Source organism: Poseidonibacter parvus, assembly GCF_001956695.1.
GTDB lineage: Bacteria > Campylobacterota > Campylobacteria > Campylobacterales > Arcobacteraceae > Poseidonibacter > Poseidonibacter parvus.
Genome location: NZ_CP019070.1, coordinates 173,015 through 288,357 on the forward strand (window position 1 = coordinate 173,015; position 115,343 = coordinate 288,357).

Here is a 115,343-nt window from a genome sequence, read left to right on the forward strand (position 1 = left end):
TCTTTTAGAGAGTTTACAATAGATTCTTGCCGTGTACTACCACCTTCAATAAAAGTAAAATCATCGCAAAAGTTTTTCATATAGTTTAATTCGTTTTTGTGTGAGCACACAATTACTTTTTCAAAATTTGAGTAAGATGAAAGTTTTCTTGTAACATTAAGCCATAATGGTTCATTTTCAATTCTTAGCCATTGTTTCTTTGTATTATGCTTGAATCTACTAGAATTCCCTGCACATAAGACTATTAAAGTAACATTTTGCAAATATTTCCTTTGTGTAAAAAAGTTACATATTATAGTTGAATGTTACTTATGCAAAAGTTAAGAGTTGTTTTCAATCTCTTCTTTTATAGCATCTAGAGAGTTTAAAAAGTGCTCCAAATCAAAATCATATTCAACAACTTTTTTCATAGCCAGTTCAATAGCTTTATCATTTAATGGGTTCCTTATATCTGCTAGAATTTTTACTATTTCTAATATTTGAACTTTTTTTATAAACTCTTTTGGACAATTTTCTAAATCACCAACAAAACCTATTGAAAAAACTAAATTATGACCCAAAGACCAATTTTTAAATATATTGGCTGTAATTCTTGCACAAGTAAAACCTGTAAACTCTTTTTCACAAAATGTAATATCATTTTTTTCATCAAGCATTTTTAAAAAATCTTCTGTTTGTTTTTTCTCTTGAATCACTTCTGAAATAACAAACTTACCTGTTTCTTGAAGAAATGCAGGCAATAATAATTCATCTTTTAAATCAAAATCAATACTAGAAATCCAATTATTGACAATTTTTGAAGCTAAGGCACTAGAGTAAATAAAATCTTCAGTAGATACAGCATAAGCACATAGATTTGATTTTAGAGTTTCTTGAATTACACTTCCCATAGCAATAGAAATAGTAAAATTCATACCTAGTAAATGTATTGCACGACTAAGAGTATCAACTTTACTTCTAAAACCAAACATTGAAGAATTAGCTACTCTTAAAATAGTAGTAACCATTAAAGGATCTTTTTCTATTATTTTTATTAGTTTTTCAGGACTTGAGTTTTCAACTTTCTTAAAATCATCTAATTCTAAGATAGTACTTGGTAAAGGAGGCAGATTATCTATCTTTTCTATTAAGTTTTTCTTCATGCATTTCCTAATTTAAATTCATAACTACTTGTAATTAATAATTATATAGAAAAAAAACTTATATAAGTAACTTTTTTTATTAAGATGTGTATATTTCAATTTCTGGATATGTGCTTTTTAATTTCTCATTTTCTTTTTTTGGCATTACACAAATTGCAGTTGCAAGTGCATCTGCTAGTGTAGCGTTGTTTGCTTTTACTGTCGCACTTTTTATATAATTTGCACTTGTTCTCGTTTTTGTATCAAATAGATGATGATATCTTTTACTAAACATTGTTCCATATCCACCTGAACTTGCCATTGCTTGGTTATTTAGTTTTAAATAAGGAGTATTTACTAGATATGGTGTTGCAATATTCCAATCTCTTTGTTCATTATACCCACCAATTGAATTTAGTTCACCTAAATCAACTAAGACATTTGTAAAACCTTTTTGTCTTAAAATAGAAGTGATTTTATCAGTGATATATCCTTGTGCAATACCATTTAAAGTAATTTGTACATTTGGTTTTTTAAAGCTTATTTTATCTTCTTTAATTTGTATATTTTTATAAGATATTAAGTTTTTTGCTTCTTTAATAGCTTTTTTTAATTTATTCCTATTATTGGAATATTTCGCATGAGCCACCCATAATGGCTGAACTGTTACATCAAAAGCACCATTTGTTTTTATAGAAATATCTTCTGCAAATTTTAGAACTTCAACTAGTTCTTTTGGAGAATTCTCTAAATTTCCATTTTTATTTAATAAACAAATAGATGAGTTTGGAATAAATAAAGAAAAAATATTTTCTAATCTTTTTATTTCATTTATACAAATATCAAGTGTATCTTTAGCATAAAGCTTATTTTTATGAAATAAAGTCATATTAGATTGGGCACCTAAGGCAATTCCACTCCAAGATATTTTTTCTCTTTCATTTGCATTTAAAATATTTGGAGTTAATGAAAAAGCAAGAGAACATGCAGATATTTTTAAAAATTTTCTTCTTGATAATATACTTTTATTTGTTTTATGCATTTTCTTTTCTCCAGTTTTTAATTAACATGTCTTTTTCTTTTTGCGCATCTTTTTTTAGAATTTTGCAAAGATTAGAATCGCTATATATTTGTACGCAATCTAAACATTGAAAACAATCAGCATATTTAATATTTCCACTTTTTTTATCAATAGCCTGATAATTACAAGATTTATGACAATTGTTACATGGGTTACCACACTCAAATCTTCGTGGTAACCAATCAAGTATTTTTAAACGACCCATTAATGATAAGAATGCTCCTAATGGACAGATATATCTACAAAACCCTTTAAATAAGAACATTCCTAAAAATAGCCAAAATAGTGCATATAACACATAAGGTATTTCTCTATCAAAGATTAAAGTAATAGATGTTTTAAAAGGCTCAATTTCTACTAGGTATTCACTAATATTTGGTGCAAAAATTACGGATAAAATTAAACTAGCAAGCACTAGATATTTAATATTTACAAGCTTATCATTTAAATTTTCACTAAATCTAATTCTAGGAAGTTTAAGTAGCCTTCCTAAATAATGAGAGAACTCTTGAAGTGTCCCATAAGGACATAACCATCCACAAAATGTTCCTCTTCCCCAAATTACCAGTGAAATAAAAACAAAAAACCAAATTATAAGTGAAAATGGATCATATAGTAAAAACATCAAGCTTTGAGAATTTACAATTGCTTTTACTACACCTAAAACAGTAACCATACTAAGTTGACCCTGTCCAAACCAACCTATAAAAAATAGTGTAAATATTAAAAGTATACTTCTTTTATATCTTAAATTTGAAAGTAATGCTTGATATTTATAAAGCATAACAAACAAAATAGTTAAAAAAATTGTAAGAACTATTAACTTTGTTTTTTGTTCATAAATAGAACTAAGCCATAAAGGTGTTTTTTCTTCTTTTTTAGGAATTAAAAAATACTTTTTAGGTAAATCCATAGTAAGTGTTAAATCTTTAACTATAGGAGTTCCATATAAAGTGTCATTTCCTCTAACAATCTTAGTATTTAAAGTCCAAGAACTTGATGGATCAAAATCAAATCTTTTATCAACTTGTAAAATTACATCTTGCTCAAAATTTGGAATACCATCTTTTAAATTTACTTCATAATCTCCATCTCTAATATTTAAAGCAAAACCTTCTTGTTTTATTTCAAGTGTATCAGGAGAAGTATTTCTTACAAATTCTTCTCCTAAAATATCATGTGAACCATTTGCAAGAACAAGTATGGCCTCTTCTGTATCTAGAAGTTGACCATCTAATTCATCTTGTGTTGATTGTTTGATAATATTTCTTGAAAGGGTAGGAATGCTTAAATCAGCTACATATATATCAACAAATAATTCCTTTTCTTCATCTTCATCTAATTCATTAAAATATTCTGTATCAATAAATAATTCTTCTGCTTGTTTTTTTGTGATTTTTATATTTTTTACAAGTTTTTTATCAAGAAGCTCTTGCCATGAGTACTTTTCAAAAAGGTCTTTTTTAGGATTAGAAATAGCTTTAGGTGCAACTCCTGAAAGTTTTTCTTTTGCAATCTTTATTCCAGATGCTAAAATACTATCATTTGCAATTTTTACAGAAGCTGTTGCTTTACTTACTCCGTCAATATGAACAGAGCTACCACTACCATTTCCTCCACCAACTTTTATATTATCTTTTAAAGATTTACCTTTGTATTGATTTAAAAATTCAATAAAAGGAGCAACTCCCAAACCTGAAACAAATACAGGTTCATCTTGTTCCAATAATGTAACATCAAGAAAGTTTCCTTCTGTATCCATTTGCACAAGCATATTCATCTTTCCACCAGAAAAGCCTGCAATTGGCGCTAAATCATGAGTTTCAAAGATATAAGAATGTAAAGTATTATTCTTATCCAAAACTTCCCATAAAGCTAAAGTAGTATCTTTCTCACCAAGCTGTAGAGGTTCTTTAAGATAATTACTAATCTGTTCTTTACTCATAGAAGCATTTATGTTGTTAATAGATACAAAAAAAATAAATATAATAAAAAATAAACGAAACATAAAACTCCTTTAGTTTTTTAAGTAAATAAAGAGTATATAATATGAATATAGCTTAAGATTAGCGATAATTAAAAATTTAATTTTTAATTAAGACAATAATTATCCTATTTTAATTATAATACAAAAATATAAAAAATATAAAGGAATTTTTCTATGGCAAATATCGAAGATATTAAAAAAGAATTAGAGAAAGTAAAATATCCTGGTTTTGCAAAATCAATTATTGAATTTGGTTTTGTTAAGGATGTTAAAATAGACGGTGAAAACTGTTTAATTTCTCTTGATATTACATCAAGTGCAAAAGATGTTGAAGAACAATTAACAAAAGATATAAACGCATGTATTAGTGCTATTGGAATGAAAGCAACACTTAATTTCAATAAGCCAGCAGCTCCAAAACAAAGTAGTAATACTGTAAGTGGTAATAACATTGCACCACAAATTAAAAAAATTGTAATGGTAAGTTCAGGAAAAGGTGGAGTTGGGAAATCAACTACAACTGTAAACTTAGCAGTAGCAGCAGCAATGCAAGGTAAAAAAGTTGGTATCTTAGATGCTGATATTTATGGACCAAATATTCCACGTATGATGGGTTTAAATGGTAAAGAAGTAGAAGTAATTGGTGATAAAGCTAAACCTTTAAACGCATACGGTGTTGATGTAATGTCAATGGGTGTTTTAATGGAAGAAGGACAAGCTGTAATCTGGAGAGGTTCTATGATTATGAAAGCTATCCAGCAATTATTAAGAGATATTTTATGGGAAAACTTAGATATCTTATTTATTGATATGCCTCCAGGAACTGGTGATGCACAATTAACTCTAGCTCAAAGTGTACCTGTTGCTGCTGGAATTAATGTTACAACTCCTCAACATGTTGCTCTTGATGATTCGAGAAGATCATTAGATATGTTTGAAAAATTACATATTCCAGTAGCTGGTGTTGTTGAAAATATGAGTGGATTTATTTGTCCATCTTGTAATACTGAATCAGATATCTTTGGAATGGGAACTTGTGATGCATTAGCTGATCAATATAATACTCAAGTATTAGGTTCATTACCAATTGAGCCTGCTATTAGAGAAGGTGGAGATGCTGGTAAACCAATCGTATATTTTGCACCTGAAAGTGTTTCAGCAAAAAGATATATGGAAGCAGCAGCTAAAGTAATTACTTTTGTTGATTCTATTGATGATGATAGAACTAATGAAGATATTCAACCTACAACACCTCCAGGTGTAAGTGCGTGTTCAACAACAGCTGCAGCTGCTCCTAAAAAAGAGCAATCAAGTGGTGAAAGTTGTGGTACAGGATGTGGTTGTCACTAATTGACAATCATTTATTGAAATAAAAAAAGGGAAGATATTTGATATCTTCCCTTTTTTAATGTATTGTTTAAATTAAAATATAACTATTTGGCAGTTCTAGAATTTTTTTCTTCAATTCCAGACATTCCAAAACGTCTAGCTAATTCTTGTTTTACTCTATCTGGGCTTACATTTTTAGATGCAAGTGCAACTAAAACATGGTAAGTAATATCAGCAGCTTCATAAATAATTTCTTCAGTGTCATTATCTTTTATTGCAAAAGTAAATTCGCCTGATTCTTCAACTATTTTCTTAAGCATAGAATTTTCTTCACCTTGAAGAAGTTTTGCCGTATAAGATGTTTTTGGATCATCATTTTTTTTCTCTAATATTGTATGGTATAAAGTATCAATAACTCCGTAAGCTGCTGTTGTATCAACTTCAACAGGAAGTACTTCTTCATTTGTTTTCATACTAGTAAAGAAACATGATTTTCTTCCTGTATGACAAGCAACACCATTTTGTTTAACTTTTAGTAAAATTGTATCATCATCGCAATCAATCATAATATCTAGAACTTCTTGAGTATGTCCAGAACTTTCACCTTTTTTCCAAATTCTTTGCTTACTTCTACTAAAGTAATGAGCAATATTTGTTTCGAGTGTAAGACTTAAAGCTTCTTTATCCATATATGCAAGCATTAAAACTTCATTTGTACTAGCTTCTTGTGTTACAACAGGAATTAAGCCATCCATTTTTTCCCAGTCAATTTTATCTATTTGATTCATTATATAATGCCTTAAAATTTTTTATCAACATCTAGTTTTAATCTATCTATTTGTTTTTTTTCTTTATCTACATCTACATCTAAATTTATTGCAGAATCTTTTTTCCTAATTTCAGAAGGTAGCTCAACTGGTTTATCGTATCTATCTTCTAGTTGATATTTTTCTTCAACTATTTCAGGGTTTAGATTTAGTTTTTTTTCTTCTAGTAGATTTGCATTCACAAAAAGTGTAAATAAAAAAAGTTTGATTAGTATTAATATTGTAGCTTTTTTCATGATAAGAAAAGAGTAGATTTCTCTACTCTTCCTCCTTATTGGCTAACTGCCGTGTCTCTTGATTTATTTTTAGTATCAACCCAAATATTTGGAGTTGAACCACCAGGTGTTAAGAAGATTTTTGCATCCTTATTAACTTTAAGCGCTTCATTAAATTTACCTTGTACATCAATTTGTTGCATATGTAAAAGATTTGGTGTTAAAGATTTTGCAATTGCTTCATTAGCTGCTGCTTGTGCTTTTGCTTCAATAGTAACTGCATCTGCTCTACCTTGTGCTTCAATTCTGTTTGCTTCAGCATCACCAATAGCTTTAGCAGCTCTTTTTTCAGCTTCTTGTTTTGTTCTTAAAACTTCGTATTTTACTCTTTCAGATTCTTGATTTGCAATTTGAACTCTTTCAATTTGCTCTTTAATCTTAGTTGGTAAAACAATTTCTCTTAATTGAACTGATTGTAAAATTACTGGTTGACCATTTAAAGAATTAATATCTTCTTCAATACCAGTTTGAATTTTTACAGCAATTTCATTTCTTTTTGTTGGTAATTCTTCAGCTGTGTAACTTCCTACAACATTTCTTACAACATCTCTTACAACAGGGTTAATAATTTTATCTTCCCAAGAAAGTCCCCAGTTAGCAATTGTATTTGGAGCACCATCTGCTGTTAATCTATATTGAACAGTTAACTCAATTGAAACAGGTAAACCTCTAGCATCAAGAATAGAAATTGCTGGGTTAATTCTAATTCCAGAATCAAATCCACTGATTTCTTCAACTGATTTGTAGTTCATCAATCTTACTTTTGTATCAACTAAGATAACTTTTTGAAATACTGGAATATAGAAATGGAAACCAGGTCTTAATGGCTCTTCTGTATATTTACCTGTAGTTACTTTAATACCCACTTGTCCTGATTCAACAATTACAAAAGGTTTAAATATAAATAAAGCAGCTATAAGTGCAATAATTACATAAATTAATCCTGCTTTTTTACCTAAATTTTTAAAAAATTCAGGTGGCTCAAAAGGAGGTTGATAATTACCACCTCCACCATTATTATTAGATGAACTTCCTCCACCGTTTTGTTGTTGTTTTTTCTTAAAATAGTCGTTATCTATTGGCATAAATATTCCTTAAAATTTTATATTTTATTTATTGGCTTCTTTTGAAGCACAAAAGAGCAAAATAAACTTTGATCTATTGTACTTCAAAAAAATGTTTTAATTAATGTAAGTTAAATCTTTAATGTATTTAGGATTCTTACCTGCAACTACATCAAAATATGCTGTTTGTAAAGCTTCAGTAATTGGACCTCTTTCACCTTTTCCAATAATTCTTGCATCAATATCTCTAATTGGAGTTACTTCAACAGCAGTTCCTGTAAAGAATGCTTCATCTGCAATATAAACTTCTTCTCTTGTTAATCTTCTTCTTACAACTTCATAACCTAAATCTTGTGCTAAATCAATTACCGTAGCTTGTGTGATTGACTCTAATGAGTTATCATTTGGAGGAGTAATAATTACGCCATCTCTAACAATAAAGAAACAAGCTCCAGAAGCTTCAGCAATATAACCTTGGTCATCTCTTAATAATGCTTCATCATATCCACATTCAACTGCTTCACCTTTAGCCATTTGAGAGTTTAAGTAATTTGCAACTGCTTTTGCTTTACCCATTCCAGAAGTATTAGAATTTCTAGTCATTGATGCAATTTTTACTCTTACACCTTTTTTCATTCCTTCTTCACCTAAATATGCTCCCCATTCCCATGCAGAAATAGAAACATTTACAGGTGCTTCTTTATGGTAAAGTCCCATAACTCCATAACCTAAATAAACTAATGGTCTTATATAAGCACCTTCAGTTAATTCATTTTTTTGTAATAATTCAATTTGAGCTTTATTTAATTCATCTTCAGTAAAAGGAACATCAATTAATGTCATTTTTGCTGATCTTAAAAGTCTTTTAGTATGTTCTTCTAATTTGAAAATAGCACATCTACCATCATGAGTTTTATATGCTTTTGTACCTTCAATAGCACCATTTCCATAATGAAGTGTATGAGAAAGTACATGAACTTTAGCATCATGCCAAGCTACAAATTCTCCGTCCATCCAAATATATTTTGCTTCAGTCATTGTATAAATTCCTATTAGATTTAATTTAAGATATTATTTTATCTAAGATAATATTAAAAAATGATGGCATAAGATATTTCTTGTGAATTTTATTTGAATTAGCGTGTATTTATGGTATATTATCAAAAAAATTAATAGGGTACAAATCTACAATATGAATTACAAAAATATTATAAAAACAATCTCTTCTTTGACATTAATTCTTCTTTTATCAGGGTGTACACATAAACTTATTACTTATGATAAAGATGGAAATATAATTGAAGATTTAAGCGAAACAAAAACAGAGAAAATAGAAAAAATTATATATAAAAGACCAGCAGTTTCTTTGTTATTAAAAAACAGAATAAGAGATGTTTTAAAAGCAATGTCTAAAAATGATTTAATTAAATTAAATCAAGAATATATCCATCCTTCATTTGGGTTTTACAACTTATATAAAATTGATGGGGCAAAAGTTATTGTTGAGCAAAAAATGATCTATAATATTGTAGATGAAGAAACAGAAGAGATTTCTCATATAATTTCTAGAGTAAAGCCAAAATCTACAAGTTTAAAAATAATTGAAAAAAATGTTAAGTTTGATTGTAGTCCAAATGACGATGCTTTTTATGGATGGAATGATGATGGTTTATTTTTATCAAATAAAAGTGATTTTCCTCTTTTAAAAATGATGAAAAACTATAGTACTTATAAACAAAAAGATTTTCAAAAAGCAGAACAAATCGAAAATACTAGTTATAAAGTTGTTTTAACTCCTGAGTTATCTTTTTATTTAACTTTTATTGATAATAATTGGTATATAACATTAATAGATAGAATTACTACAGATTGTAGTTCACCAGATTACTAAAACTATTTGCAACTAAGTTGCAAATAAGTATAAAATGATAAAATTCTCCTAAAAAAAGGAGAATTATGTCTCTTCAAATTTCAAATATAGCAAAACTTCCAACACAATATGGTAACTTTAAAATACAGTCATTCAAAGAAAATGAACTTGAACACTTTATTATTTTTACAGAAGAATTACCCTTAATTCCTTTTATACGAATTCATTCTGAGTGTTTAACAGGAGATGTTTTTAAAAGTATAAAATGTGATTGTGGAGAACAACTTGATTTTGCAATGAAAAAGATTGCAAAAGAGGGTGGTATGATAATTTATTTAAGACAAGAAGGTAGAGGAATTGGACTTTTCAATAAAGTTAATGCATATGCTTTTCAAGACCATGGCTTTAATACAATTGAAGCAAATGAGAAATTAGGTTTTGAAGCTGATTTAAGAAAATTTGACTTAGTTCCTAAGATATTAAAAGAGTTTAAAATAGATAAAATTAAACTGATGACAAATAATCCACGAAAATTAAGCGCTTTAGAAGATATTGAAATAGTTGAGAGAATTCCAGTTTTAATAAGTTCTTGTGAATATAACTATGAGTATTTAAAAGTAAAAAAAGAAGAGTTAGGTCATCTTTTATAAAGTAAAACCTTTTAAGGTTTTACTTATTATTTGCTATTGTATTTGCAACATGTATTAGGTTTTTTGACCAATTTGTAGCAAGTGGTGTTTCTTTGATAACTTTTATTTTTAATTCATCTGCAATTACTTTTGCACTTTTATCAGAAAATTCACTTTGTGTAAATATTGCTTTTATATTTTCTTTTTTTGCTTCTTCAATAATTCTTTTTAACATTTTAGGTTTAGGCTCTTTCCCTTCAACTTCAATTGGAAATTGAACTAGATTATAATCTTTTGCGAAATATCCCCATGCTGGATGGAAAACCATAAATTTAGAGTCTTTTGGTATTTTAGAAAAAATCTCTTTTATTTTTTTATCTGTTTGATTTATTTCTTCTAAAAAATTATTATAATTATTTAAATAATAATCTTTATTTGAAGCATCAATTTCAACTAAAGTATCATAAATATTTTTTGCCATAATTTTTACATTTTGAGGACTTGTCCAAGTGTGTGGATCTTCTTTATATTTTACTTCTTCTTTATGTTCATCATGTTCATCGTGTTCATCGTGTTCATCGTGATGTGCATGTTCCTTATGCTTTTTATGTTCATGAGAATCATGCTCATTGTGTTTATCACCATGATGATGATTGTGCTTTTTCATCATTATTCTTTTTATATCTTTTGTCATTTCAACAAATTTCATATTTTTGTTTTGATTCGCAAATTTTTCAAGCCAAGTATCTTCAAATCCAAAACCAATTGGGAAATATATATCAGCCTTTGAAATATGTACCATTTGTGATGGTTTTGGTTCATAAGAGTGAGGATTACTTCCTGGTGTAACCATTGCAACGACATTAATTTTATCTGCTCCAATTTTTTCTACAAATGTTTGTTGAGGTAAAATACTAACTACTATATTTGTTTGTGCATAAACAAAATTTACTAATAAAATAAATGGGATTAAAAATCTCATATAATTCTCCTTTTATATATTGCAACCAAGTTGCATTTGTGGAATAATAATAAAAAATTTATTAAATGCAACTTAGTTGCACTTAATAAATTAATGATATAATAAGTAAAATACAAAATTAAGTAAAATAACAAGGTTTAAATATGAGTCAACAAGAGTTTTGGAATAGTAAATTTTCAAGAGATGGTTTTTTATATGGTACAAAACCAAATGCATTTATCTCTTCTAAAATAAAACTTTTAAGAGATAAATCACAAGTACTATGCTTAGGTGAAGGTGAAGGAAGAAATGCAATATTTTTTGCAAAAAAAGGCTATGAAGTCACAGCTTTAGATGCTTCAGATATTGGATTATCAAAACTTCAACAAAGAGCAACAGAAGAAAATTTGAATATTCATACTTTGTGTTTAGATTTAAATGAATGGGATACAAGTCATAAATATGATGTAATCGTAGCTTCTTATTTACATATGCATAAAGAAGATAGAATATCATTATTTGAAAAAATTGAAGAATCTTTAAATGATGATGGTTACTTTATTGGTGAATTCTTTTCTACAAAACAAATAAACTATTCAAGTGGTGGCCCAAGGGATGAAGACTTACTATATACTGTTGATGATTTTAAAAAATCTTTTGCCTTATGTGATAAAGAAATATATGAACAAGTTACAATACTTGATGAAGGAAAAGGTCATCAAGGCGAAGCTTGTGTTATTAGAGTAGTAATACAAAAATAGCATATATTAAAAAATCTAATCAATACTCTATTACTAGGGTATTGACCCAATAATCGCTTAACAGAAATTTAACGAAAATTTGAATACACTCCAAATAATTAATAGAAATAAAAAATATAAAAAATAGAGAATAAAATGTTAGAAAAAATACAAAATATCATAAAAGAAAAAATACTAATAATAGATGGAGCAATGGGAACACAGCTTCAAATATCTGATATCAAAGCAGAAGAGTGGATGTATGAAGGCGTTGATTTAGAAGGTTGTAACGAACTTCTAAATTTAACCGCTCCTCATATCTTACGAAATATTCATGATAATTATGCAAGTGCTGGTTCTAATTTAATTACTACAAATACTTTTGGTTCAATGCCTTGGGTTTTAGATGAATACGATATTCCTCAGACTTCTTATGAATTATCGAAATTAGGAGCACAACTTGCAAAAGAAGCTTGTGTAAAATATGAAACACCTGATAATCCAAAATTTGTGTTAGGTTCTGTTGGACCTGGTACTAAACTTCCTTCACTTGGACATATAAAATATGATGAAATGTATGAGGGATATAAAATAATGGCTCAAGGGCTTGCTGATGGTGGAACGGACGTTTTCTTACTTGAAACTTGTCAAGATCCTTTACAAATAAAAGCAGCACTTCATGCACTAAATGATGCAGCTCCACAAATTCCAATTATGGTATCAGTAACAATTGAAATGACAGGAACAATGCTAATTGGAACAGATGCACAAACAATTGCAGCTATTATGGCTCCTTTTAATATTTTATCACTTGGTTTTAACTGTGGAACGGGTCCTAAGCAAGTTCATAAACATGTAAAATCATTAAGCGAAGTTTCAAAGTTTCCAATTTCTGTTCATGCAAATGCGGGACTTCCTCAAAATAAAGGTGGAGTTTCTTATTATCCAATGGGACCAGAAGAGTTTACAAAACTACAAAAAGAGTTTTTAGAAATTAATGGGGTTGCATTTTTAGGTGGATGTTGTGGAACAACTCCTGAACATATAAAAGTACTTTCTCAAACAGTTAAAGATATAAAACCTTTAAAACCTTGTGGATTCTTAAAAGCATCGTTAGCCTCACTATTTAGTACAGTAACTTTAAAGCAAGAACCTGCACCACTTCTTATAGGTGAACGTTCAAACGCTACAGGTTCAAAAGCCTTTAGAGAATTACTAAAAGCAAATGATTATGAGGGAACTTTAACTGTTGGACAACAACAAGTAAGAGCAGGGGCACATATTATTGATGTATCTGTTGGGTTTGCAGGTCGAGATGAAAGAGAAGATATGGATAAGGTTGTTGAGCTTTATTCTCAAAAGATATCACTTCCTTTAATGCCAGATTCTACACAAATTTATGCACTTGAAGCAGCACTTAAACAAATTGGTGGAAGACCAATTATTAACTCTGTTAACTTAGAGGATGGAGAAGAGAAATTTGATGCTGTTTGTAAGTTAGCTAAAAAATTTGGAGCTGCTTTAGTATGTCTTACAATTGATGAAGTTGGAATGGCAAAAACTAAAGAAGATAAAATTAGAATTGCTGAGCGTATTTATGACTTATGTGTAAATAGACACGGTTTTGATCCTCATGATTTAGTATTTGATATGCTTACATTTACTATAGGTTCTGGTGATGATGAATATAGAACAGCAGGTATTGAAACACTTGAAGCTATTAGAGAATTCCAAATACTTCATCCTGAAGTAGGTACTACTCTTGGACTTTCAAATATCTCTTTTGGTTTAGACATAAAAGCTAGAGCTTATTTAAATTCTATTTATTTAGATTATTGTGTGCAAGCTGGTTTAACATCTGCTATTGTAAATGTAAAGCATATTTTACCTCTTAATAAAATCTCTGAAGCAGATAAAAAAGCTTGTGATGATTTAATCTTTAATAATCAAGAAAGTGGTGATCCTTTATTTACTTTTATTGAGCACTTTTCAAACGTTGATGATTTAGAAGAACAAAGTGATGAAGAATACCAAAATCTTGAACCTATTGAGAAAGTTAAGAAGTTATTACTTGATGGTGATAAAGATAGATTACTTCCTTTAGTTGAAGAATTAAGACATGATGTAAAACCAGAAATAATAGTAAATGAATGGCTAATTGATGGTATGAAAATCATTGGTGAATTATTTGGTTCTGGACAAATGCAATTACCATTTGTATTGCAAAGTGCAGAAACTATGAAAGCTACAGTTGATGCTTTAAATCCATATTTACCAAAAGAAGAAAAAGCTAGTGAAACTGTAATTGTAGTAGGAACTGTAAAAGGTGATGTTCATGATGTTGGTAAGAATTTAGTTGATATTATTCTTTCAAACAATGGATTTAAAGTTATAAACATTGGGATAAAAGCTGATTTAAACTCTTTCTTAATAGCTGCAAAAGAGCATAAAGCACAAGCTATTGGAATGAGTGGATTACTTGTAAAATCAACTGCTGTTATGAAAGAAAACTTAGAAGAGTTACAAAAAATGGGTATTGATATTCCAGTACTTATTGGTGGAGCAGCACTTACAAAAGGTTTTGTAAATGATTTTTGTAGACCTATTTATGATGGACCAATTTTCTATTGTAGAGATGCCTTTGATGGTGTAATTTCTATGCAAAGAATTGAAGAAGGTGACTTAGAAAATACTGCTTTAGCAGCTGATTTAATTGAAGTAGCAGATACAAGTGATAAAGTTGAAAAGGAAGAGGTTGTAATTCCTCCTTATGAAGAGATATCATTACCTCCTAAAGCACCTTTTGTTTTTCCTCCTTTATGGGATAGAATTGGAAAAAGTGGAAGTGCAATAGATAAAGAGTTAGTATTTAAATGGATAAACCATAGAGTTTTATTTAGACAAAGATGGGGATATAAAAGAGGGAAACAAGATAGAGATGCTTTCTTAAAATATGAAGAAGAAACAGTAGAGCCATTATATAGAAAACTAAAAGATGATTTACTTGATAAAGATATCTTTGATCCTATTGCTATATATGCTTATTATCCTTGTATTTCTCATGATAATAAACTTTATATTTTTTCTAAAGAACATTTATTTAACTCTGAAGAAGAAGCTAAAAATGTGCCACCTTTAGAAGAAGCTATAAAAGTTTTAGAGTTCCCTAGACAAAAGAGAAAACCATTTAGATGTATTCCTGATTTCTTTGCAAATGATAGATTAGATGTAGTTGCATTTACACTTGCAAGTGCAGGACTTAAAATATCTGATTATGAAAGAGGGCTTTATGATGAAGGTAAATTTACTGAATATTATCAAGTTCATGGACTTGGAGTTGAGCTAGCTGAAGCTTTAGCTGAGGTACTTCATAAACAAGTTAGACTTGATCTAGATATAGTTGCTAAAGAGGGACATACTTTAAATGATGTTCAAATGAAACAATATACAGGTTGTAGATATTCTCCAGGATATGCAGCTTGTCCAGACTTGGCAATGAATAAAGATTTCTTTGATTTACTTAATCCTGAAGAGTATGGAATTGAATTATCTGAAACATTCCAAATGCATCCAGAGCAAACAACTTGTGCAATAGTTGTGCCTCATAAAGATGCAAACTATTATAATATTTAAAGTTCTTAAACTTTGAGTAATAATGCAAAAGGTCTAGCACTTACATCGCTAGGCGTTTTGATTATGAGTTTAGAATCTCTTTTTGTAAAACTTACAAATATTGATGCACTTACTTTTTGTTTTTATCTTGGTATTTTTATATTTATTTCTATGACATCATTTTTGATTATAAAACAAAAAGATATAATCAATAAAATCACAAGTACTTCTTTTCCAATGTTAATAATATGTGCTACTTTAATGGGAAGTTCTAATGTTTTCTTTATTTCAGGACTTAAAAATACAAGTGTTGCAAATGTTGTTTTAATTTTTGGAACAGCAGCACTATTTTCAAGTTTATTTGCTTTTTTGATTTATAAAGAAAGAATCACAAAGAATATAATACTAGCTTCTATTTTTATGATAATTGGTCTTGTTGTAATTTTTGTTGATGAATTAAGCTTGGGAGGGATGAAAGGAAATCTTTTTGCTCTTTTATCAGTTTGTACTTTCTCTTTAGCTTTTGTATTTTTAGTAAGATATAAAAATATTAGTCGTGTAGTATTAACAGCATGTCTTGGAATTAGCATGAGTATTATTTCATTAATTTTTAGCGATACCTTAAATATTGATTTAAGAACATTAGGAATTATTGCAATTATGGGATTGTTTATAACACCAGTTGCAAGAGTTTTAATGGGTAATGGTACAAAATATATAAATGCTAGTGAAGTTACACTTTTAATGATTATTGAAACAGTTATGGCACCTGTTTGGGTTTGGTTGTTTTTAAATGAAATACCAAGTTCAAATACTTTTATTGGTGGTTTTATAATAGTATTTACATTAATTATAAATTCATTGTATACTTTAAGAAAAGGAAATATAAAATGACACAAATCCACTTTTATGAAGCAAAACTTGCTTTTGAAATTGATTCTTGGGATCTTAATGATGCCATAAGTAAAAATAGTAATATAGTTGTAATAGATGCAAGAGCTGTTGACGCTTATAATTTAGAGCATATTCCAAATGCTATAAATATTCCACATAAAACAATGAATGAAGAAAGTACAAAGCATTTAGATAAAAACAAAAACTATGTTACATATTGTGATGGAATTGGATGTAATGCTTCAACAAAAGGAGCTTTAAACATGTCTAAGTTAGGCTTTAAAACAAAAGAATTATTAGGTGGTCTTGACTGGTGGATTAGAGATGGTTATAAAACTTCTGGTAAAAATGCAAAAGCTGCTACAAATATTTCTTGTGGATGTAACTAGTTTACATGAATAAAACTTTTACGAAAGTCTTTATTCATGAAAAACTTCCTTTTTTAGAATTAAGATACTCTAATTCTAATGCACATTATAAAAAACATTTTCATGATACTTTTTCTATTGGTGTAAATAAAAAAGGTACTAGTATTTATCAAAATAGAAATAAGTCTTATATTCTAAAAAAAGACATGTTAAGTATTATTAATCCAAAGGAAGTACATTCTTGTAATTCTTGCTCAGATATTTTAAATATTTACTATATGCTATATCTAGATATTTCCTGGTGCGAAAATATTCAAAGGTTGATTAACCCTGATATTAAAGAGTTTGTAAATATTCCTATTTCAATTATCAAAGATAAAAAATATTATTTAGACTTCTTGCACTTATGTGAATATCTATTAAGTGATAATTTAATACTTGATAAAGAAAATGAATTGTTAAAATTCTTTTTAGATTTCTTTTCATTAAATTTAGAAAAAAAAGAAGAAAAAATAGTTGATGAAAAATTTTATGAAATTCAAGAGTTTATAAATGAAAACTTTCAAGAAAATATATCTTTAGAAGATTTATCAAAAGAGTTTAATCTAAATCCTTTTTATATTATCAGGCTTTTTAAGTCACAGATGAATTTAACTCCACATTCTTACCTTTTAAATGTAAGAATTAATAAAGCAAAAGAGTATTTAAAAAAAGGTTATTCAATTTCTGAGGTTGCTCAAGAATCAGGGTTTTTTGACCAAAGTCATCTTCATAGGAACTTTTTAAAGATTGTAGCAAATACACCTAATGAATATAGACTCAATTTTGTACAATAATATATTTTTGAATTACTTTATACTTTAAAAAAATTAGGAGTATAAATGACACTTACAATATTAATTGCTATGCTTAGTTTTTCTTTAGCTATGTCAATATCACCAGGTCCTGTAAATATATTAATACTTTCATCTAGTATTAATAATGGATTTCTAAAAACTTTTGCTTTTATTAGTGGAGCTACTATTGGTTTTACACTATTATTAATTTTTGTTAGTTTTGGTTTAAGTACAATTTTACTTGATTATCCGGACTTCTTAAAATATTTAGGTTTATTCGGAGCTTTATTTATAATATTTATGGGATATAAAATTGCATCTTCAACTCCAGATATTGAAATAAAAGATGATATAAAATACTTGAAGTTTTATGAAGGCTTTTTATTACAGTGGCTAAATCCAAAAGCATGGATAGCTTCAGTTTCTGGAACTTCTATGTTTTCAATTAATCAAAGCAGCTTACTCATTTTTGTTGTAATATATTTTATTGTTTGCTATTTAAGTCTTAGTTCTTGGGGACTTTTAGGCCAAAAAGCAAAGGTTTTATTAAACACAAACTCTAGATTAAAAGTATTTAATATTTTTATGGGAAGTATATTAATCTTTTCTGCTTTATCTTTAATTGTCATTAACTTTTCTAAATAGATAAACTCTTATTTACTTTCATTTACTTTATATTCATAAATGATTTAAGGAAGTGGATTACTATGTCAAATAATAATTTGGCGGAGAATAAGAATGAGTAATGTAATAGAATATTTTTTAAAGAATTCACGTCTTAACTATACACTTTTAATTTTTATATTAATTATGGGGATTTTTTCTTATATAAAAATACCAAAAGAGATGTTTCCAACTGTTACTTTAGATAGTATTCAAGTTAGTGGAAGTTATAGTGGAGCAAGTGCTGATAATCTAAATAATTTTGCTGTAATAGAAATAGAAAATCAAATAGATACAATTTCAGGTATTGAAGAAGTTACATCAACTATTAGAAATGGAAGCTTTACTATTGAAGTTGAACTCCAAGATGGAGTTGATAAACAAACTGTACAAGATGAGATTAGTGATGCCGTAAGTTCAGCAAAGCAATATCTTCCAAGTGATATGACAGAGCCTACTGTTTCAAGTGTACAAAGACAAAAATCACTTTTAAATGTTTCTATATCTTCACAAAATAAAACAAAAGCTCAAATATTAAAAATAGCAGAAACTATAAAAACAAAACTATATCAAGTACCAAGTATTAGTGAGATTATGATATTTGGGGATAGTGATTTACAAATAGATTTTTACTTAGATCATAAAAAGATAAATATGTATGGATTGCAAAGTGATTCTGTTATATCAGCCTTACAAAATTTATCTTATATCTATCCTGTTGGTCAAATTGAACAAGTTGGAAATCATATCTACTTAACTGCTAATAATAACAAATTTGATAAGAAAATTTGGGAAAATACAATTATAAAAGTAAATGATAAAAAAGTTTACTTAAAAGATATTGCTAATATTTCAATTGATTATCCCTTAGATGAGACAATATCAAGATTGAATGGAAAAACTACTGTATCTCTTAATGTATATAAAAATGATGAAGGTGATTCAATAGCTGTTGCAAACACTATTCAAGATATTTTAGAAAAATATGAAAAATCAAGTTCTGATTTAACTATTGATATTACAAGAGATTCATCAGGCCCTGTTGATGATAGAATAAAAACAATCATCTCAAATATTACTTTAGGTCTTATCTTAGTAGGACTTGCTATGCACGTACTTATTTCTACAAGATTATCTTTAGTAATTGTAATGGGAATACCCTTTTCTTTTATTTTAGGTCTTTTAATAATCGAAGCTATGGGATATAGTTTAAATATGATTTCTCTTATGGCTATTCTTATGTCACTTGGAATTGTAGTGGATGATGCGATTATTGTAAGTGAAAATATTCAAAGGCATCTTGATGAAGGGGCTGACATTAATGATGCTGTCTTAAATGGTGCAAAAGAGATGATTGCACCTGTATTAATAGCAGCATTTACAACGATATTTGCTTTTTTACCAATGCTTTTAATTAGTGGTGAATTTGGAATTTTGATGATGCTTGTACCAATAGTTGTTTCTGTACTTATTTTTGCATCTTTGATTGAATCATTTATCTTTTTACCTCTTCATGCAAAACATCTTTTAAAAAGAAAAGATAAAATGCTTGATTGGACAAAAGCATATAATTTTTATGAAAGTATCTTACATAAAATAATCCATTATAAAAAAACTTTTTTGATGATGTTTTTTATAACTGTTCCATTAATTACATATTTTCTAATCAGTCAAAGTAGATTTCAAATGATGCCTGATATGGTTTCTAGAAATGTAACACTATCTTTTAAACTTGATGAATCAAAATCACTAGAAGAGACAGATATTATCACTAAAAAGTATGAAGAAATTCTTTTGAAAAATTCAAAAGATTTATTTATAAAAAATATTGATTCAACTGTTGGAAGATTTACAAATGTTGCAAGTTCAAGTGAAACAATTGAAAATGGTTTTACCTTATCTTTAGAACTTGAAGATGCAAAAGAAGATGATTTTTTAAATAGATATATAAATCCAGTATTAAACTTTAGTTTTGATTTTGAACAAAAAAGTAAGATAAGAACAACTTCTACAAATGAAGCAATGGAACAAATAAGAGAGCTTGTAACTGCTCAAACAAAAGAAGACAAAGTTGTAGAGTTCAATGTAGTTACAAGTAGAATTGGTATCGTAAGAACTGATATTGAGCTAAAACTAAGCAGTGATAATAAAACAGCTTTACTAGAAGGTATTAATACTTTAAAAAGTGCAATTAGTAAAATGAAAGGTACAAAAGATATTGCGGATGATACACAACTTGGTGATTGGGAATATAAATTTTCACTAAATAATTATGCAATGAATTTAGGACTTACAGATAAAGAAATAGCAACACAGATTACAAACTATTTTATGGAAAAAGACCAAGGTGATACTTTTAATAAAGATGGAGTAATTAATATAAAAACTCAATCTGTTTATAAAGATAGTTTAGATGAATTAAAACACTTTTTAATAGCAATTGATGATACAAAAGTTGAACTGTCACAACTTGTTGATTTTAAAATTGAGCGAAACTTTGAAAAAATTGAAAAAGAAGATGGTTTAATACAGAAAAAAGTATTTGCAAATGTAGATACTAAAATTACAAGTGCAAATGAAGTAATAAAACAGCTTGACGCAACAATTAAAGAGATTGAAAAATCAGGAGTTACTATAGGATTTGGAGGTGAGAGAGAAAAAAGTTCTCAAATGGCAAGTGATATGTTAAAAGCTTTTATGGTTGGTCTATTTTTAATATTTTTAACACTACTTATAAATTTCCCATCTTTTAAAAGTGCATTTATTATACTTTCTGTTATTCCCTTTACCGTTTTTGGGGCTGTTTTAGGACACTTTATTATGGGAATAAATCTAAATTCCCAATCATTTATAGGAATGCTAGGACTTGCTGGTGTTGTTATTAATGATGGAATTATTATGTTAGATTTCTTACACGATACAAAAAATAGAAAAGAGTTTTTTGTGAAAGCAAAACAAAGAGTAAGACCTATCTTAATCACATCAATTACGACAATCTTAGGACTTTCAACTTTAATATTCTTCCCAACAGGAGAATCTGTAATGCTTCAACCAATTGCAATTTCATTAGGATTTGGGATTGCATGGGGAACTATTTTAAACCTAATATATGTACCTGCTTTATACGCAACTTTATTTAAAATCAAGGATTAATTATGAAAAAATATTTACTTTTACTAATAACACCACTAATAGTTTTTGCACAATCATATATGGCAAAAGTTGAGCCTTATGATAGCTTTACAATATATGCACAAACATCAGGACAAATTACAACTCTTGATAAAAATGATGAAACGAAAGTTGTAAGTAAAACAATTATCAAGCTTGATTCATCTTTAGAAGAAAAAGAATTAGCAATTTATAATAAGCAACTAAGTTTATATAAAAAGAAGCTAAGTATTCTAAATGCTAGTTATAAAAAATATATAACTATTAGAGGTAAAAGTCAGTCTGATAAAGATGATAAATTATATGATTTAATTGAACTTCAAATTTCTATTGAATCATTAAAATTAGATATTAAAACTATTCAAGACACTTTAAAGAAAAAAACTATTGCAGTTAAGAATAAATATATAAAGCAGTTTAACGTTAATCTTGGAGATTATGTAACAGCAGGTACTGAACTTGCAAGTGCTTATGATATTAGTAAATCAAAAGCTATCGTTTATATAAGTGATGATGATTACAGTGATATTGAAAATAAAAAAGTACTAATTAATGGAAAAGAAGGTTTAGCAAAGATTGAAAAAGTAGATAAAACTTTAGATGAAACTTTTGTATCAGCACATAAAGTTACTATTACTTTAGATGATAATAATTTTGGAAAAGTTTTAAAAGTGGAGTTTGTAAAATGAAACAATTATCAAAATTAACACTATTGAGTTTAATTCCTCTACTTGCTTTTTCAAGTGAGCAAACAAGTCAAGTCTTATCAGATACAAAACAAGAGATAATTGAACTAAAGCAAAAACAAATTGAACAAAAAGAACAATATAATAAATATGATTGGCTTTCAGATATTAATTTAAATGGAAGTATAAAAAAAGATCAAGACTCGGATACTACAAGAGATTTTAACCTATCAATTTCTCAAGATATATATAAATTTGGAGGAATTACTTCACAAATTGATTATGCAAAACAGTTAAAAAAAATGGAAAGTCTTAGCTTGAGTATTAGTACAAAAGAGGATTTAGATACTATTTTTTCTACTTTACTTGATGCAAAAATAAATGAAATTAATTTAGAACAAAATAAACTAAATGTTTTAAACAGCGAAATTGATATAAGAAGTAAAAAATCTGAATATAAAGCAGGCGAGCTTGGCATTAGTGATTTAAATGATGCCATCATGACAAAAAATACATTAAGTGATACTCAAAAAGAATTAGCTTTAGCAAAGTTAGTAAATATCAATACAATAAAAAAATACACAAGTAAAAACTATAAAAATATAGAAATACCAAGTGTAAAATTAATGAGTAAGGAAATATATTTACAAAATGCAACATCAATAAACTATATAAAAGTAGAAAATGAAGTGAATAATTCATTATATGAGATTAAAAAAAGTGATTATTTACCATCTTTAGCTGTTACAGGACAATATGGATATCAAGATAGCTCAACTATTGATGGTGATGATTATTATAATTATGGCTTAAATTTATCTATGCCCCTTAGTTACACTTCATCAAATGATATTGAGCAAACTAGACTTGATTACTTAATTAGTAAAAAAGAGTTAAATGATGAAAAAGTGAGTAGTGAAACTACTTATGATGAAAAAGTCTTAACTATTAAAAGTTATGAAGAGCGAATTTTATTGGCTCAAAATGATATTAAATTATATGACGAACTTTTAGAGGTAAATGAAGAAGAGTATAAAGCTGGGTACAAAACAATTGATGATGTTGATACAATTAGAAATTCTAAAATGATTCGAGCTTTAGATATAAAATTATATAAATTGAATATCCAAAAACAAATTTTAGAATTATATTTTAACATATAAAGGAAGTAAAATGAAAACAGTATTTAGAACAAGTATTATAATAACAATTATATCAATTACACTTATTGGTTGTGGTCCACGTTTTTGGGGTCATGATGGAGGACATGGTAGTCATTCTAAAGGAATGTCAAAACATAGATAAAATATAACTTTATAGTTGCGGTCAGGAAAAGTTAGTAACAATCAAAAAATGACCGCAATTATAAAGTTATAGTAGGGCTAGAAAAATCTAACCCTTTTTATAAAATGATTAACTATTAAGAAAGAATTTCTTCAATAGTAATATAATCACCAACTCTACCAGTCATTTGCTCTACGTCAGTATTTACTGGAAGTGTTTTTTTACCTGGTCTCCAACCTGCAGGACAAACTTCACCTGTAGCAGTTGCATGTTGCCAAGCTCTAACTTGTCTTAAGAATTCATTTACGTTTCTTCCAACCATTGGTGCTTGAACTTCCTGTGCTACACAAATTCCTTCTGGATTGAATAAGAATCTACCTCTTAAAGCCATTCCTTCTTCTTCAATTAATACTCCAAATTTTTCACTAACTTCAGTAGTTGAATCAGCACCAATAGTAAGTTTTAAACCTTCTAAAATTGGTTCAGTTTCTACAAATCTTTTGTGAGAGAATTTAGTATCTGTTGATACTGCTAAAATTTCAACACCAAGTTCTTGGAACTCATCATAGTGTGCATTCATAGCTGCAATCTCTGTTGGACAAACAAATGTAAAGTCTGCTGGGTAGAAACAAACTACTGCCCATTTACCTTTGTAATCTTCACTTGATACTGTTGTGTAGTGACCTGTTTTTGCATCATATGCATCCATTTTAAATTCTGGGATTTGTTTTTGTACCATTGTTGAGCTCATTTTCTTTCCTTTTTTCACTTCTGTGTTATTATCATTTTGACTAACTTCGTTAGCAACATTTTCTTCTCTAGCTTTAACACTTGTATCGCATGCCATAACTTTTCCTTATTAGGATAATAATTATCCTTTGATAAAAGTATTCTATACCTTCTTTAATTAAATCAAGCTTAATTATAATACTAAATTATATAAATATTATAATTTTAACTTATTTAACTTTTTGTATTAACTTTGATTAACTTTTTATTTAAAGTGTATTTAATTCTTTGATATATACTTTTCAAAATTTAAAAGGAATTAAGATGAATAGAATATTTTTAGCAATATTATTACTAGGTACAACACTGAGTTTTGCAAATGGACCACAAAATGGTCAAGATAGAGAAAAAAGAACTCCTCCACAAGAAGCAATAAGTGCTTGTGAAGGATTAAATAGTGGTGATACTTGTAATATGACAACTCCAAGAGGTGACTCGTTAAATGGAACTTGTCAGAATACTCCTGATGATAAGTATTTTGTATGTATGCCAAAAGGAATGGAGTGGTAACATGAATTCATACTCGGAATTTAACAATTCTGAGATAAAATAAAATGAATAAAGGTTACAAATGAGAAAGAGTAAATACAGTAAAGAGTTCAAAGATTCCACAGTACAATTAATTTTAAATGATGGTGAAAGCGTTGTAAAAGTAGCAAAAGATTTAGGTTTAAATACAAAGACATTATATCATTGGGTTACTATATATAAAAAAGCTCATAATATACCAATACGAGATATAAATTCTTCTTCTAAAGAAAGTGATAATGAAGAACTAAAACGACTGAGACGTGAGAATAAAATACTAAAACAAGAAAGAGACATTTTAAAAAAGGCAGCAGCATACTTCGCAAAAGAAACTCTATAAGGTATGCTTGGATATTTGAGAATAAAAAGAGTTTTAGCATTAAGCTTATGTGTAAAGTTGTTAAAGTAGATTTATCTTCTTATTACCATTGGATAAAAACAGGGTCTGTTGTAAAAAAAGTAGATAAAAAACTTAATGAATTAATTGAGATTATTTTTCTTCAAGGTAGGAATAACTACGGTACTCGTAGGATTAGAGATAAACTAAAAGAATTATATGGATTAATTATTTCAAGAAGACGTATTTCAAATATCATGAAAGATTTAAATCTAAAAGTTAAAATGAAAAGAAGATATAAAAATACAACTGATTCTAATCATAATCTGCCAATTGCACCTAATATCTTAAATAGAGACTTTTATGCTTCAAGTCCAGATCAAAAATATGTAGGGGATATTACTTACATTCCAACAGGTGAAGGCTGGTTATATTTAGCAACGGTAATTGACCTATACTCAAGAAAAGTAGTTGGCTGGAGCATGGATGATACGATGAAAGTATCATTGGTAAATGATGCATTAAGTATGGCAATACTTCATAGGAATCCACCTTCTGGACTCATTTGGCACACAGATAGAGGCTCACAATATGCTTCTTATAGCCATAAAGATTTATTATTAAAAAACAATATTACACAAAGTATGAGTCGAAAAGGCAATTGCTGGGACAATTCTGTTGCTGAGAGTTTTTTTAAATCATTGAAACAAGAATTAGTTTATAACACATATTTTTATACAAAGAAACAAGCTAAAAAAGAGATATTTGAATATATTGAATTTTATTATAATAGAGTTAGAAGTCATAGTTATGTAGGAAATTTATCTCCTGTTAAATTTGAAGAAAAACAAAATGCGTTACAAAGTGAAATGGTGGCTTAGGGATAAGCAAAAAAGTGTATGAATTTTAGTTACCTCTCCAGAATGAAAAAAAGATAATATAGCTTATTTGTATAAATTGACATATAATTTATAGGATTAGCTATTCTAATTCATATTTATTTCTTCTATAATACATAAATTAAAAATTATGAAGGAAATATTATGAGTTTAATTTACGATTATTCAAATCCAACAGCAATTCACTTTGGAAAAGGTCAAATTGCTTCAATAGTAAAACATATAAATAAAGACAATAAAATATTAGTAGTTTATGGTGGTGGTTCAATTAAAAAAAATGGAGTTTATGATGAAGTATCAAAAGCTTTAAATGATTTTGATTGGATAGAGTTTTCAGGAGTTGAAGCAAATCCAAGTTATGAAACTTTATCAAAAGCAGTAGAACTTGCAAAAAAAGAAAAAGTTGATTTTATCTTAGGTGTTGGTGGTGGCTCTGTTATTGATGGTTCAAAATATATAGCAGCAGCTGCACTTTATGATGAAGATGGATGGGCTTTTTTAGATGGAAGTGCAATTATAGAAAAAGCATTACCTCTTGGTGCTGTTTTAACACTACCTGCAACAGGAAGTGAATCAAATGGAAACGCTGTAGTTTCAAAAAAATCAACAAATGAAAAAAGATTTTTTGGTTCACCTTTTGTATACCCAAAATTTGCAGTCTTAGATCCAAGTGTAATGAGTACATTATCAGACAGACAACTTGCAAATGGACTAGTTGATGCATTCGTTCATACATGTGAACAATACTTAACATGTCCAAACACGTCTTTATTACATGATGGATATGCCCAAACTATCTTAAAAGGTTTATTTACTCTTGCAAATACTTGGGATAATAGAAAAGATCCAATTTGGGAAGAGAACTTAATGCTTCTTGCAAATCAAGCATTAAATGGTTTTATTGGTTCCGGAGTTGCACAAGATTGGGCAACACATATGATAGGACATGAATTAACTGCTTTTTATGGAGTTGACCATGCTCAAAGTTTAGCTGTTGTTCAACCATCATTATTAAGAGTAATGATTGAGCAAAAAAGTGAAAAAATAGCACAAATGGGTGAAAATGTTTTTGGAATTAAAAATGATAATGAAGCAGTTATTGTTGCAATTGAAAAAATGTACCAAAGTGTTGGCGTAACAACAAATCTAAACGATTACGAAAGTGTTGATGATAAAGTTATTGAAACTATCATTCCATCACTAAAAGCTCATGGAATGACTGCAATTGGTGAGAATCAAAATATCACTTTAGATATTTGTGAAAAAATTCTTAAAATGGCTATGAAATAATCTATCTTTAGATAATCACAAAAGAGGCTTTGGCTTCTTTTGGTGGATACCCATAATAACTTTTAAAATCTTTAGAGAACTGTGATGAGCTCTCATATCCAGTAGCATAGGCTGTTTCATTTACTTGAAAGTTCTGCCTTGTTAATAAATCTTTTGCCTTATTTAATCTAATTTTCTTAATATATTGTAAGGGACTAAGAGTAGTTACTTTTTTAAAATGTGTATGAAAAGAGGATACACTCATTTCTTCTTCTTTAGCAAGTGTTGAAATATCTAAGTGTTCATTATATTGATTATGAATAGTTTTTAATGTTCTAGTCATTTTTGCTTCCATTTTATTTTCTAAAAACATTTTATGTAAGAAGTGAGAGTTTTCTCCTATTGCAATTCTATAGTAGATTTCTTTTAAAATTGCATCGCCTATAATTGCTGATTCTTCTTTTGATTGAAGTGCTTTTAATAGTCTGTAAATTGAATCTTCTAAATCCATAGTTACTTTATCACTAAAAACAGCTCTTTGTACTAACTTACATTTTTTAGAATCTTCTTTACTTAAAGATGAAATTACATCATGCATAAGTTCTTTTTTAATATCAATTAAAATACATATATAAGGTTCTTCTTTTGATGCAATTGTTTCACACTCAAATGGAAGTGCAGCTGGTACTACAAGATAATTATTGCAGTCATACTCAAACCTCCTATTGGGAAGATAACCTATCTTTTTACCTTGTAGTACAAAAACTAAACAAAAATCGTAAGTTAAAGGAGTTCTAGGTAAAAAAGTAGTTGTTTTATATAAATGCACACCTTTAATATTAGTTCTTGTTAGAGAATCTTCTTTTATAAGTTTATTTGCTTCTTTTAATATTCTATTGTCCATAAAATTTCCAAATATTTTTTTATTTATTATAGTTAAAACTTTGTTAGATTATTTATAAAATGTGTTGATTTCTACAAAAAAGGACTTGTGTGTCAAGTCCTTTTTTATTTTATGAAAGAAGTTTAAGAAGTTCTTTTGCAACAGCTTGTGAAGAAGCTGGATTTTGTCCTGTGATTAGTTTTCCATCAGTTATTGAATATGAATTCCAATCCTCTACTTTAGAATATAAAGCACCTCTTTGTTTTAATTCATCTTCAAGTAAAAATGGAACAATGTCTTGAAGTTGTACAGCTTCTTCTTCTGTATTAGCAAATGCAGTAACTTTTTTGCCTTTTACTAAATAATCACCATTTTCTAGTTTTACATTTAATAAAACAGAAGGTGCATGACATACACTAGCTACTGGTTTATTTGCTTTTACAAAATCTTCAATTAAGGAAATAGAATCTTCATCGTTAGTTAAATCCCATAAAGGACCATGTCCTCCTGGATACATAACGGCATCAAAATCGCTTTCTTTTACACTTGAAAGTTTAATCGTATTTGCTAATATTTTGTTTGCTTGCTCATCAGCTTCAAATCTTTTTGTTGCTTGCGTTTGAAAATCTGGTGCATTACTTGAAGGATCTAAAGGTGGTAAGCCACCTTTTGGACTTGCAAGTGTAATTGTTGCTCCTGCATCTAATAATGTGTAATATGGAGATGCAAACTCTTCTAACCAAAATCCAGTTTTATTATCTGTGTCGCCTAATCTATCATGTGATGTAAGTACTATAAGAATATTCATATTTTTTCCTTTTATTATATTAGTTTGTATTTGCATAATTATAAAATAATATTCAATATGAAGGAATATACAATTATCTAAATAACATGTTAATTTCTACAAATTTTAAATTTGATTGTTTTTAATTCGTCTTATTTCTCTCATTTTAGTTCTAGCAACTTCTCTCATATCAATATTTGTATCAAGTTCATCAACAATTTCAACACCTAAAAGTGTTTCAACAGCATCTTCTAGAGTTACAACTCCTTTTGTTTGTTCATAATTATCTACAACAATAAACATATGTACTTTTTTTAATAAAAAGAGATCGATTAATTTAGATATAGGCACATTTTCATTTACACTAAAAACAGGTTTAATGATTTTTTCTTTATTTTTAATTTTATTTTTAATATATTCGTGAAAATACTCTTTAGAAATAACTATACCAATAATATCATCAATTCCATTATTATAAATAGGAACTCTAGAATATTCTTTGAATTTTTCTAAATCCAAGATACTAGGGTCTTTGAAACTTTTGATTAAATCATTTTTTTGTACTGAAAAAAGTACATTTCTTGGAGTAAATATATCTCTTACTTTAATATTATTTAACTGTAAAAGATTTTCAATTACACTGCTTTCACTCTCTTTTAAGATACCACTTTCTTCTGCAATATTTGCAGTTGCAAGAATCTCTTCTTTTGTAATAACTTCTTTATTCGTTGGCGTTATATAATGTGTAATTTTATTTAAAATAATAAGTAAAGGATAAGTAATAAAAATTAAAAATTTAATACTTCTAGTAGAGAAACCAGATAAACTTTTCCAATAATACGCACCTAAAGTTTTAGGAATAATCTCAGAAAAAATTAAAATTAATAAAGTAAGAATAGCAGAGATATAAAACATGTAGTCTTCACCAAATACTTTGGCAGCTTCCGCCCCAACTCCTGCTGCACCTAATGTATGAGCGAAAGTATTAAGTGTTAAAATAGCAGCAATAGAAAAATCAATATTATTTTTCTGTTTTAGCATTTCTTTGCCAAGTTTTTTGTTTTCTTTTTTTACAAGCTTTATATGTGAAGGTGTAATAGACAGAAGAACTGCTTCTAAAATAGAACATAAAAAGGAGACGCCTACGGCTAATAAAAAGTAAATAAGTATTAACATTTAAAATCCTAGAAAATATTTTGTTGTAATTATAATAAAAGCATAGCAAAGGATTCATAAATCATGAGTGAAATACACTTTATTCACAATTAAAGTAGTAAAGAAATAAATTTCATCATTTTAAATTAACAAATTATTATCTTTTATTAGATAAAATGATTATAATTAATACATAGGGTTATATATGCCAAAAGAAAGAACATTTAAAGAAAGAATTTTAGATTATATATATATTGTTTCAAAGCAGCCAATTTTATTAAGAGACTTGCTTCTTGCAAATAGACAATACAAAGAAGGTATGCATGTGGATCCTGCTAAATTAGGATTTAGATTAAAACTAACTCGTGCTTATATTGTATATACAGGTTTGATTTTATCCATTTTAGTACCTCTTTCCCTTCTTACTCATAAGCCACTAGCAAAAATTGATTCTCATATTTCTATAATTGGAGCTGTTGTTATTACTGCAATAATTTTTATTGGATTTAATTTCTTTAGAGCAAAAATGAGAGATGATATTACTATTGAACTTATTAAAAAATCATGGAAACTACACTTTCCTTTCTTTTCATATGAAGAATATTCAGAAAAAATTGAAGAGATATTTGAACGTTCTTTAAAAGAAGAAGTTCCAAAGAGAGAGCTTGAAAAGTACATTTTAGATAATTTAGCAGAGTAAACTCTTCTAAATTATTTCAAGTTTAATCATAAATAGCTTTTGCTTCTTTGTTTCTTTGTCTTTTTAAATCCATATCAATAAACTTTCCTAAAACATCTTTTTTGCTTTTAGTTGCAAGTGTAATTTTTCTTTTTTCTGGTCTATATTCATAGATAAAAAAACCAGCTTCATTCATTGATAATCTAATAGGTGTAGCAACAGAATAAGAGCTCATAACACAAGTATCATTACAAAGCCTATAGATATCATCAAAATACTCTTTTGTCCATAATTCAACATTAACTTCAGAAGAAAAAGCATCTTGGTATATAATATCGAAGCTTTGTTTTTCTAATGTTTTTATATATTCTCTTGCATCACCAATATTTACTTCAATTTTTATATCTTCATCTTCATATTTTAGATTTTTAGTTACTTCTTTTATAATATGTTTTATATCTTCAAACTCTTTTGGAAAATCAAAGTTTTGTAGTGAAGAGACAAGATTACCATCAAGTTCAGGTGAATAAATACTTACTTTTTTATTTAATTTATTTTTTTTAATATGATAAATTGTTGAAAAAGTGTTATATCCAATTCCAAAACAGATATCTAGGATTTTTAATTCTTTTTTATTTTCATGATATTTAAAAGTTGGAAGTATGTGTTTTGTAAGGGATTCATTGATTGCTCCATCATCGGGATTATGATAATGTTGATTGTACTTTTGTGAGAAAAGTGTGTGCGAACCATCTTTGGTTTGCACAACACTGTTTATGTTATCTTGCAAAGTTTGAAACCATTTTTAAAGACCATTGTCCCAATGATGCATTTTTTTTGCAGTGAAAATATAAGTATCATCAAAAAGTTCAATACAATTCCCAGCTTGAAATCCTAACTCTTCTAATAAGTCTAAAATCTCATATCTGTTATTGTTTTCAATTTTCTCTAAAATTATAATGTTTCCTGAATTTTCAATAGCTTTATACATAAGCTTTAAAATCTCTTTTTTATTTGGACAATAAGATAAAATATTTCCTAATACTATGTATTCGTATTCTCTTGCTGTTGCACGAAGCTTTGCAGAGGATTCATCTTCAAAAGGAATATATTTTATATTCCCTTCATTTTTTTTTCGCACTTGCTCTAACGCAGAATCAACTAAACCCAAAGAGTTATCAATATGTAAGATTGCAATATTAATATAATCTGCAAATAACTCTTTAAATAGTGATAGTTTTTGTTCCATTTAAACTAGTTTCCTAGTGAAGTTAACTTTTCATCAGAAAGATATAAATCTTCATTTGACATTACACCAATATCACTATTTAAGATATTTTGTGCAATTTCTTTTGCTTCAGAAAGTGAATGCATTTCACATGTTCCACATTGGAAAATGTTTAATTCAGGAATATCATCTTGTTTCTTAACTTCAATAACATCTTGCATTGCGGCTCTCCAAGCCTTACCAACTGTTGCTTCATCAGGACTTCCTAATAAACTCATGTAAAAACCAGTTCTACAACCCATTGGTGAAACATCAATGATTTCTACTGTATCACTATTTAAATGATTTCTAATAAATCCTGCAAATAAGTGCTCTAAAGTATGAATACCTTTTTCACTTAACATTGACTCATTTGGTACACAAAATCTTAAATCAAAAACTGTGATAATATCACCTGATGGTGATTTCATTGTTTTTGCAACTCTTACTGCTGGTGCTGGCATAATTGTATGATCAACTCTAAAACTGTCTAATAATGGCATGATTTAATTCCTTTAATTTTTTATATAAATATGTTTGTATTTAATTTGAGATTATATCAAAACTTGTTTAAGTAGCTGATTTTACAAACCAAAAGTAACAAGAAGTTCTGAATTTATTACCTTCACATCTTTAACTAAAGTACTTTTATATGAATCTTCTTTGATTTTATAAATTGGAATATTTTTAAATAATTCATTAAGAAGTGGGTCTAATATTGAAATGAGTTCAGATGAAAAGCTTTGTGAAATTTGATTGTTTTCAAAACTTATATCATTAATTGAGATGTTTCTTAAAAAGAGTGCATTTTTTTCTTTTACAAAATATGGTTCGCCTGCAATAGCAAGTGTTGCAGTTGAATCAGGAATAAAAAATGCTTTTAAATCTAAACCAACAATTGCAGTGATTTGATTCTCACTTATACCTAAACTAGGTTTGTTAACAATAATATTTGCAAGAGTAAAATCTTTTTTGATTGGAAAAATATTTGCTTGCATATTTAATTCATTTGGATTGATATTTAAGGTTAAACCCTCTTTACTAATATTATTTATACATCCTGAAAATAAAACTAAAAGTGAAATAATAAGTAGTAATTGCGTCTTTTTGAAAGCAAACATTTTTTACCTTTTGTTATGATAATTTCGCAATTGTAACATTTTATTTGTTGAACTTTACCTGATATTACTACCTTTCCAAAAAACTGTTCTAAAAGTAAGAGATTCCAGGACATATATATTTTTAAATGTATATTGTTGAAACTATTAATTTCTTTTTTGAACTTCTACTGATTCCTCTGCCCACTCTACAAATTTATCAGAATCCTCAAGAACATACTCTTTGAAATTTTCTGATACAGTTATCTCATTTCCATATTATTTTATTTAAATAAAACTCTTTATCTTCTAGTGTATCAATATCTAAAGCAAGTTTATTATCAAGTTCTACAAATTCTACAGGATTATTCTCCAAGAATTTTCTTGCACCATAATCAGCATTTAATTCAATTAAATGCTTAAAATATTTTTTAGGAAATATTGAAGGAACAGCAAATCTATTATAATATTTTGAACAAACAATTTTACTCTTATTTATTACAGACTTTTCAATCAACTTTTCGTAATGAGAGTTAGGTATTAAAGGTTGATCACAAAGCATAAGTAAAACATTTTCTGTAAGAGGAATATTTTTCATAGCATAAGAAATTGAACTTCCCATACCTTCTTTATAATTTGAATTTACAATTATTGAAACAGGTAAATCTTTTATCTCTTTTCTTATTTCTTCACTCTTATATCCTAAAACTACAACTATACTTGAAGTAAGTTTCAAAGCATTTTCAATTGCTTTTTCTAACAAAGATTTGTCTTTAACTCTTATAAGTTGTTTAGGTTCTCCTAATCTTTTTGATGAACCTGCAGCAAGAATTAAAATTGTCAAGTTATCAGATTTTTCCATTTTTCTTTGCCTCTATTTGAGAACATATTGAAAGAGCTATTGCTTGATGAGTATTCCCTCCAATATCAAAGCCAACTGGAGCAAAAAATCTTTTATCATTTTCTAATTTAAACTGTTCAATTTTTCTTTTCATATTCTTTTTATTCCCCATCATTCCAATATATTCTGCATTTGAATTAAGTAAAGCTTTTAAATAAATATCATCAGTTTTTGGACTATGACTTAATATAACTGAAGCATTATAAGAGCTTAAATCCATTGTTAGAATATCTTCTACTTTTTCTAATTCTATTAGTTCATCTGCTTCGTTTACATATTCTTTTATCTTTAGATCTATCACCGTTGTTTTCCAAGCCATTAAATTTGCCATTGAAATAAGTGATTTTACATGGGCTCCTGAGCCAAAAATTAATAAATTATAAGGAGACTCAATAGTTTGATAAAACTCATCATTTTCAAGTTTAGTATCACATTTTTCATCAAGAATCTTGTAACTATTATCTTTAGTTGAACGAACTAGTGTTTTTCCTATATTCTCTTTTGCTAATCCTACTACTCCATAGTTTTCACTTAAAAAAAAAGGCTGCAGAAAATATTTACTATGTCCATGTCCAGATGATTCATCTTGAGGAATAGATTCAAATATATAGGATTCTTTGCTATTAAAAATATCTTTTGAAGCTTCTAAAATCTTATTATGTAAGAAAGGACTTCCTAAAACACCTATAAACTCTCCAATTGAGTTTACAAGTAGCATATTCCCTGCTTTAGCATAAGTAGAGCCTTGTGTTTGGATAACACTAGCTACAACTATATCTAAAGCTTTTCTTCTAGAATCTTCTATAAATTTCAAAAACTCTTTATTTGAAAACATTTTTTATCCCATTTTTATGGGCATTGAAGTATACAACTTACCTGTTGCATCAAAGATTGCATTTGGAACGGCAGCTAAAATTGGAGGAGTTCCAGGTTCACCAATACCACCAATTTTTTCACCAGAGTTAATAATACTTACTTCAATATCAGGTACATCAGAAATTCTTGTAACTGTATAATCATAGAAGTTGCTTTGAATAGTTGCTCCATCTTTTATTGTAATTTCACTACTTAAAAGTGTTGCAAGACCAAAATTAATACCTCCAACCATTTGATTTTCAACATTTTGAGGATTAAATGCAAATCCACAATCAACTGAACACCAAACTTTTTCAACTTTATAGCTATCTTTTGAAACTCTTACTTTTGCAACTTGAGCACATATAGAGCCAAATGATTCAACAATAGCTACTCCATATCCTACATTTTTCTCTTTTTTTCTATTTTTCCAGTTAGATTTCTTAGCTACATCATCAAGCAGGTCTATAAATCTTTGATTTGTTAACATAGATTTTCTATATTCAATTGGGTCTTTTTTTGCATAATATGCCGCTTGGTCAATACTACACTCAACTGTTTGAGCAGATTGAGTATGTCCTACGGATCTCCACCATAATACAGGAATAGGTGAGCTTGTAATATATGCTTGCATATCATGATTCTCAATACTATAAGGATGAGAAGCTAAGCCTTCTTTTTGTGCCCCATCTACACCATCTTTAAATCCAAAGCCTTCAAAAGGTGAACCTTTGAATATTGATTGGCTTACCACTTTTGCATCAAAAGCAGTAATATCGCCATGTTCATCTAATGCTAGTTTAACTTTGTTTTTATATTTTGGTCTATAACTTCCAAGTTTAATATCATCTTCTCTTGTCCATAAAGTTAAAATAGGATAACCTTCATCTTTTGCTACAAAAAGTCCTTCAAGTACAAAATCAAGGTTAATTGCACCTCTTCGACCAAAAGCTCCACCTAAATAAGGTGTATTATATGTAATGTTTGAAGCTTCAACTCCAAGAACTTTTAGTGCTGCAGCAAAAGCTAAAGTTTGTGATTGTGCTGTTGACCAAAGTGTTGCTTTCCCCTTTTTATGATGTGCTGCAAAACTTAAAGGTTCCATTGGTGCATGAGCAAGAAAAGGAAAGTTATAATTAAGTTCGATAACTTTTTTTGCTTCTTTAAATGCTTTTGCAGAATCACCATCTTTTCTCATTGATGCACCATCTTTTTCCATAAGTGAAGAGTACTCTTCATCCATAGATTTAGTATTTACCTTAGAAAATTCTCCTAAGTCCCATTCAACTTTTAAATCATTTAAAGCCTCTTTTGCTACATACCAAGAGTCTGCAATAACTGCAATACCTGTTGGAATTTGCTTAACTTTGATTACACCTTTTCTTTTTTCTACATTACTTGCATCAAAGCTTTTAACTTTTGCTCCAAATACTGTGGGGTGAAGTACAGCAGCATACTTAAGTCCATCAACTCTAATATCTAAACCAAAATCAGCATTACCAGTAACTTTTGCCCAAGCTTCTTTAGGATGTCTTGAGTGAGGTTTTCCTACAATTGTACAATCATTTAAATTTTTAATTTTAGGATCTTTTGGAACTTTGATTGAAGCTAAATCAGATACTAACTGCCCAAAAGTAAACTCTTCTTTTGTTCTTTTATTTGTTACTTTTGAATCTTTTGTTTCAACATCATAAGCTCTTACTTTCCATTTTTTAGAAGCAGCTTCTTTTATCATAATATTTAAAGCAGAACCTATTTTTCTCATTTCTAACTGTTTTGCAACAATAGAACTTGAACCACCTGTAATCATAAGTGGACCATAAAAATGATTATATACAGGAGCAACTGTTGCAGCTTTGAAGTTAATCTCTTCCCAATTTACATTTAACTCTTCTGCAATACACATAGCTAAAGTTGTATATGTACCTTGACCCATTTCAACTTGTCCCATAATAAAATTAATTGTATTATCAGAATTTATTTCAACAAAAGCATTTGGTTGTAAGGCTACTTCTTTTGTATCTTCTGCTCTTGATTTACTTGGAATATAAAAACCAATAACAAATGCAGATGCTGTAAGTGACGTAGTTTTTAAAAAATCTCTTCTTTCCATTTTACACTTCCTTTGTAGCAGCTTTTATTGCTGTTTTGATTTTATTATATGTTCCACATCTACAAATATTTCCATCCATTGCTGATATAATCTCATCATCATTTGGGTTTGGGTTTTTCTTTAAAAGTCCTGCCGCATTCATTATTTGTCCTGATTGACAATATCCACATTGAACAACATCTTCTTTTACCCAAAATTTTTGAAGATTATGTACTGTTTTATCTTCTTTTGTTTCAATAGTGGTAATTCTTGCATTACCAACTGTGCTAATTGGCGTTGCACAACTCCTAACAGATTCTTCATCCATTAATACTGTACATGCTCCACATTGACCAACTCCACATCCAAACTTTGTACCTGTTAGATTTAAGCTGTCTCTTAATACCCATAGAAGTGGAGTATCAGGAGATACATCAACTGAATAAACTTTTTCATCAACTGTTAATTTTATTGACATAGTTTTCCTTTTTATTTTTTATAATATATTAACCATAATATTCCATACTTACCATACTAAAAAATACAAATTTCATATCAAATTCTACAAATTTAACATCCTCTTTTAATTTTTGAGTTATCTGCAAAATATTTAATATTTATATTATTACTTACAATTTTCTTGTAATTACTTTATCAACAAGTGGAGAAATAAGCCAAGTTATCCATTTAGGCAGTACTTTTTTAGGTATGGGATATGCATTTTCATATTTTGGTGCTAATGCTTTTACCCTCTCTAATAATGAACTATTGTGTCCCATTGTGATATATCTTCGAGAAACTTCATGTATAAATCCAGCTGCAGTTGGTCTTTTTCATGTTCTTGCAACAGTATTAGTTTCAGTCTCAATTTTATTTGCTTTGGGTTCATTTATAGACTTAAAATAAATAAAAAACATTATATTAAGATAAATTAAATTGTTCTAAGTTAATACTTTATAGAATAAGTTTAATAACCTGTAGGTTTTGAACTTCTGATAATTTTTAAACTATTATATAGTGTCTATGATTATATAATAGTGACTCAAAACGTTATTAAATACTAATTTTTTGTAGTTCTAATTTATAACCAATTCCCGAATAATTCACAATAATATTTTTATCAGTCTTTTTTCTCAAATCTCTAATAAGAGATTTTAATGCAGCACTTGTGCATTCATTATTCCATATAGTGTATTCTATTTCTTCATAAGAAATAATTCTTCCTTGATTTTGTATTAATAAATTAAGAAGTAAGCTCTCTTTTTTATTTAATACAAATGATTCATTGTTTTTGATGATACTTTGAGTTTGGAAATTGAAAAACATATCGTCAGATATTTTAAAGTTACTATATATACGACGTTCTATGATTTCCATACATTTGTTTAGTGCTTGAATTAAAATTTCACTTTTAAAAGGTTTTATCAAATACTTTGTAATATAGAGTTCTAATAATTGGCTTAGATATTGATTGTCTTTATTATTTGAGATTACTATAAAAGCAGTTTTTATATCATCTTTTCTAAGTTCAACTAAAAAGTCAATAATATCTTTATTTTCAAAATTACTATCAATTATGATTAAGCAAGGAGATTGTTTGATATATTGTAACTTTGCATCATCTATATTTGTAGTGCAACTAACTTTTTTTACACTCTCGCAAAGAAGGGAATATAGCTTCTCTTCTTTGTATTGATTATCCATGATATAAAGTACAGATAAATCACTAAGTTCCATTTATTTCCTTATATTTGTTTTAATATTTCTTCACTTGTTTGTACATTTGCATAAGCAAAACTAAGTGCTGCCATAATTGTGGCATGAGCTAATTTAGCTTCTACTTTTACACCGTTAAACTCTATATTGCTTGTAGCACAAGCATCATGTGCTAAAAAGCAATTATATCCATAATCACTAGCGGCTCTTGTCACTGCATCGATGCACATATATGACATTGCTCCAACGATGATAACATTTGTAATATTAGACTCATCCAAAATAGCTTTTAAATCTGTGTTTAAAAAAGCATTTACACCATTTTTTAAAACTTGAGATTCATTTTCTTTTGGAGTTAAAGATTCATGAATTGTAGAACCTTTTGTATTTGGAGCAAAAAATGGAGGATTATCTCCTTGAAATTCATGTCTTACATGAACAATTTTTAAGTTTTTTTCTCTTGCTTTTGTAAGAATTTTTAATGTATTTTCTGCGGCTTCTTCTGTTTTGTATAAAGGCCATTTTGCATCTTTGATGCTTCCAAAGTAGTCATTTTGTAAATCTATGATTATTAAAGCTGTATTTTCCATTATCTTTCCTTTTATTTTTTTAATTGTTCTAACTAAAAGTATATAAATTAATAGAGGGAAAAAAGAAGGATTATATATTTTTACAATTTTTTAGCAAAAATGGGAGCAAGATTCATAACAATTAAAAGCCTTACAATATGATGTAAAGTAATATATGGAACATTTGCAGCAATTAGTATGGCTATTAGGTTTATCTCCGCTTGTCCTCCTGGAGAGAAAGCTAGAAGAATTGATTCTATTGGAAAATCGAATAATACAGAAGCTAAAAATATAAAAGATGCTGAGGTTATTGCAAGAATTATAAAATGTCCAAAAGTTGAAACTAAAGTTTTTACGATAGTTTTAAATTCCACACCTTTAAAAGTAAAACCTATAATTGTTCCAAATACGACTTGTACAAACTTTAAAAACTCATCAGGCATTGGAGTATGAATTAACCCACTTGAATGTAAAAGGATACTAATTATCATAGGTCCCATTAGAAAAGCTGCTGACATATTAACTTTTTTTGCAAGCATTCCCGCAAGTGTACCTGCAAATAATAGTATTGTTAATTCAAATAAATCAATATTTATTATTGGAGTTGTTATGATTTTATTTCCACTAATATCAATATGAAAAATATATTGAATTATAAAAGGGAGAGAAACTACTACAAAAAATAATCGTGATGATTGAACTAGTGTTATCTTTGATATATCTGCTTTTATTTGCTCACCTATGATTACCATTTCAATAACACCACCTGGCATTGAAGATAAATATGCAGTCTTTTTATCAAAGCCTATAAATCTGTGATAATAATACATTCCCAAAATAATAGTCAAAATAGAGTAGGGAATTATAAGTAATAAACTTAAAAAATACACATCTAAAAACTGCAAAATTTCAGGAGTAAAAGCGCTACCAATTGTAAGACCAATCATAATTCGTGCAGGAGTTGAAAATATTTTAGGAGTTTGTATTGGAAGATTTTCAAATCTCATTAAAATTGCAGAAGCAAAAATAGAACCTAAAAGCCAAGGTAAAGGAAGTGATAAATATATGAAAAATATTGAGCCTAAGCTTGCAATAAAAAGAGTAAATGACATTTTAAATAAAGGTTTTATAATAGTCATGTACTCTCTTTTTTAGTTTTTATATTAAGTTTGTTTTAACTTTTTCCGTCAAAATCGTTTTCTCTTACCTTTGCAACTGTATCATTTGCACTCTTATTTGTTTCCATTGCAATTGTGTTGGTTCTATCTGCTACAGAAGCATTTTGTTGCGTAAATTTATCTAATTGATTTACTGCGTCACTTATTTGTGTCATTCCTGTATTTTGTTCTTGAGCTGCATTTGAAACATCATCAATTAAGTGACTTGTTTCTTCAATTCTTGCTTCAAGTTCAGTAAAGCCTTCAATCATTGAAGAACTTATTTCTTTTCCTTCATTTGCTTTTATCGTAGCTGATTCAACTAAGTCTTTAATCTCTTTTGCGGCTTCTGCACTTCTACTCGCAAGATTTCTTACTTCTGCTGCTACAACTGCAAAGCCTTTGCCAGCTTCTCCTGCAGTTGCTGCTTCTACAGCTGCATTTAATGAAAGAATATTTGTTTGGAAAGCAATTTGGTCAATTACTGAAATTGCGTCATTAATTGCTATAACCGTTTCATTAATATCATCCATAGAATTTACAGTTTTAGTTGCTAAGTCTTTTCCAATATTTGCAGAGTTTTGAGTTTTTCTAGAAATTGCTAACATTTCATGTGCTTTTTCACTTGTTTGTTTAATATTTCCAGTAATCTCTTCTATAGATGCAGCTGTTTCTTCTAATGAAGCAGCTTGACTATTTGCATTTTGGTTTAAGATATTTACATTTGATGTTAATTCTTCAGAGCGTTTTTGTAAACTTTGTCCATCATTTTGATTATCTTGTAAAATTTTCGTTATCATTTTATTCATATTTATAATATCATTACCAATTTTTCCACTATTTGTAGGATCAATCTTTTCAGTAAAGTTTCTTTTTGCATATTGTTCTAAAACATCGCTTAGTGCGTTAATATTAGTTCCTACTAAAGTTTGTACATTATCAAGCATATTATTTAATAATGATTTTAACTCTTCTAAGGATTCATTATTTGTCGAACTAGAAATTCTTTTTTCTAAGAAACCTTCTCCTACATGGTTTACTATATCTTTTACATCATTAATTAAAACATTATCTTGCTCAATAATGTTTTTTGTCTTTTCTATATTTTCATTAATTAGTGTAGACATTTGTCCAATTTCATCATTTGATGTAATAACTAAACTTTTTATCTCTTTTTCTTCTTTATTAACATATTTAAAAAAGCTTAATAATCCATTTTGAAAGTTTGTTAATGGAGTAAATATAATTTTTTTCATAAATAGAATAATTAAAAACGAAATAATTACAATTACAATAATAATTTGTGTAACAATAGAAACTATACTACTATCAATACTCTCATTAGTCTCTTCATTCATCTGTGCTACTTTTTCTTCAATTTCAGTAACGTATGAACCTGTTCCTATTATAAAATCCCAAGGCTCGAATTTTTTTACATATGAGAATTTTTCAAATTCTCCAGTTTTTCCTGGTATTCCCCAATAGTATTTTACTAATGAACCTTCTTTTTTTTCATTTGTACTTTTTACAATTTCTCTATATAAATACTTACCTTTCTTATCTTTAAAATCATAAAGGTTTTTTCCTGCTAATTCAGGTTTAGCACCATGCATTAAAACAACATGATTCGAATCATTAATCCAATAATAACCATTTTTACCATATTTCATTTTTGAAATTGCATCTAATGCTTCAGCTTTCATTTTTTCTTCTACATCAGTTAAGTATGACCCTGTTCCTATAATCCAATTTAGAGGTTTAAACATTTTTACATAAGAGACTTTTAATTGGTCTTTCTCAAAGCCTGGTTTTGGCCATAAATATGTAATAAATCCATCTGCTTTTTCAGATTTTCCTGCTTTTAAAAGTTCTTGGATAATCATCACACCATTTGTATCTTTTAATTTTGATAAATCTTTACCTTCTAATGAGGGTTTAATAGGATGAACCATATTAATACCATTTGGATTATATGCAAAAAAATAACCACTTTCTCCAAATCTTGATGCTGAAATAATTGATTTTATTCTTTGTTTTAATTCTTCATTTGAAAGTGTGTCTTTATATTTATTATATTCACTATTTATAATAGTAAAAATAAAATTTGTTTGTTCTAATAAATAATTTTCAACTTCAGCTTGTATTTTATCTTGTGCAGTTCTTTCATGATATGATTCAATTGTTTTATATGCTAGAGAAACATAGTTTTTTAACTCTTCTTCCTTTGCTTTAAAAGCACTAGAGCTTGATTTTTCTATTATTGAATTTGATGTGGATTTTAAACTAATAATTGATTGAGCTAACATAATTACTGTTATTAATACCATTGAACCTATTATTGTTGATAATAATTTTATCTTTATTGAACCATTTTTAAACATTATAACATCCTTCTAAAAAGTTACTTTTATGTAATATAATAACATAAGAATAGTAAAATTTGAGATTAAACATAAAAAATAATTTTTCTGAGTTTTGTATTAGTATTTATGGTGTATGGTGTAAGAGCTTTTTTATGTGATTAACTTAGAGCATTAAAATATAAATATTTTAATGCTCTAGGAAGAAATTACATTCTAATTTCTTCTCTTTTTTGTAAGAATTCCCATCTTTTATCAATTCTTGTTTGCCACTCATCAATAATGTATTCATATTGAGGTGTAAATAAGTGTTTAAATCTAGGTTGTGCTGCTAAATAATCTTTTACAGGAAGTATATTTTTAGGTCTATATGTAATATTTAGTTCTGTACCATCAATGATTTCATATAATGGAAATACAAGAGAATCGACTGCTAAATCAGAGACCTCAATAGTTTGATTTGGAGCAAATTTCCATTCAGTCGTACATGCTGACATTGCATTTATAAATACTGGACCTTCAGTATCAAAACCTCTTTGGATTTTTTTAACCATATCCTTCCATTTATTTGGTGCAACTTGTGCAACATAAGGTGAACCATGAGCAGCCATAATAGAAACAATATCTTTTTTCTGTCTTTTTTCACCATAAGAGTCAGTTCCTGCTGGTGCTGTTGTCGTACTTGAACCAATTGGAGTTGATGATGACCTTTGACCTCCTGTATTTGCATAAACTTCATTGTCTAAACAAACGTACATGAAATCATGTCCTCTTTCAAAACAACCTGAAATCCATTGGAATCCAATATCATAAGTTGAACCATCTCCTCCAAAAGTTACAAACTTAGGAGTTGGAGTGTCTTTACTTATTCTTCCTTTATTTCTTAGAGCTTTATTCATTGTCTCAACACCTGCCATTGCTGTTGATGAGTTTTCAAACCCAATATGAATCCAAGAACAATCCCATGAAGTATGAGGATAAATTGCTGTACAAACTTCCAAACAACCAGTTGAAGCTGATACTACTAAGTTATCATTTGTTGCATTTAATACTTCTCTTACAATAATAGAGTGAGCACAACCTGGACATAGAAGGTGTGAACCTTCGAATCTTTCAGCTGCAGTTGAAAATGATTTTAAATTTTTAATTACTTTTTGAGTACTCATATTTATTTTCCTTTCACGTCGTAAAATTCTAATGTTGGACCTCTAACACCAATTAGTGTTTGGATTTTTCCAGAAATTTTCCCAGCTTTTGCATCTGAATCTAATTTTCTAAAGATATCTTTTAATTGTGCAACTGTCATATCTCTACCACCTAATCCATAAATTAAGTTTGTTACTAATGGTCTTGCTGGAGTGTTAATAAGTGCACCAGATATTTCATTATATAAAGCACCAACTGTTCCACCAGGAGCTGATCTATCCATGCAAGCAACTGCTTTTACATTTTGCAAAGAATCTGCAATTTCTTCAAGAGGGAAAGGTCTAAATACTCTAGGCGCAACTATTCCTATTTTTATTCCCTCTTCTTTTCTAATTTGATCAACTGCAAGTGTAGCTGTTTCAAAAGTTGAACCTAAACAAACAATTGCAATTTCTGCATCGTCCATTTTATATTGTTCTACTACTTTATATTCTCTATTTGTTAACTCTTTAAATTGCTTAAATGTATCTTTAATAACATCCATTGAAGCCATTAAAGCTGCATGTTGCTTAGCTTTATGTTCAAAGTGCCAATCTTGTTCAGTTTGCACACCATGAGTTACTGGCTTGTCAAAGTTTAATAGTGCATTAACAGCTAAGTAATCACCAATAAATTTTGAGGCAATTTCATCTTTTAATGGTTTAACATTTTGAGCTGTATGAGATGTCATAAAACCATCTTGGTTAGAAATAACTGGAAGTCTAACAGATGGATGTTCTGAAATTTTAAATGACATTAAAGTCATATCATAAGCTTCTTGTGGAGAGAAAGCATCTATTGAAACCCAACCAGCATCTCTAGTTAAATATAAATCTGAATGGTCACCATTTACATTTAATGGAGATGCTAAAGCTCTATTTACTAAACATAAAACAACAGGAATTCTCATTCCTGATGCTTGATATAAAGTTTCAATCATTAGTGCTAAACCTTGTGAAGAAGTTGCCGTTGCAACTCTACCACCAGCTGCTCCAGCTCCTATACATGCAGACATTGCAGCATGTTCAGATTCAACCATAATTACTTCGCCATCTACATATCCATTTGCATGAAACATTGCATAATTTTCAACTGTAGCAGTTGATGGTGTAATAGGATATGCCGCAACAACATCAACATCAGCTTGTCTAATAGCTTGTGAGTTTGCCATGTTTCCATCCCAAACTTCAACGTCTTTTAGTATCATTTCTTTGCTATTCATACTTATTCACCCTTCTTTTTTTTAAGAGGCCATTTACCTAAAGCATCTTCTGTAGTTTCATATTCATTAAACATTAATAAAGATTTTGGATTAGTAGGACATACACTTACACATAATCCACATCCTTTACAGTGGTCATAATCTACACCTTTCATCTCTTTATTTCTTGCAATAATAGATGTATCAGGACAGAAAATCCAACAGTTTTGACAGTCAATACATGTTTCTGAATTCCAAACTGGCTTAATTACTCTCCAATCGCCAACAGACATGCTTTGTGAGCTTGTTTGAGAATATAGCCTATCTTCTGGTTGTATTTGTGATATATCATAAGTTATTTCACCTTCAAATGCATATAAAGCTGCACCAGGTACTAACTCATCCCATCCCATATCATTAATTGGTTTATTCATTTTATATCCTTTACTTCACTTCGTCATAAGCTCGTTGGATTGCAAGCATATTTGCATCAATAAGCTTTGGAGATAACTTTTTAAGTACACTCTTCATTTCTTCTTTGAAATACTCTAATTCAAACATACCACTAACTTTCATAAAAGCTCCAAGCATTGGAGTATTAGGAATTGCTTTCCCAATTGTATCTCTAGAGATTTGGAAACAGTCTAAAACATAAACTCTATCTTCTATTCCTTGAAGTTTTGGTACATTAGCTATAACTTCTTCTTTGCTAAGGTGGCTTGTAATAATATATTTAGTTTTGGGAGTACCATTTGCAGTGATATCGTCAGTATAAGTTAGTCCAGGATCACAAATAAATACATAATCAGGTTCCATATATTTTTCGTGATTTAAAATTACTTCATCATCAATTCTATTATAAGCAGTCATAGACGCACCTCTTTTAGCTGAGCCATAAAAAGCGAATGCTTGTACTTGTTTTCCAGTTTGGGCAACAACAGACCCAAGTCCTTTAGCACCTGTAACTGCACCTTGACCAGCACGGCTATGCCATCTAATTTCTAACATAGAAGCTCCTTAAAATTAATTTGTACTTAAATTTATAAATTAGTCTGTAATATTATATATACTTTTAACTTAATAATTAAGTACTATTTTTATAATTATTTAACAAGTGTAACTTTTTTATACATAACTTGAGCTTATAATCTTTGTAGAATATATTGTGTTTTTTTAGAGTTTATTCAGAAATAGATTCTATAAATTTAACTGCACTTAAAGCATTTTGGCTAATGTTTTTTGTATAAGTTTTTAGTTCTTCTTCTTTTCCATAACCACAAAGCACTCCTATACTATCTACTTTTGAATCTTTTGCTGCTATTAAATCAAGTTTTGTATCACCAATCATCCATACTTTATGAATGTCTTTATCATAGTTCATTTGTTCTAATGTATTTAATATAGGTTCTGGATGTGGCTTAGGATTTTCTACATTTTCTCTACCTGTAACAATCTCAAAATGTTCAGCCATTTCAAAATGCTCTAATAAAGGCATGGTATATAATCTAGTTTTAGTAGTAACCACTGAAACACGTGCTATTTTAGAAGCTAATTTTACAGCTTCTAAAGCTTGTGGTAAAAGTAATGTTTTTAATGTAGATATTTTTCTATATCTATTTTTATATGAAGCTACAAATTTAGGTGCTTGATCTTTGTGCACTCCTAAGTTTTCATACATAATTTCTAAAGGGTAACCAATAAAAGATTTTATATCTTCATCATTTCCTTTAAAATCATAGTTTAGCTCTTCAAATGAGTGATAAAATGTTGATACAATTGCATCTGTTGAATCTATTAATGTTCCGTCTAAATCAAATAATATTATATTTTGTTTCAAGTTTTTCCTTTTGTTTTAACTTATGGTTTTATCCAATCTTTTTGATTGTGTGTAACACCTGTAAATGCAGGCTCAATATTTTTAATATCTTTATTTACTACAGTTATTGAATTTGGAATATAAAGAAATAAGTAAGGAATATCATCAGTAATTTTTTTGAATATTGTTTTATATATTTTACTTAATTCCTTTCTATCTACAGTAACAGAACCTTCTTCTATTAGCTTATCAACTTCTGGATTTGAATATCCAACTAAATTGAAACGTCCAATTTTATCTGAACTTGAATGCCATAAAGGATAAGCATCAGGCATTAAAGATAGTGACCAACCTAGTAAAACTGCTTCATAGTTTCTTGGATGAACAATAGTGTTTAAAAAAGCTTGCCATTCCATTACTCTAATTTTCATATTTATATTTACTTTTGCTAATTGATATTGCATGATTTGAGCTGCGTTTATTCTTGTGTCATTTCCTGTATTAGTTACAACTTCAAAAGTAAAGGGATTATTTTCATCATAACCTAACTCTTTTAATAATCTTTTGGCTTCTTTTAAATCAGGCTTTATTTGTTTTACTTCATCATTATAAGCAAAACTTCCAGGTAAAAAAGGACCATTACAAACTTTTCCATGACCAAAAAAGAGTATATCAACTAACTCTTGTCTATTGATTGCTAATGATAAAGCTTTTCTAATTCTTAGGTCTTTAAACTTTTCATTTTTAAGATTTAAACCTACATATGAGTATGAAAAACTTTGACTTTCAATAATTTTAAAAGAATCTTTAAAATCATCATCTATTTGTCTATCAATTTGAAGTGGTGTTAATCCTGCTAAGTCTAGTTTTTTTTGTTTTAAAAATAAAAATGAAGTATTTGTATCTGGAATAAATTTATACAAAAGTTCATTAATTTTTGGTGCACCTTCAAAGTAATCTTTATTTGCTTTTAGTTTTATATCTTGACCAACTTTAAAGCTTTCTAGTTTATAAGGACCTGTTCCTATTGGATTTTTATTAAAAGTACTTGTCATAAGATTTTTTTCATCTTTTAATAAGTGATAAGGCAAAATTCCAACCATCCATATTTCTAAGGCTTTAAAATATGCTTTTTTATAAATAACTTCAATTGTATAATCATCAATAGCTTTTACACTTTTTACTTCTTTATAATTTGATTTAATTGAATTAAATACTTTTGGGTCTAAAATAGTATTGTAAGTAAAGATTATATCTTTAGCTGTAAGTTCAACTCCATCGTGCCATTTAACACCTTTTTTAAGCTTTATGATTAATTTTGTTTTTGTTTCAAAAGTGTAAGAGGAGGCTAAATCAACAGCAGGATTTCCATCTTTATCATATTTGAATAAGCCATTAAATAGCCAGTCAGCTATTTGAGAACTTGCAGTATCATTTGCTAAAATAGGGTTTAGTCTACTTGGACTTGAACTAATTGAAAGGTTTAGCGTACTTGCATTTATTGTTGTTAAGAGTAAGAATAATGTGATTAAAAATTTCATTAAGTATTGTATAGTTTTTTTGAATATTAATAACTTAAAGTGCATAAAAAAAGGAAAGCAAAATTTGCTTTCCTTTTGAAAATACAAAGATATAAAATCTTTGAAAAATTGTGTCTATCTTTTTGAGAACTGACCGCTTTTTCTTGCTTTTCTTCTTCCGTATTTTTTTCTTTCAACTGATCTAGCATCTCTAGTTAATAAACCGTAAGGTTTTAATACAGCTCTGAATTGCTCATCATAAGCAACTAAAGCTCTAGAAATACCATGTCTAACAGCATCAGCTTGTGCAGAGTATCCTCCACCTAAAGTTTTAACAACGATATTTACTGAAGTTTCTTGTTTAGTAACTTCTAAAGGTTGCATAACTCTTTTTTTAATTGCTTCGTGTCCACCTAACCATGCGTCTAAAGACTGACCATTGATAGTTAATTCTCCAGTACCAACTTCTAACCATACTTTAGAGATAGATGTTTTTCTTCTTCCTGTTGCATAAACTTTAGCCATTAGTCTTATCCTTTAATTTGTGCAGTATGTGGGTGATCTGAACCTGCATATACTTTTAATTTTTTTAACATATTTTTTCCAAGAGTAGTCTTTGGAAGCATACCTCTTGTAGAAAGTTTGTATAATTTTTCTGGGTTGTTTTCAAACATATCAGACATTTTGTGAGTTTTAGTACTACCAAAATACCCTGAGTGAGTGAAGTAATTTTTTGTTTCTAATTTATTACCAGAAAACTTTGCTTTAGAAGCATTAATGATTACAACGTAATCTCCACAATCAACATGAGGTGTATAGTAAGGTTTATTCTTACCTCTTAAAATAGTAGCAACTTCAGTGATTATTCTTCCGAATACTTTATCAGTTGCGTCGATTACTATCCAATCTCTTTCGATTTCGTTAGCTTTTGCCATTTGAGTAAATTTCATTTATTTTCTCCGCTTTTATTAATGAGGTGGAATAATAGTGTAGTAATACTTAAATAAACCTTAATTTAAGTATTATTTAATATTTTATTCTAAATTCTGAACCTTTGTTAAATTCAGAGTTGATTTCTAGTTTAAAATTATGTAAAGATAGTATGGCTTGGACTATAAATAAACCAAGTCCTAGTGAGTTGTTCCAGCCGTTATTTGAGACTCTGTAGAATTTATTTCTGATTTTTTCTAATTCTTTTGCTTCTATTCCAATACCTTTATCTTTTATTATAATTGAATTGTCTGTAAGTTCTACAAATACTTCATCCTCTGAATATTTCAAGGCATTTTCAATTAAATTTGATATTGCCATTGAAATTAGTGTTTCATCTACTTTTAAATCTATATCTTCTCCAGATATAATAATTTCTCTATTTTTGTATTTATCTTCTAAATCAGATGTAATATCATTTAAGATATTTTTAATAGGGCAAGGTGTTAATAGAAGTTCTTGTTTCCCTTCTTCTAATTTTAGAGTTAATCTTAGTTTATCAATTATATGAGACATTTTATTTGCATTAGAATGAATTTTACTTAAGAACTTCTCTTTCATAACGACAGGCATATCATTATCATTTAAAATAGTTTCACTATATCCTGAAATAATTGCAATAGGATTTTTAAATTCATGTGATAATGCAGAAATGATTTCATCTTTTTGTCTATTTGCTATTTTTAATTTTGCTGTTTGTTTTGCTTTTTGTTTTTCTCTTTTTGATAATTTTAAAGCAACTTTATTTAATAGTCTTGTTATTTTGTAAAACTCTTGTGTATATCTAGATTTTAAAATATAAGTAGGTTTTTTATCAGATAATTGGGTTAAAAAGTTTAAAATGTTATCTGTTTCTTTTTTGATTTTTATACTTATTGAGTAAGTTATAAAAAATCCAATAATTAAAAAGAATGCAATAAATCCAAAAATCTGTGCAGTAAGTTTTATAAAGTTATCTGTGATTTTATTTGTATAATCAGCCATTCTTATAAAATATATGTTTTTATTGATTGTTACTTTTTTTGCAATATATAAAAGCTCTTTATTTACTGTGTTCGAGAATCGAACAATTTTTCCAATTCCAAAATCTTTTGCTTGAAGAACTTCTTCTCTATTTGAATGATTATCCATTGATTCTTTATTTTTATCACTTTCTGCAATTACATTACCTTTTTCATCGATAATGGTAATACGAAGGTTTACACTAGCTTTTAAATCTTTTAAAATTGTATCAATATTATCTAAATCTTTTACTACAATAGAAAAAGTATCAATATTTTGAATAAGATTTTTTTCTATTTGATTCATATAAATATTTTTTGACCAAAAATAAGTAACAATTGTCAACGTAAAAAGTATTCCTAAAAATATTAAAACAAATGTTCTTAAAAACAGTTGGTGAATTTTTAGCAAAATATGTAACCTTCACCTCTTACAGATTTTATATAATCTTTTGTAGAATCTGGGTCTATTTTTGCTTTTAATCTTTTTATTGCAACATTTACAGTTTTAACTTTTTTATCAAGAGAATCTTCCCAAACAGTTTCAAGTAAATGCTCTCTTGACATTAAAATATCTTTATTCTTTAGAAACTCTAAAAATAAATCATGTTCTAAGTGAGTTAGTTCTATTTCTTTTTCTTCTATGTAAAATTTTTTATTACTAGCTTTGTAAGTAATATCTCTAATTTTTAAGATATCAACTTTTTTTGAGGTTCTTTTAATAACAGCTTTTACACGTGCTATTAACTCTTTTACATTAAAAGGTTTTGTAATATAATCATCTGCATGTGCATCAAAACCTTCTAAAATATCTTCATCTTTATCTTTTGCAGTTACATAAATTACAGGATTATTATAACCCTCTTTTTTTATATCATTTATAAAACTAGTTCCTTCACTTCCAGGAAGGTTTCTATCCATTAATATTAAACTAATATCTTCTTGCTCTAAAACTTTTTTTAATGTTTTATCAACATTTAAAAAACCTATTGTTTCAAAGCCTTCTTTTTGAAGAGTATATTCAAGTAATTCTAAAATATCCTCTTCATCTTCAACAATTAAAATTAGTTTATTTTGCATCTTTCATCAACTTTTTATCTTCTTCAACTTTTTTACTTTCTCTATCATCTTCATATTCAATAACTGTGTCTTTTGATACTTTAATAACACCAGGTGAGAATTTTATAGCTAAAATTCTAAAGATGAAAAATACACTAATAACTATCAATAAAAAAGAAATATCAAAGTAGTCCTTATTTACATGTGTTGTTAATATAATTACATCTCGAATTAAAAAGATAATAAAAATATCTATTACAAATCTAAGTCTTAACTTATGATTTTTAATAAAATCAGAAATCATTTTTACGACTTCCATAATAACAATAAATTCTAACATAAGAATAATTGCTTTATAAAAATCCAGACCAGTAGCAAGAATACCTACAAATATAATTGCTGCTGCGAGTACTTCAAAATTTGAAGAAAAGTATGTTTTTATTTTAGTAATTGCTTTTTTCATACATGAATTATATCATAAATCTATGATTGTGTTATATCTCCACCCACTTGAGCAAAAAGTGCCAATGAAGCAATTGATGATGCTCTATCAGAAGTTCTTGCTAGACGTCTTAGACTACTTAATACATCAAAATACTCTTTTGAAAGTTCAAGATTTTTTGTAATCAGTTTTAATATATTTTTTTCAACCATTGCATATAAATCATCTGCTTTACTATCTTCAACCATTACTCTACCATATTTTTCTTCAGTGTGGTTGTCATTTGTTTCTTCAATCATTGACATTGCAGTTCTTAATGAAAGTAGGGCAGATTTATGTAAAGGAATAGTAAATTCTAAAATCGTGCTTGTGTTTAAATCATCTGAATATGCTTTTCTAAAGATTTTAATAAAACCTTTTACATTTGATGCAGCTCTGATTAATTCATTTGTAATTTTTAAAAAAGAAACCATCTCTCTTAAATCTTTTGCTTCAGGTGAATAAAGTGCAAGTGCTGTAACAATTAAATTATCAATTTCATTAGATTTATTTGATAGTTTTTTTACAGATAAATCAATCTCTTTTAATGCAGATACATCATCACTTTTAAGTGTTTTTAATGATGTCTCAAGTGCTTCAACAACGCTATTACCAATAAGTAATACTTCATCTTTGATATTATTTCTTTTTTCTTCGTAAGTTTTTAACATTATCCAAATCTCCCTGTAATATAATCTTCTGTTTTTTTGTTTGATGGGTTTACAAAAATAGTTTCTGTTTCATCATATTCTATTAGTTTTCCTAAATGGAAAAATGCTGTGTAGTCTGCTACTCTTGCTGCTTGTTGCATATTATGAGTTACTGTAATTATTGTGTAATCTTTTTTAAGCTCTAACATTAGTGCTTCAATTTTTTCTGTTGAAATTGGATCAAGTGCTGATGTTGGCTCATCCATTAAAATAACTTCTGGTTTAACAGCAATTGTTCTAGCAATACATAATCTTTGTTGCTGTCCCCCTGAAAGTGAAGTTCCTGGATCATTTAATTTATCTTTTACTTCATCCCAAAGTCCAGATTTTTTTAAAGATTGCTCAACTAAAGCATCACACTCTTTTCCTTTAGATACAATTCCATGTTTAATAGGAGCATAGGCAACATTATCATAAATTGATTTTGGAAATGGATTTGGTTGCTGGAATACCATACCAATTCTTTTTCTAACACTTACTTCATCAACATCTTTATCATAAATATTCTTTTTATCAATTACTACTGAACCATCAATTTTTACAATTGGAATTAAATCATTCATTCTATTTAAGCATCTTAAAAATGTAGATTTTCCACATCCTGAAGGTCCAATTAATGCAGTGATTTTATTCTCATAAATATCTACATCAATTCCATGTAAAGCATGATTATCTCCATACCAAAGATTTAGTTTATTAACTTTTACTTTTGTCTTATTATCTTTTGCCATTTTTACTTTTCCTTCTACCATTTAACTTCGAATTTTTTTCTTAAATAAATTGCAACTGCATTAAGTGAGATTAAGATACTAAGAAGTACCATAATTCCAGCAGCTGTTTTCTCTATATACATTCTCTCTGGCATTCCTGCCCATGTAAATAATTGTGCAGGCATAACAGTTGCTGCATCCATTACAGACGTTGGTGCATCAGGTATAAATGCAATCATTCCTATAATAATAAGTGGTGCTGTCTCACCCATAGCTTGTGCTAAACCAATAATAGAACCTGTTAAAACTCCTGGAAAAGCAAGTGGTAAAACATGATCTTTTGTAACTTGTATTTTTGTTAATCCTAAACCATATCCAGCTTGTCTAATACTATCAGGAACTGCTCTTAATGCTGCACGTGAGCTTACAATTATAATAGGTAAAGTCATAAGTGCAAGTGTAAGACCACCAACAAGTGGTGAAGAACGTGGCATTCCAAAAAGATTAATAAAAATTGCAAGTCCTAATAATCCAAATAAAATAGATGGAATAGCTGCAAGGTTATTAATATTTACTTCAATAAATCTTGTAAATCTATTATCTTCTGCAAACTCTTCAAGATAAATTGCTGTCATAACTCCAAGTGGAAAAGCTACTAACATAGTAATACAAAGTGTTAAGATTGAACCAATCATTGCAGAGAATAGACCTGCATTTTCAGGAATCTTTGAATCTCCATGTAAAAAGAATATTGAATTAAATCTAGTTTCAATTTTTCCTTCAGCGTTTAATGTATCAACTAATGCCTTATCTTTTCTTTTTAATTTATAATGGTGACCTTTTAAATATTGATCAACTTGATCATCAGCTAAAACCCATAAGGTTTGAGTTGTATTTAATAGCTTTGGATTTTGCTTAACTTGCATAGGTAAATCTCTAAGCCAAGACCTTGAAACTATTTTTCTATATTTTCTATCAACTGCAAATCTTGAATCTTCAACAGATTTTTGATTATAAGCTACATTTACTTCTATGTATGTAACTTTAAATGCTGGTGTTCCTTTTCCAATTATGTCTATTAAGAAAAAGGCTAAAAATGCAATTGAAAAAATTAAAGATGTTAAAGTAAACTTCTTAAATCTCTTTGCACTTGCATGTCTTTTATCTAATGTTGGATCGTAAAAAGGATTTTGTGTATTTTTCTTTTTTCTTTTAATCATAATGTATTCACTTTATATTTTTCTTTAAATTTTCTAATTAGTGACAATGAAATAATATTTAAAATCAGTGTTACAACAAACAAAATAAGCCCTAATGCAAATGCTGAAAGAGTTTCTGGTGAATTAAATTCAAAGTCTCCAACAAGTGAGTTAACAATCGTTACTGTAACTGTCGTCATATCTTCAAGTGGATTCCAAGAAAGATTAGGACGAAGACCTGCTGCCATTACAACAATCATAGTTTCCCCTAAGGCTTTTGATAAACCAAGTAATGAAGCTGAAATAATTCCAGGAAGTGCTGAAGGTATTACAATATCTCTTATTGTTTCACCTTGTGTAAGTCCTAGTCCTAAAGCTGCTTTTCTTTGTGAGTCTGGAACTGATCTTATTACATCATCAGATAATGATGAAATTACAGGAATAATCATAATTCCCATTACAACACCAGATGCAAGAGCAGAGTTAAATGTAGCTTCTAAACCAACAAAATCCGCCATTTTTACAATAAGAGGTGCTACTGTAATAGCTGCAAAGAATCCATAAACAACTGTAGGAATTCCAGCTAATACTTCAAGAATAGGTTTTAGGTAATCTCTTGTATTAGAGCTTGCATACTCACTCATGTAAATAGCACTTCCAAGACCTATTGGAATTGCAACTAATAATGCAATTATTGTAATTACAAATGTACCTGCAAAAATAGGTACTGCACCAAATTTACTTCCTTCAACACCTGGAGACCATTCCGTTCCTGTAATGAAGTACCAAAAACTTCTCATTTGAAAAAATTCTATTGATTCAAAAAGAATTGAGAAAAGAATACCAAATGTAGTTAATATTGAAATACCAGATGCAATAATTAAAGCTGATTTAATTAAATTTTCTGTTAGTTCCCTTTGTTTGTTTCTTGTTTCAAAAGTGCTCAATACTTTTGCCTTTATATTAATTTATTTGTGATTATATATAAGGATGGTTACAGATTGATTACATTAAGTATGAGTATAAAAAAGGGATTGTATTTATATTTATGAGAATTATAAAAAAAGGAGTTTTGACTCCTTTTTTTAGTTTTATTTAGTGTTTAGCAGATAAGTCAGCTAAAGTTAATTTACTTCTTTTAGAAACACTTTCTCTGATTTTATTTCTAGCTTCTGTAGGTAAAGCAATTAAACCAATTTCACCTAAGATACTATCTTCACCAATCATTTTTTCAGACATAAATAAATCAACATATTTATTCATAGCAGGTACTTCTTTTGAGTGAGAATTTTTAATATAGAAGAATAATGATCTAGATACTGGGTATTTAGAAGATGAAATATTTTCAGGAGTTGGTTCAACACCATCAATTGTAGCACCTTGAACTTTATCGTCATTTTCAACTAAGAAAGAAAAACCAAATACACCAAATGCAGCTTTATTCTTTTCTAATTTCTGAACAATTAAGTTGTCGTTTTCACCAGATTCAACATAAACACCATCTGTTCTTACTATAGAATATTTCTTATATTTTTTATTTGCTTTTTTGTCAGCTTTATAAAGGTCTGTGTATAAAGCCATTTTTTTGAAAATACTTTGCATTACTAGCTCTTCAAATGCATCTCTTGTACCAGATGATTTTGGTGGTCCATATACAATAATTTCTCTATTTGGTAATGAAGCATCAATATCTGACCATTTTTTGTATGGGTTTGCGATTAATGATTTACCATCTTTTGAAGGAACTTCTTTTGCAACAGCTAATGCTAAGTTCTTTTTAGAAATATTAAATGGTGCATTTGAAATTGATTGTGAAAAAGCAATACCATCGTAACCAATTACTGACTCAGTAATATCTGTAACACCATTTTCTTGACACATCTTAAATTCTTTAGTTTTCATTCTTCTAGAAGCATTTGTAATATCTGGAGTATTTAAATCATTTCCAGCACAAAATAATTTCATTCCACCACCTGAACCAGTTGATTCTACTACAGGAGTAGGAAACTTTGTAGTTGCACCGAATTCTTCAGCTACTGAAGATGAAAATGGATATACAGTTGATGATCCAACGATTTTTATTTGATCTCTTGCACTTAAACTCATTGTTAAAGTTGCACTTGCTAATAAAGCTAATGATGTTTTCTTGATTGACATATTGTTCTCCGTAATAATTTTTATGTTGGAAGTTTAATATGACTTGATTACAATTTGGTTACTTTTAGTCTAGTACGCTTTTTTAGGGTTTTAAAATAAATTTTTCTTCGAATTCTTTGTATTCTCTTACAAATAATTCTTCACAATCAGCAGGTTTATATATAACTGCTTTAACCCAGATATCATTTTCTTGGATTTTACAAAAGTTTATTGTTATATAAGATTGTTTATTTTTGTAGTGTGTATATGTTTGATTTAATTTAATCATTTTTTGTAGGTATAAAAAACAAAACTAATGGATTTTATAATCCATTAGCCTCAATAAGTTTAGATTGATGATCAGCAATAAGAGGATCAATTACTTCATCAAATAAACCGTCATTCATAATATAGTCTAAACGATACAGAGTTAAATTAATTCTGTGATCACTTACTCTATTTTGTGGATAATTATATGTTCTAATTCTTCCACTTCTATCTCCAGTACCAACTTGTTCTTTTCTGTCAGCACCTTCTTTTTCCATTTTCTCATTCATTTCTAAATCATAAAGCCTAGCTTTTAAAACTTTCATAGCTTTATCTTTATTCTTATGTTGAGATTTTTGATCTTGATTTGTTACTACAAGTCCTGATGGAATATGTGTGATTCTAACCGCTGAATCTGTAGTATTTACAGATTGACCACCATTTCCACTAGCTCTCATAACATCAATTTTAAGATCATTTGGATCAATATCGATTTCTACATCGTCAACTTCAGGCATAACTGCTACTGTAATTGCTGATGTATGAACTCTACCTTGTGATTCAGTTGCAGGAACTCGTTGAACTCTATGTGTACCACTCTCGAATTTTAATTTCGAGTAAACAAGGTCACCTTTTATAAGAATTACAACTTCTTTGTATCCACCTGATTCACTATCATTAGTGTTCATAACTTCAACTTTCCAGCCATTATTTTCTGCATATCTTAGGTAACCTCTATAAAGGTCACCAACAAAGATAGCAGCTTCATCACCACCAGCACCAGCTCTAAGCTCTAAATAGATATTTTTATCATCATTAGGATCTTTAGGAATCATTAGAAATTTAATTTCTTCTTCTAATTCTGGTTTTCTAGGCTCCAAGTCTTTCAGCTCTTCTTTTGCAAGTTCACCTAACTCATCGTCATCAAGAAGTATTTTATTCTCTTCTATATCTTCGATTAATTGGATGTACTCTTTAGCTTTATTAACAATTGGAGCAATATTTGACTGTTCTTTTGAAAGTTCAGTCATTCTCTTTATATCACTAGTGATATCTGGAGAAATTAATAATTCATTAATTTCTTCAGATCTATTAATAAAAGGCTGTAGTTTGTCTTGTAGCATAATCTATTATTTAATTACAATATAATTATATTGCGTTAACTGCAGTTTGTAATCTAGATACTTTTCTTGCAGCAGTTCCCTTTTTAAGGATACCTTTAGATACACAATGGTGTAAATATTTGTTTGCTGTTTTCATTGCAGTAGATGCAGCATCTTTGTCTGCAGCTTCGATTGCAGTGATTACTGCTTTAGTAACATTTTTGATTCTTGTTTTGTAGAATCTATTTCTTTCAGTCTTAACGATTGTTTGTCTAGCTCTTTTTTCAGCTGATTTATGATTTGCCATTTTATTTAACCTCTTTGTAAAATTTTTAAGGGTAGAATGTTACCCAAAGCAACTTAAAACAAGTTTAATTTTAGGAAGATTTAATGAAACTATTCGGAACAGATGGAGTTAGAGGAGAGGCTGGTACTTTTTTAGATGCAATGACTGTATTAAAATTAGCAAAAGCCGCAGGTATTTATTTTAGGAAACATTCAACAACAAAAAGAATTCTTGTTGGAAAAGATACTAGAAGAAGTGGATATATGATTGAAAATGCTCTTGTAAGTGGTCTTACAGCAGTAGGGTATGATGTAATACAAATAGGTCCGATGCCAACTCCTGCAATTGCATATTTAACAGAGAGTATGAGATGTGATGCAGGTATTATGATTTCTGCTTCACATAATCCTTATGAAGATAATGGAATTAAATTCTTTGATAACCATGGTAATAAATTAAACGTTGAATGTGAAAAGAAAATAGAAGAAATTTTTAATGATAATGACGCCATGATTTCTGAGCAAGTAACAGGAAGAAATATTGGAGCATCAAAAAGAATTGATGATGTAATTGGAAGATATATTGTTTCAATTAAAAGTTCATTTCCTAAAGATTTGTCTTTGCATGGATTAAGAATAGTTCTTGATTGTGCAAATGGAGCAGCATATAAAGTAGGACCAACTATTTTAGAAGAATTAGGTGCGGATGTAATTACAATAAATAATAAACCAAATGGTTTTAATATTAATGAAAACTGTGGAGCAATGCATCCTGAAAATGTTGCTAAACTTGTACGCGAGTATAGAGCTGATGTTGGTTTAGCTTTAGATGGTGATGCTGACAGACTTGTAGTTGTTGATGAAAATGGTGATGTAGTTGATGGTGATAAATTAATAGGTGCACTTTGTAAATATTTAAAAGATGAGAAACTATTACAAGGCAATGGTTGTGTTGCAACAGTAATGTCTAATAAAGCTTTAGAAGATTATTTAGAAAAAGATAAGATTAAATTACATAGATCAAACGTTGGAGATAAATACGTTCTTGAAGTTATGAAAAAAGAAGGTATTAATTTTGGTGGTGAGCAAAGTGGACATATTATTTTCTCAGATGCTGCAAAAACTGGAGATGGATTAGCTTCTGCACTGCAAGTTTTAGCATTAATTTTAAAATCAAAAAAGAAAGCAAGTGAAGTATTAAATCCATTTGAACTATATCCTCAAATCTTACATAATATGAAAGTTAGTGAAAAAATACCATTAGAAGAAATTGAAGGCTTAGAAGAATTAGTTAAACCTTTAAGACAAAAAGGTATGAGAGATTTAATTAGATATTCTGGGACTGAAAATAAAATCAGACTTCTTTTAGAAGGTAAAAATAAAAAAGATGTTGAAGTAGGAATGGAAACTTTAAAAGCATTTTTTAAAAAAGTTTTATGAAAACACAAGTAGTTTTATCAGTCATAATATTTGTTGTACTATTTTCAATTGACCAAGTTATAAAATTTGGATTTGCAAATTTCGATTGGAATGTGAAAGGTCCTTATATGTCATTGCATTTGGCATATAATTATGGTGTGGCATTTTCTATGTTCTCTTTTTTAGCACAATATTTAAAGTATATTCAATTAGCTATGGTAATAGTTGGATTTATATACTTGTTAAAAAATAAAGAGGTATTTAAAGATTACTGGTTTGCTATAACTTTATTGTTTGTAGGTGGATTATCTAATATTTTAGATAGATTTACTTATGGTGGAGTTGTTGATTACTTTTATTGGCATTATGGTTTTGAGTTTGCAATATTTAATATTTCAGATGTACTTATAAACATTGCAGTTGCAATAATTATTTATACTCAAATTAAACAGTGGATGAAAGAGCGTAAACAAAAGAGTTAAAAAGAAATTTGAAAGCTTAAAATATAATTAGCTATAATGGCGAAAATTAATATTATAAAATTTATAGGAAGAGATAAATATGGGTCAAACAATAACAGAAAAAATTTTTAGTGAACATGTAGGACGTGAAGTTTTTGCAGGTGAGATAGTAAGAAGTCCAATTGATATGGTAATTGGGAATGATATTACAACTCCTATTTCTATTAAAGCATTTGAAGATGGTGGTTTTAAAAAATTAGCAAACCCAGAAGGTTTTGCAATTGTACTTGATCACTTTATTCCTGCTAAAGATATTGCATCTGCAAATCAAGCAAAAATTTCAAGAGATTTTGCGATTAAACATGATTTAAAATATTTCTTTGATGAAAAAGATATGGGAATTGAACATGCATTATTACCTGAAAAAGGTTTAGTGTTACCAGGTGATGTTATCATTGGTGCAGATTCACATACATGTACACATGGTGGACTTGGTGCATTTTCAACTGGTATGGGTTCTACTGATATTTCATTTGGAATGATTACAGGTGGTAACTGGTTTAAAGTTCCTGAAGCTATTAAAGTTGTTTTTAAAGGTAAGCCAGCAGATCAAATTACTGGAAAAGATTTAATTCTAGAAATCATTAGAATTTTAGGTGTTGATGGTGCTTTATATAAAACTTTAGAATTCACTGGTGAAGCAATACAATACTTATCAATGGATGATAGATTTAGTCTTTGTAATATGGCAATTGAAGCAGGTGCTAAAAATGGTATTGTTGCATATGATGATGTTACAAAAGAATTTTTAGAGCAAACAGCTGAATTAAATGGTGGATTAAGAGCTGAACCTAAAATTCATTATTCAGATGAAGATGCAGTTTACACAAGAGTAATCGAAATTGATACTGATAAATTAGAGCCTGTTATTGCATATCCTTTCTTACCATCAAATGGTCATTCAGTTTCAAAAGCTGTATCTGATGAAATTAAAGTTGATCAAATATTTATTGGGTCTTGTACAAATGGAAGACTATCTGATTTTAAAGTTGCTGCTGAGATTTTAGAAGGTAAAAAAGTTGCACGACATGCAAGACTTATCTTAACTCCAGGAACTCAAAAAATTCTAAGAGATGCTACAAAAGCCGGATATATTGATATTTTAGTTGATGCAGGTGGTGTTGTATCTAATCCTACATGTGGAGCATGTTTAGGTGGATATATGGGAATTTTAGGAGATGATGAAGTTTGTATTTCTACAACAAATAGAAACTTTGTAGGTAGAATGGGTTCTAGGTCTTCAAAAATTTATTTAGCTAACTCTGCAGTAGCCGCTGCTTCTGCAATTTCTGGATATATTACAGACCCTAGAGGTTTATAAAAATGATTAAGCCATTTAAAATTCCATGTGTAATTTTATGTGGTGGTCAAAGTAGAAGAATGGGAGAAGATAAATCCCTTCTTCCTTTTTCAAACTCAAACTCACTAACACAATATCAATACAACAAACTAAAACCTCACTTTAATGAAATTTATTTATCTTCAAAGGTGGATAAATTTGATTTTGATTTCAATAAAGATAAATATCTTGTTTTAGATAAAGGTGATGTTTTTTCACCTCTAATTGCTTTAGAAACTATTTTTAAGACAATTAAATCATCAAAAGTATTTATAATTACAGTTGATACACCATTAGTTACAATTGAGTCAATTTCTAGATTAATAAATGAATCAATTAATAGTGATATTTGTGTTGCACAAACACAAAGAACACACAATTTATGTGGTGTTTTTTCTACAAATTTATTAGATGAAGTTAAGCAAATGTTATCAAAAGACATCCATAAGATAGGATATTTACTTAAAAACAATAAGACTAAATATATAGATTTTATAAACGAGGATGAATTTATTAATCTGAACAATAAAGATGAATATAACAAAGCAATGAGTATTATAAGTAAATCAAATAAATAAAATATACTATTTAGCTATATTAAAGTTTCTTATTAAGTAAAATTTGCTATGCTATTTTATAGAATAAATAAGTTTAAGGAAGTCAAATGGCAAAAAATGAATTAGATGACGCATTAGAATTAGTTGATTCGGAAATTAAAAAAATTGGAATTTCAAGAAGAGAAGCATTTAAATTAGCTGGTCTTGGTTCTGCTGCATATTTAATGGGTGGAACAAGCGAAGCACAAGCAGCTACTGTTGCACAAGCTAGTGAAGCAAAAGGTAAAATCTTAATTATTGGTGGAGGTCTTGCAGGTATGTCAACAGCTGCTAGACTATCAAGTTCTTTAACAACACCTGATATTACAATTGTTGAACCTCTTAGTAATTCAGTTTCATATCAAGCAGGAACTACATTAGTGGCAAGTGGTGTTTATGAAAAATCTGATATTGTTTATAATACAAAAGATTTCTTACCAGCTGGTGTAAAACTTATAAAAGATAAAGCCGTTGAATTCAATCCAGATGCAAATAAAGTAGTATTAGGTTCTGGAGAAACACTCTCTTATGATTTCCTAATTATTGCAGCAGGACTTACTTTAGACTTTGGGAGAATTAAAGGTTTAGAAGAAGTTGGTGATGCTTATACTGCAGGTGATGCTTCAAAAATATTAAAAGCCTTTGGTGATTCTGGAATCACATCTATGTATAATATTGACACTGCTACTGAAACTTGGACACAAATGCAAAAATTTGTTGATAAAGCTAAAAATGGAGAAAAAGTTAAAGGTATTTTTTCACATCCAGATACAGCCATTAAATGTGGTGGAGCTCCAAAGAAAATCATGTATTTAACAAATTCTAGATTAGTAGAAGCAGGTGCAAGAGATAATGCTGAATTAACTTATTATGTAAATAGTGGCAAAATGTTTAGTGTTAAAGAATACCATGATGCTATTGTAAAACAATTCGAAGCAAGAGATTTTAAATGGAATTACAAACATAATTTAACTACTGTTGATATTCAAAATAAAACGGCAATATTTGATAAAAGATGGGATGAAAAAGGTCCTTATGATGAAGACTTAGAAGAGTATTCAATGATTACAAAACATCAAGAAGTTGAAGTACCATTTGATTTTATGCATATCACACCTCCAATGAAAGCACCAGATGAAATAGGCAGCTCTGCGGTTGGTTCTGGAAAAGGTTGGGTTCCTGTTAATAAAGAAACTCTTCAGCATGTTAAATATAAAAATATCTTTTCACTTGGTGATATCGCAGCTGTTCCTATGGGTAAAACAGGTGGAAGTGTAAGAAAACAATATAAAGTTTTAGTTGATAACTTAATTGCTGCTATGGAAGGTAAAGAATTAAATGCAAAATACGCAGGTTATACTGTGTGTCCTTTAATTACTGATATTGGAAAAGTTATGTTAGCAGAGTTTGATTGGACTAAAAAACCGACACCTTCATTTCCTTTAGATCCAACTCAAGAGAGATATATTTGGTGGTTACTAAAAGTTTATATGCTTAAACCAATGACACAATATGGAATGTTGTCAGGTAAAGCATAGTTTTTAATTAATTATTCTATGAAAAAAGAACTCTTTATAATAGTAGGTATCTTCTTTGTACTTACTATTATTATGCATTACCAAGAATTTCTTGATTATCCTCTTAAACAAATTGCAGCATTGGAAAATTCAGGTGCTTATGGTTTTGGATCTTTTCATCCTTTAATATTTACTCTTATTATATATATATTATTTTTGATTCCTAGAGGAATCATAAAACTTTTCACTAAAAAATACAAATAAATTTCATTTTTAAATCCTAATAGTTATATAATTTAATATAAGAAGTATAATAGAAGGAGAAATATGAAAACAAATAAATTTCTAGCAAGTATTGCTCTAATAGGATTATTATCAACTGGTTCTTTAGCTAACAGCTCAGAAAATACTTTAAGTCAACCAAATCAAAAGGTTCAGTCTTTAATTAATAAATATAATTTAGAAAGTGTAACTTTTGATTATGTTAATAAAATAATTGCAAAGGGTACTCGAAGTAGTGCAAAAGCAATCTTAATTGATGCAAGACCAGAAGCAAAGTACAAGAAGGGTACTATTCCTTCAAGTATGAATATTCCAGATACTAAATTTGATGAGTATGTATCTTTATTAAAAGATACACCTAAAGAAAAAGAATTAATAGTATATTGTGGTGGATATAAATGTGCTAAAAGTCCAAAAGTTGCTGCGATGTTAATTAAAAAAGGTTTTACTAATGTAAAAGTTTATCCAGCAGGTGAACCGGAATGGATTAAGAAGAGTTATAAAGAGATTGATACAGTTGTATTACAAGCTGCTTATAAAAATAACTCAAGTTTAATTATGGATGCAAGACCATATAAAAAATTTTTACAAGAAACAGTTCCTGGAGCTATTTCTATTCCAGATACAAAACTTGATAAGTTAAAGGGAAGATTTCCTGTAAGCAAAGATGAGAAGATAATTATTTTTTGCGGTGGATTTAAATGTGTTAAATCACATATAGTTGCAAAAAAATTAATTTCATTAGACTATAAAAATGTATCTGTTTACTCTGCTGGTCTTCCAAGATGGAAAAAATTAGGTTTAGCCACTACAGCTCAAACAAAAAAAGTAAAAGCAACAGCAGAAGTTAAAAAGAAAGAATTCAGTAATAATGGCTTAAAACTAGGAGTAGACGAAGGCTCAGTTGATGGAGAATGGTTTAAGAAACTAGTATTAGAGGATAAAGTTCCATCTTATATCCAAATAGTTGATGTAACAGCTCCAGAAGAGTTTAAATCAGGTCATTTAAAAGGTTCAATCAATATTGAAGCAGAAAAATTTAAAGCACAAGAATTTTTTGCAAAACTTCCAAAAGATAAAACAATTGTATTTAATTGTACTGCTGGAGGGAGGTCAATTGAAGCATGGAGTAAATTAAAAGATGCAAAGATAGATTTATCAGAAATATTCTATTTTGATGCAAATATTGATTGTAAAGGTACAGAGTGTAAAATAGAGGCTAATGAGCCTTTAGAGTAGACATAAAAAAAGGGATTGAAGAAAACTTCAATCCCTTTTTTAGTTTATGCAAATTTAATTATTTTAATGCATCTTTTGCAGAATTAACTAATGATACAAATGATGTATAATCATTCATAGCCATATCAGCTAAGATTTTTCTATCTAAAGTAATTCCAGCTATTTTTAATCCGTTCATGAATCTAGAATAGTTGATATCATTTAATCTACAAGCAGCATTGATTCTTACAATCCAAAGCTTTCTAATATCTCTTTTTTTCTGTCTTCTATCTCTGTATGCATATACCATTGAGTGTTCTAATTGCTCTTTGGCCTTTCTAAAATGCTTACTTCTACCACTAAAAAATCCTCTAGCAGCTTTTAATACTTTCTTATGTCTTCTTCTTCTAACTACACCAGTTTTAACTCTAGGCATGTATATTTCCTTTCTTTACCATTATTTTAAAAAATAATAAGGTGTCAACAAAATTGTTGAACTTTTCCACTTTTGTGGAGGGACTAAATAATCAATTATAAATGATTACGCTTTGTTTAACATTCTTTTAACTCTTGTTGAATCCACTTCTGCAACAGTTTGTGGTCCTCTAAGATTTCTTTTTCTCTTTTGAGACATTTTTGTTAAGATGTGACTTCTAAAAGCTGATCCTCTTTTAATAGAACCATTTTTCTTGATTTTAAATCTCTTTAAAGCGCCACTGTTAGTTTTCATCTTTGGCATTGAAAAATCCTTTTTTAAATTTGCAATTTCATTTATTAATGAAAAAGTCTTGGATTATACTTAAATTTTGTTTAGATTATCTTTAAAGGAGTTTTGAAAGTTAAAAGAAGAGAGAGTAGAGTCTCTTCTTTTTTAATAAATTATTGATTATTTGTGATTTTCATCTTTTTTAGGAAGAGCCATCATATTTACATATCTTCCTTCAAGTTTTGGTTCTTTATCCATTACAGCTAAATCTTCAACCATTGGCCATACTCTTTTAAGTACATCAATACCTGCTTGTGGATTTGCCATTTCTCTACCTCTTAGGAAAACTCTAAACTTAACGTGGTGTCCAGCTTCTAAGAATTCTCTTGAGTGTTTTACTTTATATCCAATATCATTATCAGCAATTTTTACAGAAAGTTTAATTTCTTTAACAACAATTACTTTTTGATTTTTTCTAGCTTCTTTTTTCTTTTTTTCTTGTTGGTATTTAAATTTACCATAATCCATGATTTTAGCAACTGGTGGTTTTGCATCAGGTGCAATTAAAACTAAATCTAATCCTAAATCATCTGCTGTTTGTTGTGCATCTCTTGTTGAAATAATTCCATAATTAGTTCCATCATCAGCTGTACATCTAACTTCTGTAGCTCTAATATCTTCATTCATTATTACATTGTTTTTTTTGTTGTCTCTACTCAAATTCTGCTTCCTTTTTTAATTTCATTTAACATTGAGATAAATTCATCTTTACTCATGTTAGACTGTTCTCTTGTTCTTCTATTTCTTAATGCAATTGTTTGATTTTGAACTTCTTCATCACCAACAACAACAATCATAGGAACTCTTTGTTTTTCTGCCATTCTAATTCTTTTATTTAAACTTTCGTTCATATCAAAGATTTTAGAATCCATTTCATCTTCTAATAACTCTTTTTGTAACTGTTTTGCATATTCAACATGTGTATCTGCAATTGGAACAAAAATAACTTGAGTTGGTGCAATAACAAATGGAAATTCACCAGCACAGTGTTCAGTTAAAATTCCAATAAATCTTTCAAATGAACCTAAAATAGCTCTATGAATCATTACTGGTTGTTCTTTATGCCCTTCATCATTGATATACTCAACATTAAATCTTGAAGGTAAGTTCATATCTACTTGTATTGTACCACATTGCCATTTTCTTCCAATAGCATCTGTAATTTTTATATCAATTTTAGGTCCATAGAATGCTCCACCACCTTCATCAATTCCATAAGGTAGGTTTTCTTCATCTAAAGCTTCCATAATACCTTTAGTTGTAGTTTCCCAGAATTCATCATCACCTATTGCTTTTTTAGGTTTTGTTGAAACTTCCATTTCATATTCAAAATCAAAAGTTTTCATTAATGAATCAACAAATTCTAATACATCAATGATTACTTCTTTCACTTGTGCAGGTGTACAGAAAATATGTGCATCATCTTGAGTAAATTCTCTAACTCTAAATAATCCGTGCATTGCTCCAGACATTTCATGTCTATGTACAACACCATATTCAAATAATTTTTTTGGTAAGTCTTTATATGAAACTAAATCATTTTTAAAAATTTGAATATGACCAACACAGTTCATAGGTTTCATTCCATATTGTTGACCATCAATCTCTGTGTAATACATGTTTTGACCATAATTTGCATTATGTCCAGATATATCCCACATATCAGATTTTAAAATTTCTGGACCACGAACTGGTTCGTAACCTCTAACTCTGTGCGCTTTATATAAAAGATGCTCTAACTTTGATCTAAGTCTAGAACCATTTGGTAACCATAATGGTAACCCAGCACCTACATCTTCATTGAATGTAAATAGTTCTAATTCTGTTCCTAGTTTTCTATGATCTCTTTTCTTTGCTTCTTCAAGCATTCTTACGTAATCATTTAATTCTTTTTTATCAAAGAATGCGATTCCATAAATTCTTGTAATCATTTCGTTTTCTTCATCACCACCAAGATAAGCACCAGCAACACGTGTAAGTTTAAATGCTCTAATCATTCCTGTTGTTGGTAAATGTGGGCCACGACAAAGGTCTTCAAAATCACCTTGTTTATACATAGTTAAAGTATTATCTGTGATTTTTGAAAGTACAGCTTGTTTTAATTCATCATCAGCGAATTTTGTAACAATTTCTTCTCTTGTAGCCTCATATCTTTCTATTTTTAATTTTCTGTTTGCAATTTCTTTCATTTTCTTTTCAATAGTTACTAAATCATCATCAGTGATTTTAGCATCTACTTTAAAGTCATAGTAGAAACCTTCTGTAACAACTGGTCCTACGAAAAATTTTGCATCAGGATAAAGCTCTTTAATAGCTTGAGCCATCATATGAGCACATGAGTGTCTAAGAATCTCTAAAGATTCAGCGGAGTTATCTTGCTTTATAATATCACCTTCGATATTTAAAGCTTCAGCAGTTTGAAGATCATAAATTTGACCGTCTTTTAATACACCTATTGGTTCCAATAGTTTCCTTTGTTTATAAGTTTCATTAATTAAATTTAGCTTATTTTATCGCAAAGAGACTTAAACTTAATTACTTATAAGTTAATTTATAAAATTTTGGTTACAATAAAGTATGATTTTAAACTTATCCAAAATAAAAACAGAAAGCTTACTATTGTTTTGTAAAGATTTAATTCTTTCATATAAAGATAAAGAAGAAATTAACATCACTGGTACTGATAAAGAATTGATAGAAAAATTTAATAAAATTAGTGATGTAATGCTAAAAGAAATTAATAAAGCAACTTTATCTAGTGATTATTATATGAAAAATAGAAAACATTATCGTGTAAAAGCTGTCTTAGATGGATATAACTATATAAATAAACAAATATCAAAATCTTTAGAAAAGAAAAGGACATTCAACCCTTCAATGCTATATTTTTCTCTTCTAGCTCTTTGGTTTAAAGAACTAAACAAAGAATCTCGCTCGAAAGAATATATTTTCTTCTCTTTATATACTTATGGAAATGTTTATGATGAATTATTAGTAAAAGTTAAGAATAGTGATTTCAAAAGATTAAATATTTCTATGATTGAAGTTGCTGAAGAGCTTATCTACAAGTTGGACTCTTATTCATTTAAATAAGTAATACTTATAATATTAATATGAATTAATTTTATAATAATTAAGCTATAATTATCTCAATATCAAAATAAGGGAAATTATGAAATCTTTAATTAGCAAAATTCTTGCGGTGTGTATTTTAGTTTCATTTGTAAAAGCAAATGATTTACAAGTGATTGATTTTACGAAAGCAAAAGAATTATTTGAAACAAAGAAAGCATTATTCATTGATGCAAGAGCGGAAAAACTTTTTAAAAGAGGTACAATTTTAGGTTCGTTAAACGTTACTGTAAAAGAATTTAAAGCAAAGCAAGGTTTCTTACCACAAGATAAGAATGCAAAGATAGTTTCATATTGTAATGGAATTAAATGTGAAATGTCAGATGAATTAGCAGTTCTTTTACAAAATGCTGGATATACAAATGTTGTAGTATTTAAAGGTGGATATCCAAAGTGGAAAGAGATGCAAATGCCAAGTATGGTATTAAAAGTTGAAAAAGCTGTAGAAGTAGAAGACGTAAAAGCTAAAGGTGAAAAATATCAAGCTAAGGGTGCAACTATTTATCTAGGACAAGATAAAGGAATGGTTGATCAATATTGGTTTGAAAAAGTTGTATTAAACGATTTACCAAAAAATGTTCAATTAGTAGATGTTAGAAAAGCTGAAAGTTTTAAAGAAGGACATATAAAAGGTGCAATAAACGTAGCAGTAAATGATAAAAAAGAGATTATAGATATGAGTCAAATCTCTGATGATAAATTATATGTACTTTATTGTAATACTGGAATGCAATCTGCAGAAGTTGCCTTGGGGTTAAAAGATAGAGTAGGTAAAGACGTATTCTATTTTGATGCAAATATAGATTGCAAAGTAAATGATTGTAAAGTAGAAGCTAACGAAGACTTATAAAATAAGTAAAACTTATAATACTTAGATATAAAAAAAGCTAATATCAAAAGATATTAGCTTTTTTTTTGATTTAGTTATGAATTAACAAGCAGGAACATTTCCTGAGTCATTTGCGAATTTATAAGAAAAATCATATAAGTGTTGAATCCATTTGTCTTTTACTTCAGCTTCTTTTACATTTGGACAAATTTTAAGAAGTTCTTCTTTAAACTTACCACTCTCCATAATAGTTTCCCATTCGTCTTGAGAGTGTTTAGCTGCGAATTTATCACCACTGAAACCACAAGAACCCTTATATTTTTTAACAAATAGTTTTTGACCTTTTGTTGCATCTGCGAATAAAGATGTTGAACAAACTCCTAAAATTAATGACCCAGCTATTGCGATTTTTAATAACTTCATATTTATCTCCTAATGAAAATTTAGCTATAATTATATCTAATACATATAAAAATAAATCTTAGTTGATAATATTAGTTAAAAGTGGAGTAATAGTGAAGTATTTTTTATTAAAACAGTTAGTTGAGTATTTAGTAGAGAATACGCAAAATATAAAGCTTATAAAGCGAATTGACAATAATACTATTATAATAGAATTTAATAATAGGAATATAATATATTTTGATATGTCAAAAGGCTCTAGTACAGTGTTTAAATCACAAAAAGTACTAAATTCTAAAAAGGATTTCAATGCTCCTTTTGATGTTGCTTTACAAAAAAGGTTGTATAACTCAAAAATAGAAAAAATTGAGTTATACAACGATGATAAGATTATAAATATACATGTAAATTCATCTTCTTCATATAAAAAACTAACAACTATCTTACAGTTAGAATTTACAGGTAAACATACTAATATTGTAATTTTAGATGAAAATAGAATTATAATTGAAGCTTTGAGACATGTAGATGAATTTTCATCAAGTAGAGTTGTTAAAGTTGGAATAAAGCTTGATGAAATTCCAAAACAGAGTTATATTCCAAAAATGGAAGTTGTTGAGAATATTGAAAAGTATTTATATCAAATTTATGAAGAAAAAGAATCTAAAAATTTAGAAAATTTGAAGAAACAAAAAATCTCACAAATAAAGAAAAAGATCAAGAAACTTGAAAAAACAATAAGTTCATTAGCTAAAAAAGAAGAGTTAGAAGAAGAATCAAACTCTTTATATGAAAAAGCTAATTTGATTTTAGCAAATTTACATAATATAAAAGCCTACCAGAAGTCTTTTACAACATTTGATTACAAAGGAGAAGAAGTAGAAATATCTCTAGAAGAGAGTGCTTCACCTTCAAGATACTCAAATGATTTATTCAAAAAAGCAAAGAAAGCTAAACAAAAAGCTCAGTACATTTCACTAGAAAAAGATAACTTAGATGAAAAGTTAGAGTTTCTTTATCGAATGGTAAATAGTTTAGAAAATGCAAAAGATATAGAAGAGTGTGAATTTTTATATCCTAAAAAAGAAAAGAATCAAAAAAGAACTAAAAAAGCACAACCTTATGAAAGCTTCTTTTTTGAAGGTTATAAAATTATGTTAGGAACTAGTGAGAGAGAAAATATATTTTTATTAAAAAATTCAAAAGCAAGTGATTTTTGGTTTCACTTAAAAGATAGACCATCTTCTCATGTATTTGTACAAAACACTAAAAAAACTATACCTGATAGTGTAATAGAACAAGCAGCTGTAATTTGTGCAAAATTTTCTGTAGATTTTCCAGGAGATTATGAAGTAGATTTCACGCAAAGAAGAAATGTAAAAATTCAATCAGGTGCAAATGTTTTATATAATCCTTATACTACTATAGGAATAAAGATTTAAAAGATGTTTTTCTAGCAAAATTATATTTTTATTTATTCAAAATATAAGCAAAAGCCAAATTTTTGTATAATCAATGTAATTTAAACAACACAAGGTTTACTTAATGGCTAACATTATAAAAGAGAGTTCAACTCGTATAAAAACAGGTTTAGTTTTGATTATTGCTATGATAATCATAGGATATATTGATTCATATTTCATTATGTGGGCACTTTTTGGAACACTTCTTATGATTTCTATTTCTGAAGCAAAAAAACTTTTCCAATTAGAAAGTGATAGTATTTATGTTTATTCTGCACTTTTATGGTTCGCTGCGTATTTTTATCCAACACCTGAAGATTTGATTTTTATTGTTGCTATTGGTTATGCTTCACAACTTGCATACAAAAAAACACTTGATAAAAAAATGTTTCTACCTCTTTTTTATCCAACTGCATCTTTTCTTTTTCTTTTATCACTTTACAGTGAATACGGAGTTATGACTTTATTATGGTTACTTGTAGTTGTAGCTAGTGCTGATACGGGTGCTTATTTTGTTGGTAAAAGTTTTGGTAAAACTAAATTTTGTGAAACTAGTCCTAATAAAACTATTGAAGGTGTTGTAGGTGGTGTTGTTGTAGCTGCAATTTTAGGAACATATTTTGCAAATGATAATCTTCATATTGTTTCAGCTTTCGTAATATCAATTATCGTAGCTTTTGCTTCTGTGTTTGGTGATTTATTTGAATCATATTTAAAAAGAGAAGCTAATATAAAAGATAGTGGAAATATTTTACCAGGTCATGGTGGAATATTAGATAGAACAGATGGTTATCTTTTTGGTGCAATTGTAATGTTAGTATTACTTAGGGTTCTTGGATGATAATACTAGGTTCTACTGGCTCAATTGGCGTTAATACCTTAAATATCGCACGTAAATTTAACTTAAATGTTGAAGTATTAGTAGCTGGAAGTAATATTGAAGTATTAAATAAACAAATTGAAGAGTTTAAACCTAGTAAAGTAGTTATCGCAAACAAAGTTGATATTGTAAAAGTAAATCATTCTCATGTAACTTTTGGCGAAGATGAAATACTTAATGCAATTGAAAATTCTAAGAGTGAAACTGTTGTAAATGCACTTGTTGGATTTTTAGGATTAAAACCAACACTAAAAGCTATTGAGTGTGGTAAAAAATTAGCTCTGGCAAATAAAGAATCACTTGTCGTTGCTGGTAAATTTATTGATTATACAAATCTTAGTCCTATTGATTCAGAGCATTTTGGCTTATGGTATTTAATTCAAGAAAAAGCTATTGATTCAATGACAATAACTGCAAGTGGTGGTTCTTTTAGAGATTATCCACTTGATGAGCTTAAAAATGTTTCAATCAAAGAAGCTTTAAATCATCCAAATTGGTCAATGGGAAATAAAATTACTATTGATTCTGCAACTATGACAAATAAAATATTTGAACTTATGGAAGCTGCTTGGTTATTTGATATACGAAAATTAGATGCGATTATTGAAACAAAATCACTAATTCATGCAATGGTAAACTTCAAAGATGGAAGTACCACAGCACATATTGCAAACGCTTCAATGCAACTTCCAATTGCTTATGCAATTTTAGGAAAATGTGATACTCCTGTTTTAGAACCAGTTGATTTAGTGAAAGTGGGTTCTTTAGAATTTAAGAAAATAGAAACTTCAAGATATCCAATTTGGGAAGCTAAAGATGAGATTATAAATAACCTTGATTTAGGTGTAGTTTTAAATGCAGCAAATGAAGTAGGAGTTTCTAAGTTTTTAAACTCAGAAATTGGCTTTTTAGATGTATCAAGAATTTCACTTGAGGCATTAAATAAATTTAACAATGTAAAAATAGATAGTTTAGATGATATTTTTACAATTGATAAAGAAGTGAGAGCATACTGTGAGTCTTGATTTATTAATTCCTTTTGGAATACTTTTAATTTTAGTTGTTTATTTAATTTATTCAAGAAGTAAGTTTGAAAAAGAAATAGTTGAAGTTTATGAAGAAAAACTTCAAGAGTGGAAAAAACATGCAACAACTTCAAAAGAAAAAGAAGAAAAACCAGTAAAAAAACTTGCAGGATTAGTATTTAAAACTGGTTATAAAGTTAGTGTAGAATTGACAGATGAAAGTGCAAGAGGAATGTTGGAAAAAGGTAAGTTTGAAATAAGTGAGATAAAAAAGGATAAGTAATGAAGTACTTAATTTTATTTCTTATTTTTGTATCTTTATTAGATGCACAAATATACAGAAAAAGCTCGAAAGTTGTTGTTGATACAAATGCAAAACTTATGTGGGTTGATGATATTTCAGTTGTAAAAGTTTTAAAAACTCATGATGAGGCTATTGATTATTGCGAGCAGTTAAGTTTTGCAGGATATTCAAACTGGAGAATTCCAAAGATTGAAGAGTTTGAATTAATAGTTGATAAAAAGAATTTCAAAAATTACATAAAAAAAGCTTTTAAATACAATGTACCCGATGGTTATTGGGCGCAAAAATCACACTGGAGAACTTTATGGTTCTATGCTGATTATATGCATTTTGTAAGTGGAACACCTTATTTTGATAGTAGACATAAAAATAAATATGTTAGATGTATTAGAAATATATAAAGAGAGATTTGATTTTGAATAAAAAAGTTTTAATATTACACGGTCTTGGTGGAAGTGATTACCCTCATTGGCAAGCAAAATTAGCAGGTGAACTAATTTCGCAACACTTTACAGTATCTTTTCCTTCTTTTCCAAACAGAGATAACCCAAAATTAGAAGAGTGGAGAGAGTGCTTAAGAAAAGAAATAAAGCATTTTAATCCTGACATTGTAATTTGTCACTCCCTTGCAAATGTTTTATGGTTTCACACTTGTGATGATTTAGATATATGCTTAGATAAATTAATGCTTGTTGCCCCTGTAAGTAGAAACAGAGTTGTAGATGCTGCTAGTACTTTTTACCCTTATCCTATTGCAAAAGATTTAAAAGCAAAAGAAGTGATTATGGTAGCTTCTACTAATGATCCATATATGAGTGAAGAGGAAGCTTTAGATTTAAAAGAAATTTTAAATGTAGAAATTAATGTATTAAGAAATGCAGGACACATAAACGCAGACTCAGGTTTTGGCTCAATTGGTTTTGCATTAGACTGGCTAAATAAATGATTTTAAGTATAGAAAGTTCATGCGATGATAGCTCAATTGCAATAACAGACATTGAAACTTTAGAGCTTGTTTATCACAAAAAAATATCTCAAGAATTACAACATAGTGTTTATGGCGGAGTAGTTCCTGAATTAGCTGCAAGACTTCATATTGAAGCCTTACCAAAAATACTTGAAGAGTGCGTGGAATATTTTCCAAAACTAAAAGCAATAGCCGTTACATCTGCACCTGGATTATCAGTTACACTAATGGAAGGTGTGACTATGGCAAAGGCTTTGAGTCTTTCACTGGATATTCCTCTTATCTCAGTTAATCACTTAAAAGGTCATATATATTCTCTTTTTATAGAAAAAGAAGAAGTATTGCCAATGACTATTTTATTAGTTTCAGGTGGACATACTCAAATAATAGAAGCAAATTCATTAAATGATATGAATCTAATAGCAAGTACAATGGATGATAGTTTTGGTGAGAGTTTTGATAAGGTATCAAAAATGCTAGGACTTGGATATCCAGGTGGTCCAGTTGTTCAAGAATATGCATTAAAGGGTGATGAGAATAGATTTGAATTGCCAGTTCCTTTAAGACAAAGTCCAAATATTGAGTTTTCATACTCAGGACTTAAAAATGCTGTTCGAATGAGAATTGAAAAATGTGTCTGTGAAGATGGAAATATTCAGATCCAAGATAAATATGATATTTGTGCATCATTTCAAAAAACAGCAGTTGCACATATAATGCAAAAAACAAAAAAACTGTTTAAGCAAAAAGCACCTAAGAACTTTGCAATTGTTGGAGGTGCAAGTGCAAATATTCACTTACGAACACAAATTGAAGAGTTATGCCAAAAAAATGGTACAGCTTTATATCTAAGCCAACTTAAGTACTGTAGTGATAATGCAGCTATGATTGGTCGAGTAGCAGTTGAGCAATATAAGATGAATGATTTTATAAACGTAGATGAAATTGATATTCAATCAAGATTAAAAGGATTTTAAATGATATTTGAAATGGGTGCAAAACTTGATGGCGATAATCACGATACATCAAAGTATGATGAGAAAGCAAAAAAGCCAAAAGCAAATAAAAAGAATAATAAAATTAATAAACCTACAGCTCCAAGTACTTTCAATAAAAATGAAATTTTACCAAAGAACCAACATCAATTAGTATTTACTTATGAAAAAAGAAAAGGGAAGCCTGTTACTTTAGTAGGTAGATTTTCATTAAGTGATGCAGATAAAAAAGAAGTATTAAAACTTTTAAAGAAAAAACTAGCTTGTGGTGGTGCTATTAGAGATGAATGGATTGAACTACAAGGCGATGTGAAAGAAAAAATTATCACTATATTACAAAGTGATGGTTGGAAGTTTAGAAATTAAAGAATAACAATGATTAAAGAATCTTTTAAAAAAGCAATAATAGGTTTAGTTTCAATGCTTCCTATGCTTTTTGCAATTATATTAGTACTTGGTCTTTTTGATACATATATTACAAAAGAAATGTTGGCTTCTATGTTTGTTTCTAATAATTTTATTGATAGTGCAATTGGAACTTCAATGGGGGCAGTTTTAACTGGCAATCCTATGATTTCTTATATCTTAGGTGGGGAATTAAGAGATTCTGGTGTTTCCTTATATGCTGTTACTGCTTTTGTATTATCATGGGTAACTCTTGGAGTTGTTCAGTTACCAGCTGAGGTTGAAGTTTTTGGAGCAAGATTTACACTTTATAGAACTTTATTAGCTTTTATAACAACACTTACTATCTCTATTTTAACAGTTATAACGGTAACTTGGATTCAATCATGAATAAAAACAAAAGTAATAAACAAAATAAGGAAATAGAATTTAAAGGACTTAAATTTTTATTTATTGTAATAATTGTTTATTTCGCACTTTTTATTTTCGATAAAGAAAATTCTTTTTTATCTTTAATAAAAAGCTATGATGTATTAGTAAAACTTTTACCAGTTTTTGTTATGATTATTCTTATAACAACAATACTAAACTATTTTCTAAAGCCAAAATCTATTATGAAACATTTTGGAAAAGATAGTGGAGTTAAAGCATGGATTTATTCCATTTTAGGTGGAATTATAAGTGCTGGTCCAATGTATGTTTGGTATCCAATGCTTTCTCAATTAAAAGAAAATGGCTTAAAAAATGGCTTACTAGCTACTTTTATGTATACAAGGGCAATTAAAATACCTTTTATTCCAATTATGATAGATTATTTTGGAGCACTTTTTACTGGAATACTTTTTATTTATATAATTATTGGTGCGGTTATTCAAGGTATTTTAATAGAGGTTTTAAAGAAAAAATAGATTAGGATTATATATGCAAAAAATATTTGATGAAGTAAACTCGCTAGATAAAAGATGTTACGAAGAGTTTGGATTAAGTGAAGATATACTTATGGAACATGCTGCTTTAAGTATGCAATTATATATTCAAGAAAATCATAGTGATAAAAAAACTATTTTAATAGCTTGTGGTTGTGGAAATAATGGAGCTGATGGAATTGCACTTGCAAGACTGTTACATAAAAAGTTTGATGTTTCTTTATATTTTTATTCAAAAGCAAAATCACAAATGGCAATACTTCAAGAAAAAAGAGCGAAAGCACTAGATATTCCAATTATTGAAGAAGTGATTGATAGTGATATTATTGTTGATTGTATTTTTGGAACAGGTTTAAATAAAGCTTTAGACGATGATGCAGTTTTATTGATAAATGAATTAAATTCTTTAGATGCAATAAAAATAGCTTGCGATATACCTAGTGGTATTTCTTTTGATGGACAAGTTAAAAGTGTTGCTTTTGATGCTGATGTAACTATTACAATGGGAGCTTTAAAAACTTCATTGTTTTCAGATATTGCAAAAGATTTTGTAGGTGAGATAAAAGTAGCTAATCTTGGAGTTCAAAGAGAAATATATGAAACCTCTACAAATAAATACCTTCTAGAAAAAAAAGATTTAAAACTACCAAATAGAAAGAAACACAATTCACACAAAGGCTCTTACGGACATTTAAATGTAGTTGCAGGTTGTAAAAAAGGTGCAGGAATAATTGCAGCAAAAGCGGCCTTTGGTTTTGGTACAGGGATTGTAAGTGTTGTTTGTCATGAAAATTTAGATTTGCCTTATCATATTATGCAAACACATTTTATAAGTAAAAATTGTACAGCAATTGCAATTGGTATGGGACTTGGAAATTATGAAATAGCTGAGGTTCAGAAAATATTAGCAAATGATGTGAAAAAAATAGTTGATGCAGATTTGTTTTATGATGAATTATTACTTGATGTTTTAGATGAAGATATTGTTCTTACTCCTCATCCAAAAGAGTTTTGTTCCCTTCTAAAATTAAGTAATATTGCAGATATCTCTGTAGAACAATTACAAAATAATAGAATAAAATATGTTGAAGAATTTACTAGCAAGTATCCAAAAGTAGTTTTACTATTAAAAGGAACAAATGTAATAATTTCTCAAGGTAAGAACTTGTATATTAATACCTTTGGGAGTGCCGTTTTAAGTAAAGGTGGAAGTGGCGATGTTTTAAGTGGGTTAGTTGGTTCCCTTCTTGCTCAAGGCTATGAGCCTTTAGATGCTGCGATTAGTGCTTCTTTAGCACATGCATTAGCTGGGGCTAATTATAAGAAAAATGATTTTTCACTTATTCCATCAGATTTAATAGAAGAGGTTAGAAGATTATGAATATTACTTTAGTCCAAACAACGTGTGTTTCAAAAGCTGAAGCAAAGAATATTGCAAAAGTTTTAATTGATTCAAAGCTTGCAGCTTGTGTTCAATTAAGTGAAATTGAGTCTTTTTATAATTGGCACGATGAGTTTTGTTGTGATAATGAAATCTTAGTTAGTATAAAAACTAAAAAAGAAGACTTTGATAAAGTTAAAAGTAAAATAAAAGAACATCACAGTTATGATGTTCCTGAAATTATTGAAATAGATATTAGTAATTCAAGTAAGAAGTACTTGAAATTTATAGAAGAAAATACAAAATAAAGTAATGTTTTTATAAAATTTAACAAAATTTCTGATTTTGTTAAATTAACTCTTGACAAAAGATCAAAAACATAATATAATTCCGTCCACTTTTCGTAAGAATAGTGACTGTCGGAGTGTAGCGCAGCCTGGTAGCGCACCTGGTTTGGGACCAGGGGGTCGAAGGTTCGAGTCCTTTCACTCCGACCATTTAAATTGTGGTAGGTATAGCTCAGTTGGTTAGAGCATCTGGTTGTGGTTCAGAGGGTCGCCGGTTCGATTCCGGTTACTTACCCCATTTTTAAATATTTTGATGCTTCCATAGCTCAGCTGGATAGAGCAACGCCCTTCTAAGGCGTAGGTCGCACGTTCGAATCGTGCTGGGAGTACCACTTTTTTTAATCTTTTTTGTAAAAAAGATATTTATGCGGATGTGGTGAAATTGGTATACACGCTAGACTTAGGATCTAGTGCTTTACGGCGTGAAGGTTCAAGTCCTTTCATCCGCACCATTTATACTTAAAGTATCTTCAGTTTACTGAATTTATACTTTTGCGGGAATAGCTCAGTTGGCTAGAGCCTCTGCCTTCCAAGCAGATTGTCGCGAGTTCGAGTCTCGTTTCCCGCTCCATTAAAAAGCCATAAATAAAAAGTTTTTGACTTTTTGTTTATGGCTTTTTTACTTTTAAATAAATGCTTCCATAGCTCAGCTGGATAGAGCAACGCCCTTCTAAGGCGTAGGTCGCACGTTCGAATCGTGCTGGGAGTACCACTAAAACACACTAACTTAATAATTTATCCCTCGCTAAATCATTATTTTTATGTAAACAAAATAATAAAGGATAATCATGTCAATAATTGATGTAAAACTAACAGAAAAAGAAGAAATTTGTATAAGACTTGTTCAAAACAATGAAAACATATTTGATGCTTGTAGTAAAGCAGGAATAATACTTTCATCTGAATTACTTACAGTACTTAAAAACACTTCTAAATAATTGTTAAATTCTATAGGCTCATTACCTATAGGGATTTTAATATCTCATATAATTAATACACTCATAATAAAATTTTAATTTTCAATAACCATTGTCATTTTAATTCCAAATATTTTATTATAGTTGTTTTTATTAATAAACTTGTTCACTTTTACCTTTTAAATTTAACACTTAATTAGAATTTTGTTATAATATAATTATTTTATATATAAATTGAGACAAAAGGCAAATTATTGAAAAAAGCATTCTCTTTAATGGAATTAATGGTTGTAATTATAATTCTTGGATTATTAGCAGCGTTCGTGCTACCAAACTTAACAGGAAAAAGTGAAGAAGCAAAAAGTAAAATTGTTTGTATTCAAATGAAAAGTATTGCTCAAACATTAAAAATGTTTAAACTTGATACTTCATCATATCCAAAAACTGAAGAAGGTCTTTCTCTTCTTGTAGAAAAAAAATATTTTGAAGATGGAAAAGCACCAAGGGATTCTTGGGGTAATGAATTTATTTATATTCAAGGTGAAGAAGACTTTGATTTAATATCACTTGGTTCTGATAAAAAAGAAAGTACAGCTGATGATATTTATTATTCAAAGTGTAATCAATAATTGAAATTGAATAGAGTGAAAAAAGCTTTTACTCTATTGGAGTTAGTAGTTGTAATCATTTTAATTACAACTACATATTACTTAGTTTTTTCAAACACTAATTTTTCTGTAAAAAATGAAAGTAGTAACTTTTCATTAAAATCTTTGAAGCAATATTTATTATCAAATTTCAAATTTGAGAAAAAACTTGATTTTTTATGTATTCAAAAAGAGTTGAAGTGTTATATTAGAATTGATGATGAAATAAAAGAAGACTTTATAATTGAAAATGTATTTGAAGAAAAACCAGAAGTCTATGAATACAATAAAGATATGAATGTAATTGACTATCGAGATGTTAATATTAACAATATAAGTGAAAATATTGTTTTTTTATTTTCAATTAATAGTGATTATAAAGGAAGCGAAATTATTTTAGATACATTAGATGAAAAAGTTTATTTGTTTAATTCAATATTTAATGAAGCTAAAATATTTACTTCAACAAATGAAGTATTAAATACATTTGATGAGAAACAAATAGAGGTTCAAGATGCTTTTTAAATATCAAGGTTTTGACTCTACTGGAAAAAAAGTTAAATCTAAAATTGAAGCTTTAAATTTAAATGAAGCAAAGGGAAAGTTAAAAGTAAAAGGTATTTTATACACTTCTTTAAGTCAAGAAGATTTTAATTTATCAAAGTTTTCACTAAAAAGAAAAAAAACTCTTAGCTTATCTTCTTTATCTTATCTCTCTAGAGATTTAAGTATTTATTTAAACTCAGGAATATCGCTAATCTCAGCTATTAACTTACTTAACCAAAGATACAAAAATGATAAAGTACTTAACTCATTTTTTGAATCAATTTCAACATATTTAGATGAAGGAAAGAATTTTTATGTTTCTTTAGAGTCTCAAAATGTAGTTAATCTTCCAGAATTTTTTAAACAATCTGTAAAAATTAGTGAAAATGGTGGATTATTAGAATCTGTTTTGTTAGAGTTGGCTCATTTTTTAAAAGAGCAAGATAGAATAAGAAAACAAGTTTCTTCAGCCTTGGCTTATCCTTTATTTATTCTGTTTATTTCTTTTTTTATGGTTGGTTTTATGTTAAGCTTTATTGTTCCAAAAATCACAAGTATTTTTACTCAGATTGATCAAGAATTACCCCAGAGTACTAAAATTGTAATTGCTTTAGGAGATTTTTTCTCAACTAATTATATGTATATATTAGCAATTTTATTTGTGATTATAACTTCGTTTATAATATTAATGAAAAAATCAAAAGTATTCAAATATGCCTTTGATAAATTTACTTTAAAACTTCCTTTTTTCTCAACAATGATTGAACAAGGCGAGTTAGCAAGATTCTCATACATGAATTCTATTTTAATAAAATCTGGAGTTCCTATTGTACAAAGTATAAATTTAAGTGCTAATATTTTAAAAAACTCTGTGATTAAAAGGGTATTTGTAGAAGCTTCTAAAAGTGTAGTTGAAGGGAAAAAGTTATCAGTATTATTAAGTACAAATAATATTTATAAAATTGATGAGGCTTTTATTCATTCGATTGCAATTGGTGAAGATACTAGTAAAATGTATGAAATTCTTAATAATCTTGCAACTTTATATAATGAAGCAAATAAAGATAAAACAGATATTTTTCTTGCTTTATTGGAACCTGTATTTATGTTAATAGTTGGTGTTACAATTGGATTTATTGTGATTTCAATGTTATTACCAATATTTTCAATGAACTTGGGTTAATATGAAAAAATCAATTGTTTTATTAATTTCACTTCTATTTATTTCTGCATTATCAATTCTGATTTTAAAGAATTTGGAAGATACTAATTCTTATATAAAAGAGCAAAGTAGCAGATTAAATAAAACGCAAATGATTACGTTAACTAGCAATGCTCAAGTTGAAGTAAGTAAAGTTATTAAAGATAATAAAGAATCAATAGATGAACTTCTTTTGGAAAATGATAACTTATCAATTCCCACAAAAGTAGGGAATAGTGAACTTTTATTCACTCTTGTAAAATATGATAAGGTTGATGTAAATTCTTTAAGTTCAAAAGATAGTAAAGAAAATAGTATTGAAAAGCTTTTTAATGAATATAATATCTCAAGTTTTTATAGTTTTAAAGATATTTATAGAGTACAAGAGAATCAATATAAAGAAAAAGATAATAGGTTTATAAAAAATAGTAAACAACTTGATTTTATTATTGATAAATTTATAAAAGATACCTATAGTGATGAAATTTTAGATATAAAAAATAAAATAGGTTTTATAAATAAAAGTGCTAATAGCGATTTATACGAACTTTTTATAAAGATTAATCATTTAAACGAGCTTTTTAAAGCTTATTATATACTTGATAAGGAAGGTAAGGTGGCATATTTTGAGTCTAGTTTCAAATAAAAATAAAAAAGTGTTCTTATGTACTAATACTAAGATTGCAACAATAGAAAAAGTAGACATTATACTTTCTCCAGAATTTTACTGGGTTAGGATATTTGATATTCCTGTAAAAAATATAATGCAAGCAAGGCATGTTTTACCAACATTATTTGAAGATATTTTAGAAAATATAACAAATTTATCATATCAGGTTATAAAACTTGAAGAGAATAAATATTTATGCTTTGCTTATATCAATAAAAAAATATATGATGTAATCAAACAATCAGGCATCTCTTTATCTTTAGTTAATGGAGTATATTTTGCACAAAATGAATGTAAAAAATTTACGCAGTTTAATAGTGATGGAAAATCTTTTATGTACTCAGAGGATGGAATTTTAATAAAAGTTCCTAAATTAATTACAAGTAATTCCATTGATTTATCAGAAAAAATAGACTCTATTGAATTGTCTTCAAATAAAGTTAATATCAAATTGTATAATAATTTATTAACTTCAAAACAAATCTATTCAATTCTTTTTGTTTTAATTAGTATTTCAATATTGAATATATATAAAATTATTGATTATAAAAAAGAAGTAGAAATCATAGATAAAAAAATAGAAAAAATTAAAATAGAATCTAATCTTCCAAAAAGTTTGCTACAAACTAAAGCTATTTTAAAAAGTAATAGTAAAAAATTAGAAAATGAAATTAGTAAAAGAGATTTCTTAGAATATATATTAGTTAAAAATAAAATCAAAATTAAAACAATAAATTTAAAAGCTGAAAATTTGAGTTTAATTTTAGAAAATTCTAATAAAAAAGATATAGAAGATTATATCTCAAAAAAATATAAAATATTATCTAGTAATATTAATGGAAAAGATTTAAATATAAGGATTAAATTATGAGTAGATTAAATCCTTTATATATCATCGCTCTTTTTATTACTATCTTATTGATATCTTTTTATCTTTTAAATATTGAAAAAGAGAACTTTTTTAGTAAAAACAGTGAATATAAGTCTATTAGTAAAAATGCAAAAGATTATCAGGCATATCAAAGAACTTGGAATAATAAAAAAAATATAAATAAAACAATTGATCAGATTCTAAGGAATAAAATATATGTAAACTCAAAAATATCAAGATTTGAAACAAAAAACAGTATAAAAGTAAGTATTACTTCAAGCGATGAAAAAGCTTTAAACAATTTTTTAAATAGGGTTTTAAATAAGCAAATGATTATAAAGAAACTATTGATAGAAAAAACTAATATCAATTTAGAAATAGGACTTAATTAATGAAAAAAATATTTAAATTCTTTTTCTATTTAGTATTATTGCTCTTTTTCATAATTACACTTTTACCTAAAGAGTCTTTATATAATTTACTTGAACATAAATTATCAAATGAAGAAGTAATAATTTCAAATGAGAAAAGAGACGAAAAATTATTTGTATTAAATGTTAGTGATGCAAAAATTTATTATGAAGGAATTAATGTAGCAGTTATAGATAAAATGTCTTTTTCTACTTTTCTGTTTTTTAATAATATTAATATTTCTAATGTAAAAGTTGGTGAGAGTTTATCTAGAATGATTCCTTCATTAATTGAAAATATTGATATAAAGTATTCAGTTTTGGATTTTAAAAATGTTAAAATACAAAGTTATGGAAGTTTTGGAGAGATAAATGGAAAATTAGATATCTTTGCAAAAAAGATAATCTTAGAATTAAAAGCATCTCCTATTATGAAAAGAAAATATAGCAAATTATTAAAACAAATGAAATTAATTGATGGTAAATATATATGGGAAAAGAATTTATGAATACAAGATTTAATAAATTGATACAAAAATCAATTCCTTACTTATTTATATTTCTAATTGCATATATTATTGCAACAGTTGTTTTTATCATTCTTCCAAAAAATGGAGTTGATTATATTGAAAAATCAACATCTTTTTTAGAGTATAAAAAATTTGATGGCTTTTATTCTAAAAATAGTATCAAAGTTAAAGCAAAAGTAAAAAAAGAGAATAAAGATAATCAAAAAACCTTAGTAAATTATAATTTAAAAGCTATATATTCAACAGTATCAAATTCAGGTTGGATAACAATTGTTAATAAAAGAACACAAAAAAGTTATATTTTATCCCAATTTGAAGATATTGATGGCTATGTTCTTACGCGATTATATAAAGACTATGTAATTATGGAAAAAGTAGCAAAAGAGTATAGATTAGATATCAAACAAGCAAATAATAAATTAAAAGAGTTAGTTTCTGAAATAGAAAAAAATACAAATATAAATATTATTGAAGATGCTTCAAATGTTAAGATTAAAAGAAGTTATTTAAATTCATATATAAATGATATTGATAAAATTTGGGAAAATATTCAAATTCAAGAAATTAGAAAAAATAGTAAAATCGAAGGATTTGAAGTAAAAAGAATTCAAAAAAATTCAGCTTTTACAAAGTTAGGATTAAAGAAGAATGATGTAATTAAATCTATAAACAATAATACTTTAGAATCGTATGAAGATGCATTCAAAGTTTATAACAATATTAATAATATTAAATATTTAAATATAGAAGTTTTAAGAAATAATGAAATAGTGGAGTTAAATTATGAAATTGATTAGGGTTGTTTTATTAGTATTAGTATTAATATTTAGTTTTTCATCTTTTGCAGATGAGAAGTTAAATATTAATTTTAAAGATTTAAAAATCATGGATTTGGTTAAAATCACATCTAAGATAATAGATAAAAATATTTTAGTAACCGAGAATATAAAAGGTAATGTAGATTTTATTTCAACAAAACCAGTTGACAGAAAAGATTTAGTGAAAATATTGATTTATTCATTAGAAGCAAAAGGCTACACACTTATTCAAAGTAAAAATATAATGCGAATTGTAAAGCTAAATGATAGTGCAAAGAATAATGTACCTGTTGTTAACGGTAATAATAGTAAATTGTACTATCAAATGCTTACAGAAGTTTTTCCTGTTCATAATGCAAATGCAGATTATATTGCTTCAAAAATCAGACATTTAATTTCAAAAAATGCAAAACTTGTTACTAATAAAGAATCAAATAGTTTAATACTTACAGATTTTAAAGACAATATTAATACAGTTAAAAAGGTTGTTAATGTAATGACATATGGTGCTAAGAAAAGTATTGAAATCATTAGATTAGACAATATCAAAGCAGATGATGCAAAGAAAAATTTAATCAATGTAGCAAAATCAATTTTTAATGAAAAAATAGAAACTGAAAAAGTTTCAATTATCTCAAATGCAGATGATAATTCTCTTGTAATAGTTGGTAAAAACCAAAATATAAAATATTTAAAAAAATATATTCAAAATATAGATAGTAATGATTCATTAGTTAAAAGAGTTGTAAAAGTAATTTCATTAAAAAATGTTGAAGCTTCAAATGTAATAAAAATCATTGATGGAATTATTGGAAAAAAGAAATACCTAGATCCAAATGCAAAGCCATTAGCATCTGTTGATGAAGAATCAAATTCAATTGTTTTAATGGGACCTTCTGATGAAATTGATTATATAAAAGCATTACTTAGCGAATTAGATAAAGAGAAAGCTCAAGTTTATGTACAAGCTAGAATTATTGAAGTTACAAATACTTTAGTTGATGAAATTGGAATCAAATATGGAATTTTAGGAGGAAGAACAGGGAGTAAAGGCTTAGGAACATTTTCTTCAAGTTTAAATGGAGGAAGTTCAATCGCATTTACTCCTGGAGATATTGGTTTATCTATTCCTACTCTTACATCTGGTTTAGCACTTGGAGCTTCAATTAGTTTGTTAGACCAAGATGGAGCTTTAGATATTGTCTCTGAACCATCAATTTTAGCTATTAATAATAAAGAAAGTTCAATTTATGTTGGTGAAACTATTTCTGTTAAAACTTCATCTACTGTATCAGATGCAGGAACTACTAATGATAATTATTCAAGAGAAGATGTTGGTTTAACTCTAAAAGTAAAACCACGTATTTCCAATGATAATAAAGTTACTTTAGAAATTACAACTGTTTTAGAAGATGTAAAAACTACAGAAACAACAAGTGGAAATGCAGATACAACAAAAAAAGAAGTTTTAACTACAGCAATTGTAAAAAATGGAGAATCTGTAATCTTAGGTGGATTAATAGAAGATAAAGTAGAATCAACAGAAAGTAAAGTTCCTGTTTTAGGCTCTATTCCTCTTTTAGGTAAATTATTTACACATGATAAAACTGATTCAAGAAAGAAAAGCTTAGTTATTATTGTTACGCCTTATATTATTCCAAAATCAAAAGATTTAACTTATGTTAGAGATAAATTATCTGAATTAAAATTATTAGAAGATAAGTATTTAAAAGAGTCATTAATTAGGTTAAAACAAAAACAAATTGATAATTTAAAAAAAGAAGATTTATATAAAGCTAAAATGCAAGAGCTAGATAAAGAGTATAAAGATATAAAAAATCAAAGTAATAAAGCTTTAAATATCCAAAATGAGGATATAGATAGCAGAACCGAGCATGAAAAAAGAGTTGCTGAGATATTAGGAAACTAGATGAATATTCAAGAAATACACAATACCAATCTATTACCTTATGAAATTGAGAATTATACTTTTGCTTTAAAAAATTATGTTTTATTTTCTAAAGTTGATGATGAAATTGTAATTATATTATCAAAAGAATATATGAGTACTTCTTTTGATTATTTATCAAAATGTGAATATGAATATGAAGTAATGTTTTTAGATGAAATCTCTTATGAAAAACTTTACAATAAGTTTTTGGAAATTAGAACAGATAAAGAAATGAACGCAATTCAACAAGAACAAGAAGATGCAACAATTGAAGATGAAGATTTTTCAGTTAGTGAGTTTTTGAAAGTTGGAAGTGATATTTTAACATCAGAAGAATCTGCTCCAATTATCAAATTTGTAAATTCACTTTTTTATCAAGCAATAAAAAAACAAGCTTCAGATATTCATATTGAAATGCATGAATTTAAAGCAGAAGTAAGGTACCGTGTTGATGGGGTACTTTCAAAGCATATAGAGCTTGATAAGAATATTATGTCTTTAGTAATTTCAAGAATTAAAGTTGTTTCAAATTTAGATATTTCTGAAAAAAGAATACCTCAAGATGGTAGAACACAAATTAAAATTGCTGGAAAAACTTTAGATATTAGGGTTTCAATTCTTCCTACTTTTTATGGTGAACGAGTTGTAATGAGAATTCTGATGCAAAGTGAAGATATTTTATCTTTAAAAGAGTTAGGTTTTCCTTCTTATATTACAAATGAATTAGAAAAAATACTTAAAAACTCATATGGAATGGTTTTAGTTACAGGACCTACAGGAAGTGGAAAATCAACTACATTACACTCATTATTACACCAAGTTGTAAGTGTTGAAAAAAACATTATAACAGTTGAAGATCCGGTTGAATATAAATCAAATAAATTTTCACAAATCCAAGTAAATGATAAAGTAGGGCTTTCTTTTGCTTCTGGTTTAAGATCAATTTTAAGACAAGATCCTGATATCATTATGCTTGGAGAAATTAGAGATAAAGAAACAGCTTCCATAGCAGTTCAAGCTGCACTTACAGGGCATTTACTTTTCTCAACTTTACATACAAATAGAGCACCTGCAGCAATTACAAGACTTATGGATATGGGAATTGAAAACTTTTTAATTTCTTCATCTCTTTTAGCAGTTTTAGCACAAAGGTTAGTTCGAAAATTATGTGAAGCGTGTAAAGAAGAGGATGATTCTGAGGCATCACATGCTTTATTTAATTTAAATAAAGACATAAAGCTTTATAAACCTTGCGGTTGTAATGAATGTAAATTTACAGGTTACACAGGAAGAATTGCAATAGGTGAGCTTTTTGTTCTAACAGAAGAAGTAAAAGAGTATCTAAAAACAGATGTTGATGATAATACTTTGATGAAATTAGCTGCTAAAAATAAAATGATATCATTAGACCAACAATTAAGATTAATGCTAGAAAATGGTGAAACTTCAGTCGCTGAAGCTGTAAGAATTGGTATTAAATAAATGAAAAAATCTTTTTCATTAATGGAAGTAATTATCGCAATAATAATGTTAAGTGTTGTAATGCTTACATTGTTACAAGTTAAAAGTGATAATATCTTTTTAGTGACTAAGAGTAAAGAAAAATCTGTGTTCCAAGATTATATTCAAACAGCAATTAATATCAATGAAAAAGATAATATCAATGAAAATAGATATTTAGGAAAATTATATACATTTAAAAATGATGATATAAGAAGAGAATTAAAAGATATTAAAATAAAAGTAAAAAAAGAAGAAGTAGATACTGCAAGTTTTAAAAATGATGTTGTAAATTTTAGTATCACTACATATGAAACAAGTTATAGCATAGAAGATGATATAAAAAAAAATATGTATTCTTTTAAAATTAAGTTGTGATTATGAAAAGAGCTTTTACACTACTTGAGGTAGTAATATCTATTACAATTTTTATGATTCTATTATTGTTCTTATATAAAGTTCTTGATCAAACGAAGCTTTCAAATACACAATTTAAAACAAAAGAAATTGACATTAAATCAACAAATCAATTAAGTAATATCTTTCTTGAAGATATTCTTGAAAAAACAACTAAGATTACATTTAAAATAGATAATGATAAGAATACACAAATTACTTTTAAAACTTCAAATACATATCATAATCCTTTTTATACTTATGTAACATATCTTATTTCTTCAAATGATAAACTAATTAGAATGGAAAGTAAAGATAAGTTTTTATTTCAAGATACTCCAATTGAATTTTATGATAATGCTTTTATAGATATTCTCTTGGAAGATATAGAGTATTTTGAAGTAGTATCTAATGATACAAACTATACGATTGTAATTAAGCAGAAAAATAGAGATAGGTTGATTTTTAGTGCTTATGAATTCTTGTAAAATCAAGTAAAAAAAAGCCAACAAAAGAATTGTTGGCTTTTTTTATTAAGGAGAGGGGTTTCTTGTTAAATTATTAACAAGAAGTATGAAGTCTAGTATCAGTATCTTCTTCTGGATAGAATGAAGCTAGTGTACAATGACTAATAGCAGATGCTGCTAAAATATTAGTACTTGCTGCTGATGTTTGCGTATTGTTAAAACTTAAATAATCTGGTGTATCACTATTTTCTAGTGGATAAAAAGATGCAAATACTTTGTTATCACTAGTTGCTACTGCTAAAGTTTGATAAGCTTTTGAATCATCTTGAACTGAAGAAAGATAACTTGGAGTGTCATCGTTCTCAACTGGGTAAAAACTTGCAAATGTATCTTGTGCTGATAATGCACTTCCGGCTAATAAACTTAATCCTATAATAGTTGTTGATAATTTTTTCATTTTAAAATCCTTTTAAATATTAATTTTTTATTTTCGTTTGTTTGATAAGTGTATTATAGATTTTTTATGTGTATCTTGCGTAAAGAGTTCGTTTATTGTTTGTGTAGTGTTGAATCATGAACTAATAGTTCTATGATTCAAATTATAAGAATTAGTTTAAAAAGATTTATAGTAACATCATGGCATCACTAACGATACATTTCCCACCGTATCTTTTAGTAAAGGCTCTTATTTCTTCTTTTATCTCTTCAAATTTTGAGCTATCACATACTGTAAAAATATAGTTATTACTTTGTATATCACTAAACTGATCAGCCATTTTTATTCCATGACCACCTGATCCTTCTATATCTTTGATGATTGTATATCCCGTAATATCTTTTTCTTTAAATAAATCTAGTACTTTATTTAAATAAATTGATTCTATTATCATTTCGATTTTTTTCATGCTTTTCATAGTTTACCCCCAAAGTAAATTTATTAAATAGTAATATAATGGTATCCCTAATGATATATTAAAAGGGAAAGTGATTGCTAAGCTAAGTGGTAAATAAATACCTGGATTAGCTTCTGGAACTGATAATCTCATAGCTGCAGGAACTGCAATATAAGAGGCACTACCGCTTAGAAGTGCAAGTAAAAATGCATCACCTTTTGATAATTCAAAAAAGTAAGCTAATGCCATTGAAAGTGAGGCATTAAAAATTGGCATTGCTATTGCAAATATAATTAAGAATAGTCCTAATTTTTTTAGTTCATAAATTCTTTTAGCAGCTACTATTCCCATATCTAATAAAAAGAATGCAAGCATTCCTTTAAATAATGTACCAAATAATGGTTCCATTGAATCCCAACCTTTTTGACCAGTTAAAATTCCAATAATTAAAGCACCTACAAGTAAATAAACAGAAGGGTTTAAAAATGCTTCTCTTAAAATTTCACCCCAATTTGTACCTGTTTTTTCTTTATTATCTTTGTCATTTTTGTCTTTTGCAAATAATGTTGCAAAAACTAAACCAATGATAATTGCAGGTGATTCCATAAGCGTCATAGCTGCAACCATATATCCCCCATACTCAACTCCAATTGTTTGAAGATAAGTAATTCCAGTAATAAATGTAACTGCACTAATAGAACCAAATGTGGCAGCAACTGCAACTGCATTATAGGTATCGAGTTTTATACGCAAGATAAAATAACTATAAATTGGTACAAGTGTTGCCATAAATACAGCTAAGCCAAGTGATTTAAAAATATAAATATCTATACCACTTTTTGAAAGTTCATATCCACCATGAAGTCCAATTGCTATTAATAAATAAAGAGAAAATAGCTTTGGTAAAGGCTGCGGAATCGATAGTTCTGATTTGAAAAATACTGCTAGCATTCCAAGAAAAAAGAATAAAATAGGAGGGTTTAAAATATTTTGTAATATTAAGTCTAAGTTCATAATTTGTTTCCTAATTGAAATATTAAAAGCGATTATACTTTTTTTTTATTTTTATTAGCTTATAAATTTGTGATTTTATTTTTCTTACATTTTTTTCCTTTATACTGCTTTTATATAAAAAATAAAAGGCTAAATTATGAAAAATTCGATTACAAAAGTTTACAAGAATCTTGCATTTGCAGGATGTTTAGTTGCAGGACTTGCTACATCTTCTGTTGCATCAAGTGTTGATAAAGTTCACTTCCTAATTCCTGGAGGAGCTGGTGGTGGTTGGGATGGAACTGCTAGAGGTGTTGGTGAAGCTTTAAAGAAATCAAATCTTGTTCAAGAAACATCATTTGAAAATATGTCAGGTGGAGGTGGTGGTAAAGCCATTGCATACTTAATTGAAACTGCTAAAAAACAACAAAACACATTAATGGTAAATTCAACTCCAATTGTAATTAGATCGCTTCAAGGTGTTTTTCCTCAGTCTTTTAGAGACTTAACTTTAGTTTCTTCAGTTGTTGCTGATTATGGAGTTTTAGTTGTTAAAAATGATTCTAAATACCAATCATGGGCTGATGTAAAAGCTGCTTTTGATAAAAGTCCTAGAAATGTAAAAGTTGCAGGTGGAAGTTCAAGAGGTTCTATGGATCATTTAGTTGCTGCTCAAATTTTTAAAGCTGCTGGTGGAAATCCAACATCTGTAAGATATGTACCTTATGATGCAGGTGGAAAAGCACTTGCTGGTTTATTAACTGGTGAAGTAGATGTTTTATCAACAGGTTTTGGTGAAGTATTAGAAAAGCATAAAAAAGGTGAATTAAGAATCATTGGTGTAACTTCAAATGAAAATATTGAAGGAATTCCAAGTTTCAAAAGCATGGGTGCAGATGCATTTTTTGCAAACTGGAGAGGTTTCTTTGGAGCTCCAAACCTTTCTGAAGAAAAAACACAAGCATTTGCTGATGTGATTGGAAAAATGTATGACACACCTCAGTGGGAAGTTGTTAGAAAAAGAAATGGTTGGGCAAACTTATATCAACCAACAACAGAATTTAAATCTTTCCTAGAAAAACAAGAAGAAGTAATTGGTTCTTTAATGAAAGAAATGGGATTCTTATAGGATAAAGAGAAGAGGGTTTTCCTCTTCTTATTATTAAAGGTTAATAATATGACAAAAAATACAATAGGTTCAATATTTTTTTTAGTTTTTTCAAGCTTTTATTTTTTTAATGTATTTAGTATTAAGAAAATGCCAGGTAGTCAGTTTGAAGTAATGACAGCTTCTACTTTTCCTTTTTATATAGGATTAGCTGGAATAATAGTTTCACTTATGATTCTTATATTTTCTCTTATAAAAAAAGATGATAATGATTTTTTAACATTGAAGTATTTAAAAACATTAGATTTTAAAACTACATTATATTTCGTTATTGCGATGATTTTTTATGGGTTTACAATTAGAACATTAGGATTCATTATCTCGACTATAATTTTTTTACTAATAGGTTTTTTACTATTAAAAGAGAAAAATATAAAAAGAATATTACTAATTTCATGCGGTGTTTCAATAGGATTTTACCTATTGCTAAATAATGTTTTAGGTGTTTATATAGACCCTGGAATGTTATATGAATATTTCTTAGGAGAACAATCATGATGGATGGTATATTAGCAGGTGTTGTTACTGCATTTTCTATGTATAATATTTTAATGGTTGCAGTAGGTTGTTTTGCTGGAACTTTTATTGGAATGCTTCCTGGACTTGGACCAATTTCTGCAATTGCATTAATGATTCCAATTACATATGGAATGGAGCCTTCTTCTGGTTTAATTCTAATTGCAGGTGTTTATTATGGTGCAATTTTTGGAGGTTCTACATCTTCAATTTTAATTAATGCTCCTGGAGTTGCAGGAACTGTTGCTAGTTCTTTTGATGGTTATCCAATGGCGAAAAATGGTCAGGCTGGAAAAGCTTTAGCAATTGCTGCATATTCATCATTTACAGGTGGAACAATTGCAGCAGTATTTTTACTTTTTGCAGCACCAGCACTTGCAAATGTAAGTTTGAGTTTTCAGTCATCTGATTATTTTGCTTTAATGGTTCTAGGGTTAACAGCAGTTGCAGCTTTTGCTGGAAAAGGAAAGTTTTTAAAAGCAGCTATTATGACTATTTTTGGACTAATGTTAGCAACTGTTGGAACAGATTCTGATTCAGGAATTGCAAGATTTACTTTTGGAAGATTAGATTTAATTGATGGAATTTCATTTTTACTTCTAGCAATGGCAGCTTTTGCTTTATCTGAAGCTATGATGAATATTTTAGAAAATCATAAGCAAACAAAAGAAGAAGTAGATGCTCTTAAAAAAGATATTGGTTCATTAAAAATTACAAAAGAAGAAGTAAAAGAGATGGCTCCAACTGTTGGAAGGTCATCTGTTCTTGGTTTCTTTGTTGGAGTACTTCCAGGTGCAGGGGCAACTATTGCTTCATTTTTAGCATATGGAATGGAGAGAAGTATTGCAAATGTAAAAGATAAGCTTACTTTTGGAAAAGGAAATGTAAAAGGTTTAGCAGCTCCTGAAAGTGCAAATAATGCAGCTTGTTCAGGTTCATTTGTACCTTTATTAACACTTGGAATCCCAGGTTCTGGTACTACTGCTATTATTTTAGGTGCATTAATTTCTTATGGAATTCAACCAGGACCAACTATGTATGTAGATAATCCAGCACTATTTTGGTCTGTAATTATTTCAATGTATATTGGTAACCTTGTATTATTAGTTTTAAATTTACCATTAATTCCCTATATTGCAAAACTATTAACAATTCCAAAACAATTGTTATTACCATTGATTATCTTTTTCTCATTAATTGGAGTTTACTTAGTTACATTTAACAACTTTGATATTTATATGATGACAGGTTTTGCAGTTGTTGCATTGTTTTTAAGAATAGTTGATTTCCCAATGGCTCCTATGATTTTAGGATTTATTTTAGGTGGAATGATGGAAAGTAATCTTAGACGAGCACTTACAATTAGTGATGGTTCTTTAGCTTTTCTTTGGGAAAGACCAATTACATTAAGTATTTTAATATTAACAATTGTATTATTATTCTTACCACTAGTTAGTGAATATTTTGCTAGAATTAAAAAAGGTAAAAAGGCGTAAGCTTTCTTTTTACCTTAAAAGAGGTATTCATGGAAAAATTTAAAAAATATACAATTTTATATCTTGAAGATGATGAAGCTGTAAGAACAATCAACTCAAGGTTTTTAAAACGTATGTTTAATGAACTTTATGAAGCAGCAGATGGTCTTGAAGGACTATCTTTATATAAAAAACACAATCCTGATATCATTCTAACAGATATACAAATGCCTGAGATGGATGGTATCACACTTGCAAAACAAATCAGGCAAAATGATAATACAACTAAAATAATTATTTCAACAGCTTTTAGTGATAAAGAATATTTATTAGAAGCAATTGAATTACATTTAGAAAAATACATAATTAAACCACTTACAAGTAGAAACTTAATCCCAGCACTTACAAAAGCAGTTGATGATTTAGAAAAAAACAAAAATTCTAAAATAGAAATTACAGAAGATTTCTATTTTAATACTCAAACGTCTGTTTTTTATTTTGAAGAAAAGGTTATAGAATTAAATAAAAAAGAGCTACTATTTTTAAAGCTATTATGCTTAAATAAAAACAGAGTTGTAAGCTATGAAGAAATAGAACAATATGTCTGGGAAGAAGAGTATATGAGTTTAAACTCATTAAGAACTACGATTGGATTTTTGAGAAAAAAGATACCAGTAAATTGTATTAAAAACATTTCAAATATGGGATATAAATTAAAACTTGAAAGTTAATTACCAAAGAAAAATTGAACAAGGTGTAAAGAAAACTACACTACTTAGCTCCACAATTATTATCATTATTGTTGCAACTGTAATTGGTGCAACACTTATTAAAACAGAATACAATAACTTTAAAACTCATATAGAAAATTTTAAAACCACTTTAATTGAAAGAGAAAAATTTTATATTAAAACAGCTGTAGAAAACTTAGTTAGTGATATGAAGTTTGAAGAAGAAGCAATTTTAAATTCTAAAAAAGAAAGAATAGAGAAACAATCTATAATTGCTTATAATTTAGCTTACTCTTTATATGAGAAAACTAAAAACTTATCAAAAGATGAACAAATAAATTTTATAAAAAATTCGATAAAGCAAATCTCAAAAAAACAAAGTGATATTAACTATTTTATTTTAAATACAAGTGGTAGATTGATTTTGAATAGTGAAAATAATAGTGATGAAAATGAAGTTTTTTTAGATTTTGAGGATATAAATGGTTTAAAGTTTATAAATAAAATGATTGATTCAAATAAAGATAAACAAAACTTTATTGAATATTTTTGGTATAAACCAAATAGTAATATCACAGCAAAAAAGATTACATATACAAGACATTTAAAAGAGTTAGGAATTATAATTGGTTCAGGTAGTTTCCTTGAAGTAGAAAAAAATAAATTAAAAAAGAGAATATCAAAAAAGATATTTAATCAAAACTATAATACTGAAGAGTTTGTTTTAATATATAAAATAAATAGTTTAAATAACATTGCTAGTAAAAGTGATTTATTAACACAAAAACATATTATTTCAAGTAAAGTTGAGCTTAAAGCTATGGAAGATTTACTAATAGAAACAAACTATAAAGGAAATGATTATATTTATTTTGATAATAAAAGGAAACTCCTTTATGGAACTTTTGTTACAAACTTACGTTATTTTATAGGAATTGGAGTTGATTTAACTCAAATCAATAATATTATAAAAAAAGAAAGAGCTACTTCAATTGATAACCTATCTAGTAAAATATTAAAATTAGCAATCATTATTTTAATAATGACTGTAATATTTTTTATGTTCTCACTTGGGTTTACAAGAAAAATAGAGAAACTTTTCATACAATATAGACAAACAGTAAAACAAAACGAAGAAAAATATGCACTTCTTTTTAATTATAGTAATGATGGTTTTATAATTTCACAAATGAAAGAAGATAAAACACTTATTTTAAGTCTTAATAAAACTGCACTAAAAATAACAGGGTATGAATCTAGTGAAATTTTAGAACAAGAGTTTTTTGACCTTTTTAATAATCTAGATTTAGAAGAAACTAAAAAATCTAAGTCTTTATCCAAAACAGTTAAACTAGTAAGAAAAAACAAAGAAATTAGAACTATTGAATTAAATATAATTGTATATTCATACGAAAATCAAAATCTACTTTTTGCATCTTTACGAGATATAACAGAAAGAACTCTTTTAAAAGAAGAAAAACTAAAACAGCAAAATATATTAATTCAAAAATCAAAAATGGCAGCAATGGGTGAAATGATAGGAAATATTGCACATCAATGGAGACAGCCTTTATCACAAATTTCAGGTTTGTTTTTTGACATAGAATCAGCTTATGATTATAAAGAATTAGATAAAAAATACTTATCTCAAAGAGTTGATGATGCAAATGATCTACTTGAATATATGTCTAAAACTATTGATGATTTTAGAAACTTCTTTAATCCAACTTCCAAAAAAGAAGAGTTTCTAATCCAAGATGCAGTTTTTAGAGCAATAAAGATTTTAAAATCAACTTTAGAACATCATAAAATCGATATTCAAATTCAATGTGATAAAAAATACAAGATTTATGGATATAAAAATGAATATTTACAAGCAATAGTTAATATTATTTCAAATGCAAAAGATATTTTAGTTGATCAAAAAATAAAAAATGCAAAAATAAAAGTATATGTAAAAGAAATTGATGATGAAATTATATTATTTATTGAAGATAATGCAGGTGGAATTGATGCTTCAATTATGGATAAAATATTTGATCCATATTTTACAACTAAATATGAATATGGAACAGGAATTGGGCTTTATATGACAAAATTAATTATTGAAGAGAAAATGAATGGAGTTATAAAAGTTGAAAACTTAAATGATGGAGCGGTATTTTCTATTAAAGTATAGATAAACTAACATTTAAATACTACTAAAAATATCTAATTAGATTATTATATAACAAAAAAGGCTTTATCATGAAAGCTAAAAAGCGAATCTGGATTGTAGGTGGAAGTAGTGGTATTGGCTTAAAACTAGTAAACTTGTGTTTAAATGCTAATTATCAAGTAGTTGTATCCTCTAGAAGTGCTAGTACAAACGAGTCATTATTAGCACTAAAAGATGTTTTCTCGCAAGATTTAGCACTAGTAGACCTTGATGTATCTAATAAGCAAAATATTGTAAGTAGTGTTAAACAAGCTTGGAATGCTTTTGATGGTTTAGATATCTGGTTTTATAATGCAGGTGCCTATGAAGTTATGACTATTGATACTTGGGATAGTGAAAAATTTGAGCAAATGAATGAAGTTAACTATCTTGGAATTATAAGATTAATGAACGAATTACTTCCATATTTTAAAGAGAGTAAAAAAGGTCATTGGGTTTGGAACTCTAGTATCTCTTCTTATTTTGGTTTACCTCAAGGGGGTGGATATTCAGCTCCAAAAGCAGCTTTAGTAAATCTTGCACAATCTTTACAACCAGAATTAGACCCTTTAAATATAAAACTTCAAATCATAAATCATGGTTTTGTAAAAACAAGACTTACAGATAAAAATAAATTTGAAATGCCACAATTAATGCAGCCAAAATATGCAGCACAAAAGATTTTAGAAGGAATTGAAAATCCAGACTCTTTTGAGATTAGGTTTCCTTATATTCTTTCTTTATTTTTAAGAATATTAAGAATATTACCATATAAAGTCTCACTATATTTAACAAAAAAGATGCTTCCATGAAAACACAAGATTACGCTTTATTCTTTGAAAACATTACAAAAGAAACACCAATAAAAGAGTATGAAAATGTATTTGATATTAATGCAAAGTTCAAGGACCCTTTTAATGAGGTTAAGGGCTTAGATAAAATATACGATATTTTTCAAGATATGTATATAAAGCTTGATAACCCAAGATTTAAAGTAATTGAAATAGTAGAACAAGGTGATATCTCATACTTAAGATGGATTTTTGAGTTTAATTTTAAAAACGATTCTTTACTTAATTCTTTTGAAGGAGTTTCAAGGGTTGAGTTTAATGAAAATCAAAAGGTTATCTCTCATGTTGATTATTGGGATAGTTCAGAAAACTTATATGAAAAAATTCCCATTCTTTCTTTTTTCATCAAATTAGTAAAAAGAAAAATCAAAAGCTAAGATGAAAACTCTTGATAAAAAGACTGTAATCTATTATAGTTTAATAGCTATACCTTTAGCAATTGTAGGCTTACCTTTATATATTTATTTACCAACTTTTTACGTAAGTGATGTAGGTATAAATGTAAGTATTGTAGGTTTGATTCTTTTTATTGCAAGACTTACAGATGTTTTTACAGATCCTTTTTTTGGACTTTTAAGTGATGAGAGTGTAAAGAAATTCTCTAGCAGAAAACCTGTTATGATTTTAGGTTCTTTTATTTTGATACTGAGTTTTTACGCACTTATTAATCCAAATTTACAATATCCTGAACTTTGGCTTTTTTGTTTTTCTGTTTTGATTTATATAGGATGGAGTATGATAAATATTCCCTATCTTACATGGAGTAGTGAGATAAGCCAAATATATGAAGAAAAAACTATTTTAAATAGCTCTCGCGAACTTTTTACTATTATTGGAGTATTAATTGCTTTGCTTGTTCCTTACGTTTACAAGGTAGCTCAAAACCCAAATGAAACTCTAAATTTACTATATTTTACTTTTTTGTTTTTATTCTTGCCTTTATTTTTAATTACAATGAATAAAATAAAAATTAATGCAGATATACAAAGTAGTGATTTTTCTTTTAAAAATATTAAAAGTGTTTACAAAAAAATACCAGATATAAAGCTTTTACAAGTAGGTTACTTTCTTAATAATCTTGCAAATGCTTTACCTGCAACACTTTTTTTACTTTTTATAGAACTTGTTATAAAGGAAAAAGACTCAAGTGGAATGGTTTTGATTTTATATTTCTTTGCAGGTATTGTAGCCTTACCTTTTTGGTATAAACTTTCAAGTAAAATTGGCAAGAAAAAAACATGGATATCTTCTATTTTATTAGCTTCAAGTGCTTTTATTTTTGTGCCTTTTTTACAAGAGGGTGATTTGACTGCTTTTATAATCATTAGTATAATTACAGGACTTTGTTTAGGTGCTGATATGGCAATGCCTACATCTATACAAAGTGATTTAGTTCAAAAAACAAAAATGTTATCTTTTAATATCTCAGGTTTACTTTTTGGTATTTGGACAATGATTACAAAGTTAACTCTTGCTCTTGCAGTTGCTTTAGGTTTTGTAATACTTGGTATTTTTGACTTTGAAGCAAGTAGTCCTAGTAGTACTTCATTACTGATATTGTCTTTACTTTATGGTTTAGTTCCAGTTTTCTTTAAACTTGCAGCCATTTACTTTATTAATAAATACAAAGATATTCAACAATAAAAAGCAGGTTTCTTTATAAAGAAACATTTTTTTACTACAAAAAAACCTTATAAAAATATAGAATGTCATTATAAGGAGTTTGAGATGAAATTAAATATTATATCTTTTTTTATTACCATGGTTATAACTCAAACTCCTTATGTTCTTGCAAAAGCACCTGCGCCTGTAAACTATTTAAATGCTAAACAATTCAGTGGCTTATGGTACGAAATTGCAAGAACATATAATGATTTTGAAAAAGACTGTGTAGGTTCAACAGTTGAGTATAAACATGTAGAACCTTTAAAATATGAAATAATTAATAAATGCTTTAAAAATACCTTTGATGGGAAAATCATAGAATATAATGGTACTGCAAAACCTAGCAATGGAAAAGATATGTCAGAAATTGATATGACATATTTTTGGGTTTTTACAAAAGAATATAGAATAATAAATTTAGATGAAAACTACGAATGGGCAGTTGTATCTGATATAGATATGAAAACTCTATGGATAATAAATAGAAAACCTTTTATGAAAAAAGAAAAACTTGACAATATTGTGGCTTCTTTAGATAAACACATGGATACCTCAAAATTAATTTACACTCCACATAAAAAGAAAGAAGACTAAAATGAAAAATGAAAAAAGATTAAAAATTGCAGTACTAGGTGCTGGTATTAGTGGTTTAGGAAGCGCATATTTATTAAGTAGAAAACATGATGTAGATTTATATGAAAAAGAGAATAGACTTGGAGGTCATGCAAGAACTACACAAGTTAGTGAAAATGGTAAGACTTTTGGAGTTGATACAGGTTTTTTAGTTTTTAATCATGAAACATATCCATTACTTACAAAACTTTTTAAAGAGCTTGATGTAAAAATTGAAAACAGCGATATGAGTTTTGCCTTTTGGAATAAAAAAACTAACCTAGCTTATAATGGTGAATCATTAAGAGGAATGTTTTTTCAAAAGAAAAACCTTTTTTCATACTCACACTTGAAAATGATAAGTGATATTTTAAAATTCAATAAAAAAGCTAATAATGATTTAGATACAGATCATGCTGATTTAGATTTAACTTTAGGAGAGTATTTAAAAGATTACTCTTACTTTTTTAAACAAAGATATATTATTCCAATGGGTGCTTCTATTTGGTCAACTCCTAGTGAAAAAATGAATGAATTTCCTGCAAGAACTTTTTTACATTTTTTTAAAAACCATGGACTTTTAGGTGTTGATACACAACATCAGTGGTTAACAGTAAGTGGTGGTTCAATCAACTATGTAAATAAAATTTCAGAATTTATCTCTGGAAAAATTATAAAAAATAGTGATGTAATATCAGTTGAAAGAGAAGATGATGAAGTAGTACTTGTTCACGAAGATAATAGCAGATCAGTTTATGACAAAGTGATTTTCGCAATGCATGCACCTGATGCTTTAAAGTTAATTGATGAACCGACAATTGATGAGTTAAATATTCTTTCATGTTTTGAATATAAAGAAAACAAAGCACTTTTACATAATGATACAAAAGCTTTGTACCCAAATAAAGATGTATATGCAGCTTGGAATTATAAAACAAATGAGAAAGATGATAATAAAACAGATGAAAATGTAACACTATCTTATTGGATAAATAGATTACAAAATTTAAAATCAGAAAAAGAGTATTTTGTATCATTAAATGAGACACAAAAAATTGATAAGGTTATAGAAGAAATATCATACGAACATCCACAATTTGATGTAAAAGCAATTGATGCTCAAAGTAAAAGAAATGTAATAAACGGTAAAAACAATACATATTTTGCAGGAGCATATTGGAGATATGGATTCCATGAAGATGGTTTGTATTCTGCTAATACAATTGCCCAAGAGTTTGGATGTGAGTTATGAGTCACAAGTTTCAAGAAGGAATAATTTATCATAAAAGAGTAAGTCCAAAAAAACATGAGTTTAAATATAAGTTCTTTATGCTTGATATTGATATGAATGCTTACGAAAAACTTGATAATAAATATTTCTCAAAAAATAGCTTTAATCTTTTTTCTTTTAACACAAAAGATCACTTTGGTGCAAGTGATGATTTTAGAGTAAATATAAAAGAGATACTAAATAAATACTCTATTGAAGCTACACAAAAAATGAGATTTATAACACTACCTAGTATTTTAGGATATGTTTTTAATCCTATTAGTGTGCTTATTCTTTTTGAAAAAGATACACCAACACACATGATTGCTGAGGTTCATAATTATAATGGTGGAAGGGTTATTTATCCAGTAAAATTAGAATCAAAAGATAATAAACATTTTAAAGGTGTAGGGCTTAAAGATATGTATGTATCTCCTTTTTTCCAAAGAGATGGAAGATATGAGTTTTCATTAATATATGAAGCAAATCAGTTTTCATTAGGCATAAATCTTTTTGAAAATGATAAAAAAATGTTGAATTCAACATTTGTAGGAAAATCAAGAGTTTTTAATGAAGTAAATGTTCTGTCACTATTTTTCTCTCATACACTTTTAACTGTATGGGTAGTTACTAGAACGTTATGGCAAAGTTTAAAACTTAAATTAAAAGGCTTAAAATTTAATAAGCCAACAGCACAAGACCAAGTAAGGAGGGCATAATAATGAAGACTTTATGGAATAAACTAGGGGATAAGTATTTATCAAAAATCACTCAAGGAACTTTAGAAGTAGTTTACAGTGATGGTAGTACAAAAATATATGGTAATAACCAAGAACCAAAAGCAAAACTTGTTTTAAATAATGCAGATTTGTTTAGACGATTGACATTATTTGGAGATATTGGTTTTGCTGAATCTTATATGGATAAAGATTTTGAATGTGATGATTTAACTGCATTAATCAAAATAGGTATTATTAATTCTGAATCACTTGAAACTAAAAGTGAAGATGCAAAGAAATTCTCACTTCATAATTTATTCCCAGTTATGAATAAAATAAAGCATTCATTAAGAAAGAACTCTAAAACTAGGTCTGCTAAAAATATTCAAGAGCATTATGATTTATCAAATCAATTCTTTGAACTATTTTTAGATGATACAATGATGTACTCATCAGCTGTTTTTGAAAAGCCAGATGAACCACTTTTTGAAGCACAAAAAAGAAAAATTGATATTTTAGCAAAGAAATTAAATCTTAAAAAAGGCTCAAAAGTATTAGAAATTGGTTCAGGTTGGGGTGCTATGGCTATGCATTTAGTAAAAGAGTATGGTTGTGAAGTTACAACTTTAACACTTTCAAAAGAGCAAAAAAAGCTATGTGAAGGTAGATTCAAAGAGCATAATATTGAAGAGTCTGTAGATGTAATATTAAAAGATTATAGAGATATGCAAGGGCAGTTTGATGCAGTAATTGCAGTTGAAATGTTCGAAGCAGTGGGGCGTGAGTATTTTGATGTGTTCTTTAAAAAATGTGAAGAGCTATTAAATCCTCATGGAATTTTAGTGATGCAAATTATTACAATGCCTGATCAAAGATACTCTTCATACTGTAAGGGAACTGATTTTATTCAAAAGTATATTTTCCCAGGTGGTCATCTTCCAAGTGTTGGAAAAATACTAGATGTTACAAGTAAAAATACAAAATTAAACCTTCTTCATATGGAAGAATACACAGAACATTATGCAAAAACTTTAAATGTTTGGCATGAGAACTTTAACCAAAAATTAGAAGAAGTAAAAAACTTAGGTTTTGATGAGTACTTTATTAGAATGTGGAAAATGTATCTTTGTTATTGTGAAGCTGGATTCTTAACAAGAAATATTAATCTTGTTCAAGTTGCTTTTACAAGATATCAAAACGTTGCATTAAATCAAGGTTTAGTTGCATGAAACTAAAATTTCTTTCATTAACTATTATTACAAGTATTATTTTTATAATATTCATAGGATGTTCAAAAATGCAAATAGAAGACTTTACAAATAAAAGCCCTGAATTTATTCCACAAGAATATTTCAAAGGTAAATTACGAGCTTATGGTTTAGTAAAAGACAGAAGTGGAAAAATTATCAGAACTTTCAAAGGTGAACTTGAAGGTTCTTGGGATGAAAATGGCATTGGTACTTTAGATGAAAAATTTGTATATGATGATGGAGAAAAACTAACTAGAGTTTGGAAATTAAAACCAACAGGCAAAAAAACTTTTGATGCAACAGCAGGAGATATAATTGGAACTGCAAAAATGATTGCTAATGGAAATACTGTAATGATTGATTATGTTATGGAAGTACCTTATAATGACAGTACTATTAATATCTCTGTAAAAGATTGGCTTCACTTACAAGATGATGGAGTAATAATAAATCACTCAAAAATGAAAAAGTTTGGCTTTACTGTTGGTGAGCTAGTTATTACCATCATCAAAGATTAAAAATACTAAAGTATCAAATAAGAATAGAAGGGTATTAAAATGAAAGCAATAATATTTATAGCACATGGAAGCAAAAAAGACAAATCAAATAATGAGTTTAAAGCCTTAGTTGAAAATATTTCAAAGAATGTTAAAACTTATGAATTGAAAAAAGCAGCTTTTTTGGAATTAGCAAGCCCAAGTATTGAAGAGACTGCATTAGAGTTTATAAAAAAAGGTGCAAAAGATATATCTTTTTACCCATTCTTTTTAAATTCGGGAAAACATGTATTAATTGATTTACCTGAAATAATCGATGGATTAAAAAAAGAGTACAAAGATATTAACTTTACACTATTAGAACATTTTGGAAAATCAAAAAGAATTGAAGAGATTATACTAAGTGATATTGAATAGATAGTATAAACTGACATTTTTTCACTACTAATGTTTATTTAAAAGTAATAAAATAAAACAAAAAAGTGGAAAAATGAAAATAGCAATTATCGGTGCAGGTTTAAGTGGATGTAATGTTTATAAAAACCTAAAACAACAAAATCATGATATTACAATATTTGAGAAATCAAGAGGTACAGGTGGGAGACTTAGTACTAAATATATTGATGATAAATTCATAGACCATGGAACACCTTTTATAAATACTAGAAATTATAAATCTGCAAACTTTTTAGATTTCTTAGATAAAAAAGTTACACAAAATACTCTAAGAAATATTGATAAAAAATACTACCCTACAAACGGAATCAACAAATTATGTTCATCTTTGATTAATAAAAAAGATTTAATTACAAATACTAGAATAACTAATGCAAAATTAATTAATCAAAAATGGACTTTAACAGATAATACGAATACTATATATGATGATTTCGATTTTGTAGTTTTTACAATTCCTGCTACACAAATTTTAGAAAATGATTTTGATTTAGATGAAGATACAAAAGAACAATTACAAAATATTTCATATGCTCCAATGGCTAGCTTGATTTGCTATACAAATAATACAAACACTAAAAAAATTAAAAATCAAGACCTAAATAAAAGTGAACTTTTTTACAAAGTTATAGATAATTCAACAAAATATGATTATGAAGATTTTGAAAGTTATGTATTTCATCTAAATAAAGATTTTGTTTTAGAAAATATGAATTTAGAAAAGAATGAATTATTTGAATTAATTCATCAAAAAATCTCAAAAGAGTTTGATATTAATTTAAAAGAAGATTTCAATGTTGTTGAACATTTTTGGAAATTTGCTTTTGCAAAAGAGCAACTTGAAAAAGATTTTATTTTAAATAAAGAAAAATCTTACGGGATTTGTGGTGATTATTTCAATGGTATTAATTTAGAAGCTACCTATCAAAGCTCTTTAAAGATATCAGATGAAATAAATTCAATTTATAAAAAAGGATAGAAAATGTTAACAGAATTAATGAATACAGTAATAGGTGCAAAAATAGCAGCAGAAGAAAAAATGAAAACAGATTTAAAAGCTTTAAAAAAAGATGGAAAAATGAAAAAGTGTGATTTTAAAAAGCATATAAAAGAAATAGAAAAAAAAGGTAAAAAAGAACATAAAGAGCTTAAAAAACATGTAAGGTCTATGATGAAAGAGATAATCAATGAACTAGGACTTGCTACTAAAAAAGATTTAAAAAGATTAGAGCAAGAATTAAAAAAGAAATAATTAGACAAAAGGATATGTTATTAAATATTATTCATTATTAAGAATCTATAGGGTTTTTACATTTTTATTAACTGTTTATTTAGTTATAAAAAAGAAAGATAGCTTTTTATTTTTAAAGCCTTTGAAACCTCAAAGATTAAAAAATACTATTGTTAAATTAGGAGCTAGTTTTATAAAACTTGCACAAGTTCTAGCTACTAGATCTGATTTTTTTTCACAAGATTATTTAGATGAGTTAAAGAACTTACACGATCAAATTCCTCCTATGCAAAAAGATGATTTTGAAGAAATTTATAACATAGCTTTTAAAGATAAAGATATTTTTACAAGTTTTGAAAATACACCAATTGCATCTGCATCTATTGGACAAGTACATAAAGCGTACTTAAAAAATGGAAAAAAAGTAGCAGTTAAATTAAGAAGAAAAGGTATAAAAGAGCAAGTATTAGCAGATATTAAAATAATCAGTTTTTTTAATACTTTATTTAAACCATTATTTTCTTCATATACAAAAAATTCTATTGAAGCAGTAATTTCAGAGTTTTCAAAAATGATTGTAGAAGAAGTTAGTCTTAATCAAGAAATGAAAAATCTAAAGACTTTCAAAAAAACTTATAAAGATCAAAATGTAAGATTTCCAAAAGGCTACGCAAAACACTCATGTGACGATGCTTTAGTTATGAGTTTTGAAGAAGGTTTTAGATTTGATGATAAGGAAAATATTCTAGGTAATAATATAGATTTTAAAGCAATTATTGCAAACCTAGTAGATTTCTATACTACTCAAATGCTTATCAATGGATACTTTCATGCAGATCCTCATCCTGGTAATTTACTTGTGAATAAAAAAGGTCAATTAATACTTTTAGATTTTGGAATGGTTAAAACTGTACCAAATGATAAAAGAATAGCTATTATTGAGCTTATAAAAGCTGCTAACGAGCAAGATTATGACACATATATAAGTGCAAGTAAAAAACTAGGAACTATTGCTTATGAAGCTCCTAGTTCAGAGTTAGCGGAATTTACTGCAAAAATGTTTGATATTTTCTCAAATGATAATTTGGATAGTGAATCAATGCAAAAACTAGCTTTTGAAGTATTAGAAAGCACAAGAGATTTACCTTTTAAGTTACCAAGTGATGCTATTTATATTTTAAGAGTTAGTGCAATTGTTGAAGGATTAGGAACTACATATATAGAAAACTTTAATGGTGTAAAAGATATTTTACCAATACTTACAAAAAATCTTCCAAAAGCATTGGGTGCAAAAGAGTCAATATCACAAACAATAACAGAAGAGATCAAGGACTTGCCTTTTATTGTAAAAGATTTGAAAACAGTTATTAAAAAGGCTAGTGAAGGGACTTTAGAAGTTGAAGTATCAAATAACCAAGTAGAGTATATTACAAACACTACAAGAAAACTTATAAAATCTTATGTAATATCTCTAGGACTTATTTTTTCTTCAATGTTCTATTTATTGTATGGTTTTGAACCAAAAGAAGTCGCGATTGGGCTTTTTGCTTTAGGATTTGCAAGGTTATTATACAAATGAAAAAATTAAAATTAGAATTAAATGAAGACGATAAAAATAGATTAATACAAATGGCATGGCAAGATAGAACTACTTTTGATGCAATTAAAAGAGAGTTTGGTCTTAGTGAAAATCAAGTTAAAAATGTAATGAGAACACTTATTTCAAAACCTGCATATAATAGATGGAGAAAAAGAGTTCATAATCGTAAAACAAAACATGAAAAGAAAGTTGAATATAAACCAATTAGATTTCAAGGGCCTTGGTAGAAATTTTTCTTTATTTGTTCCGTAATCCTTTAAGGTTTGTGGAATTTTATAGTTTTTACTTTTTGAACACTTTGTGGAACAGGGAAAGCTCGTAATAGCTGACTATGTTCAAAATATAAGAGAATTTGAAACATTTAAATTGTAAGACGGTAACTTTTTATTACAAAATATCATGTAATATAATTAGAATTAATCTATTCTTAATTGAAAAAAATAGATAATTTATAAACAATAAATCAAAAAATAATAAATATAATCTTGTTAAACTATTAAAAAAAATGGAGTATTAAAATGTTTTCAAATCTAACAATAAAAGGTAAACTTTTTATATCTGCCGGTATATCAATTTTTGGACTTCTAGGACTACTTATACTTTTCTATTTTTCTGCACTAAAAATTGAATCGCTAGAAACTGGTAAACAATATATTGAGACCTTAAAAGCTGATATGTTGATGCTAAGAAGAAATGAGAAAGATTTTATTCTTAGAAAAGATTTGAAATATCTTGATAAATTTAATAAAAATGTAGTAGTACTCCATAAAAATGTTAATAGCCTAATTACTAATTTAGATGAAAATAATATTAATAATGCGAAAGTAAAAGATTTTAGTAAAATCATTAATTCTTATAAAGAAGATTTTAAAACTTTTGTAAAAAAACAAGAGCATATTGGAGTAAATGAAAAATCAGGTTTATATGGTAGCTTAAGAGCAAGTGTTCATAAAGTACAAGAGAGTACAAAAAAATCTGGAAATTATGAACTTTTATCTATCGTTTATGACTTAAGAAAACAAGAAAAAGATTTTATGCTAAGACGAAATCTTAAATATGTAGATAAGTTTAATAAAAAAATAGATGATTTACTTTCAAAAGAATCTTTGATAAATAGCAATACAAAAGATAGTTTATTATCCTATAAAAAAGATTTTCTTAATTTAGTTAAAGAAGAAGAAGCAATAGGTCTAAATAATAAACTAGGTCTTCAAGGAAAAATGCGTGCTACTGTTCATAAAACTGAAACTATTTTAAAAGCTACTGTTATAGAAGTAGCTAAAATTGTTGATGAAAAAGTTTACTTCCTAGAAAAGATGATTGTTTTTTTAGGATTAGCATTTACTATAGTAATTGCACTTATATCTTATTTTACTGCAAATAACATAGTAAAAAGTGTAACTACATTTAGAGATAGTTTATTTAGTTTCTTTGATTATTTAAATAGAAAAGTTGATACAGTAAAACTATTAGAAATAAAAGGAAATGATGAAATAGCTCAAATGGGATCAATTGTAAATGAACAGATTCAATCTATAGAAAATAATCTAGAACAGGATAGATCTCTTATAAACAATACGATATTAACTTTAAAAGAGTATGAACAAGGAGACTTCAGCCTTAAAATTACTTCTAATTCATCAAATCCTGAATTAAATGAACTAGTGACTATTATAAATAATATGAGTGTTAACTTAGAGAAAAATATTGATGATATTTTAGAAGTTATGAAATCATATTATGCTTCAAATTATACTAAACAAATATCAACGGTAGGAAAGAAAGCACATTTAGAAAAGCTGTCATTGGGTGTAAATGATTTAGGAAAAAGTATCTCTGAACTTTTAAAAAAATCTCTTGAGATAGGTTTTACTTTAGATAATTCATCTGATATTTTAATAGAGAATGTACAAATACTAAATGATTCTTCAAATTCTGCAGCTACTTCACTTGAAGAGACTGCAGCTGCACTTGAAGAGATTACAAGTACAATCATAAGTAGTAATGAAAGTATTACTCAAATGAGTATCTATGCAAAAGATTTAAATTCTGCTGCTATACAAGGTCAAGAAGATGCTTCCAATACAAGTACTTCTATGGATACTATTACTAAGCAAGTTACTTTAATTAATGAAGCTATCTCGATTATTGATCAAATTGCCTTCCAAACAAATATCCTATCACTAAATGCAGCAGTTGAAGCTGCTACAGCTGGTGAAGCTGGTAAAGGATTTGCTGTTGTTGCACAAGAAGTAAGAAACCTTGCAAGTAGATCAGCAGAAGCTGCTAAAGAGATTAAAGATTTAGTTGAGAATGCTACAATCAAAGCAGATGAAGGTAAAAAGATTAGTGCTAAAATGATTGAAGGTTATAATTCATTATTAGAGAATATAGAAAAGTCAACTAAAAAAATTGATGAGATTTCACATTCAAGTAAAGAACAACAAAGTGGAATTACACAAATAAATGATGCTATTAATCAGTTAGACCAACAAACACAACAAAATGCATCAATTGCTTCAAAAACAAATGAAATTGCAAAAGACACTGATAGTGTTGCAAAAATGATTGTATCTGATGCTAATAGTAAAGAGTTTATTGGTAAAGATGAAATTAAAATTGTAAAAAAAGAAATAAAAACTACACCAATAAATTTAGCTCCAAAAATTAAAGTGAAAAAAGAAAAGATTATGAGTTCATCATTATCAAATAAAACAATTACACCTCAAGATGACAAAGAAGATGAATGGGAGAGTTTTTGATAAATAGTGATCTAGTAATAGTTAATCAAACATAGAAAATGCTAAATATATTGTGTAATTAGATGTGAAAAAAATTGTTGTAAAAACAAGTTAATAACCTGTATTATATAGCTTTAATTATATTGCTTGGTTGTAAATCTAGAAGTTTAATATCTTCATGACCAACTGGTACAATGCTGTAACTTTTTCTTTTTGCGTTTAATACTAAAAATTCGTGGTCATCTTTTAAAGTTAAATTATAATGTCTTTTTAAATACCCTAGAAGCTTACTTGTTACAGTTACTCTATCAAGCTATCAATCTTTTTTAGTATTGCTTCCGTCGTGATATTTGATAAACCACCACTTCCTATTTTACTTAGTTTTACCACTGACTAGTCCTATTTATGTTTTTTTATGGTTATACTATAATCTCAAATAAATATCAATAGCAATATAAGATAATGATTGTTCACAATACTGTAATTAATAATTCAAATTTGCCCGTAATCACTATTACTTTATTTGTCAGACATAAATAATTTGACACCAAATGCCATCATAATCAAACCTGAGATTAAATCAAGTGTTTTTCTAACGGATTCTTTTGTTATAAATACATTGGCAGAACATATGGTATATATTAAAAAGCCTTGCCAAATCATTGCGATAATAAAATGAAAGGCTGCTAATATCATTGATTGTACAAGTGCTGAACTTTCAGGTGAAATAAACTGTGGTAAGAAAGCCATATAAAACACTATGGTTTTAGGGTTAAGTACATTTGACATAAAACCTTCTCTAAAAGAGCGTATAAAATAATAACTAACAGTTAGCTATTAACTAAAAATATGTAATACGGGTCTGTCAACAAGAAATAGGACACAAAAAGATGCCTTATAGAAGAAGTTCAACAACCTGTACTTTTTGGAACTTTTACAAAACTCTAAATGGTCTTGTTTTCAAGCAAGACCATTGAAATTTGTATTATGAAGTATTATTCTTGAATTGTCCAAATAAATTTATCTACATCAAACCCAAAAGATTCTGCTTTTAAAAGTAGTCTTTGTTTTGTTTTTTCATCAATAGTTTTTTCTCTACTTAAAATCCATAAATACTCACGTGATGGACTTCCTACAAGTGCTACTTTGTAATTTTTATCTACATCGATAATCCAGTAATCTCCATAAAAAGGTCTAAAGAAACTTACCTTTAATTTTGAGTTTGTACTATCAACTGCATATGCAATACCTTTGGCTTCTTTTTTCTTTTCATCTTCAATTTTAGTACATCTATTGATTACATCAATTTTCTCATCATTTCTTAGATTATATGTTGCAGTTACGTTTTTACAACCTTTTTCAAAAAAATGCTCAAATCTAGCAACTTCATACCAAGTACCTTTGTAACTATTTAAATCTACGCTTTTGTTTGTTGGTAAATATGCATGTTTTGTGCTACAACCAACAAAAAAAAGTACTAACGATAAGCCTAGAATGTATTTTAAAGCATGTTTTAAACTAATTTCTTTCATATTAAATCCTTTTTTAATCTATGATTTTAAATATCTCTTCTTTAACTTTTAATGCCATTTTAGCATAATCAAAACTTGGTATTGATTCTTCTTTATTTAAATACTTTTGCACATAAGCTTTTCCTTTATATGCTCGTGATTGCTTCATTGGATCAAACACTCTGTATTGTTTATCATTACCAACTCCAGCTTGATAAGCCCAATTTCCGTAGTTTGAAGCACATGAAAAATCTAATAAATATTCTTGAAAAAAAGCAGCACCATACCTAAAATCAAGCCCAAGATTTTTTACAAAATAGCTAGCTAGTAATTGTCTTAATCTATTAGAAACCCATCCTGTAGTTTTTAGTTCAATTACTCCTGCATCAATAATATCAACACCAGTTTTTGCATCAAAAAACTCTTGTAGTTTTTGCGAATTTATACTAAAGTCATAGCTTCTATTTTCCATTAGACCAGTTTTTAAAAACAGCTTATTAGAACTTTGTTTCATTACTAAGTGAAAATAATCACGCCATAAAAGCTCAAAAAATATCCAATAAGAGGACTTTGACTCATAGCTTTTACTTTCATACTCTTTTAACTTTTGATACACTCTTCTTGCACTAATACATCCTATACTTAAATAAACAGAAAACTTTGTAGAATTATCAAAACCATCAACTAAACTTCTTGTATCAAAGTATTTATGCATATATTTTGATAAGTACTCATCTACTCTTTTAAATGCTACTTTTTCTCCACCCTTTAGTATTAAGTTTTCATTTAATACTTCTAATTTTTCATCTTGAAGGTTTAAGCTTAGTGTTTCTTTTTGATTTGCTATTTCAAACTCTAAAGGTTCTAGTATTTGCATTTTATTTGTTTTTAAAGCTTTTTCAACTTTATTTCTAAAGTTACTAAAACTTTTGCTTATATCTATATCAAAAGCTTCAAGCATTGTTTGCTTAAAATAAGAGTCACAATGAAAGTTTTCAAGTTTTTGTTCAAACTCTAATTCTTGCGTACCTACTTCTTTTTCATAAAATATTTTAATAGAATATTTCGCAGAAAGTGTTTTTAAACTATTACTTATATCTTTTACACAATAAAGAGGAATGTTCTTTTTCCCTAGTGTTTCTTTAAGTTCATTTATTGCTTGAAATATTAGCTTTTTTCTAAAATTGCCACAGCTTTTAAAACCAAAATTTGTACCTTCTAAAATTTCTAAAGGGTAAAGACAAAATACTTTTTCTTTATTTTTTAAAGCATTAAATAAAGCATAATTATCATCAATTCTAAGATTATTTCTAAAAACTACTACATTTAATTTTTCTTTATTCATCATATAACTCTTTTAAATAATCTTCTGCAATTTGTAAATGATTTTGAAGTTTTTCTTCTGGCATTTTTTCTAAAATGGCTAGTTGCATTCTCATTCTAATATTATTTTTAAAAAGCTCTTTGTATTTATTTAAAAATCTCCAATAAAGTCCATCCATAATCTTACACCAGGCTTCACTTTTTTTATAATCATTTGACATTTTTACAATATAATTACTTGAGCTAATATATGGTTTTGTAGTAATACTTCCTCCATCACTAAAGCCACTCATACCATAGACATTTCCAACCATAACCCAATCATAAGCATCTATATATGAACTCATAAAAAACTCATAAACATCATTTGGGTCTATTTCTAAAAGTAAGAATATATTTCCTAAAATCATAAGTCTTTCTATATGATGATTATATGAAGTTTTATCAAGTTTTTTAATCACATCATCAAGTGGAGTTATTAAGCTTTTTGCTTCAAGTATTTTTTTTGGCATTTTATTTTTAAATTCAAAAAAGTTTGTAGTTCTTAATTGGACATGAGAAGATTTATAAATAGAAAGCATAAACTCTCTCCATCCAATAACTTGTCTTATAAAACCTTCTTTTGCATTAAAAGGTACATCAACTTGGCTACTTTTTTCAATAACATGATTTAAATCTAATAGCCCAATATTTAAACTTGATGAGATATTTGAGTGAAATAAAAACTTTCCATCTTTTACAATGGCATCTTGATAAGTTCCATATTTAGAAAACTTATTTTCTAAAAAGTATCCTAAGTTTGCCTTAGCTTCATCAAAAGTTACAGGATATAAAAACTCATCACAGCAGCCAAAACTATCAAATTTTTTACAATAGTTTTTTGCTTCAATTATATATTCATTTTCAAAAACTAGTTTTAATGGTAAAAACTCATCTTTTGGCATCTTTTTTCTGTTTTGTTCATCAAAACTCCACTTTCCGCCTTCTGGTTTTCCATTTGGACAAAACAGTTCTAAATCTTTTCTTCTGTTTATATAGTATTTATGAAAAAATCTATTTTCATCTTTTGGATTTAAAAAATTTGGATTATCTAGTATTGTTAAGTTTTTTAAGTTTTTAGAGATTTTTTTAATAAGCCAATCATCAACTACATCATATATTGTTATGTTTTCATCTGTGTAGTCGTCTAAATAGTTTTCATTTCCGCAATATTGAACTTCTATATCATTTTGCTCTAAGTAGTTTTGATAGAACTTCATAGAAGCTCTATGCATTACTAGTTTTTGAATATGGAATTTGTACTGTGTAAAAAAAAGAGGCTCTTCAATAAGTAAAATTTTGAAACCTCTTAATTTCTCTATATTTTCAAAAAGTTGGTGAGGGTAGAGTAAAAATATATTCATTTCTTACCAAATATTATTGTAGTTTTCTTTGCTTAGTTTTATAACTTTAAGCTCTTCTAAGAAATGTGATAAATCAAGCCATTTATCTTTATTTGAATTAATCTCACTCTTTAATCTAGGAATTGTATCTTCAATGATTTTATCCATTAATTCACTTTTTTCTTCTAAAATCTTAGAACTTGTAATAAATTCTAAGGCAGAA

128 protein-coding genes and 6 tRNA genes (2 of these 134 running past the window's edge) are annotated in these 115,343 nt (G+C 27.8%); 77 read left to right on the forward strand and 57 right to left on the reverse strand.

Features of this window, described 5'->3' with window-relative positions:
* From LPB137_RS00800 to LPB137_RS00815, 4 genes are all read right to left on the reverse strand, one after another.
* Positions 1–263, reverse strand: the start of a protein-coding gene (locus LPB137_RS00800; RefSeq protein WP_076083083.1) for a bifunctional 2-C-methyl-D-erythritol 4-phosphate cytidylyltransferase/2-C-methyl-D-erythritol 2,4-cyclodiphosphate synthase. Its footprint begins 862 nt before the window's first position; only the first 263 of its 1,125 coding nucleotides appear in the window; the start codon lies at positions 261–263; its stop codon lies off the left edge, out of view.
* Positions 264–320: 57 nt separating this feature from the next.
* Entirely contained in the window at positions 321–1,142 is an 822-nt protein-coding gene (locus LPB137_RS00805) for an HDOD domain-containing protein (RefSeq protein ID WP_076083086.1), read from the reverse strand.
* Positions 1,143–1,221: 79 nt separating this feature from the next.
* Positions 1,222–2,163 (reverse strand): FAD:protein FMN transferase, encoded by a 942-nt coding sequence (locus LPB137_RS00810; RefSeq protein ID WP_076083089.1) that lies wholly within the window; start codon positions 2,161–2,163, stop codon positions 1,222–1,224.
* Positions 2,156–4,210, reverse strand: coding sequence for a 4Fe-4S binding protein (locus LPB137_RS00815; RefSeq protein WP_076083091.1), 2,055 nt, complete (start codon positions 4,208–4,210; stop codon positions 2,156–2,158). The genes LPB137_RS00810 and LPB137_RS00815 overlap by 8 nt, the downstream gene beginning before the upstream one ends.
* A gap of 153 nt (positions 4,211–4,363) precedes the next feature.
* Here LPB137_RS00815 and LPB137_RS00820 point away from each other — a divergent pair, with 153 nt between their 5' ends.
* Positions 4,364–5,539 carry an Mrp/NBP35 family ATP-binding protein gene (locus tag LPB137_RS00820; protein WP_076083094.1) on the forward strand — a complete coding sequence of 392 codons (1,176 nt, stop codon included), beginning with the start codon at positions 4,364–4,366 and terminating at the stop codon, positions 5,537–5,539.
* Positions 5,540–5,622: 83 nt separating this feature from the next.
* On the opposite strand, the gene hisIE is transcribed toward LPB137_RS00820, so the two are convergent.
* From hisIE to LPB137_RS00840, 4 genes are all read right to left on the reverse strand, one after another.
* A complete protein-coding gene (gene hisIE, locus LPB137_RS00825) occupies positions 5,623–6,306 on the reverse strand; it encodes a bifunctional phosphoribosyl-AMP cyclohydrolase/phosphoribosyl-ATP diphosphatase HisIE (protein WP_076083097.1) in 684 nt (227 codons plus the stop codon).
* An 11-nt stretch (positions 6,307–6,317) separates the two neighbouring features.
* Complete coding sequence (locus LPB137_RS00830) at positions 6,318–6,581, reverse strand: hypothetical protein (RefSeq protein ID WP_076083100.1); 264 nt, start codon at positions 6,579–6,581, stop codon at positions 6,318–6,320.
* A 35-nt stretch (positions 6,582–6,616) separates the two neighbouring features.
* Positions 6,617–7,705 (reverse strand): prohibitin family protein, encoded by a 1,089-nt coding sequence (locus LPB137_RS00835; RefSeq protein ID WP_076083102.1) that lies wholly within the window; start codon positions 7,703–7,705, stop codon positions 6,617–6,619.
* Between the two features lie 96 nt (positions 7,706–7,801).
* Positions 7,802–8,722 (reverse strand): branched-chain amino acid transaminase, encoded by a 921-nt coding sequence (locus tag LPB137_RS00840; protein ID WP_076083105.1) that lies wholly within the window; start codon positions 8,720–8,722, stop codon positions 7,802–7,804.
* A 154-nt stretch (positions 8,723–8,876) separates the two neighbouring features.
* On the opposite strand from LPB137_RS00840, the gene LPB137_RS00845 reads away from it, so the two are divergent.
* A complete protein-coding gene (locus LPB137_RS00845; protein ID WP_076083109.1) occupies positions 8,877–9,575 on the forward strand; it encodes a hypothetical protein in 699 nt (232 codons plus the stop codon).
* Positions 9,576–9,640: 65 nt separating this feature from the next.
* On the forward strand, positions 9,641–10,204 hold the full coding sequence (gene ribA / locus LPB137_RS00850) for a GTP cyclohydrolase II (RefSeq protein WP_076083112.1): 564 nt from the start codon (positions 9,641–9,643) through the stop codon (positions 10,202–10,204).
* Between the two features lie 19 nt (positions 10,205–10,223).
* Here ribA and LPB137_RS00855 read toward each other — a convergent pair whose 3' ends face one another.
* Positions 10,224–11,165 carry a metal ABC transporter solute-binding protein, Zn/Mn family gene (locus LPB137_RS00855; RefSeq protein ID WP_076083115.1) on the reverse strand — a complete coding sequence of 314 codons (942 nt, stop codon included), beginning with the start codon at positions 11,163–11,165 and terminating at the stop codon, positions 10,224–10,226.
* 143 nt (positions 11,166–11,308) lie between these two features.
* Between LPB137_RS00855 and LPB137_RS00860 the strand changes: the two genes are divergently transcribed.
* The 10 genes from LPB137_RS00860 (at position 11,309) to LPB137_RS14695 (ending at position 23,419) form a co-directional block, all read left to right on the forward strand.
* Entirely contained in the window at positions 11,309–11,905 is a 597-nt protein-coding gene (locus LPB137_RS00860; protein ID WP_076083118.1) for a class I SAM-dependent methyltransferase, read from the forward strand.
* Between the two features lie 135 nt (positions 11,906–12,040).
* Positions 12,041–15,517, forward strand: a complete 3,477-nt coding sequence (gene metH / locus LPB137_RS00865; protein ID WP_076083121.1) for a methionine synthase — start codon at positions 12,041–12,043, stop codon at positions 15,515–15,517.
* 12 nt (positions 15,518–15,529) lie between these two features.
* Complete coding sequence (locus LPB137_RS00870; RefSeq protein WP_076083124.1) at positions 15,530–16,390, forward strand: DMT family transporter; 861 nt, start codon at positions 15,530–15,532, stop codon at positions 16,388–16,390.
* On the forward strand, positions 16,387–16,779 hold the full coding sequence (locus tag LPB137_RS00875; protein ID WP_076083127.1) for a rhodanese-like domain-containing protein: 393 nt from the start codon (positions 16,387–16,389) through the stop codon (positions 16,777–16,779). The genes LPB137_RS00870 and LPB137_RS00875 overlap by 4 nt, the downstream gene beginning before the upstream one ends.
* 5 nt (positions 16,780–16,784) lie before the next feature.
* Positions 16,785–17,594, forward strand: a complete 810-nt coding sequence (locus LPB137_RS00880) for an AraC family transcriptional regulator (protein WP_076083130.1) — start codon at positions 16,785–16,787, stop codon at positions 17,592–17,594.
* 45 nt (positions 17,595–17,639) lie between these two features.
* A complete protein-coding gene (locus LPB137_RS00885; protein ID WP_076083133.1) occupies positions 17,640–18,239 on the forward strand; it encodes a LysE family translocator in 600 nt (199 codons plus the stop codon).
* Positions 18,240–18,332: 93 nt separating this feature from the next.
* Positions 18,333–21,410: an efflux RND transporter permease subunit gene (locus tag LPB137_RS00890; protein WP_076083136.1), complete on the forward strand. Its 3,078-nt coding sequence runs from the start codon at positions 18,333–18,335 to the stop codon at positions 21,408–21,410.
* A 2-nt stretch (positions 21,411–21,412) separates the two neighbouring features.
* Positions 21,413–22,117 (forward strand): efflux RND transporter periplasmic adaptor subunit, encoded by a 705-nt coding sequence (locus LPB137_RS00895; protein ID WP_076083139.1) that lies wholly within the window; start codon positions 21,413–21,415, stop codon positions 22,115–22,117.
* Positions 22,114–23,277: a TolC family protein gene (locus LPB137_RS00900; RefSeq protein WP_076083142.1), complete on the forward strand. Its 1,164-nt coding sequence runs from the start codon at positions 22,114–22,116 to the stop codon at positions 23,275–23,277. Before LPB137_RS00895 ends, LPB137_RS00900 begins: the two co-directional genes overlap by 4 nt.
* Before the next feature lie 10 nt (positions 23,278–23,287).
* Entirely contained in the window at positions 23,288–23,419 is a 132-nt protein-coding gene (locus LPB137_RS14695; protein WP_265936462.1) for a hypothetical protein, read from the forward strand.
* 115 nt (positions 23,420–23,534) lie between these two features.
* Here the strand turns inward: LPB137_RS14695 and LPB137_RS00905 are convergent, their stop codons facing one another.
* Positions 23,535–24,245 carry a peroxiredoxin gene (locus LPB137_RS00905; RefSeq protein WP_076083145.1) on the reverse strand — a complete coding sequence of 237 codons (711 nt, stop codon included), beginning with the start codon at positions 24,243–24,245 and terminating at the stop codon, positions 23,535–23,537.
* A 206-nt stretch (positions 24,246–24,451) separates the two neighbouring features.
* Between LPB137_RS00905 and LPB137_RS00910 the strand changes: the two genes are divergently transcribed.
* From LPB137_RS00910 to LPB137_RS00925, 4 genes are all read left to right on the forward strand, one after another.
* Positions 24,452–24,697 (forward strand): hypothetical protein, encoded by a 246-nt coding sequence (locus tag LPB137_RS00910; protein ID WP_076083148.1) that lies wholly within the window; start codon positions 24,452–24,454, stop codon positions 24,695–24,697.
* Between the two features lie 61 nt (positions 24,698–24,758).
* Complete coding sequence (locus tag LPB137_RS00915; protein ID WP_076083151.1) at positions 24,759–25,055, forward strand: transposase; 297 nt, start codon at positions 24,759–24,761, stop codon at positions 25,053–25,055.
* Positions 25,052–25,933 carry an IS3 family transposase gene (locus tag LPB137_RS00920; RefSeq protein WP_237671630.1) on the forward strand — a complete coding sequence of 294 codons (882 nt, stop codon included), beginning with the start codon at positions 25,052–25,054 and terminating at the stop codon, positions 25,931–25,933. The genes LPB137_RS00915 and LPB137_RS00920 overlap by 4 nt, the downstream gene beginning before the upstream one ends.
* Positions 25,934–26,095: 162 nt before the next feature.
* Positions 26,096–27,241 carry an iron-containing alcohol dehydrogenase gene (locus LPB137_RS00925; RefSeq protein ID WP_076083156.1) on the forward strand — a complete coding sequence of 382 codons (1,146 nt, stop codon included), beginning with the start codon at positions 26,096–26,098 and terminating at the stop codon, positions 27,239–27,241.
* 7 nt (positions 27,242–27,248) lie between these two features.
* Here the strand turns inward: LPB137_RS00925 and LPB137_RS00930 are convergent, their stop codons facing one another.
* From LPB137_RS00930 to LPB137_RS00940, 3 genes are all read right to left on the reverse strand, one after another.
* A complete protein-coding gene (locus LPB137_RS00930; RefSeq protein WP_076083159.1) occupies positions 27,249–28,124 on the reverse strand; it encodes an AraC family transcriptional regulator in 876 nt (291 codons plus the stop codon).
* 109 nt (positions 28,125–28,233) lie between these two features.
* On the reverse strand, positions 28,234–28,911 hold the full coding sequence (locus LPB137_RS00935; RefSeq protein ID WP_076083162.1) for a type 1 glutamine amidotransferase domain-containing protein: 678 nt from the start codon (positions 28,909–28,911) through the stop codon (positions 28,234–28,236).
* A 105-nt stretch (positions 28,912–29,016) separates the two neighbouring features.
* Entirely contained in the window at positions 29,017–30,066 is a 1,050-nt protein-coding gene (locus LPB137_RS00940) for a CNNM domain-containing protein (protein WP_076083165.1), read from the reverse strand.
* 184 nt (positions 30,067–30,250) lie between these two features.
* Here LPB137_RS00940 and LPB137_RS00945 point away from each other — a divergent pair, with 184 nt between their 5' ends.
* On the forward strand, positions 30,251–30,745 hold the full coding sequence (locus tag LPB137_RS00945) for a hypothetical protein (protein ID WP_076083168.1): 495 nt from the start codon (positions 30,251–30,253) through the stop codon (positions 30,743–30,745).
* Between the two features lie 22 nt (positions 30,746–30,767).
* Here LPB137_RS00945 and LPB137_RS00950 read toward each other — a convergent pair whose 3' ends face one another.
* The 8 genes from LPB137_RS00950 to LPB137_RS00985 form a co-directional block, all read right to left on the reverse strand.
* A complete protein-coding gene (locus LPB137_RS00950; RefSeq protein ID WP_076083171.1) occupies positions 30,768–31,514 on the reverse strand; it encodes a tRNA (5-methylaminomethyl-2-thiouridine)(34)-methyltransferase MnmD in 747 nt (248 codons plus the stop codon).
* 15 nt (positions 31,515–31,529) lie between these two features.
* Entirely contained in the window at positions 31,530–31,973 is a 444-nt protein-coding gene (locus LPB137_RS00955) for a hypothetical protein (protein WP_076083174.1), read from the reverse strand.
* Positions 31,974–31,978: 5 nt separating this feature from the next.
* Positions 31,979–32,494 carry an S-ribosylhomocysteine lyase gene (gene luxS / locus LPB137_RS00960; RefSeq protein WP_076083177.1) on the reverse strand — a complete coding sequence of 172 codons (516 nt, stop codon included), beginning with the start codon at positions 32,492–32,494 and terminating at the stop codon, positions 31,979–31,981.
* An 81-nt stretch (positions 32,495–32,575) separates the two neighbouring features.
* Positions 32,576–33,112 (reverse strand): DUF1439 domain-containing protein, encoded by a 537-nt coding sequence (locus LPB137_RS00965; RefSeq protein WP_076083180.1) that lies wholly within the window; start codon positions 33,110–33,112, stop codon positions 32,576–32,578.
* Between the two features lie 244 nt (positions 33,113–33,356).
* A complete protein-coding gene (locus LPB137_RS00970; protein ID WP_076083182.1) occupies positions 33,357–33,950 on the reverse strand; it encodes a nucleotidyltransferase family protein in 594 nt (197 codons plus the stop codon).
* Positions 33,937–34,824, reverse strand: coding sequence for an XdhC family protein (locus LPB137_RS00975; RefSeq protein ID WP_076083185.1), 888 nt, complete (start codon positions 34,822–34,824; stop codon positions 33,937–33,939). The genes LPB137_RS00970 and LPB137_RS00975 overlap by 14 nt, the downstream gene beginning before the upstream one ends.
* A 3-nt stretch (positions 34,825–34,827) precedes the next feature.
* Positions 34,828–36,957, reverse strand: coding sequence for a molybdopterin cofactor-binding domain-containing protein (locus tag LPB137_RS00980; RefSeq protein WP_076083188.1), 2,130 nt, complete (start codon positions 36,955–36,957; stop codon positions 34,828–34,830).
* A 1-nt stretch (position 36,958) separates the two neighbouring features.
* The gene (locus LPB137_RS00985; RefSeq protein ID WP_076083190.1) at positions 36,959–37,414 is read right to left on the reverse strand and encodes a (2Fe-2S)-binding protein; all 456 of its coding nucleotides are present in this window, start codon (positions 37,412–37,414) and stop codon (positions 36,959–36,961) included.
* Positions 37,415–37,644: 230 nt separating this feature from the next.
* On the opposite strand from LPB137_RS00985, the gene LPB137_RS14175 reads away from it, so the two are divergent.
* Entirely contained in the window at positions 37,645–37,842 is a 198-nt protein-coding gene (locus LPB137_RS14175; protein WP_156981715.1) for a hypothetical protein, read from the forward strand.
* Positions 37,843–37,989: 147 nt separating this feature from the next.
* On the opposite strand, the gene LPB137_RS00990 is transcribed toward LPB137_RS14175, so the two are convergent.
* The 23 genes from LPB137_RS00990 to rpsT form a co-directional block, all read right to left on the reverse strand.
* Positions 37,990–38,673, reverse strand: a complete 684-nt coding sequence (locus tag LPB137_RS00990) for a response regulator transcription factor (RefSeq protein WP_076083193.1) — start codon at positions 38,671–38,673, stop codon at positions 37,990–37,992.
* An 8-nt stretch (positions 38,674–38,681) separates the two neighbouring features.
* Positions 38,682–39,242: a cysteine hydrolase family protein gene (locus LPB137_RS00995; protein WP_076083196.1), complete on the reverse strand. Its 561-nt coding sequence runs from the start codon at positions 39,240–39,242 to the stop codon at positions 38,682–38,684.
* An 80-nt stretch (positions 39,243–39,322) separates the two neighbouring features.
* A complete protein-coding gene (locus LPB137_RS01000) occupies positions 39,323–40,360 on the reverse strand; it encodes an AbrB family transcriptional regulator (protein ID WP_076083199.1) in 1,038 nt (345 codons plus the stop codon).
* Between the two features lie 35 nt (positions 40,361–40,395).
* Entirely contained in the window at positions 40,396–42,759 is a 2,364-nt protein-coding gene (locus tag LPB137_RS01005) for a methyl-accepting chemotaxis protein (RefSeq protein WP_076083202.1), read from the reverse strand.
* A gap of 188 nt (positions 42,760–42,947) precedes the next feature.
* A complete protein-coding gene (locus LPB137_RS01010) occupies positions 42,948–43,904 on the reverse strand; it encodes a thiamine pyrophosphate-dependent enzyme (protein WP_076083204.1) in 957 nt (318 codons plus the stop codon).
* Between the two features lie 2 nt (positions 43,905–43,906).
* On the reverse strand, positions 43,907–45,145 hold the full coding sequence (locus LPB137_RS01015) for a 2-oxoacid:ferredoxin oxidoreductase subunit alpha (protein ID WP_076083207.1): 1,239 nt from the start codon (positions 45,143–45,145) through the stop codon (positions 43,907–43,909).
* Positions 45,146–45,147: 2 nt separating this feature from the next.
* Entirely contained in the window at positions 45,148–45,558 is a 411-nt protein-coding gene (locus LPB137_RS01020) for a 4Fe-4S dicluster-binding protein (RefSeq protein ID WP_076083210.1), read from the reverse strand.
* A 10-nt stretch (positions 45,559–45,568) separates the two neighbouring features.
* Complete coding sequence (locus tag LPB137_RS01025) at positions 45,569–46,132, reverse strand: pyruvate flavodoxin oxidoreductase subunit gamma (RefSeq protein ID WP_076083212.1); 564 nt, start codon at positions 46,130–46,132, stop codon at positions 45,569–45,571.
* A 172-nt stretch (positions 46,133–46,304) separates the two neighbouring features.
* Positions 46,305–46,961: an HAD family hydrolase gene (locus LPB137_RS01030; protein ID WP_172802456.1), complete on the reverse strand. Its 657-nt coding sequence runs from the start codon at positions 46,959–46,961 to the stop codon at positions 46,305–46,307.
* 20 nt (positions 46,962–46,981) lie between these two features.
* Positions 46,982–48,481: a peptide-binding protein gene (locus LPB137_RS01035; RefSeq protein ID WP_076089147.1), complete on the reverse strand. Its 1,500-nt coding sequence runs from the start codon at positions 48,479–48,481 to the stop codon at positions 46,982–46,984.
* Between the two features lie 114 nt (positions 48,482–48,595).
* Positions 48,596–48,985, reverse strand: coding sequence for a 30S ribosomal protein S9 (gene rpsI / locus LPB137_RS01040; protein WP_076083214.1), 390 nt, complete (start codon positions 48,983–48,985; stop codon positions 48,596–48,598).
* A gap of 5 nt (positions 48,986–48,990) precedes the next feature.
* Positions 48,991–49,410, reverse strand: a complete 420-nt coding sequence (rplM, locus tag LPB137_RS01045; protein WP_076083216.1) for a 50S ribosomal protein L13 — start codon at positions 49,408–49,410, stop codon at positions 48,991–48,993.
* A gap of 76 nt (positions 49,411–49,486) precedes the next feature.
* Positions 49,487–50,797: a sensor histidine kinase gene (locus LPB137_RS01050; RefSeq protein ID WP_228144675.1), complete on the reverse strand. Its 1,311-nt coding sequence runs from the start codon at positions 50,795–50,797 to the stop codon at positions 49,487–49,489.
* 59 nt (positions 50,798–50,856) lie between these two features.
* Positions 50,857–51,531 carry a response regulator transcription factor gene (locus LPB137_RS01055; protein WP_076083220.1) on the reverse strand — a complete coding sequence of 225 codons (675 nt, stop codon included), beginning with the start codon at positions 51,529–51,531 and terminating at the stop codon, positions 50,857–50,859.
* Positions 51,521–51,973, reverse strand: a complete 453-nt coding sequence (locus LPB137_RS01060; RefSeq protein WP_076083222.1) for a phosphate-starvation-inducible PsiE family protein — start codon at positions 51,971–51,973, stop codon at positions 51,521–51,523. The genes LPB137_RS01055 and LPB137_RS01060 overlap by 11 nt, the downstream gene beginning before the upstream one ends.
* Before the next feature lie 20 nt (positions 51,974–51,993).
* Positions 51,994–52,662 carry a phosphate signaling complex PhoU family protein gene (locus tag LPB137_RS01065; RefSeq protein ID WP_076083224.1) on the reverse strand — a complete coding sequence of 223 codons (669 nt, stop codon included), beginning with the start codon at positions 52,660–52,662 and terminating at the stop codon, positions 51,994–51,996.
* Entirely contained in the window at positions 52,662–53,432 is a 771-nt protein-coding gene (pstB, locus tag LPB137_RS01070; protein WP_076083226.1) for a phosphate ABC transporter ATP-binding protein PstB, read from the reverse strand. The genes LPB137_RS01065 and pstB overlap by 1 nt, the downstream gene beginning before the upstream one ends.
* Before the next feature lie 14 nt (positions 53,433–53,446).
* The gene (gene pstA, locus LPB137_RS01075; RefSeq protein WP_076083228.1) at positions 53,447–54,631 is read right to left on the reverse strand and encodes a phosphate ABC transporter permease PstA; all 1,185 of its coding nucleotides are present in this window, start codon (positions 54,629–54,631) and stop codon (positions 53,447–53,449) included.
* Positions 54,628–55,557: a phosphate ABC transporter permease subunit PstC gene (gene pstC, locus LPB137_RS01080; protein ID WP_076083231.1), complete on the reverse strand. Its 930-nt coding sequence runs from the start codon at positions 55,555–55,557 to the stop codon at positions 54,628–54,630. Before pstC ends, pstA begins: the two co-directional genes overlap by 4 nt.
* 148 nt (positions 55,558–55,705) lie before the next feature.
* Positions 55,706–56,761, reverse strand: a complete 1,056-nt coding sequence (locus LPB137_RS01085) for a substrate-binding domain-containing protein (protein ID WP_420041066.1) — start codon at positions 56,759–56,761, stop codon at positions 55,706–55,708.
* 88 nt (positions 56,762–56,849) lie between these two features.
* A complete protein-coding gene (locus tag LPB137_RS01090) occupies positions 56,850–57,035 on the reverse strand; it encodes a DUF1653 domain-containing protein (protein WP_076083236.1) in 186 nt (61 codons plus the stop codon).
* 34 nt (positions 57,036–57,069) lie between these two features.
* The gene (gene prfA, locus LPB137_RS01095) at positions 57,070–58,137 is read right to left on the reverse strand and encodes a peptide chain release factor 1 (RefSeq protein ID WP_076083238.1); all 1,068 of its coding nucleotides are present in this window, start codon (positions 58,135–58,137) and stop codon (positions 57,070–57,072) included.
* Between the two features lie 25 nt (positions 58,138–58,162).
* On the reverse strand, positions 58,163–58,423 hold the full coding sequence (rpsT, locus tag LPB137_RS01100) for a 30S ribosomal protein S20 (RefSeq protein WP_076083240.1): 261 nt from the start codon (positions 58,421–58,423) through the stop codon (positions 58,163–58,165).
* An 83-nt stretch (positions 58,424–58,506) separates the two neighbouring features.
* On the opposite strand from rpsT, the gene glmM reads away from it, so the two are divergent.
* The 6 genes from glmM (at position 58,507) to LPB137_RS01135 (ending at position 65,314) form a co-directional block, all read left to right on the forward strand.
* A complete protein-coding gene (gene glmM, locus LPB137_RS01105; RefSeq protein WP_076083242.1) occupies positions 58,507–59,841 on the forward strand; it encodes a phosphoglucosamine mutase in 1,335 nt (444 codons plus the stop codon).
* Positions 59,838–60,302 (forward strand): signal peptidase II, encoded by a 465-nt coding sequence (gene lspA / locus LPB137_RS01110; RefSeq protein WP_076083244.1) that lies wholly within the window; start codon positions 59,838–59,840, stop codon positions 60,300–60,302. Before glmM ends, lspA begins: the two co-directional genes overlap by 4 nt.
* 79 nt (positions 60,303–60,381) lie before the next feature.
* Positions 60,382–61,662, forward strand: a complete 1,281-nt coding sequence (locus tag LPB137_RS01115; RefSeq protein ID WP_076083246.1) for a 3-isopropylmalate dehydratase large subunit — start codon at positions 60,382–60,384, stop codon at positions 61,660–61,662.
* A 2-nt stretch (positions 61,663–61,664) separates the two neighbouring features.
* Positions 61,665–62,258: a molybdenum cofactor guanylyltransferase MobA gene (gene mobA, locus LPB137_RS01120; protein ID WP_076083248.1), complete on the forward strand. Its 594-nt coding sequence runs from the start codon at positions 61,665–61,667 to the stop codon at positions 62,256–62,258.
* Between the two features lie 86 nt (positions 62,259–62,344).
* Entirely contained in the window at positions 62,345–63,814 is a 1,470-nt protein-coding gene (locus LPB137_RS01125; protein WP_076083250.1) for an NAD(P)/FAD-dependent oxidoreductase, read from the forward strand.
* Positions 63,815–64,120: 306 nt separating this feature from the next.
* A complete protein-coding gene (locus LPB137_RS01135) occupies positions 64,121–65,314 on the forward strand; it encodes a rhodanese-like domain-containing protein (protein WP_076083254.1) in 1,194 nt (397 codons plus the stop codon).
* A gap of 58 nt (positions 65,315–65,372) precedes the next feature.
* Here LPB137_RS01135 and rplT read toward each other — a convergent pair whose 3' ends face one another.
* The 4 genes from rplT to thrS all read right to left on the reverse strand — a co-directional run bounded on the left by rplT (position 65,373) and on the right by thrS (position 68,524).
* Positions 65,373–65,729 (reverse strand): 50S ribosomal protein L20, encoded by a 357-nt coding sequence (gene rplT / locus LPB137_RS01140; protein ID WP_076083257.1) that lies wholly within the window; start codon positions 65,727–65,729, stop codon positions 65,373–65,375.
* Positions 65,730–65,834: 105 nt separating this feature from the next.
* On the reverse strand, positions 65,835–66,032 hold the full coding sequence (gene rpmI, locus LPB137_RS01145; protein ID WP_076083259.1) for a 50S ribosomal protein L35: 198 nt from the start codon (positions 66,030–66,032) through the stop codon (positions 65,835–65,837).
* Positions 66,033–66,179: 147 nt separating this feature from the next.
* Entirely contained in the window at positions 66,180–66,719 is a 540-nt protein-coding gene (gene infC / locus LPB137_RS01150; RefSeq protein ID WP_076083262.1) for a translation initiation factor IF-3, read from the reverse strand.
* Entirely contained in the window at positions 66,716–68,524 is a 1,809-nt protein-coding gene (thrS, locus tag LPB137_RS01155) for a threonine--tRNA ligase (RefSeq protein ID WP_076083265.1), read from the reverse strand. The genes infC and thrS overlap by 4 nt, the downstream gene beginning before the upstream one ends.
* Before the next feature lie 154 nt (positions 68,525–68,678).
* On the opposite strand from thrS, the gene LPB137_RS01160 reads away from it, so the two are divergent.
* Entirely contained in the window at positions 68,679–69,152 is a 474-nt protein-coding gene (locus LPB137_RS01160) for a hypothetical protein (RefSeq protein WP_228144676.1), read from the forward strand.
* A gap of 79 nt (positions 69,153–69,231) precedes the next feature.
* Positions 69,232–70,041, forward strand: coding sequence for a rhodanese-like domain-containing protein (locus LPB137_RS01165; protein WP_076083271.1), 810 nt, complete (start codon positions 69,232–69,234; stop codon positions 70,039–70,041).
* Between the two features lie 81 nt (positions 70,042–70,122).
* On the opposite strand, the gene LPB137_RS01170 is transcribed toward LPB137_RS01165, so the two are convergent.
* Positions 70,123–70,443, reverse strand: a complete 321-nt coding sequence (locus tag LPB137_RS01170) for a cytochrome C (RefSeq protein ID WP_076083274.1) — start codon at positions 70,441–70,443, stop codon at positions 70,123–70,125.
* 92 nt (positions 70,444–70,535) lie between these two features.
* Between LPB137_RS01170 and LPB137_RS01175 the strand changes: the two genes are divergently transcribed.
* The 31 genes from LPB137_RS01175 to LPB137_RS01320 all read left to right on the forward strand — a co-directional run bounded on the left by LPB137_RS01175 (position 70,536) and on the right by LPB137_RS01320 (position 90,060).
* The gene (locus LPB137_RS01175; protein ID WP_076083277.1) at positions 70,536–71,864 is read left to right on the forward strand and encodes an NFACT RNA binding domain-containing protein; all 1,329 of its coding nucleotides are present in this window, start codon (positions 70,536–70,538) and stop codon (positions 71,862–71,864) included.
* Positions 71,865–71,967: 103 nt separating this feature from the next.
* Positions 71,968–72,726, forward strand: coding sequence for a phosphatidate cytidylyltransferase (locus LPB137_RS01180; protein WP_076083280.1), 759 nt, complete (start codon positions 71,968–71,970; stop codon positions 72,724–72,726).
* Positions 72,723–73,790, forward strand: coding sequence for a 1-deoxy-D-xylulose-5-phosphate reductoisomerase (dxr, locus tag LPB137_RS01185; protein WP_076083283.1), 1,068 nt, complete (start codon positions 72,723–72,725; stop codon positions 73,788–73,790). Before LPB137_RS01180 ends, dxr begins: the two co-directional genes overlap by 4 nt.
* The gene (locus tag LPB137_RS01190; protein WP_076083286.1) at positions 73,780–74,073 is read left to right on the forward strand and encodes a hypothetical protein; all 294 of its coding nucleotides are present in this window, start codon (positions 73,780–73,782) and stop codon (positions 74,071–74,073) included. Before dxr ends, LPB137_RS01190 begins: the two co-directional genes overlap by 11 nt.
* On the forward strand, positions 74,073–74,495 hold the full coding sequence (locus tag LPB137_RS01195; protein WP_076083288.1) for an Lcl C-terminal domain-containing protein: 423 nt from the start codon (positions 74,073–74,075) through the stop codon (positions 74,493–74,495). Before LPB137_RS01190 ends, LPB137_RS01195 begins: the two co-directional genes overlap by 1 nt.
* Positions 74,496–74,509: 14 nt before the next feature.
* Positions 74,510–75,040 carry an RBBP9/YdeN family alpha/beta hydrolase gene (locus tag LPB137_RS01200; RefSeq protein ID WP_076083291.1) on the forward strand — a complete coding sequence of 177 codons (531 nt, stop codon included), beginning with the start codon at positions 74,510–74,512 and terminating at the stop codon, positions 75,038–75,040.
* On the forward strand, positions 75,037–76,038 hold the full coding sequence (gene tsaD / locus LPB137_RS01205) for a tRNA (adenosine(37)-N6)-threonylcarbamoyltransferase complex transferase subunit TsaD (RefSeq protein WP_076083294.1): 1,002 nt from the start codon (positions 75,037–75,039) through the stop codon (positions 76,036–76,038). The genes LPB137_RS01200 and tsaD overlap by 4 nt, the downstream gene beginning before the upstream one ends.
* The gene (locus LPB137_RS01210; protein WP_076083297.1) at positions 76,039–76,422 is read left to right on the forward strand and encodes an SUI1 family translation initiation factor; all 384 of its coding nucleotides are present in this window, start codon (positions 76,039–76,041) and stop codon (positions 76,420–76,422) included. It begins immediately after the preceding gene.
* Positions 76,423–76,431: 9 nt separating this feature from the next.
* Complete coding sequence (locus LPB137_RS01215) at positions 76,432–76,851, forward strand: permease (RefSeq protein WP_076083299.1); 420 nt, start codon at positions 76,432–76,434, stop codon at positions 76,849–76,851.
* On the forward strand, positions 76,848–77,369 hold the full coding sequence (locus tag LPB137_RS01220; protein WP_076083302.1) for a hypothetical protein: 522 nt from the start codon (positions 76,848–76,850) through the stop codon (positions 77,367–77,369). The genes LPB137_RS01215 and LPB137_RS01220 overlap by 4 nt, the downstream gene beginning before the upstream one ends.
* Before the next feature lie 13 nt (positions 77,370–77,382).
* Positions 77,383–78,768 (forward strand): bifunctional ADP-dependent NAD(P)H-hydrate dehydratase/NAD(P)H-hydrate epimerase, encoded by a 1,386-nt coding sequence (locus LPB137_RS01225; RefSeq protein ID WP_076083305.1) that lies wholly within the window; start codon positions 77,383–77,385, stop codon positions 78,766–78,768.
* Entirely contained in the window at positions 78,765–79,076 is a 312-nt protein-coding gene (gene cutA, locus LPB137_RS01230; protein ID WP_076083308.1) for a divalent-cation tolerance protein CutA, read from the forward strand. The genes LPB137_RS01225 and cutA overlap by 4 nt, the downstream gene beginning before the upstream one ends.
* Before the next feature lie 112 nt (positions 79,077–79,188).
* Positions 79,189–79,265, forward strand: a tRNA-Pro gene (locus tag LPB137_RS01235).
* Between the two features lie 11 nt (positions 79,266–79,276).
* Positions 79,277–79,353 (forward strand) — tRNA-His (locus tag LPB137_RS01240).
* Between the two features lie 17 nt (positions 79,354–79,370).
* Positions 79,371–79,447 (forward strand) — tRNA-Arg (locus LPB137_RS01245).
* A gap of 35 nt (positions 79,448–79,482) precedes the next feature.
* Positions 79,483–79,567: transfer RNA gene (locus LPB137_RS01250), tRNA-Leu, on the forward strand.
* A 42-nt stretch (positions 79,568–79,609) separates the two neighbouring features.
* Positions 79,610–79,686 (forward strand) — tRNA-Gly (locus LPB137_RS01255).
* Between the two features lie 64 nt (positions 79,687–79,750).
* Positions 79,751–79,827 (forward strand) — tRNA-Arg (locus tag LPB137_RS01260).
* A 76-nt stretch (positions 79,828–79,903) separates the two neighbouring features.
* Positions 79,904–80,053 carry a hypothetical protein gene (locus LPB137_RS14275; protein ID WP_164707215.1) on the forward strand — a complete coding sequence of 50 codons (150 nt, stop codon included), beginning with the start codon at positions 79,904–79,906 and terminating at the stop codon, positions 80,051–80,053.
* A gap of 233 nt (positions 80,054–80,286) precedes the next feature.
* Entirely contained in the window at positions 80,287–80,661 is a 375-nt protein-coding gene (gspG, locus tag LPB137_RS01265) for a type II secretion system major pseudopilin GspG (RefSeq protein WP_076083311.1), read from the forward strand.
* Positions 80,662–80,697: 36 nt separating this feature from the next.
* Positions 80,698–81,204: a hypothetical protein gene (locus LPB137_RS01270; protein ID WP_172802458.1), complete on the forward strand. Its 507-nt coding sequence runs from the start codon at positions 80,698–80,700 to the stop codon at positions 81,202–81,204.
* Positions 81,194–82,408: a type II secretion system F family protein gene (locus tag LPB137_RS01275; protein WP_076083317.1), complete on the forward strand. Its 1,215-nt coding sequence runs from the start codon at positions 81,194–81,196 to the stop codon at positions 82,406–82,408. The genes LPB137_RS01270 and LPB137_RS01275 overlap by 11 nt, the downstream gene beginning before the upstream one ends.
* Position 82,409: 1 nt before the next feature.
* Positions 82,410–83,072: a hypothetical protein gene (locus LPB137_RS01280; protein ID WP_076083320.1), complete on the forward strand. Its 663-nt coding sequence runs from the start codon at positions 82,410–82,412 to the stop codon at positions 83,070–83,072.
* Positions 83,053–83,967, forward strand: coding sequence for a hypothetical protein (locus LPB137_RS01285; protein ID WP_076083323.1), 915 nt, complete (start codon positions 83,053–83,055; stop codon positions 83,965–83,967). Before LPB137_RS01280 ends, LPB137_RS01285 begins: the two co-directional genes overlap by 20 nt.
* Positions 83,964–84,359 (forward strand): hypothetical protein, encoded by a 396-nt coding sequence (locus LPB137_RS01290; RefSeq protein ID WP_076083326.1) that lies wholly within the window; start codon positions 83,964–83,966, stop codon positions 84,357–84,359. The genes LPB137_RS01285 and LPB137_RS01290 overlap by 4 nt, the downstream gene beginning before the upstream one ends.
* The gene (locus tag LPB137_RS01295; RefSeq protein ID WP_076083329.1) at positions 84,359–84,886 is read left to right on the forward strand and encodes a hypothetical protein; all 528 of its coding nucleotides are present in this window, start codon (positions 84,359–84,361) and stop codon (positions 84,884–84,886) included. The genes LPB137_RS01290 and LPB137_RS01295 overlap by 1 nt, the downstream gene beginning before the upstream one ends.
* A complete protein-coding gene (locus LPB137_RS01300; RefSeq protein ID WP_076083332.1) occupies positions 84,868–85,704 on the forward strand; it encodes a PDZ domain-containing protein in 837 nt (278 codons plus the stop codon). The genes LPB137_RS01295 and LPB137_RS01300 overlap by 19 nt, the downstream gene beginning before the upstream one ends.
* The gene (locus tag LPB137_RS01305) at positions 85,691–87,655 is read left to right on the forward strand and encodes a secretin N-terminal domain-containing protein (RefSeq protein WP_122893650.1); all 1,965 of its coding nucleotides are present in this window, start codon (positions 85,691–85,693) and stop codon (positions 87,653–87,655) included. The genes LPB137_RS01300 and LPB137_RS01305 overlap by 14 nt, the downstream gene beginning before the upstream one ends.
* Complete coding sequence (locus LPB137_RS01310) at positions 87,656–89,158, forward strand: GspE/PulE family protein (RefSeq protein WP_076083335.1); 1,503 nt, start codon at positions 87,656–87,658, stop codon at positions 89,156–89,158.
* Positions 89,159–89,554 carry a type IV pilus modification PilV family protein gene (locus tag LPB137_RS01315; RefSeq protein ID WP_076083338.1) on the forward strand — a complete coding sequence of 132 codons (396 nt, stop codon included), beginning with the start codon at positions 89,159–89,161 and terminating at the stop codon, positions 89,552–89,554.
* A gap of 2 nt (positions 89,555–89,556) precedes the next feature.
* Positions 89,557–90,060, forward strand: a complete 504-nt coding sequence (locus tag LPB137_RS01320) for a prepilin-type N-terminal cleavage/methylation domain-containing protein (protein ID WP_076083341.1) — start codon at positions 89,557–89,559, stop codon at positions 90,058–90,060.
* A 73-nt stretch (positions 90,061–90,133) separates the two neighbouring features.
* On the opposite strand, the gene LPB137_RS01325 is transcribed toward LPB137_RS01320, so the two are convergent.
* The 3 genes from LPB137_RS01325 to LPB137_RS01335 all read right to left on the reverse strand — a co-directional run bounded on the left by LPB137_RS01325 (position 90,134) and on the right by LPB137_RS01335 (position 91,946).
* Positions 90,134–90,496, reverse strand: a complete 363-nt coding sequence (locus tag LPB137_RS01325; protein WP_076083344.1) for a hypothetical protein — start codon at positions 90,494–90,496, stop codon at positions 90,134–90,136.
* A gap of 166 nt (positions 90,497–90,662) precedes the next feature.
* Complete coding sequence (locus LPB137_RS01330) at positions 90,663–90,953, reverse strand: P-II family nitrogen regulator (protein ID WP_076083347.1); 291 nt, start codon at positions 90,951–90,953, stop codon at positions 90,663–90,665.
* 3 nt (positions 90,954–90,956) lie between these two features.
* On the reverse strand, positions 90,957–91,946 hold the full coding sequence (locus tag LPB137_RS01335) for a sodium-dependent bicarbonate transport family permease (RefSeq protein ID WP_076083349.1): 990 nt from the start codon (positions 91,944–91,946) through the stop codon (positions 90,957–90,959).
* 136 nt (positions 91,947–92,082) lie between these two features.
* On the opposite strand from LPB137_RS01335, the gene LPB137_RS01340 reads away from it, so the two are divergent.
* The 19 genes from LPB137_RS01340 (at position 92,083) to LPB137_RS01430 (ending at position 110,925) form a co-directional block, all read left to right on the forward strand.
* Positions 92,083–93,054 (forward strand): tripartite tricarboxylate transporter substrate binding protein, encoded by a 972-nt coding sequence (locus LPB137_RS01340; protein WP_076083351.1) that lies wholly within the window; start codon positions 92,083–92,085, stop codon positions 93,052–93,054.
* Positions 93,055–93,102: 48 nt separating this feature from the next.
* Positions 93,103–93,591, forward strand: a complete 489-nt coding sequence (locus tag LPB137_RS01345) for a tripartite tricarboxylate transporter TctB family protein (RefSeq protein WP_076083353.1) — start codon at positions 93,103–93,105, stop codon at positions 93,589–93,591.
* Positions 93,588–95,105: a tripartite tricarboxylate transporter permease gene (locus LPB137_RS01350; RefSeq protein WP_076083355.1), complete on the forward strand. Its 1,518-nt coding sequence runs from the start codon at positions 93,588–93,590 to the stop codon at positions 95,103–95,105. The genes LPB137_RS01345 and LPB137_RS01350 overlap by 4 nt, the downstream gene beginning before the upstream one ends.
* Before the next feature lie 29 nt (positions 95,106–95,134).
* Positions 95,135–95,815, forward strand: a complete 681-nt coding sequence (locus LPB137_RS01355) for a response regulator transcription factor (RefSeq protein ID WP_076083357.1) — start codon at positions 95,135–95,137, stop codon at positions 95,813–95,815.
* Positions 95,805–97,994 carry a cache domain-containing protein gene (locus LPB137_RS01360; protein WP_076083359.1) on the forward strand — a complete coding sequence of 730 codons (2,190 nt, stop codon included), beginning with the start codon at positions 95,805–95,807 and terminating at the stop codon, positions 97,992–97,994. The genes LPB137_RS01355 and LPB137_RS01360 overlap by 11 nt, the downstream gene beginning before the upstream one ends.
* Positions 97,995–98,062: 68 nt before the next feature.
* Positions 98,063–98,824, forward strand: a complete 762-nt coding sequence (locus LPB137_RS01365; RefSeq protein WP_076083361.1) for an SDR family NAD(P)-dependent oxidoreductase — start codon at positions 98,063–98,065, stop codon at positions 98,822–98,824.
* The gene (locus LPB137_RS01370; protein WP_076083363.1) at positions 98,821–99,240 is read left to right on the forward strand and encodes a nuclear transport factor 2 family protein; all 420 of its coding nucleotides are present in this window, start codon (positions 98,821–98,823) and stop codon (positions 99,238–99,240) included. Before LPB137_RS01365 ends, LPB137_RS01370 begins: the two co-directional genes overlap by 4 nt.
* Position 99,241: 1 nt before the next feature.
* The gene (locus LPB137_RS01375) at positions 99,242–100,507 is read left to right on the forward strand and encodes an MFS transporter (protein ID WP_076083365.1); all 1,266 of its coding nucleotides are present in this window, start codon (positions 99,242–99,244) and stop codon (positions 100,505–100,507) included.
* Positions 100,508–100,591: 84 nt separating this feature from the next.
* On the forward strand, positions 100,592–101,122 hold the full coding sequence (locus LPB137_RS01380; protein ID WP_228144677.1) for a lipocalin family protein: 531 nt from the start codon (positions 100,592–100,594) through the stop codon (positions 101,120–101,122).
* Between the two features lies 1 nt (position 101,123).
* Positions 101,124–102,392, forward strand: a complete 1,269-nt coding sequence (locus tag LPB137_RS01385; protein ID WP_076083367.1) for an NAD(P)/FAD-dependent oxidoreductase — start codon at positions 101,124–101,126, stop codon at positions 102,390–102,392.
* Positions 102,389–103,129, forward strand: coding sequence for a DUF1365 domain-containing protein (locus tag LPB137_RS01390; protein WP_076083369.1), 741 nt, complete (start codon positions 102,389–102,391; stop codon positions 103,127–103,129). The genes LPB137_RS01385 and LPB137_RS01390 overlap by 4 nt, the downstream gene beginning before the upstream one ends.
* 2 nt (positions 103,130–103,131) lie before the next feature.
* Entirely contained in the window at positions 103,132–104,358 is a 1,227-nt protein-coding gene (locus LPB137_RS01395; protein ID WP_076083372.1) for an SAM-dependent methyltransferase, read from the forward strand.
* The gene (locus LPB137_RS01400) at positions 104,355–104,897 is read left to right on the forward strand and encodes a DUF3833 domain-containing protein (RefSeq protein ID WP_076083375.1); all 543 of its coding nucleotides are present in this window, start codon (positions 104,355–104,357) and stop codon (positions 104,895–104,897) included. The genes LPB137_RS01395 and LPB137_RS01400 overlap by 4 nt, the downstream gene beginning before the upstream one ends.
* Positions 104,898–104,936: 39 nt before the next feature.
* Complete coding sequence (locus LPB137_RS01405) at positions 104,937–105,293, forward strand: sirohydrochlorin chelatase (protein WP_076083378.1); 357 nt, start codon at positions 104,937–104,939, stop codon at positions 105,291–105,293.
* A 73-nt stretch (positions 105,294–105,366) separates the two neighbouring features.
* Positions 105,367–106,311, forward strand: coding sequence for an NAD(P)-binding protein (locus tag LPB137_RS01410; RefSeq protein ID WP_076083381.1), 945 nt, complete (start codon positions 105,367–105,369; stop codon positions 106,309–106,311).
* Positions 106,312–106,314: 3 nt separating this feature from the next.
* Positions 106,315–106,584 (forward strand): hypothetical protein, encoded by a 270-nt coding sequence (locus LPB137_RS01415; RefSeq protein WP_076083384.1) that lies wholly within the window; start codon positions 106,315–106,317, stop codon positions 106,582–106,584.
* 19 nt (positions 106,585–106,603) lie between these two features.
* Entirely contained in the window at positions 106,604–108,142 is a 1,539-nt protein-coding gene (locus LPB137_RS01420) for an ABC1 kinase family protein (RefSeq protein ID WP_076083387.1), read from the forward strand.
* Positions 108,139–108,390: a TIGR03643 family protein gene (locus LPB137_RS01425; protein ID WP_076083390.1), complete on the forward strand. Its 252-nt coding sequence runs from the start codon at positions 108,139–108,141 to the stop codon at positions 108,388–108,390. The genes LPB137_RS01420 and LPB137_RS01425 overlap by 4 nt, the downstream gene beginning before the upstream one ends.
* Before the next feature lie 291 nt (positions 108,391–108,681).
* Positions 108,682–110,925, forward strand: coding sequence for a methyl-accepting chemotaxis protein (locus LPB137_RS01430; RefSeq protein WP_076083392.1), 2,244 nt, complete (start codon positions 108,682–108,684; stop codon positions 110,923–110,925).
* Positions 110,926–111,423: 498 nt separating this feature from the next.
* Here LPB137_RS01430 and LPB137_RS01435 read toward each other — a convergent pair whose 3' ends face one another.
* The 5 genes from LPB137_RS01435 to LPB137_RS01455 all read right to left on the reverse strand — a co-directional run.
* A complete protein-coding gene (locus LPB137_RS01435; protein ID WP_228144701.1) occupies positions 111,424–111,717 on the reverse strand; it encodes a LysE family translocator in 294 nt (97 codons plus the stop codon).
* Between the two features lie 182 nt (positions 111,718–111,899).
* Entirely contained in the window at positions 111,900–112,436 is a 537-nt protein-coding gene (locus LPB137_RS01440; RefSeq protein ID WP_076083397.1) for a lipocalin family protein, read from the reverse strand.
* Between the two features lie 13 nt (positions 112,437–112,449).
* A complete protein-coding gene (locus LPB137_RS01445; protein ID WP_076083400.1) occupies positions 112,450–113,763 on the reverse strand; it encodes a DASH family cryptochrome in 1,314 nt (437 codons plus the stop codon).
* Positions 113,753–115,141, reverse strand: a complete 1,389-nt coding sequence (locus tag LPB137_RS01450; protein WP_076083403.1) for a cryptochrome/photolyase family protein — start codon at positions 115,139–115,141, stop codon at positions 113,753–113,755. Before LPB137_RS01450 ends, LPB137_RS01445 begins: the two co-directional genes overlap by 11 nt.
* Before the next feature lie 3 nt (positions 115,142–115,144).
* On the reverse strand, positions 115,145–115,343 hold the final stretch of the coding sequence (locus LPB137_RS01455) for an ABC transporter substrate-binding protein (protein ID WP_076083406.1). Its footprint extends 572 nt past the window's final position; the window shows 199 of its 771 coding nt (coding positions 573–771); its start codon lies off the right edge, out of view — the gene reads right to left on this strand; the stop codon is at positions 115,145–115,147.

Coding starts and splice junctions, on each gene's coding strand:
- LPB137_RS01390 (WP_076083369.1), top strand. CDS start 102,389: ATGAGTCACAAGTTTCAAGAAGGAATAATTTATCATAAAAGAGTAAGT.
- LPB137_RS01180 (WP_076083280.1), top strand. CDS start 71,968: ATGGCTAACATTATAAAAGAGAGTTCAACTCGTATAAAAACAGGTTTA.
- LPB137_RS01340 (WP_076083351.1), top strand. CDS start 92,083: ATGAAAAATTCGATTACAAAAGTTTACAAGAATCTTGCATTTGCAGGA.
- LPB137_RS01090 (WP_076083236.1), bottom strand. CDS start 57,035: ATGATTAAATTAAATCAAACATATACACACTACAAAAATAAACAATCT.
- LPB137_RS01410 (WP_076083381.1), top strand. CDS start 105,367: ATGAAAATAGCAATTATCGGTGCAGGTTTAAGTGGATGTAATGTTTAT.
- LPB137_RS01225 (WP_076083305.1), top strand. CDS start 77,383: ATGCAAAAAATATTTGATGAAGTAAACTCGCTAGATAAAAGATGTTAC.
- LPB137_RS01450 (WP_076083403.1), bottom strand. CDS start 115,141: ATGAATATATTTTTACTCTACCCTCACCAACTTTTTGAAAATATAGAG.
- glmM (WP_076083242.1), top strand. CDS start 58,507: ATGAAACTATTCGGAACAGATGGAGTTAGAGGAGAGGCTGGTACTTTT.
- dxr (WP_076083283.1), top strand. CDS start 72,723: ATGATAATACTAGGTTCTACTGGCTCAATTGGCGTTAATACCTTAAAT.
- LPB137_RS01290 (WP_076083326.1), top strand. CDS start 83,964: ATGAGTAGATTAAATCCTTTATATATCATCGCTCTTTTTATTACTATC.
- LPB137_RS00835 (WP_076083102.1), bottom strand. CDS start 7,705: ATGCCAATAGATAACGACTATTTTAAGAAAAAACAACAACAAAACGGT.
- ribA (WP_076083112.1), top strand. CDS start 9,641: ATGTCTCTTCAAATTTCAAATATAGCAAAACTTCCAACACAATATGGT.
- LPB137_RS01065 (WP_076083224.1), bottom strand. CDS start 52,662: ATGTTAAAAACTTACGAAGAAAAAAGAAATAATATCAAAGATGAAGTA.
- LPB137_RS01035 (WP_076089147.1), bottom strand. CDS start 48,481: ATGAAATTTTTAATCACATTATTCTTACTCTTAACAACAATAAATGCA.
- LPB137_RS01010 (WP_076083204.1), bottom strand. CDS start 43,904: ATGAGTACTCAAAAAGTAATTAAAAATTTAAAATCATTTTCAACTGCA.
- LPB137_RS01005 (WP_076083202.1), bottom strand. CDS start 42,759: ATGTTTAAAAATGGTTCAATAAAGATAAAATTATTATCAACAATAATA.
- LPB137_RS00860 (WP_076083118.1), top strand. CDS start 11,309: ATGAGTCAACAAGAGTTTTGGAATAGTAAATTTTCAAGAGATGGTTTT.
- LPB137_RS01015 (WP_076083207.1), bottom strand. CDS start 45,145: ATGAATAGCAAAGAAATGATACTAAAAGACGTTGAAGTTTGGGATGGA.
- mobA (WP_076083248.1), top strand. CDS start 61,665: ATGATTAAGCCATTTAAAATTCCATGTGTAATTTTATGTGGTGGTCAA.
- LPB137_RS01020 (WP_076083210.1), bottom strand. CDS start 45,558: ATGAATAAACCAATTAATGATATGGGATGGGATGAGTTAGTACCTGGT.
- LPB137_RS01310 (WP_076083335.1), top strand. CDS start 87,656: ATGAATATTCAAGAAATACACAATACCAATCTATTACCTTATGAAATT.
- LPB137_RS01055 (WP_076083220.1), bottom strand. CDS start 51,531: ATGCAAAATAAACTAATTTTAATTGTTGAAGATGAAGAGGATATTTTA.
- LPB137_RS01300 (WP_076083332.1), top strand. CDS start 84,868: ATGGGAAAAGAATTTATGAATACAAGATTTAATAAATTGATACAAAAA.
- LPB137_RS00975 (WP_076083185.1), bottom strand. CDS start 34,824: ATGTTTTCAAATAAAGAGTTTTTGAAATTTATAGAAGATTCTAGAAGA.
- LPB137_RS00840 (WP_076083105.1), bottom strand. CDS start 8,722: ATGACTGAAGCAAAATATATTTGGATGGACGGAGAATTTGTAGCTTGG.
- LPB137_RS01025 (WP_076083212.1), bottom strand. CDS start 46,132: ATGTTAGAAATTAGATGGCATAGCCGTGCTGGTCAAGGTGCAGTTACA.
- pstA (WP_076083228.1), bottom strand. CDS start 54,631: ATGATTAAAAGAAAAAAGAAAAATACACAAAATCCTTTTTACGATCCA.
- LPB137_RS01000 (WP_076083199.1), bottom strand. CDS start 40,360: ATGACTATTATAAAACCTTTATTTAAAATGTCATTTACTCTTTTTATT.
- LPB137_RS01325 (WP_076083344.1), bottom strand. CDS start 90,496: ATGAAAAAATTATCAACAACTATTATAGGATTAAGTTTATTAGCCGGA.
- LPB137_RS14175 (WP_156981715.1), top strand. CDS start 37,645: ATGGGATATGCATTTTCATATTTTGGTGCTAATGCTTTTACCCTCTCT.
- LPB137_RS01335 (WP_076083349.1), bottom strand. CDS start 91,946: ATGAACTTAGACTTAATATTACAAAATATTTTAAACCCTCCTATTTTA.
- LPB137_RS01445 (WP_076083400.1), bottom strand. CDS start 113,763: ATGATGAATAAAGAAAAATTAAATGTAGTAGTTTTTAGAAATAATCTT.
- rplM (WP_076083216.1), bottom strand. CDS start 49,410: ATGAAATTTACTCAAATGGCAAAAGCTAACGAAATCGAAAGAGATTGG.
- rpsT (WP_076083240.1), bottom strand. CDS start 58,423: ATGGCAAATCATAAATCAGCTGAAAAAAGAGCTAGACAAACAATCGTT.
- LPB137_RS01295 (WP_076083329.1), top strand. CDS start 84,359: ATGAAAAAAATATTTAAATTCTTTTTCTATTTAGTATTATTGCTCTTT.
- prfA (WP_076083238.1), bottom strand. CDS start 58,137: ATGCTACAAGACAAACTACAGCCTTTTATTAATAGATCTGAAGAAATT.
- LPB137_RS01365 (WP_076083361.1), top strand. CDS start 98,063: ATGAAAGCTAAAAAGCGAATCTGGATTGTAGGTGGAAGTAGTGGTATT.
- LPB137_RS00935 (WP_076083162.1), bottom strand. CDS start 28,911: ATGAATATTCTTATAGTACTTACATCACATGATAGATTAGGCGACACA.
- LPB137_RS00815 (WP_076083091.1), bottom strand. CDS start 4,210: ATGTTTCGTTTATTTTTTATTATATTTATTTTTTTTGTATCTATTAAC.
- LPB137_RS00905 (WP_076083145.1), bottom strand. CDS start 24,245: ATGGCATGCGATACAAGTGTTAAAGCTAGAGAAGAAAATGTTGCTAAC.
- rpmI (WP_076083259.1), bottom strand. CDS start 66,032: ATGCCAAAGATGAAAACTAACAGTGGCGCTTTAAAGAGATTTAAAATC.
- LPB137_RS14275 (WP_164707215.1), top strand. CDS start 79,904: ATGTCAATAATTGATGTAAAACTAACAGAAAAAGAAGAAATTTGTATA.
- LPB137_RS01320 (WP_076083341.1), top strand. CDS start 89,557: ATGAAAAGAGCTTTTACACTACTTGAGGTAGTAATATCTATTACAATT.
- luxS (WP_076083177.1), bottom strand. CDS start 32,494: ATGCCATTATTAGACAGTTTTAGAGTTGATCATACAATTATGCCAGCA.
- LPB137_RS00900 (WP_076083142.1), top strand. CDS start 22,114: ATGAAACAATTATCAAAATTAACACTATTGAGTTTAATTCCTCTACTT.
- LPB137_RS01125 (WP_076083250.1), top strand. CDS start 62,345: ATGGCAAAAAATGAATTAGATGACGCATTAGAATTAGTTGATTCGGAA.
- LPB137_RS00895 (WP_076083139.1), top strand. CDS start 21,413: ATGAAAAAATATTTACTTTTACTAATAACACCACTAATAGTTTTTGCA.
- LPB137_RS01385 (WP_076083367.1), top strand. CDS start 101,124: ATGAAAAATGAAAAAAGATTAAAAATTGCAGTACTAGGTGCTGGTATT.
- LPB137_RS00910 (WP_076083148.1), top strand. CDS start 24,452: ATGAATAGAATATTTTTAGCAATATTATTACTAGGTACAACACTGAGT.
- LPB137_RS01060 (WP_076083222.1), bottom strand. CDS start 51,973: ATGAAAAAAGCAATTACTAAAATAAAAACATACTTTTCTTCAAATTTT.
- LPB137_RS01215 (WP_076083299.1), top strand. CDS start 76,432: ATGATTAAAGAATCTTTTAAAAAAGCAATAATAGGTTTAGTTTCAATG.
- LPB137_RS01165 (WP_076083271.1), top strand. CDS start 69,232: ATGAAATCTTTAATTAGCAAAATTCTTGCGGTGTGTATTTTAGTTTCA.
- LPB137_RS01315 (WP_076083338.1), top strand. CDS start 89,159: ATGAAAAAATCTTTTTCATTAATGGAAGTAATTATCGCAATAATAATG.
- lspA (WP_076083244.1), top strand. CDS start 59,838: ATGAAAACACAAGTAGTTTTATCAGTCATAATATTTGTTGTACTATTT.
- LPB137_RS00955 (WP_076083174.1), bottom strand. CDS start 31,973: ATGGAACAAAAACTATCACTATTTAAAGAGTTATTTGCAGATTATATT.
- LPB137_RS01280 (WP_076083320.1), top strand. CDS start 82,410: ATGAAAAAATCAATTGTTTTATTAATTTCACTTCTATTTATTTCTGCA.
- LPB137_RS00980 (WP_076083188.1), bottom strand. CDS start 36,957: ATGGAAAGAAGAGATTTTTTAAAAACTACGTCACTTACAGCATCTGCA.
- hisIE (WP_076083097.1), bottom strand. CDS start 6,306: ATGAATCAAATAGATAAAATTGACTGGGAAAAAATGGATGGCTTAATT.
- LPB137_RS01355 (WP_076083357.1), top strand. CDS start 95,135: ATGGAAAAATTTAAAAAATATACAATTTTATATCTTGAAGATGATGAA.
- LPB137_RS00990 (WP_076083193.1), bottom strand. CDS start 38,673: ATGGAACTTAGTGATTTATCTGTACTTTATATCATGGATAATCAATAC.
- LPB137_RS00940 (WP_076083165.1), bottom strand. CDS start 30,066: ATGTTAATACTTATTTACTTTTTATTAGCCGTAGGCGTCTCCTTTTTA.
- rpsI (WP_076083214.1), bottom strand. CDS start 48,985: ATGGCTAAAGTTTATGCAACAGGAAGAAGAAAAACATCTATCTCTAAA.
- LPB137_RS01395 (WP_076083372.1), top strand. CDS start 103,132: ATGAAGACTTTATGGAATAAACTAGGGGATAAGTATTTATCAAAAATC.
- LPB137_RS00915 (WP_076083151.1), top strand. CDS start 24,759: ATGAGAAAGAGTAAATACAGTAAAGAGTTCAAAGATTCCACAGTACAA.
- LPB137_RS01375 (WP_076083365.1), top strand. CDS start 99,242: ATGAAAACTCTTGATAAAAAGACTGTAATCTATTATAGTTTAATAGCT.
- rplT (WP_076083257.1), bottom strand. CDS start 65,729: ATGCCTAGAGTTAAAACTGGTGTAGTTAGAAGAAGAAGACATAAGAAA.
- LPB137_RS01415 (WP_076083384.1), top strand. CDS start 106,315: ATGTTAACAGAATTAATGAATACAGTAATAGGTGCAAAAATAGCAGCA.
- cutA (WP_076083308.1), top strand. CDS start 78,765: ATGAATATTACTTTAGTCCAAACAACGTGTGTTTCAAAAGCTGAAGCA.
- LPB137_RS00930 (WP_076083159.1), bottom strand. CDS start 28,124: ATGGACAATAGAATATTAAAAGAAGCAAATAAACTTATAAAAGAAGAT.
- LPB137_RS01275 (WP_076083317.1), top strand. CDS start 81,194: ATGCTTTTTAAATATCAAGGTTTTGACTCTACTGGAAAAAAAGTTAAA.
- LPB137_RS01220 (WP_076083302.1), top strand. CDS start 76,848: ATGAATAAAAACAAAAGTAATAAACAAAATAAGGAAATAGAATTTAAA.
- LPB137_RS00845 (WP_076083109.1), top strand. CDS start 8,877: ATGAATTACAAAAATATTATAAAAACAATCTCTTCTTTGACATTAATT.
- LPB137_RS01425 (WP_076083390.1), top strand. CDS start 108,139: ATGAAAAAATTAAAATTAGAATTAAATGAAGACGATAAAAATAGATTA.
- LPB137_RS01440 (WP_076083397.1), bottom strand. CDS start 112,436: ATGAAAGAAATTAGTTTAAAACATGCTTTAAAATACATTCTAGGCTTA.
- LPB137_RS00855 (WP_076083115.1), bottom strand. CDS start 11,165: ATGAGATTTTTAATCCCATTTATTTTATTAGTAAATTTTGTTTATGCA.
- LPB137_RS01345 (WP_076083353.1), top strand. CDS start 93,103: ATGACAAAAAATACAATAGGTTCAATATTTTTTTTAGTTTTTTCAAGC.
- LPB137_RS00985 (WP_076083190.1), bottom strand. CDS start 37,414: ATGTCAATAAAATTAACAGTTGATGAAAAAGTTTATTCAGTTGATGTA.
- LPB137_RS00890 (WP_076083136.1), top strand. CDS start 18,333: ATGAGTAATGTAATAGAATATTTTTTAAAGAATTCACGTCTTAACTAT.
- LPB137_RS01170 (WP_076083274.1), bottom strand. CDS start 70,443: ATGAAGTTATTAAAAATCGCAATAGCTGGGTCATTAATTTTAGGAGTT.
- LPB137_RS00830 (WP_076083100.1), bottom strand. CDS start 6,581: ATGAAAAAAGCTACAATATTAATACTAATCAAACTTTTTTTATTTACA.
- metH (WP_076083121.1), top strand. CDS start 12,041: ATGTTAGAAAAAATACAAAATATCATAAAAGAAAAAATACTAATAATA.
- LPB137_RS01405 (WP_076083378.1), top strand. CDS start 104,937: ATGAAAGCAATAATATTTATAGCACATGGAAGCAAAAAAGACAAATCA.
- LPB137_RS01135 (WP_076083254.1), top strand. CDS start 64,121: ATGAAAACAAATAAATTTCTAGCAAGTATTGCTCTAATAGGATTATTA.
- LPB137_RS00810 (WP_076083089.1), bottom strand. CDS start 2,163: ATGCATAAAACAAATAAAAGTATATTATCAAGAAGAAAATTTTTAAAA.
- LPB137_RS00885 (WP_076083133.1), top strand. CDS start 17,640: ATGACACTTACAATATTAATTGCTATGCTTAGTTTTTCTTTAGCTATG.
- LPB137_RS01400 (WP_076083375.1), top strand. CDS start 104,355: ATGAAACTAAAATTTCTTTCATTAACTATTATTACAAGTATTATTTTT.
- LPB137_RS01195 (WP_076083288.1), top strand. CDS start 74,073: ATGAAGTACTTAATTTTATTTCTTATTTTTGTATCTTTATTAGATGCA.
- pstB (WP_076083226.1), bottom strand. CDS start 53,432: ATGGCAAAAGATAATAAGACAAAAGTAAAAGTTAATAAACTAAATCTT.
- LPB137_RS01350 (WP_076083355.1), top strand. CDS start 93,588: ATGATGGATGGTATATTAGCAGGTGTTGTTACTGCATTTTCTATGTAT.
- LPB137_RS01370 (WP_076083363.1), top strand. CDS start 98,821: ATGAAAACACAAGATTACGCTTTATTCTTTGAAAACATTACAAAAGAA.
- LPB137_RS01115 (WP_076083246.1), top strand. CDS start 60,382: ATGGGTCAAACAATAACAGAAAAAATTTTTAGTGAACATGTAGGACGT.
- LPB137_RS14695 (WP_265936462.1), top strand. CDS start 23,288: ATGAAAACAGTATTTAGAACAAGTATTATAATAACAATTATATCAATT.
- LPB137_RS00965 (WP_076083180.1), bottom strand. CDS start 33,112: ATGTTTGCTTTCAAAAAGACGCAATTACTACTTATTATTTCACTTTTA.
- LPB137_RS00880 (WP_076083130.1), top strand. CDS start 16,785: ATGAATAAAACTTTTACGAAAGTCTTTATTCATGAAAAACTTCCTTTT.
- tsaD (WP_076083294.1), top strand. CDS start 75,037: ATGATTTTAAGTATAGAAAGTTCATGCGATGATAGCTCAATTGCAATA.
- LPB137_RS01305 (WP_122893650.1), top strand. CDS start 85,691: ATGAAATTGATTAGGGTTGTTTTATTAGTATTAGTATTAATATTTAGT.
- LPB137_RS00970 (WP_076083182.1), bottom strand. CDS start 33,950: ATGGAAAAATCTGATAACTTGACAATTTTAATTCTTGCTGCAGGTTCA.
- LPB137_RS00805 (WP_076083086.1), bottom strand. CDS start 1,142: ATGAAGAAAAACTTAATAGAAAAGATAGATAATCTGCCTCCTTTACCA.
- LPB137_RS01430 (WP_076083392.1), top strand. CDS start 108,682: ATGTTTTCAAATCTAACAATAAAAGGTAAACTTTTTATATCTGCCGGT.
- LPB137_RS01380 (WP_228144677.1), top strand. CDS start 100,592: ATGAAATTAAATATTATATCTTTTTTTATTACCATGGTTATAACTCAA.
- LPB137_RS00925 (WP_076083156.1), top strand. CDS start 26,096: ATGAGTTTAATTTACGATTATTCAAATCCAACAGCAATTCACTTTGGA.
- LPB137_RS00995 (WP_076083196.1), bottom strand. CDS start 39,242: ATGGAAAATACAGCTTTAATAATCATAGATTTACAAAATGACTACTTT.
- LPB137_RS00875 (WP_076083127.1), top strand. CDS start 16,387: ATGACACAAATCCACTTTTATGAAGCAAAACTTGCTTTTGAAATTGAT.
- LPB137_RS01330 (WP_076083347.1), bottom strand. CDS start 90,953: ATGAAAAGCATGAAAAAAATCGAAATGATAATAGAATCAATTTATTTA.
- LPB137_RS00945 (WP_076083168.1), top strand. CDS start 30,251: ATGCCAAAAGAAAGAACATTTAAAGAAAGAATTTTAGATTATATATAT.
- LPB137_RS01210 (WP_076083297.1), top strand. CDS start 76,039: ATGATATTTGAAATGGGTGCAAAACTTGATGGCGATAATCACGATACA.
- LPB137_RS00820 (WP_076083094.1), top strand. CDS start 4,364: ATGGCAAATATCGAAGATATTAAAAAAGAATTAGAGAAAGTAAAATAT.